The organism is Pedococcus sp. P5_B7, from assembly GCF_054049895.1.
Window position 1 is genome coordinate 228,575 of record NZ_JBFULM010000002.1, and the last position, 111,227, is coordinate 339,801.

A 111,227-nucleotide genomic window follows, 5' to 3' on the forward strand; every position below is an offset into this window, starting at 1 on the left:
ACCCGAACTTCCGGCACACCTGGGACCGGTCGGCCTACGCCGACCTCGCCGGTGGCCGCAAACCTGCGACCACCGGCAGCTGAGGCGGACGCGGGTCAGGCTCCCTTCGCGGCGATGAAGCCCTGCTCGAGGTCGGCGATGATGTCGTCGATGTGCTCGATCCCCACGGCCAGCCGGACCAGCCCCGGGGTGACGCCGGCCTTGAGGCGGTCGCCGTCCGGACCCTGCGAGTGGGTCGTCGACGCCGGGTGGATCGCGAGCGACCGGACGTCACCGATGTTGGCGACGTGGCTGTGCAGCACCAGCGACTCGACGAACCGTCGACCCGCCTCGACCCCACCGGCGATCTCGAAGGCGAGCACGGCACCGGCCCCTCGTGGGGTGTACTTCTTCGCCTTGGCGTAGGACTCGTGGTCGGGCAGCGAGGCCCACACGACCTGCTCCACCTGCTCGTGCCCCTGGAGGTACGCCGCCACCTTGTGGGTGTTCTCGAGGTGCCGCTCGAGGCGCAGGCTCAAGGTCTCGATGCCCTGCGCGATGAGGAACGCGTTGAACGGCGAGATGGCCGGGCCGAGGTCGCGCAGCAGCTGCACCCGGGCCTTGAGGATGAAGGCCAGGTTCGCGCCCAAGGGGCTGCCGACGCCGAGGTCACGGGCGAAGACGAGCCCGTGGTAGCTCTCCTCGGGCGTGTTGTAGTTGGGGAACTTCTCCGGGTCTGCACCGAAGTCGAAGGTGCCGCCGTCGACGATCACGCCGGCGATCGAGGTGCCGTGGCCGCCGAGGTACTTGGTGGCGGAGTGCAGGACGATGTCGGCTCCCCACTCCAGGGGCCGGATGAGGAACGGGGTGGCGATCGTGTTGTCGACGACGAGCGGCACGCCGGCCTCGTGGGCCGCGGCCGCCACGGCCTCGATGTCGAGCACCTCCGACTTGGGGTTCGAGATGGTCTCGCCGAAGAACAGCTTGGTGTTGGGCTGGACCGCCGCCTTCCACGACGCGATGTCGTTGGGGTCCTCGACGAAGGTCACCGTGATCCCGAACTTGGGCAGCGTGTGCTTCAGCAGGTTGAACGTCCCGCCGTAGAGGCTGGGGCTGGCCACGATGTGGTCGCCCGCCTCCGCGATGTTGAGGATCGCGAGGGTCTCGGCGGCTTGGCCCGAGGCGACGAGGAGCGCGCCGACGCCACCCTCGAGCGAGGCGACGCGCTGTTCGACCGCATCCTGCGTCGGGTTCATGATGCGGGTGTAGATGTTGCCGAACTCCTTGAGCGCGAACAGGTTCGCCGCGTGCTCGGTGTCCTTGAAGACGTACGACGTGGTCTGGTAGATCGGCAGGGCGCGGGCGCCCGTGGCGGCGTCCGGCTCCTGTCCGACGTGGACCTGGCGGGTCTCGAACGACCAGTTGGTGGAGCTCATCTCAGGTTCCTTCACTCTCGTGTGCCGCGGTGCGGCGTCGGGGCCCGTATGCCGGTGGGTCCCGATCGAGAGTGGCTGATCGAGCTGCTGGTGCCACCTCCACGGAGGGTGCACCGGCGACACCGCCGGAGACGGTGCGGGACACGTGGTGGTCTCCCGCGCTTGCGGCCGGCAACCGGTGCCGTCCGCCAGGTCTTCACCCGGGGCACCCCACCGCGGAGGAGGGTTGCCGGCCAGCGAGCCGGGGCTTGTCGCTGACACTCATGACCTACTCGGAGGGTACGCCGCGGCGGTGAGCGCCCGGCATACCCATCTCTCATCGCGGACGAGGTGGGACTCACCGGCCAGGGGTGCCGGAGCGCGCGTCACGCAGCCGCTTGGCCTCGCTCTCCTCTCGGTCGATGAGGTGGTCGCGCAGCACCCCTGCCGCCCGACCACCGGAGGACGCCGCCTCGGCACTCAAACCGGTCACCAGCATGGTGCGGGAGCGCGCCGGGTCGCGGGTGGCGAGCGCGAGGTCGTCGAACCACTTGACCCGGGCTGCGTGCTTGGCGCGCCCGACCACCTGCTCGGTGAGCCAGTGGGCGGTGGCCGCGGGAGAGCCCGCCCGGGAGAGGGCACGGGTCGGCCGGAACGGGCGCAGCGGGCGCTTGACCTCGGTGCGGCCCAGCTGTCGGAGCTCCGCGGCGGTCGCGAGCCGCAACCGCTCGCCGACGTCGTAGCGCAGCAGCCGGCGCTCGGTGCGGGTGGCGGCGGCCCGGGCTGCGGGGTTGGTCGCGAGCGCACCCCGCTTGAGGACGGTGGACGCCCGCCCGGTGGCCATCGCGCCCGCGGAGAGGCCGATCGACGTCCAGTCGCCGTCACCGTAGGCGACCTTCACCGACGCGTCGGCGAGCAGCTTGGTCGCGCCGGCGACCCCGGCGACCACGCCGAACGCCTTGGTGGGAGGGGTGGGCAGGAGCGCGATCGACCCGGCCACGTCTTCGACCCCACCGGCTGCCCGGCTGAGGCCGGTCAGGGTGTCGTAGGCGCGCGAGTCGGCAAGACCGTCCTCGACGAGCCGGTGGAGCACCGCGGCGCACTGGCGGTCGGCCTCGAGGAACTGGCGCCAGGCCGCGGCGTGCCGGCGTTCGGCGTCCTGCGCCCGCTCCAGCTCGGCGACCTCCCGGCAGTGCAGCGCCACGGCGGTGGCGCGCGGTGCGGGGTCGGCGGACTGCTCGGCCTCGACCCGGGCGGTGCCGAGCGCCACCGCCCGCGGGTAGGCGATCGTGTGCTCGGTCACGGCTGCGCCGACCACCTGCTGGGCGTGTTCGAGCGCGGCAGCCAACGGACGGAGGGCGGCAGCGGAGACGCCGTGGCGGCGTCCCACCGAGACCAGCAGGGAGGCGGCGGCCTGTGCGCGCGCGGCGAAGGCCTCTCCGGCCGGGCTCTCCCAGGCGACGTCGGGACCGGCCAGCCCGCGCAGGACCTCGGCGCGGGTCAGGAGCAGCTCGCTCTGCACCTGCAGCCGGTCGGCCAGCGCCCGCACGGTCGCAGGATCGCCGTTCAGCGGCCGCAGGACGGTCATCGGGGAGCGGCCGGCTCGAGCCACCCGCCGACCTCGAGGTCCACCACGGCGTAGAGCCGTCCGGCGTTGGTCACGCGGCCGGCCAGGTCGTCCAGCTCGCGACCGAGCAGCTGCCGCTGGTGCTCGAAGTCCCCGAGCACCGACGCGAGCGCCCCCGCGGTGTCGCCGGGACCGAGCGCCCAGGCCTGCTCGGCGGCGCTGGTCGCCTGCCACTGCAGGTCTGCGGCGACCTCGGTGAGGGAGCGGCCGAACGCGACGAGGATCTCGGGGTCCACCTCGATGCTGGTCATCCACCGAGGGTAGGCGGGCGTCGAGAGCCGCCCGCCAAGTTGTCCACAGGCCACTCGGCCACCCTGAGGGGCGGTCGCGCGGGCGTCAGGGAGGCATGTTGGGATGGGCCCATGACCATCACCGGCGACTACGCAGCCAGCCCCACCAAGTGGGTCCGCACCCAGGTCGAGAAGATCGAGGCGGCGGGCACCACCCGGGCCGTCGACATCCAGGGGCGCCCGGTGGTGCTGCTCACGATGGTGGGCGTCTCCGGCAAGGTCCGCAAGGTGCCGCTCATGCGGGTCGAGCACGACGGCGTGTATGCCGCGGTGGCCAGCCAGGGCGGCGCTCCCGAGCACCCGAAGTGGTACGCCAACGTCCGCAAGAACCCGGTGCTCGACCTCCAGGACGACGACCGCACCTGGACCGTGCGCGCGCGTGAGCTCGAGGGCGCCGAGCGGGACGAGTGGTGGCCGCGGTGCGTCGAGGCGTTCCCGCCCTACGCCGACTACCAGGTCAAGACCGACCGGCTCATCCCGGTGTTCGTGCTGGAGCCGGTCGAGGCCTAGTGGGCTGCTACACCGTGCTGCTACACCGTGCTGCGGGATCGCGCGGTGTGCCGCAGCCAGAGCAGCCCGAGCACCGGTAGGACGAGCGGCACGAACCCGTAGCCCGAGCCGAAGTGCGACCACACCGTCTTGTCGGGGAAGGCGTCCCTGTCGAGGTAGGACGCCAGCCCCACCACCAGCACGCCGACCAGCTCGACGCTGATGGCGACCAGCGCCACCCGGCGTGAGGTGCGGTCTCCCCGGGCGAGCGCCACCGTCGCCACGACGTAGATGACCGCGGCCAGCGCCGACAAGAGGTAGGCCAGTGGTGCGCGGGAGAAGTACTCGGTGATCTGCAGCACCGACCGGCCGGTGGCCGCGAGGGCGAGGAGGCCGTAGACGGCCACCAGCACCACCCCTGGCCCAGAGCGGGTGGGGCGAGGGGTCTGTGCCTCGGTCTGCTGGTCAGCCACCGAGGTTCCAGATCTGCTGGAGCCGCGCGGTCATCACGGCGACCGCGAAGGCCCCGACGGCAACGACCCCCATGGCCCAGCGGGTCTTCTCCTTGAGCGCGAGGAAGACCGCCGCTGGAGGCACGAAGGGCAGCGTGATCGCGTAGGCCGCGAAGGTCGCCTGTTCCGCACTGTCGCCGGGGACGCTCCCGAGGTGCGCCAGGGCGACCACGAGCTGGACGACGAGTCCGAGCTCGACCACCGCGGCCACGAGCAGGAGGCGGTCGTCGACGAGACGCCGGCGCGCGGCATACCCGGCGGCGACGGCGAGGAGCACGACGGATGCCACGAGCAGCACGACGGTCAACGGGTAGAGCACGGCGGGAAGCCTACGCGAGGACGGTGCTGCACCAACGCAAGGCACCCACCGGCTGAGTGGCGCGATCAGGCCGAGGCGGTCGAGGTGCTCGCCGGCGCCAGCAGCAGGTAGGCCTGGGCAGCAAGGAGCACCACGATCGCCACCCGCTGGCCCGGATCCAGCTCGACGCCGTAGCGGACCCGGTCGAGGACGACGAGCCCGACCTGCAACATGACGATCCACCCCATGGTGACCAGGGCCAGCTCGGCGTACTGCAGCGATTCTGACTACGTGGTCTCCACCGGTGGCACGAGCGCTAGCCGTCGCTCGGAGCGCCCTGGCCGTTCCCGTTGCCGGCACCGGTGCCCGGGGCCGTGCTGGTGCCCGACTTCTTGCCCTGGGTGGTCGAGGTCTCCTGGCTCGGCGTCGCCTGGGAGGTGGGCTCCCCCTTGGTCGCAGGCGCAGGCTTCGTGGGGCTGACTGGTGTCCCTTGTGCCGTGTGGGTGCTGCCGGTCGAGGCCTTCGTGGTGGTCTTGCTGGCGGGCTCGCGGGTGCCCCGGTCGGTGGGCTTGCCCGTGCCCTTGTCGGTGGGCTTCCCCGTGCCGGGTTGGGCCGGCTTGGTGCCGTCGGAGGTCGTCGGGGCGCCGTGCGAGGGCTTCTCGGCGAGTGCCGTCGCGCAGTAGGCCTGGACGTTCTCCGGCCCACCGGCCGCCGAGGACAGGTTCCGGAACGCCACCGAGTGCTCGCGGGCGGTGCCCTTGGCCTTGTCAGTGGACCAGGCCCGACAGAGCCCAGCGGCCGCGCTGCTCGTGGCAGAGGGGCCGACCCCGGCGGTGGGCGACGTCACCGGCTGGCGGCCGGTGGAGGAGCCCCCGCCGCGCGCGCCGGGGGCGGGCGCGCCGACGGCGTCGTGCATGGCCTGCTGCACCGGGGTCGGGAGGACACCGACGTAGGCCGCGGCAGTGAACCCACCGATGGACGCAAGGGACAACGACAACGCGGTCACGGTCAGGGCGGCCGTGCGCGACCGGCCTGCGACGCCCGCGCCGCGGGCTCCCGTGCGGGCCCGGGTGTCGACGGTGCTGGGCGCCCACCGACCGCCGGAGGCGGTCCCCTGGGTGCTGCGGGGTGCGCTGCGCGCTCCGGTCCGGGAGTCGATTAGGACGAGGCCTGCGGTCCCAGGGCGGGCGGACCGTTGGCGCGCAGCGGCTCGGCGACTGCTGGTCCCCACGGCGAGGACCTTGACCTTGTCCGCGTTCGTGCGGGAGAGGACCTTGCGGAACGCGCCGACGGCGACGCTCTCGTCGGCGAGCTCGGCGCGCGACGGCGGAGCAGCCAGCGACCAGGACACCAGCTCGGCCCCGGCGCCCAGGCGCTCGAGCGCCCTCGCCTCGGCCCGCTCGACGTCGTCCTCGTCGACACCGACGACGCTCGCCACGGCGCTCGGAGGAAGCCCGGCGCCGAGCCGCAGCACCACGACCTCGCCCTGTCCGAGCGGCAGGTCGCGCAGCGCAGTGAGGGTGTCGGAGATCCCGCGGTGGGTGGGGTCCACGGCGTCCTCTGGTTCGAGGACCTCTTCCAGGTCGATGTCGCCGTCCCCCTCCACCAGGAAGCCTTCGTAGCCGGTCGCCGAGCCCCAGGTGCGCCGCAGAGTGCCCTCCTCGGCACGCTGGCGGGCACAGGCCAGCACCCAGACGCGCCAGTCGGTCTCGTCCCCGGTGAAGCCGGGGAGCGCTCGCACGACCGTGACCCAGCCTTCGCAGGCCTCGTCGTACGGGTCGTCGTGCCCGACCACCCTCAGGTAACGGACCATGGCCGGGTTGGCATCACGCCACAGCCGGACGAAGGCGTCTTCTTCGCCGGCTTGGGCGGCGCGCATGGTTCGCGCGAAGTCGGTACCCAGCACCCTCCCAGTATCGAGGCGAACGGCTCCCGTCCCCCTCATACTTTCGGACCGAGTCGAAACTCCATCATTCACTGGATTTCGTGCTCAACGACCAGCCGCGCGGCCGACCTGGTGGTCGGTCGCGCGGCTGGGGTTCCCCGACGGTTGCCGGGCTGGTGAGCGGCTCGTCAGGGTGCGGGTGCGAGCTCGGGGGTCGGCAGCACGCGGACGGGTGCCGCGACCGGCTCCTCCCGGTGCCCGTGGCGGTCCCACCAGCGGGCCAGCGGCCCGGGGGCGTACCAGTTGGCCCGACCCAGCAGCCGCATCGTCGCGGGGACGAGCAGCGCCCGCACCACGGTGGCATCGAGCAGGACGGCGATCAGCATGCCGACCCCGATCATCTTGATGAAGATGATCCCGCTCGTCGCGAACCCGCCGATGACGACGGCCAGCAGCAGGGCGGCGCTCGTGATGATCCGGCCCGAGCGCTGCACCCCTGCCGCGACGGCCCGGGTGTTGTCGCCGGTGCGGTCCCACTCCTCCCGGACCCGGCTCAGCAGGAACACCTCGTAGTCCATCGACAGCCCGAACAAGATCGCCAGCATGAGGATCGGCTGTGTCACGTCGAGGTAGCCGGGCGACGTGAAGCCGAGCAGGCCGGAGAGGTGCCCCTCCTGGAAGATCCAGGTGACGACCCCGAACGACGCAGCGATCGACACCGCGTTCATCACGATCGCCTTGAGCGGCAACACGATCGACCCGAAGGCGACGAAGAGCAGGACGAGCATGACCAGCGCCACGGTCAGGGCCATCCACGGGAGGCGGTTGCCGATCGAGTCGATCAGGTCGACGGCGTCGGCCGTGGGCCCGCCCACCAGCGCGGTGCTGCCCGGTGGGGTCTCGACGGCCCGGATGCCGTGGACGACGTCCTGGCTGGCGGAGGTCTGGGAGTTCCCCTTCCAGGTCGCCTGCACGAGGGTGAGCGGCGCGCCGTCGACGGCCTTGCTGGCCACCGCCTGCGCCCGGGTGACGCCGTCGACGCCCTGCAGCTGGGTGACGTAGGCCGCCGTGGCCGCCTGGTCCGCCCCGCGCAGCATGATCGACGCGGTCGAGGTCTCGCCACCGAACAGCTCCGCCTGGAGGTCGGCGGCCTGGCGGCTGGGCGAGCTCACCGGCAGCACGCGTTCGTCCACGCTCCCCCACGTCGCCCCGAGGAACGGGCTGCCGAGGGCGAGGAGACCGATGACGATGACAACGAGGTAGGCGACGGGGCGCCGCATGACGCTGTGCGCGACCCGCGCCCAGGCACCGTGCACGACCTCGTGGTCGGCCCCGTGCAGCTCATCCGGGGTGCGGGAATCGGCGAGCCGGGCCCGCGAGCCGCGGCGCCACGGCATACGACCGAACTCGATGCGCGGACCGAGCACGCCCAGCAGCGCCGGGAGCACGGTCAGGGCCGCGACCATCGCCACGAGCACCGCAGCCATGCCGCCGTAGCCCATCGAGCGCAGGAAGTTCTGGGGGAAGAGCAGCAGGGAGGCCAGCGATGCGGCCACGATCAGCCCCGAGAACAGCACGGTGCGGCCGGCCGTGGTCATGGTGCGGACCACTGCGGAGCGCACACTCTCCCGCGAGGTGTCCGGCGCGAGCGCGAGCTCCTCCCGGAACCTGCTGACGACGAAGAGCGCGTAGTCGATCGCCAGTCCCATGCCGAGCAGGGTGATGACGTTGATCGAGAAGATCGACACGTCGGTGACCCCGGTGATCAACCGCACGACGGCGAAGGCACCCATCACGGCGATGCCGCCGACGAGGGTGGGCATCAGGGCCGAGACCAGGCTGCCGAAGATGAGCAGGCTGAGGAGGAACACGATCGGCAGCGAGATCGACTCGGCACGGGCGATGTCCTCGGACACCTGCGTGTTGACGTCGCCGAACACGGCCCACCGACCGCCGACGCTCGTGCTGAGGCCGGGGGCCGACAGGTCGTCCTTGACGGCGTCCCAGTCGTCGCTCTTCTCGTCCTGGGTGGCGCCGGCCAACGTGATGACCACGCGGGTGGCGTGACCGTCGGTGCTGACCAGCCCGGGCGACTGGGTGGCGTACCAGGTGACCGTGCCCGCGACGTCGCTCGCGGGCAGCGCGGCGAGCGTGTCGGTCACGGCCTTCTCGAAGGCGGCGTCCTGCACCTTCATCGTCGGGCTGGAGTAGACGACCACGAGGTCGGTCTCGCGGCCCGGGAAGGTCGCCTGCTCGAGGGCGAGCTCCTTGGCCGAGTCGGTGGCCGGGTCGTCGAACCCGCCGTTGGAGAGGCTGCCGAACACCCCGATCCCGTATGCCGCGGCGACCAGCACCACGGCCAGGCCACCGAGGAGGACGGCCCAGGACCGTCGGGCGACGAACTGACCCCACGTCTTCATGCGAACCACACCTTCATCTGAACCACGTCCTTGCTACCCCACATCACGAATGTTTACGCCAGTAACAGTGATGGGTGTAAACTAACTTGTCAAGGGTTCAGCCAAGGGTTCGTGGTTAACTCTTCGTGACATCGATCCGAGCCCTTCGAGTCCGAGCCCACGAGCCCGAGCCCACGAGCCCTTCGAGGCCTACAAGGCCTACAAGGCCCACGAGCCCGAGCCCACGAGTCCTTCGAGGCCTACAAGGCCCACAAGCAGGAGCAGAGTGCACATGACGGCGGTTCCGACGCGGCGCGAGCGACAGCGGCAGGCGACCTTCGACGAGATCGTCGACGTGTCGCGCCGGCTGCTGCGCACCGGCGAGGACGTCTCGATCCGGGCGGTGGCCCAGGAGATGGGACTCACTCCCCCGGCGCTCTACCGGTATGTCGACAGCCACGCGGAGCTGCTCACCCTCGTGGCGCGGTCGATCTTCGAGGACGTGGTCGCCGCGATGACGGTGGCTCGTGACGACCAGGCGGCGGACGACCCGTCGGCGCAGGTCGTCGCGGCCTCGGCGGCGTTCCGGGCGTGGGCCCTGCGCAACCGCACCGAGTTCCAGATGGTCTTCGCGTCGGGCGAGCTGATGCAGTCGGACGAGGCAGCTCGCGCCAAGAAGACCGCGCTGATGACCTCACTCGCCGACTGCCTGCCCGACGACTCGGGCGTGCACCTGTTCGCGGCGTTCTTCAGCGAGATCTTCGGGCGGCTGTGGGTGAAGTACCAGTTCGCCGTCCCGACCGACGACGAGCTCGACCCTGCACTGCTGGAGATCCTGCGCAGCGAGATCAAGCCGGACGAGGTCACCGACGGCCTTGGATCGCCCACCCCGGGGATGGTCTGGATGTTCGAACGCGCGTGGGCCCGGCTCTACGGCACCGTGACGCTCGAGGTGTTCGGGCACGTGCACCCCGCGATGATCACCACCGGCGCGCTCTTCACCGCGACCATCCTCGACATCGGCGCGGACCTCAACATCAGCGACGAGTGGCCGCGGCTGCAGGCCGTGGCGAGGGCCGAGGCGGAGCGCATCCCCGCCTCTTCCTGACGGTCCGAAAACGTTCAGGCGGGAACACTCGCTCAGGCGGGTCGCTGCCGCTCGAAGGTCACGAGCACGCCCTCGGTGCCTCCCGGACCGATCCGGCCCTTCACCTCGACGGCCGTCACGGACTTCGCCTGCCAGCCCTTCTCAGCCCATTCGTTGAGGACCTTCTCCAGCTTGTCCGCCGACATCTTGCCGCCGATCAGGCCTTCGCGGACCTGGACCACCTTGTACTCGTACATGGCCGCAGCCTAGAGCCCGCCGTCGCCATCCGGGCCTGGTCTGCAACGCCGGGTGGACGCCCTTCAGTCAGCTGGCCCGGGTGAGTGGCTCGGGGAGCGCCTCGACGCCGTCGGGTGACGCGAGGTAGAAGCCGAGGAGCCGCACCCCGTGTCGCCGACACGCCTCCACGGTCTCCTGGTGCCAGGCGCGGTCGTTGTCGGTGGGCATCAGCCCACGCCGGCGGCCGCGCCCGACCAGCACCGCACCATGGTCCGCACCGATCATCGGCAGCAGGAGGTCAAGGACGGAGCGCAGGTCGGTGGCCGGCGCGTCGGACGGCAGGTCGGACAGCACGATCGGCTGCACCCCGCGGTCGGCCTCGTCGCACAGCATCAGCGCCAAGGCGCCCCCGCGGCGTTGGTCGAGATCGAGGATCAGGTCGATGACGTTGCTCTGGATGACGTTGTCAGTCAACGGAATCGAGCGCGCGTCGGGCGGAAGGTCGTGGTAGCTCATAGTCCGATGCTGCCGCACCCGACGCCCACGTCCGGAAGTTATCCCCAGCCGGACTGGAGGATGCGGCGCAGGCGAAAGACGCCGTGCGTCTTGACGTAGCCCACCTGTGATCCAGTCGTGGGGGCGGGCAAGCGGAGCCGCGTCTAGTGAAGGTGCACCCTTACGTCCTGCCGCGACTCGTGCCGCCGTCGGTCGTCCGCGCTAGCGTGCCAAGCGTGACCCTCGACGAGATCGACGAGTACGCCACGTCGCTGGCGGGATGCAAGCGCAAGGGCCATCCCGGACGGGTCGCGTGGTACGTCGACGACCGTCTGGTGGTCCGGCAGGACGAGCCGGGGACCGTGCTCGTGAGGGTGGGCTTCGAGGACCGCGAGAAGCTGTTGGATGACCACCCCGACACGTTCGGCTTGCCGCCGCGGTGGGAGAAGCACATGAAGGTGCAGGCCGACCTCGACGGCGATGCCGACGCGATCCGCACCGCGATCCGTCTCGCGTGGGCTATGCAAAAGCGCTGATCAGCCTGCTTTCGTCGTGGGCAGGTGGCCTGTTCAGCCGACCACGATCCCACCGGTTCACCCTGTTCGGTCAGCTTCACCTCAGACGAACGGAGGGGGTGCTCGCCATTGCGAGGCTGATCGCCGGGACCCGCTCATAGCGTGCTCTTCGTGGACAGCCCCCTCATCACCCCCGACCGCACCCACGGTGCGCAGCTCGCCAGATGCGTCTGCGGAACCTCCCTCGACGAGGGCGTGCACCGCACCTGCACCGGTGACGCGGCGGTCCAGCACAGCGCCCGCGTGGAGGACAACGCCAACCTGCTCCTCAACCGGTTGCGCGCCATCGTGCTCATGGGCACCCTCGACGGCGAGCTCCGCCCGCTGTCCGTCTGACCCGGACCGGACACTCACCCGGTTCGCTCGAGGCCTCCTGCGTTGGTTGCTCTGTGGGTCTGCACTGGGGCTCAGTGCGCCACCAGGCGGGCGTGCGCGGTTTTGACGGTGAGGGTTTCGGCGGCGCCCCGGATGGTCACGTCTCCCGGGATGTCGATCCACGGGCCGCCGTTGACGCGGAACTGGCCGGAGTAGGTGACGTCCGCCCGGATCGTGAAGTCGCCGGCGCGGGGGTAGCTCTTGGTGATGTCACCCTCCGGGTAGGGACCACCGAGCGAAGTCGTCCCACCGCTCGAGGAACCGTCGCCGTAGTCGTAGGTGATGCTCTTGACCCTCGGCCGGATCTCGACCCGGAACCCGGCCATTCGCGCGGGGTCGACCCGGTCGATCTCCCCCGGCTGGTACCCGCTCTGCGGCCAGCTGGTCTGGAAGTACGTGGGCAACCTGACCAGGGTGAGGTTGCCGCGAGGTTCCACGTCGAGGGTGGGCTTGGCGAAGTCCGTGTCGTGGAAGGCGGCCAGCACCATGGCCATCGTCACCCGCGGTCGAGCCGGACCCGGCGCATCCTCCGGGAAACACGTGATCCCGTACTGAACCCACGGACCAGTCAGCGATCCGGCGGCGTTCACCGTTCGCCGGAACAACCGCACACTCGGCCCAAGCCCCTGCTCGGGGGTGTTCCCGGCGCACGCCAACGCCGCATCTCGGCAGAGGTCATCAGGGTTGGCCGATTCCGGACTGTTGTTGCCGCAGTTCGCCGCCGATGCGTACTCGAATCGCGGACCCGCCTTCGTCGCGGCCGCATCATCCCGAATCTGCTTCAACTCCTTGCGCTCCCTGAAAGTGAGACGCGTCCCTCCCGGCAGTGTCGATCCCCCCATTTCGGCCATCGCTGACGATGTGCCAAGCAGGCAGATGACGACACAGGTGGCCAGGCTGCCCACTACCCGATGTCGTACATGCGCCAAGACGTCTCCTCCCAGATCACTCCAGCGGTGCGGGCCAAAGACTTTTTCGGATCGGTCAGAACCACCCTGCCGGTGGAGTCAACGACCTCGACCTTGTGCTGAATCATGAATAGACGCACGTACTGCTGCCCCGTGGGTGCGCCCCCGAATGCGGCGACTCGTGTCACGGTGACTGGATCACTCACGTAGTGCTGGCCATCGCGGACCAGTTCGGCAGCGGTCTTCTGGATCTCTTTGCAGGAGAGGCAGCCCGAGTCGCTCAGCGCAGGAAGCAGCGTGGCATTCGGCTCGACCCAGGTCCTGTTCGCTTGTTCCATGTAGAACCGCACGAAGGCTTCGGCTCCGGCTTTGGTGTGGGCTCTTGCTGCGGCGGGGATCTGTACCGCTGCAGAGGTCGTGATGGTGGATGTCGTCGTGGTGATGGGCGGGGACGAGCTGGGCAACGCGGTTGGCGTCCCGCCCGTCACCGCCGTGCCGGTGCCGGTCGCCGGGGGGTCGTCGGCCCCGCCGGTGCAACCAGTCAGCGCACCCACCCCGCACGCGACAAGCAGGCTGAGCGCGGCGGCATACCCGTGCTTGGAACTCACTCGTGGACTCCCCCTTCGGCCACTCAGTCAACTCGAACGAACGTCAGTGTAGGCAAACCCGCACATCCGAAACGCTCGCTGTCCACACCCCCGCACGCCCGAGCCCCGAACAGGCTCAGTGCGTCACCAGGCGGGCGTGGGCCGTTTTGACGGTGAGGGTCTCGGCGGGGCCCCGGATGGTCACGTCTCCCGGGATGTCGATCCACGGGCCGCCGTTGACGCGGAACTGGCCGGAGTAGGTGACGTCCGCCCGGATCGTGAAGTCGCCGGCGCGGGGGTAGCTCTTGGTGATGTCGCCCTCCGGGTAGGGACCGCCGAGCGAGGTGGTCGCGCCGCTCGAGGAGCCGTCGCCGTAGTCGTAGGTGATGCTCTTGACCTCCGGCCGGATCTCGACCCGGAACCCGGCCATTCGCGCGGGGTCGACCTGGTCGATCTCCCCCGGCTGGTACCCGCTCCGCGGCCAGCTGGTCTGGAAGTACGTGGGCAACCTGACCAGGGTGAGGTTGCCGCGAGGTTCCACGTCGAGGGTGGGCTTGGCGAAGTCCGTGTCGTGGAACGCGGCCAGCACCATGGCTATCGTCACCCTCGGCCGAGCAGGGCCCGGCGCATCCTCCGGGAAACACGTGATCCCGTACTGAAGCCAGGGACCGGTCGGTGATCCGGCGGCGTTCACCGTTCGCCGGAACAACCGCACACTCGGCCCAAGCCCCTGCTGCGGCGAATTGCCGATGCAGTACTGGACTGCCGTGGTGCATAGGTCGTCGGGATTCACGGAGTCAGGTCGGTTGGATCCGCAGTTGGCGACTGATGCATAGGCGAAATGCTGAGCCTTTCCAGCTGCGACCCCAGCCTCGGCTTTGATTGCCTGCATTCCCGATCTGTCGAACAGGTTCATCTGAGCGCCGTCTTGCGTCGTGTTTCCCCACAGGGCTGAATCAGCCAGGGCCCCTCCCGCGCTGAGCTGTGTTGCGAGCCCGGCGATCAGGGCAGCCTCTACTGTGCGATGCCAAAGACGAGCCACTTGTCCCCCATCCATTTCAGCGATGTGGTCCGCGCGAGCTTGGCCTCGGGATCCGTTGAAACCTTCGTGCCGGAGGCATCAACAACGTCGGCAAGGTTTTGGACCAGTTGCAGGCGGACAAACTGTTGCCCGGCGGGGGCACCATCGATGGCTTTCACGCGCGACACGCTCACCGGTTCTGTCGCATAGTGGCGGCCTTTCGCCTTCAGCTCCGCCACCGCGCCCTGCAGCGCACCGCAGGACTTACAGGATGGATCGCTGAGAGCCGGCAGAATTGAGATGTCCGCCGTCATGCTCGCAACGTTCGATTGTTCAACGAAGAACCGCACGAAGGCTTCGGCACCGGCTTTGGTGTGGGCTCTGGCCGCCTCGGGGATCTGCACGGCGGCAGAGGTCGTGATGGTGGATGTCGTCGTGGTGGTGGGCGGGGACGAGTTGGGCGACGCGGTTGTCGTCGCGCCGGTCACCGCCGTGCCGTTGCCGGTCGCGGGTGGGTCGTCCGCCCCGCTGGTGCAACCAGTCAGCGCACCCACCCCGCACGCGACCAGCAGGCTGAGCGCGGCGGCATACCCCTGCTTGGAACTCACCCGCGGACTCCCCTTCGACCACTCAGTCCACAAAGCTCCGCGGGCGCCGTCCCTGCGACACCCATCATCGTTCCGATGACCAGCGTGGCAGTCCCGAAGGTTCTACTCAGCCCATGTCCCACAGAAGCCATCTGTCCCCCTGCCACATAGTCATGGCCGTCACGGCGATGGGTTTCCGTAGGTCAGTACTGACCACTTTGCCCGAGCGGTCAACAATGTCGACGCGCTGCTGAACGCCGATGATTCGAACCCGCCGACGCCCCTCCTTCGTCACCCCGCCGAATGCCGTGACCTTGGTGAAGAGCGCTGGAGCCTTGGCGTACCGATGGTGCTCCGCGACCAGCTCAGTTGCCTCCATCTCGAAGCCCTTGCACGACAGGCATCCCGAGTCGCCCAGGGGCGGCAGCAGCCCTGACTGCGGTCGTGTCCAAGCGACATTGACCTGCTCCAGGAAGAACCGCACGAAGGCTTCGGCGCCGGCTTCGGTGTGGGCCCTGGCCGCCTCGGGAATCTGTACCGCTGCGGTGGTCGCCGGCGTGGCTGACCTCGTGGTGGTGGGCGGGGACGAGCTCGACGACGCGGTTGTGGTCACGCCCGTCACCGCCGTGCCGTTGCCGGTCGCGGGTGGGTCGTCCGCCCCGCTGGTGCAACCAGTCAGCGCGCCCACCCCGCACGCGACCAGCAGGCTGAGCGCAACGGCATACCCCTGCTTGGAACTCACCCGCGGACTCCCCTTCGACCACTCAGTCAACTCGAACGCAGGTCAGTGTAGGCAAACCCGCGCATCCGAAGTCTCGCTGTCCACACCCCTGGACGCCCGAGCCCCGACACAATGACGGCATGGCGTATGACGAGCGGGTGGCACAGCGGATCCGGGACCTGGTGGTCGGCGACCTCGACGTGACCGAGAAGAAGATGTTCGGCGGGCTGGCCTTCCTGGTCAACGGCAACATGTCGGTGGCCGCGAGCAGCAAGGGCGGGCTGATGGTGCGGCTCGACGAGGACGAGGCGGAGCAGTTGCTCCAGCGCGAGTCGGTGCGCCCGTTCGAGATGCGCGGGAAGGCGATGAAGGGGTGGCTGCGGGTCGACGACCCCGGCTTCGAGGGCGACGACGACCTGCGCGAGTGGGTCGAGCGCAGCGTGGAGTACGCCCGCACCCTGCCGCACAAGTAGGCGAGGAGCTGGCGGGGTGCGCGACAGCGACGGGATCATGGTGGTCTCGGTGCCGGACGGCTCGGTGTGCCGTTGTGGCGAGCAGATGGGCGCCGGGGAGCGCGCTGGGTTCGATCCCGCGCGGGACGAGGTCATCTGCCTGCACTGCCTGGCCGACCGGCGTGCCGGCCGACCGCAGGTGCTCCAGCGACACCAGCCGAGTCCGGCAGCGGTCCCGGCCCACTACCCCGGCGTGTGGGTCCCTGGTCCGCCCTCTGCCCGCCCGTCCGGCACACCGGGCACCCTCACGACCGTGCTCATCGCCGCCATCCTGGTCGCACTGGTGGGCGGCGCTGTCGCGTTCCGTGCCGTGGGGCTGGTCCCCAGCACCGCGGCGAGGACGTACGACGACCCGACCGCCTACGTGTTCATGAACACGACCTCACGCGGGGCGCCTGTGACGTGGGACCCGTGCCTGACCATCGAGCTCGTCGTGAACAGCGCCGCGGCGCCCGAGGGGTCCGACACGCTCCTGGCCGAAGCCGTCGAGCGCGTCAACGCCGCGAGCGGCCTGCACCTGCACATCGCCGGTCCCACGACGCAGGTCCCCCGACCGGCGAAGAGCGCCCGCGACCTGACCAATGGCCTCCCGGGCAGCGCTCGCGCACCCGTGCTCATCGCCTGGACCACGCCGGACGTGGTGCCTGGTCTGAAGGGCTCCACCGTCGGCCTGGGCGGACCCGTGCACCGGCTCGCGAACAGCCTCGATCGGGACCGGTACGTCGGGGGTTCGGTCGACCTCGACGGGCCGCAGCTCGCCGAGATCCTGCGCCGTCCCAACGGCCACGCCCAGGCGCGGGCTGTCGTCATGCACGAGCTGGCGCACCTCGTCGGCCTGACCCACGTGGACAACCCCACCCAGGTGATGGTCGCCGCGAACGGCACAGCCACGGAGTTCGCTAGGGGCGACCTCGCGGGCCTGGCCGCGCTGGGCTCGGGTGGGTGCCCCTACGACCTCACACCCGACTCGCCCTCAACCAGCAGCTGAGCTGGCCTGCCAAAACGCAGGCTGAGCCGGCACGCTGACGCCCGTCGCTCAGTGCGGCTGGTGTCGACGCTGGTGCGTCCCGCCCTGGTTGGCGAGGAGTCGCCGGCCGAACCGCACGACGGTCCAGCACCACCAGCGGTCGATGTCCCTGGCCGCCAGGTCGGCGCGCCACTCCCAGTAGCCGCACAGCTGCACGAGCTCGGCGTCGTTGAGCGACAGGCAGATCTCGACGAAGGAGCCATACCGGCCGATCGTCGGGTCGACGAACGGCGGCCCCTCGTAGATCACCCAGGTGTCCCCCGAATCGATCCTGCCCACCTCAGCCATGGCCTGATCCTGCTCCTGCCGGACGAGGGGCGCCTCCGTCGATCGATGGAGAACGCTCTCGCGCGGATGCTCGGGCTCAGGCTGGGTCGGGCTCAGGCTGGGTCGGGCTCAGGCTGGGTCGGGCTCAGGCTGGGTCGGGCTCAGGCTGGGTCGGGCTCAGGCTGGGTCGGGCTCAGGCTGGGTTCGGGCGCGCGAAGGCTCGGGGTCAGGCCGGGGTCGGGCTCAGGCGCGGGGTCGGGCTCAGGCTCAGGCGCGGGGTCAGGCGCGGGGTCAGGCGCGGGGTCAGGCTCGAGTCAGGTTCGGATCAGGCGCCTGGCACCCCTCCGACGAACCGGCCGAGCGCCTCGTCCCAGTGCGCCTTGTCACCGCGCGGGTCGCCGGCGATGCCACGCCCCTCGTGGTAGACCTCGACGCGCGTCGAGTCGCCGTCGGGATGGAGCTGGACGTCGAGCATGCTCAGCGGTCCGTCGTCGTGCGGGTGCCACGTGACCCGCACCTGCTCGACGGGGTGGATGCTGCGCACCACGCCGTACGAACCGTCGGACGCGCGCCACGGCTCGCCCTTGTTGCCGATCCTGGCGCCGTCGCCGAGGAGCGCCTCGGTGCCGGCGGGACTGACCAGGTGCTGCCAGACCTGGGTGGGCGTCGCCGTGACCTCGTGGCTGGCGTGGACGCCAGCCTCCAGGTCGTCGACGTCGTCAGGAAGCGTGTCGACCTCACTGCTCATGTGCAGACCTCCGTCCGAGCTGGCCGCGCCCCGGGTGGGCGTGACCCACACTCCGACAGTCGACCGCGTGTGGGCGCTGTCGGCAACCCCTTGGGGGCCCTTGATTTGGTCGGCCGGGTCCCGTGCCACGACACGGCCAGGGCGTATGCCGGGTGGTGCGCACCCGGCATACCCCTGGTCGGCCGTCGGCCGGCCCTCACATGGCGAGGTCAGTGTTGGGCGATGACGGTCTTCCAGCCGTAGTCGTAGGCGAAGCCGGTCGGGAAGTTGTCGTCGGTGGCGCTGGAGTCGAACACGCAGAACTGCACCCACGCGGAGCCGTTGGCGAGCGTGCCCGAGACGAAGTTCGTGCCGAACGGGTGGTCGACGAGCTTCACCGTGAAGCGCTCGACGTGCCACTGGCCATCGCACTGGATCGTCTGCCCGGCAGGGTCGTTCGCGTACTGGTAGTTGGTGTCGTACCAGGCATCGGACAGCATGCCCGAACCCTCAGCGGTCGGGTCCGCGCCGCCCTGCTTGATCGAGGCCCAGAGGTGCGTGCCGGTCTCGCCACCCCAACAGCGGAACTTGGCCTGGATGTACGCGTCGCTGCCGTTGGCGACGACGTGCTTGCCGACCCAGGCGATCTCGGGCGCGGGCAGCTCCGCCGCGGAGGCGGAGCTCGCGGGGAGGGTGATGGCAGCGGCCAGGGCCAGTACGGCGGCGGCTGCGACGCGGGCAGGTCTCATGGGTGTCTCCTCGGGGCCTCGTGTCGTCTCAAGGGGCTGGGTGTCAGCCCCCGGCCGACGCTAGGGGCGGTCGTCAGCGCGCGGCTCCCACTCAAGGGTGACCGCGCCTGCGACGGATGCCTGAGACGACGGAGGTATGCCGCGTGGTCGCCCACGCGGCCGACCGCGCCTCGGCGCGCCCCCTCGCCCTGGCGACTGCGCTGGCCACGCGGCCCACCTCGCCTCGGCGGCTCAGCCGGCCGTCACCGTGGTGAGGGGCGCACCGCTGGCGAGGATGGCGGACGTGAGGGCCTTGGCCGGCTCGGCGGGCGCGCTGCGGTTCGTCAGCAGGACGAGGTCGAGGTGCGGCAGCTTGGGCAGTCCGACGGTGGGCGGCACCTCCACCAGGTCGGCCGGCATGAGGGTCCGGGCCATCACGGCGACCCCGAGTCCTGCGCGGACTGCGGCGAGCACGCCGTTGACCCCTCTGACGGTGCAGGTGATCCGGCTGCGCCGGCCGACCTTCTCGAGGGCCTGCACGCTGACCGCGCGGCTGAGGCTCGGCGCCTGGTAGACGACCAGCGGGACAGGCTGCTCGGGGTCGATCCGGGTCGAGCTGATCCCACACCAGACCAGCTGGTCGCGCCGCACGAGCTGCCCGCGGGTGGTCCGTGGTGCGTCGGCGCCGCGCTTCACGAACGCGACGTCGAGGTGACCCGACTCGATCCGGCGCACCAGCGAGTCGTTCTGGAGGACGGCGAGCTCGAGGTCGATCCGCGGGTAGAGCTGCCGGAAGTCGCGCAGGATGCGCGGCAGGGGTGTGAGCGCGAGGTCGTCGGTGACCCCGAACCGCAGTCGCCCCTGCAGGTGGGAGCCGGTGAAGTAGCCGACCGCCCGCTCCTGCGCCGCGAGGATGTCGCGGGCGAACGCTGCCATCGCCTCACCGTCGGACGTCAGGGCGACGCTGCGGGTGTCACGGACGAAGAGGGGCCGCCCCACCGCGTCCTCGAGCCGACGCACGTGCTGGCTGACCGTGGGTTGACGCAAGCCGAGCGTCTCGCCGGCCCGGGTGAAGCTCAGCGACTGGGCGACGGCGACGAACGTCCGCAGCAGCTCGGGGTCGTACACAGCTCGCAACCTCTCGCAGATGTGTCATTGCGATGCTGCATGACACTTATAGGACTGATTCTGGATGAGAATACTGCGTAGCGCCGTTGACCGGGCGAGACTGGACCTCGTCCGCGCTTCTCGAATAGATCCGCTCCCCGACTCCACCCGCTCCCCGACTCCACCCGACCACGACGCTACTTTCCCGGGACGACCCTTGAGCTCCACCGACGCTGCCTCTGTCCGTATCTCCAGACCACTACTCCCCCACCACTTCTCGCGCACCTTCCCCTCCCTCGGCAACCGTAACTTCCGGTTGTTGCTGTCCGGCCTCCTCCTCTCGGGCACCGGCGGGTGGGTCCAGCGCATCGCCCAGGACTGGCTCGTCCTGACCATGACCGACAGCCCGACGGCCGTCGGGGTGGTCACGGCCTTCCAGTTCGCGCCCACCCTGCTGTTCGGGCTGCACGCCGGCCTGTTGGCCGACCGCCTGCCGAAGCGCCAGCTGCTCCTCGGCACCCAGGTCTCGATGATGCTGACGGCGACGGCCCTCGCCGTGCTGACCCTCAGTGGTCGGGTCGAGGTGTGGCACGTGTTCCTGCTGGCCGCCGTCCTCGGGACGGTCGCCGCGCTCGACAACCCGGTGCGCCAGTCGTTCGTGTCCGAGGTGGTCGACGGGCCCCAGCTGGCCAACGCCATCAGCCTCGTCTCCTGCACCTTCCAGATCGGCGCGATGGCCGGGCCGGTCCTCGGCGGACTGTTGATGAGCACGGTCGGCGCGGGCTGGGCGTTCGTCGTCAACGCGCTGTCCTTCGTGGGACCGGTCGTCGCGATGCTGTGCATGCGCGGCACCCCCACCCGAGCGGAGGTGCGGGCCGCCCGCCTGGCGGCCGCCGCGCGCAACGGCGCCAGTAGTCGCGCCCCAGGTGTCCGGGCGGGCCTCTCGTATGCCGTGCACACCCCGAGCGTCCTGTGGCCCGTCGTGATGGTCGGCGCCTTCGGGTTCTTCACGATCAGCCTGCCGGTGACGCTCGCGGCCTACGCCAAGGACGTCTTCCACTCCGGGGCCTCGGGCCTCGGACTGCTCAACGGCGTGGTCGCGCTCGGTGCCCTGGCGGGCGCGCTGACGACCGCCCGTCGTCGGCACCAGCCGCGGCTGCGCACGGTCGGAGTCGCCGGGTCGACGCTGGCGGTCGCCTTGCTCGTCACGGCGGCCGCTCCGGGACAGGAGGTCTTCACGCTGCTCCTGGTCACGGTCGGTGCCGCCAACCTCGGCTTCCTCACCTCGGCGCAGTCGCTCGTCCAACTCGCAGCTGTCGACCACCTGCGTGGCCGCGTCGTCGGGCTCTACCTGCTCGTCTTCATCGGCAGCGGGGCCGTGGGCGGACCGGTGGTGGGGTGGTTGGCCGAGACCTACGGCGCCCGCACCGCCCTGCTCGCGTCGGGGGCGGTCCCGGCGGTCGTCACCCTGCTGGTGTGCCGGCACCTCGCGAGGGCTGCCTCGCTGCGGCTCGGCCTCACCTCCGTGGCGATCCACCTCCCCCGCCCGTCCCTGCTGCCCCGGCCCTAGTCGCAGCGTCACTACCCCGGCCCTAGTCGCAGCGTGAATACCCCGGCCCTAGTGGCAGCGTCACGATCACCGTCACCGGTGGCGCCGGCCAGTCCCCGCCGACCCGAATGCCCACGAAGGCGCCCACTGAGCAACGCCCCCCGGCGCATGGCACCCCGGAGCGTCTGGGTCGACGGGGACCGCTGTGGCCGCGAGGTCAGGCCGAGATCGCGTGCTGCCGCCGGTCGCCCGAGCTGATCTCGATCTTGCGCGGCTTGGCCTGCTCGGCCACCGGGATGGTCAGCCGGAGCACGCCGTCGACGTAGCCAGCCTCCACGCGGTCGACGTCGAGGGTGTCGCCGAGGAACAACTGCCGGCTGAAGACCCCGCGCTGCCGTTCAGTGGCGATGGTGTCGACGTTGTCGTCGAGCCGCTCGCGCTCGGCCTTGACGGTGAGCACGTTGCGCTCGACGTCGAGGTCGATCGAACCAGGGTCCACGCCCGGGAGGTCGAACTCGACAACGAAGGTGTCGCCCTGTCGCCAGGCGTCCATGGGCATCACCGTGGGACGAGCCATCGTCCCGAAGACCTGCTGGGCCAGCTGGTCCAGCTCGCGGAACTGGTCAGTCCGCATCAGCATCACAACCACCTCCAAGGATGAGGGCCTATTTCCTTCCCTGACTGCGTCTCGTTAGAATCTCAGTCATGGGCTATAGATTTTGTAAATCCATAGATATCAGTTTGTCAAGTGCCCGGGTGCGGCAGTCGTGACCGAGGAGACCCGGCCGTCGGGGCGTCCGCTGTACGCGATCTCGGTCGCGGCCGAGCTCGTCGGCCTGCCCGTCCCCACCCTGCGCCTCTACGAGGAGAAGGGCTTGGTGACGCCCCAGCGGACCGAGGGCGGGACCCGCCGCTACAGCGACGCAGACCTGGCCCGCATCGCCCGGGTGGGTGAGCTGGTCGAGTCCGGGGTGACCCTCGCCGCCGTCGCCATGGTCCTCGACCTGCAGGACGACAACGCGGACCTCAGCCACCGCAACCGTGGGCTCAGTCGGCGCAACACCGAGCTGCGGGAGGACAACGCACGCCTGCGTCGGGAGAACGCCAAGCCGTGACTGTCACACCGGGACGAGCTGTCTTGTCTGAGTTGCTGTAGCTGACCAACGATGATCGAGACGAGATCGGAAGCGAGGCAGAACCATGAAGGTGTTCGTCGCAGGAGCCACCGGAGCCATCGGCCAGCAGCTCGTGCCGCAGCTGGTGCAGGCGGGCCACGAAGTCACCGGGATGACACGGAGTGCGTCGAAGCAGCAGCTGCTGCGCGACCTGGGTGCCGAGCCGGTCGTGGCCGACGCGCTCGACGCCGACCAGGTCGCCGAGGCTGTCGGGCGGGCGCAGCCGGACGTCATCGTCCACCAGCTGACCTCGATCGGGCCGATGGACCTGCGCCACTTCGACCAGGCCTTCGCGATGACCAACCGGCTGCGACGGGAGGGCACCGACCACCTGCTGTCGGCGGGTCAGGCGGTCGGCGTGAAGCGGTTCGTCGCGCAGAGCTTCTTCGCGGCATACGAACGCGTCGGCGGACCGGTGAAGAGCGAGGAGGACACGTTCGGGGTCGGGGCCGCCAAGGAGATGCGCCAGACGGTCGCTGCCATCAAGCACGTCGAGGACGCAGTCCTCGCGGCCACCTGGACCGAAGGGATCGTGCTGCGGTACGGCGGTTTCTACGGGCCGGGCACGTCGCTGGGCCCCGATGGCGAGCAGACCGCCGCCGTGCGGCAGCGCAAGTTCCCGGTCGTGGGCAACGGCGGCGCAACGTGGTCGTTCATCCACATCGCCGACGCTGCCGAGGCGACCGTCGCGGCCATCGACCACGGTCGACGCGGGGTGTACAACGTGGTCGACGACGAACCGGCGAAGGTCGCTGAGTGGCTGCCTGTGCTGGCGCGTACGTTGGGGGCGAAGGAGCCGATGCACGTGCCTCGGTTCGTGGGGCGGTTGCTGACCGGGGAGATCGGAGTGGCGATGATGACCGAGCTGCGGGGCGCGTCGAACGCCAAGGCCAGGCGCGAGCTCGGCTGGGAGCCGGCGCACCCGAGCTGGCGGCAGGGTTTCGCCGAGCTGACGTCTGCCGAACGGGTGCGGACGTGACCGACAGCCCCCTGACGGAGCGGGAGGAGCTGCTCGACGAGCTGCGCCCGACGTCGTTCGCGATCGCGTACCGGATGCTCGGCAGCGTCTCGGAGGCCGAGGACGTCGTGCAGGAGGCGCTGCTGCGGGTGCACCAGTCGCTCGACGCCGGCGAGGAGATCGCGTCGCCGCGCGCCTTCGTCGCCACCATCACCACCCGGCTGGCGATCAACGAGCTGAAGTCGGCCCGCGCACGCCGCGAACGGTATGTCGGCGAATGGCTGCCCGAGCCGATCATCACCGACGGCTCGGGGGCGCCCGACGACCCGGCTCGATATGCCGAGACCGCCGACTCGCTGTCGCTGGCGATGCTGGTGCTGCTCGAGAGCCTCTCCCCCGAACAACGAGCGGTGCTGTTGCTGCACGACGTGTTCGGTTACGGGTATCCCGAGATCACTGACATCGTCGGCAAGACCGAGGACAACGTCCGCCAGCTCGCCAGCCGCGCTCGTCAGCACGTCAAGACGCGACGGCCGAGGTTCACCACCACCCGCGAGCAACAGCGCGAGCTGGCGTCCCGCTTCTTCGCCGCCGCCCACGACGGAGACCTCGCCGCGCTCGAGTCGCTGCTGGCCCATGACGTGGAGCTGACCGGCGATGGAGGCGGCAAGGTGCCCGCCCTCGCCCGGTCGCTGCGCGGTCGCAGTCGGGTCGCCCGCACCCTCGGCAACTGGCTGCGCGCGCTGGCGCGGTTCCCACAGGTGTCGATGCGGCCGGTCGAGATCAACGGCGGTCCTGGCGCGATCTACGTCGACGACCAGGACCGGGTGCTCGGCGTGTGGTCGCTCGACATCACCGAAGGCGAGATCACCGGGATCCGCTCGATCGTCAACCCCGACAAGCTCGCCCACCTCGGCGAGGTCGGAGACGTGGTGGCGATCATCCAGTCCGCGCGCTGACCAGTCGTGGGTATGCCGGGTGATCACCACCCGGCATACCCACCGGTTGCGGACGCCTGTCCGTCGCACTTCGTCAGAGGTGGAACGCGTCAGCGACCGGATCAGGACTCGCAGCCCACCCCGTCGCCGTCACGGTCGAGCTTGCGGGAGTATCCAGGATCGCCGGTCCGGACCGGCGCTGCGCCTGCAGCACGGGCCGCGTCGCAGTTCTCGTAGTAGACGAACGCCGGCTCAACAGCCGCCGCCGCCGCCTCCTCTTCGGCCGCCGCTGCTGCCTTGGCCTTCGCGGCCGCGGCCGCCTTTGCCTTAGCCACGGCCTTCGCCTTCGCTGCAGCCGCAGCCTTTGCCGCCGCAGCCGCCTTTGCCTTCGCCGCTGCTGCTGCCTTTGCCTTCGCCGCCGCTGCCTTCGCAGCGGCAGCAGCTGCGGCTTTGGCTGCGTCTAGGGACGTCGAGGGAGAAACGGAAGCCTGCGCGTCCACCAACGCCACCGAGCGATTGTCGTTGGCTGCGGGCGAACCCCCACACGCACCCAACATGGAGATGCCGAGCGCAACAACGAGCGCGGTCACGATGCGTCGAGTCATGGTCCCTGTCCTTCGTCTGCTGGTCCGCGCGACGCTACCTGCGTACTCATCGCGTCCGGACGACTCCGACATTTGGTGACCGAACGGACTATGAGCCGGAGCCAGGAGTGCTCTTGGGGCATCCAAACGATCGCCTGAGGAGGCGCCGGCCCCACGGCACCAGGGTGAGGAAGCGAAACCCGCAGCACCCGTCCAACGTGGACCCCCTACCCGCGCGGGCCTCAGGAGCTGGCGGCGGCGGCAATGGCCACCGCCATGGCGCGGGCCTTGTCGTCGGAGACCCCGAGCTTGGTCGTCGCGACGACCACGACCGTGTCAGCCCTCGCGCGGACCGGTTTGGCGCCTCGGATGATCCACTGACCTGACGCCACCGATGCCTTGGTGGCGGGTCGGTAGGTTGAGTCATACGCCCCGCCGAAGACCACCCGCTTCTGTTTGACCGAGGTGGCGAGTTCCACGTCGTAGGCGGCGCGGTCGTCTGTCATGACGATGCTCACCAGCTCCGTCGTCGCGTCGTCGAGGCGCGTTCCCCAGGCGCAGCCCTGCCTCGTGGCGATCGGCCTGACGGTGCGATGGATGATCGACTTGATCTCGGCCGCCGTGGCGTCGGAGCAGTCCGGCGGTCCCAGCGGTGTGGCTGACACCGGCGCGGCAGGGCGCTTGGTGGCGGTGCCCTTCTTCGCCACGCTTGTGAGCTCTCCCGTGGGCGCGCCGGTCGCGAAAGGCGCCGCCGAGGTGGCGGCCCCACCTCGGGGTTGGGCGTCGAACACCCGGGTCAGGATGTCCGGCAGGCGTGGCAGGAGCATGAGGAACAACGCCACACCCACGCAGAGCATCGCCAACCGCCCGAACACCGAAACGGTTCGCCTGCCGCGGCGCGGACGTGACCGAGGAGTGCGACGAGCTCGAGATCGGACGGCTCGGCCTCGGCCCTTGGCGCCACCCATCGCGGAAAGGAGCGCGACGTCGGTGGTCGTGGAAGGAAACTCCGTGATCACTCTCGTCGCCAGTGCTGCAAGCCGGTCCGAAGGGATCACCACGTCACGAGCGCGCAGCCATCTGGACAAGGCCGCGACTGGGACGACCCAGATGCCACGGACCAGCCGTGGATCACCGAAGTCGTCGGCCCGACTTCCCGCGAGACACAGCACGGGGACCACGGCAGCGTCACTCTCGGCGGCCATGTACGCGGCCATGCCGTGCACCTTCTTCAGCTCGTCCGCGAGGCTGACCGTCTCTCTGATCCCGTCACGCGTCCGGTGCTGGAACAGTCCGCCCTCGTGCTCGGTCACCATGCCCGCACGGTTCTTCGCATCGATCAGGAAGACACCAGCCGGCCCGATGGCGATGTGGTCGAGGTTCGCCTCCGACCGCCCTGGACGGAGAAGTCGGTCATGGACCACGATCCACGTATCCGGAAGGTCTTCGAGCGCTGCTGCCACACGGCGTTCCCCTTCGGCGCCCGCGGCCCAGGCGCCCGCCTCTTCGATCAGTCGCTTGGCGTGCTCGTCAGCGCTGCCCCCGGCATTTCCCACGCGGCGATGGTGCCGTGCCCGGCACGCAAGCGTGGGCGGTTTGGTGCAGATTCACCCATTCAGACCATCGGCCACACCCTCACCCAGACCCACGCTTCAATCTCCCTTGACATGCTTCGCGCCCCGCCGGTCCAGGCGGGGTGTGGAGCGGGGTCATCGTGGCGGACGCTCGTCGCGATCGTCACCACCAGCGCCATAGTCGCCATGGTCGCCACCGTCGATCCCGTCGCGAGCGGGCTGCGTGCTCCGCCACTGGGCAAGCTGGACGTCGTAGGACCCCGGTGTCAGGTCCCACTTCACGAACGGGCCGCTGAGCCCCCTGACGACTTCGCCCGCGTAGCGGTTGGAGTGCACGACGGTGTGGTGTCGCTGGCACAGGAGCGCGCCATGAGCGGTGTCGGTGGGACCGCCATCGGCCCAGTGCAGCAGGTGATGGGCGTCGCACCAGCTCGCGGGTCTGGTGCACCCGGGGAAGGTGCAGTGCTGGTCGCGTAGCCAGAGGTGGCGGATCTGCGCGCGGTTGAACAGCCGCTCGGCCCGACCTTGCTCGAGGATCTCGCCGCGGGTGCCGAGCACGGCTGGGATGACCTGGGCGTCACACGCCAGGCGCCGCACCGTCTCGATGGGCACCGGCTCGCCGCCGACGGTGAGTCCGGCACCCCGACACAGCTGCTGCAGCTCGTCGAGCTTGATGGTGACCAGCAGGCTGGTCTTGGCCTGACGCGGCACGCCGTCCGGGGCGCTCACCGCTCGCCGCACGAGGTCGATCAGGGCGTCCGCCCGTCGCGCACCCGGAGTCCGGGGGTCGTAGTCGCCAGTGTCTGGATCCTTCTGGGGCTTAGCCAGCGCATCGACGGCGGCGTCGACGATCGCGGCGCCCTCGTCGTCGAGCATCAGCGTGTAGCGCCACATCCCCAGCGGGCCCTTGGCCTTGTCCAACGCGCGGTGCGCGCGACGGACTTCCGCCTCGTGCTCGACCAGCCGGTCAGGTCGCAACAGGTCTGCAGTGCGGCGGATTGCGATCGCCAGGGACTTCTCGGGCATCCCATCGTGGCCCCGTGCTCCCCAGAGCAAGGCGGCGGTGGCGTCCTCCAGGTGGTGCGGCTCGGCCAGCGATCGCACCCCGCGGTGGAACCGCGTGATCATCGCCGCCTTGGCGACCGGCAATGCCTCTGTTGCACCGGGCCGAGCACCAGCCTCGACCGCCTCCCTCACCTCTGCTAGGCGAGGCTCAGACGCGATCTCTGCGACGGTGTCGAGGTCGGATACGAGACGCGCGCCGAGTCGGGGGGCCTGTTTGCGAGCCCAGTCCTGCGGCCCCCAGCCCTCCCCCACCCCGAGGCCCCGAGACTTGGCCTCCGTCATGACCGCCGCCAGCCGCGTCTCGGATCCGGCGTGCACGTCGCCCAGGACCGTCATGGTCTCCTCGAGCTCCGCATCGGACAACGCCCACAGCCGCTCCGAACGCGCGCCGGCCAAAGCATCTCGGGCGCCCTTGGCAGCACTCAACACCGGCCGGTCGGAGCCGTGTCCGCCGGGCGCCGCGGTGTCGGGTGCGAGTGCCATGGAACAACCGTAGACGGAACCACTGACAGCCCAACGCAATGCATAGGGAGCGAATCCCCTTGCACCACAAGCGGATTCACATCGCGCGCGACCGCGTGTGACGTCAGTGAACTAGTGGTGCGATATCGCGCCGATACGGTGCCGGATCCGCATCTTTGTCCACAGGAAAGCCCAGCAACCTGAAGCGAGGCAGTCCAGGCAACGGCCGGCCGCAACCTTCCATCTCCCCGCCGCTGGACAGACGCGTTAGTGGCGACTAACGTATTCAGAGTTGTGACTGACCCACTCTCCGCCGCCGCCGAACCGAGCCGCCGCCGGATCCTGCAGCTCCTGGCCCGAGGGCCCCGGGGCGTCACGGACCTGGCCGGCGAGTTCACGGTGACCAGGTCCGCGATCAGCCAGCACCTCCTGGTGCTCGCCGATGCCGGTCTCGTGGCGGCCGAGAAGGTCGGGCGCACGCGGATCTACCGGGTCGTGCCGAGCGGGCTGCAGCAGCTGCAGGCCGAGATCGACCGGTTCTGGACCTCCGAACTCGACCAGCTCGTCGCCGACGCGCACCGCCTGAAGGGAACACCATGAGCTTCACCAAGTCCGTTGTCCTGCCCGTCTCCCCCGACGAGGCCTTCGCCCTCGTCACCGAGCCGGAGCGGCTGCGTCGCTGGCAGACCGTGACGGCGACCGTCGACCTGCGAGCCGGTGGGTCGTACCGCTGGACCGTCACCCCGGGCCACATCGCCGAAGGCACCTACCGCGAGGTCGAGCCGGGCCGTCGCGTCGTGTTCGGCTGGGGCTGGGACGAGAATCCCGCGCTGCCGAAGGACGCCTCCACCGTGACGATCACGATCGAGCCGGTGGCCGAGGGCTCCCAGGTCACCCTCGTGCACGAGGGGCTCAACGACGAGCAGGCCGCCATGCACGCCGAGGGCTGGGACCACTTCTTCGAGCGGCTCGAGCGGCTCGCCACCACCGGCGACGCCGGGCAGGACGAGTGGGCCTGGGCCCCCGAGGGCCTCACTCCGCTGGTCGCTGCGGAGGCAGCCCTCGCCGCCATCCAGCCGGTGCTGCGCGCCCTCACCCCCGAGGACCAGCCCAAGCCCACGCCCTGTGCCGACTTCACCGCCCACGAGCTCGCCGTCCACCTGCTCGGTTCGCTGGTCCAGCTCGGTGGCATGGCGGGCGCCTCGCTCGCCATCCCCCCGAGCGGGTCGCTGGAGGACAAGGTCTCGACCCTTGCCGCTCAGGCCGTCGCAGCGTGGCGCGAGGTCGACCTCGACGGCACCATCACGACCCCTGGCGGCGACGCCCCGGCTGCCTTCCTCGCCAGCATCCTGCCGCTGGAGCTGCTGCTCCACGGCTGGGACCTCGCCCAGGCCAGCGGCCAGCAGCTGCGGGTCTCCGACGAGGTCGTGACCTACATCCACGAGCTGTCCAGCGGCGTCATCGCCCAGGGCCGCGGCAGCTCCTTCGCCGACGAGGTCACCGCAGGTGCCGACGCAGATGCGGTCGAGCGCTTCGCGGCCTACGCGGGTCGCGCCCCCATCCCGGCCTGAACCCGGCGCTCCCGTCCCAACCCGGCGGGCCAGCCCAACCAGCGCCCGTCACAGTCAGACGCCATCCCAGTCCCAACAACGGACGAAAAACCCAGCCCACCAAGGAGATCCAGTCATGAGCAAGTTCCTCTTCATCTACCACGCCCCGACCACGCCTGCCGAGAACACCCCCACCGACCCCGCCGAGATGGAAGCCGTCATGGGCCAGTGGATGGAGTGGGCCGGCCGCGTCGGTGACGGCATGGTTGACTTCGGCACCCCGCTGGCCGAGGGCGTCCGCGTCACCCCCGAGGGCACCTCGCCCGCGACGAGTGACGTCGTCGGCTACAGCATCATCGAGGCCGCGGACCAGCAGGCCGCGCTCGCGCTGGCCGAGGGCCACCCGCACCTCAACATGCCCGGCGGGTGCACCATCGAGGTCCACGCGGCACAGCCCGTTCCCGGCATGTGACCGAGCGGGCGCGACCCTGAAGCCGCGCCCGGCACACACCGAGGGGTATGCCGCGTGGTGACCACGCGGCATACCCCTCCCGCCCCCCTCGGTTCAGGCAGTCGACGTGCTCAGGACGACGCCAGCCTCCTGGGTGTGGCGCGATCCGCGCACCACCAGCCGAGCGCCGAAGACCAGCGCCCAGACCAGGTAGACCGGGATCGTGAAGTAGAACGGCAGCAGGATCCCGCAGAGGCCGGCGACGACCGAGAAGACGGCCAGCCATCGTGGGAGCGCGGCGCGAGCGGCGAGCACGATCGCCACGACTCCGACGAAGAACGCCGGCCCGCACAGCGCCAGCAGGTTGCCGATCTCGCTGATCGTGTAGACGACCGGGTGCGGCACGCCCTGCCTGACGGCGTCACCTCCCTCGGCCAGCGCCGTGACGAGGCCGCCACCGACGAAGGCGCCGACCACGCTGATGGCCGCGCCAGCCACCGACAGACCCCACGCCGTCTCCCCCACCGCGCCTCCCAGCCTGCGCAACCCGTGCCCGAAGGCGAGCAGCCCCAGAGCGGCGAGCGCGCCGAGGTACCAGAAGCCGATCGAGGTGGCGTAGTGGCTCGGGTCGACGTACCCAGCGACCATGCCCGGCTCGTAGTCGCCCCCGGGACCACCCGCCCCGGCGAAGCCGACCGTGGTGCCGACCGCATAGACCAGGAGCCCGATGCCGGCACTGCGTGGAATGGTGTTCATGTTTCCTCCCCGTGGTGGTGTCGCACCGCGGTGGTGTCGACCTCAACGACGGTAGGAACCCGCTCTCCGCACGTCGTCCTGCCCGGGCACGAAATCGGGCTGTCCGACAGCAGGACTCCCGCATCCTCCGCAAGGAGGACGTGCGACCGTCCGCGCGGGCGTACCTTCGGTGCGTGACGCGCAGGAACTGGGCGTTCGACCTCACCGTCGCGGTCGTGGTCGGCGTCCTCGGGCAGCTCGAGGCGTGGTGGGGGTTCACCTCCACGCACCGCCAGGGGCCGTTGTGGGCCCAAGCCCTCCTGTATGCCGTGACGGCGGTCCTGCTCGCGGGTCGCCGGGTGAACCCGCTCGCGTGCCAAGGGGCGATCCTCGTGGCCAGCACGGCGGAGTTCGCACTCTTCGGCGCGCCCGAGGGCAACGGTGTGATGCTGCCCATGCTGATCGCGACGTACACCGTGGGCCGACGACTGCCGTCGCGACGCGCGTGGTGGGGGCTCGTGCTCGCGGCGGCGTTCTGGCTGTCCTGGTCGAGCCTGGACCCGACGGGCGAGCGCGCCACCATGCACGAACGACTGCTCACCCTCGTCTGGCTGTCCCCCTCGGTCATCGCCTGGCTGGTCGGCGCGGTCGTCCGCCTCACGGTCCTGAACACCGAGCAGCGGCGCGTGAACCGTCGAGCCCTCGCCTCCCAGGCGGTGGCGGAAGAGCGCAACCGCATCGCCCGGGAGCTGCACGACGTCATCGGGCACAGCGTCAGCGTCATGACGGTCCAGGCCTCGGCGGTGCGGCGACGGCTCGCGCCCGACCAGGCGACGGAGCGCCAGGCGCTGGAAACCGTTGAGGCGGTGGGCCGCGAGGCGCTGGCCGAGATGCGTCGCATGGTGGGGGTGTTGCGCCAGCCGGGTGACGAGACCCAGCTCGAGCCGCCGCCTGGGCTCGACCAGCTGGACCGGCTCGCCGACAAGTTCCGCACCGCCGGGCTGCCGGTGGAGCTCGAGGTGAACGGCCCCGTGCAGGCACTCGCGCCGGGGCTGGACCTCACCGCCTACCGGCTGGTGCAGGAGGGCCTGACGAACACGCTCCGCCACGCCCGGAACCCGCGGAGCGCGGCGGTGGTCATCGACTACGGCGCCGAGCGGATCCAGCTCGCGGTGCGCGACGACGGGCAGCCCCCGGTGGGCGCCGGCACGCACTCCCCTGAGGCTGGCAGCGGACTGCGCGGGATGCGGGAACGCGTTGCGGTGTATGGCGGTTCGCTGGTCGCGCGGGTCAGGCCCGAGGGTGGCTTCGAGCTGGTGGCCACGCTGCCGCTGGAGTCGGCATGAGCGCGAGCCCGCGGGAGGCGCCAGAGGGACCAGAGGTGCCGGACGCGCAAGACGCGCCGTCGCCGGCAACCGGCACCATCGGCGTGCTCATCGTGGACGACCAGGCGCTGGTGCGGGCCGGGTTCCGGATGATCCTCGAGATCGAGCCCGACCTGCGCGTGGTCGGCGAGGCTGCGGACGGCGAGGAGGCGGTAGCCCAGGTGGCGGCCCTGCGGCCCGACGTGGTGCTCATGGATGTGCGGATGCCCGGCCTCGACGGGATTGCCGCGACCAAGCGACTGCTGGCCGAGGGTCCGGCGGCGACACGCGTGGTGATGCTCACGACGTTCGACATGGACGCCTACGTCTACGAGGCGCTGCGCGTGGGCGCCAGCGGTTTCCTGCTCAAGGACGTGCAGCCGGAGCTGCTGGTGGCCGGGATCAGGGCAGTGCACGCGGGCGAGTCGCTGCTGGCACCCACGGTGACCCGGCGGATGATCGAGTCCTACCTGGCGCGACCGCGCGTGGTCGATGGAGAGGCCCCGGCGCGGCTCGACTCCCTGACCCCCCGCGAGCTCGAGACCCTGACGCTGCTCGCCCGCGGGCTCACCAACGCCGAGCTGGCCGAGCAGCTGTTCGTCTCGGAGACGACGGTGAAGACCCACGTCGGCCGGGTGCTGATGAAGCTCGGCCTCCGCGACCGGGTGCAGGCCGTCATCTACGCCTACGAGACGGGGTTGGTGACCAGCGCCGGTCCGCAGGACCCGCAGTAGACCTGCCCGGCCAGCAACGCCCGAGGGGTATGCCGCCTGGTGACCACGCGGCATACCCCTCGGCTGGCGGCGCAAGGGCTCCGGTCAGGCGACGCGCTTCTGGGGCGACGTCTCCTTGGTCTTGCCGGGGTCGCGCTCGACGATGTCGCCGAGGACGTCGTCGATCTTGGCCATCAGCGCGGGCTCGAGCTTCACGCCGGCGGCCTTGACGTTCTCGTGCACCTGCTCGGGACGCGAGGCGCCGACGAGCGCGGCGGCGACGTTGTCGTTCTGGAGGACCCAGGCGACGGCGAGCTGCGCCATCGTCAGGCCGACCTCGTCGGCGACCGGCTTGAGGCCCTGCACGCGGGTGAGCACGTCGTCGTTCATGAAGCGGCTGATCATGTCGGCGCCGCCCTTCTCGTCGGCGGCGCGCGAGCCCTCGGGCGGCTTCTGGCCGGGCTGGTACTTGCCGGTCAGCACGCCCTGCGCGATGGGGCTCCACACGATCTGGCTCACCCCGAGCTCGCGAGACGTCGGCACGACCTCGTCCTCGATGACGCGCCACAGCATGGAGTACTGCGGCTGGCTCGAGATGAGCTGGATGTTGAGCTCCTTGGCCAGCGCCACGCCGTCGCGGATCTGCTCGGCGGTCCACTCGCTGACGCCGATGTACAGCGCCTTGCCCTGACGGACGACGTCGGCGAAGGCCGTCATCGTCTCCTCGAGCGGCGTCTCGGTGTCGTAGCGGTGCGCCTGGTAGAGGTCGACGTAGTCGGTCTGGAGGCGCTGCAGCGAGCCGTTGATCGACTCCATGATGTGCTTGCGCGACAGGCCGGTGTCGTTCTTCCCGCCCGGCCCGGTCGGCCAGTAGACCTTGGTGAAGATCTCCAGGCCCTCGCGCCGCTCGCCCTTGAGTGCCTCGCCGAGCACGGTCTCCGCCTTGGTGTTGGCGTAGACGTCGGCGGTGTCGAAGGTGCTGATGCCCGCGTCGAGCGCGGCGGCCACGCACTGCGCGGCGACGTCGTTCTCCACCTGCGAGCCGTGCGTCAGCCAGTTGCCGTAGGTGATCTCCGAGATCTTGAGTCCGCTGTTGCCCAGGTATCGATAGTCCATGGTTCAACCGTATGTCGCCCGCCTGACACCCGCCGCACGGGGGCGTGGGTGAGACCAGCACGCACAGAGGCGAGGTATGCCGCGTGGCTGGCCACGTGGCTCAGCCACGCGGCATACCTCGGCTCGCGCCACGGCGGACCACCGCAGGAGAGACCCAGGGTCCTTTCGCGGTAGCCACCAGTCGGACCTTCGGCTGATTGCGACCAAATCGCCACATTGCCCTCTACACGCGTTGCATCATGAGGCGTGGAGTCTTCGCCCCTTGAGCCCTTCTACGAGGCACGACCGGAGCCGCCCTCGCAGGGGCCGAACCGCCGTTGGTTTCCAATCTGGCCGAGCGTCGCGGTCCTTGCCGTTCTCGGCTGTGCAGGCCTGAGCGGCGGTGTGGTGTACGCGAACAACTCAGCCGATCAGTGGCAGGCACGAGCGTCTCAGAACGAGGAGGCGAGAGCCAGGACCCAGGGCGAGTTAGACCTCAGCCGAGCCGAAGCCGACAGGCTCCAGACAAATCTAACGAAGACCCAGGGCTCGCTGTCCGCGGTAACCAAGGACTACAACGACGCCACCGCCCGGATCCGGGCTCTCGCAAATGAGAAGGCTCAAGTCGGCGACACTCTGGCCCAGGTTCAACAGATCACCGCCTTGTCTCAACAAGTCTCCTCGAAGCTGGATACCTGTATCAACAACCTTCGAACCCTTCAAGGCTACGTCGTAAACCTCGACTCCTACGACATCGACGACGTCATTGCCTATGCGACTGAAGTCAACCGCTCGTGCGACGAGGCGCAAAACTTGAATGCCACCTTGTCCGACGTCATTGATCAACTGTGATGCGACGCCGCCTCATCGCCATAGCTGCAGCCTCGTTGGCTCTCGCAGGATGCGGACTGACCGCCCCACCCACAAAACCCGTGACCGTCACGGTTGCGCCCGACGGTGCGGCCCCTTCGACTCAGCCGACAACAAACGGGGCGTCCGCCGTTGAGTCATCCGGCTTTAGCGACTGGGAGCGCGCTGCCCTGCGTGTCAGGAACATCGAGTGCCTAGGTGTCTCCAGTGGGAGCGGCTTCGCCATAGCGCCCCGCTTCTTCGTGACGAACCGCCACGTCGTTCAGGACTCGTTGGCTATCCAAGTCAGTGGCTATGACGGGCGGGACCTCGAAGTCAAGGCGGTCGGGGCGACGCTCATCGCCGATCTCGCTGTCGTCGAGACAGCGCAAGACCTGCCCCACACTTTGACTCTTAGCAGCCAGGATCCCCCCGTGGGTGAACACATCACGGTCGTCGGGTACCCGGAAGGCGGTGAACTCAAGAGCACTGAAGGTCATGTCCTCTCGTACGTTGCCGATCCCTTGCTGACATCCAACGAGCTCATGATGGAGAACGACGCACCAATTCGGCCCGGAAGCTCAGGTTCAGCAGTGATCAACGACCAGGGCGAAGTCGTGGGTATTGCTTATGCAGGTTCTGCAACGAGACGGTATGCCGTTCCGGTCTCACTCCTGAACGGGATCCTTGATAATCCAAACCGCGCAAGCTACAACCCCGCCTGCGGCGAGACCCTGCCCGATGACGACGAGTACACCCAGTGCAGCGCCACCGTGAGTGCCGGGTCGAATACGAGTTGCCCCTTCGCGCTGGCGGTCGAGAGTGCGTGGATAGCCAACGGCCGGCAGGACGGCGTCGTGGTTGCGCGCAGTCCCGTCACAAAGAAGACGTACGAGATGCGCTGTCAGGCGGGTACTCACCTTGCTTCGTGCTACGGCGGAGACCGTGCCTCGGTCGTCATCGCGCTGCGCTGAGGGACGTTAGGGAATCGGCCCCTTAGTGGGCGGGTTCGAGCTCCACGCCCGGCGCCTCTTCGGAGACCGGCTCCGCGGTGTCGAGCTCGGCGTCGTGCTTGGCGAGCGCGCTCGGCCACCACATCCGTCCGCGCACGTCGAGGTTGAGCGCGGTCACGAGCACCGAGCGGACGACCAGGGTGTCGAGGAGGACACCGAGGGCCACTGCGATCCCGATCTCGGCGAACGTGACCACTGGCAGCGTCCCCAGCACCGAGAAGGTGCCCGCCAGGACCAGCCCGGCCGAGGTGATCACGCCACCGGTGGCGGCCAGACCCACGAGCGCACCGCGCCGGGTGCCGATCTCCTTGGCCTCCTCGTGGACTCGCGTCATGAGGAAGATGTTGTAGTCGATCCCCAACGCCACCAGGAACACGAAGACGAAGAGTGGCAACGACGAGTCGGCTCCGGCGAAGCCCAGCACGTGCCTGAAGATCAGTGCCGACAGACCCATGGCCGCGCCGTAGGAGAGCACGACGGTGGCGACGAGGATGAGCGGTGCGGTGAGTGCGCGCAGCAACAGGATCAGGATGAGCAGCACGACGCCGAGGATGAGCGGGATGATCCGCACGTTGTCGTCGGCGGACGCCCGCAACGTGTCGGCCCGCGTGGCGGTGTCGCCACCGGCGATCGCGTTGGCGCCGGGGACGGCAGCGATGTCGGCACGGATCCGGTCGACCGTCGCGGTCGCCGCGTCGGAGTCGGGGGCGTCGGTGAGGGTGGCCATGATCAGCGACCGCCCACCCTTGGTCACCGGGTCGGCGACCGTGGACACACCCTTGACCGTCTCGAGCTTGGTCTTCACCGAGGCAGCCTGGTCGGCGTTGGCGAGCACCATGACCGGCGAGCCGGTGCCGGCCGGGAAGTGCCGGGCCACGACCTGCTCCCCCACGATCGAGTCGGGGGTGCCGTAGTAGACGTCCTTGTTCTCGAGGCCGGTGGCGTTGAGCTGGAGGATGCCCAGCGAGGCGATGGCCAGCAGCAGCGACGTGACGACCCAGGTGCGGCGCGGAGCCTTGGCGATCCGACGTCCGATCCCGGCCCAGAAGCCGTCGCGGGTGTGGTCGACCGAGCCGTAGCTCGGACGGACCGGCCAGAAAATCCACCGCCCGCAGACGACCAGGAGCGCGGGCAGCAGGGTCAGCATCACGAGCAGCCCGACGGCGACGCCGATGGCGGCGACCGGGCCGAGACCCTTGGTCGAGTTCATCGTCGCGAAGAGCAGGCACAGCATGCCGGCGATGACCGTGGCACCCGAGGCGAGGATCGCCGGGCCGGCGCGGTGGAGCGCGAACGCCATCGCCTCGTGCCGGTCCTCGTGGCGCCGCAGCTCCTCGCGATATCTGGCGACGAGCAGCAGGGCATAGTCGGTCCCCGCGCCGAAGACGATGACGGTGAGGATGCCCGAGCTCTGGGCGTTGACCGTGAGGGTGTCGTCCTTGGCCAGGAAGTAGATGACGGCCTGGGCGACGAAGAGCGCGGTACCGGCCGAGATCACCGGGATCAGCCACAGCACCGGGCTGCGGTAGGTCAGCAGCAGGATGATGATGACGACGGCCATCGCGGAGTAGAGGAGCTTGCCGTCGATGCCCGAGAAGGCCTCGGACGAGTCGGCGGCGTAGCCCACCGGACCGGTGACGTGCATCGAGAGGCCGTCCGGACGCTGGTCGGCCACGGCGCGGAGGTCCTTGACCGTGGCGCCCAGGGTGTCCCAGCCGCCCTCCCCCGCGTCGACGGGCACGATGACCTGCAACGCCTTGCCGTCCTGCGACGGGATCGGGCCGACCGTCTCGCTCTTGACCGGGTCGAGGGCGTTGAACTTGGCGACCTGCGCGGTGACGGCCTGCTGGTCCTGTGGCGTGACGCCGGCCGGGCGCTCGTAGACGATGACCGCCGGGAACTCGTTCTTGCTCTGGAACGCCTCGATCTGCTTGACCACCTGGGTGGACTGCGCATCGGCGGGGAGCCAGGCGACGGCCTCGTTGTTGAGGACGCCCTGCAGCTTGCCGGCGGGGCTGAACGCCGCGGCGAGGATCGCCAGCCAGAACAGGAGGACGAACCACTTGGTGACCTTGCTCGACGGGAACCAGGCGAAGCGCCCCACGTCTGCCATCCGGGTCTGTGCCATCGTCTGTCCCTCACCTCGAGTTGGTCGCACCTCCTGCTCGGCGCCGCTGTCCTCCACCGTAGGCTGCGGTTGCGTTGACGGACAACGATTTTCGCGCGAGTTGGGCGTGGGTTCAGGGGCCGTTCAGGGGTGACCCTGAGGAGGGTTCGGGCAAATCAGGGCGTATGCCGCGGAGTCGCGGCAGTGGGTATGCCGCGGGGCGGGGAGAGCGCGGAGGCGGCCGACCCGGCGAACGCCACGACGAACCCCACCCCCATCACCCAGGTCAGCGGACGGTCCGTGAAGAACTCGTGTCGCGCGCGCACGACGGCCACCAGGATGAGGGCGAACATCACGAGCTGCACCCGGCGCATCACCCGGACGGTCTCCCACCGTGGGTCCCTCAGCACCCCGAGGCCGGCCGTGCCGAGGCAGAACGTCGCACCCACGACTCGACTGGTCAGCGGGGTGAGCGGCCACGGCCAGAGCGGGATCGCGCGGGCTGGTGCGACGAAGAGGAGCACGCCGGTGACGAGGGCGAGCGCGCCCGTCCCAGCCACGACTGTCCGGGCCACGCGGCCGAGGCGAGGTGCGTCCGGAGCCGGTGGCGCGGCATACCGCTGGTTGGCGAGCCAGGCCGCGACGACGAGGAAGGGCGCGGTGAAGTAGAGGCCGGCCCACAGCCAGAAGGCGACCTTGTCGTGGGAGAACTTGTCCCAGTGGATGATCGTCGCGATGCCCAAGAGGCTGGCGAACAGCGCCACCGACACGAAGCCGGCGCGCACCTCGGCCCACCGCCGCTCCACCAGGAGGACGCGGAGGAAGAAGTAGCAACCGCCGAGGTAGGCGGAGGCCAGCAGCATCGAGGTCATGTGGGACTGGATCTGCCAGGACCACAGGCGCGCGGTCTCGCCCGGGAAGCCGTAGAGGATGACGAAGGCCACGAGCAGGAAGGGGGCGATGAAGGCGGAGAGCGCCCGGGTCGTGGTCAGCACCCGGTCGTCGCACTGGCCTGCGCGATCGTGACTCGCGGGCGGTCGCGCGCCTGGCTGGCTCATGTCGGCACCCGGGTGACCGAGTCGAGCAACGCCGCGTAGGAGGCGACGAGGGCGCGGCGCTCGGCGGCGAGGCGTGGGTCGGCGAGGTCGCAGCCGCCCTCGACCCAGGCATCAGAGAGGTCCATCGCCTCGGCGCGCCAGCGGGCGGCCTCGTGCATCGACTCGGGCGGCGCGGAGTAGACGTAGGAGTAGAGGTCGACGAGGGCTCGCTCGAGCTCCTCCCTGGTGGCTGCGTCGTCGCGTTGGCGGGCCCGGTGGGCGCGCCACCACTCGACCTCGAGCTCCGAGGCGCGCACCGGGTCGAAGTCGAGGTCGGACTGCGTGAGGACGAGCTCGTAGAACCGACGCATCGAGGCGCGCGCGGCGTCAGGATCGTTGGTGGGCACCGGTGCCCACGCCTTGTTGGCCTTCAGCACGTGCCACGCGCCGATGAGGGTGCGCCGTGGCCCGAGCCCGAAGCCCTGGTCGATCATCCCGACGAACGACCGCAGCGCAGGCCACCACTCGCGCCGGTAGTAGCTGGCCCACGCGAGGGTCTCGTGGTGCCCGAGCGCGACGGGGTCGAAGTCGCGCGGACTGTGCCGGCTCAGGCTGGTCACGGCGCACCTGACTCTCCGCAATCGGGCCGCTGACAACGTCGGCCGTCAGTCGGATACTAGTCGCGCAGGCCCAGCCCGTCAGGGGGTGCAGATGCCCACGCGCGACATCGCCATGGTCGTTGCTGCCATGGAAGCCCGGCTCGACCGGATGCCTCCCGAGCGCACCGCGCAGCGAGTCTTCCTCGACACCTATCGGCGCACGACCATCGCCGTGGGCAAGGCGATCGCGGACGCGCAGTTCGAGGATCCGGAGTGGGTGGAGCAGTGGGACGTGGCGTTCGCCGAGCTCTACCTGGAAGCCCTCGAGCTCGACCTCGTCGGCAGTCACGAGGTGCCGCGTCCCTGGCGGCTCGCCTTCGACGCGCCGGAGTCGCTGCCGGCGTTGCGCCATGTCTTGCTCGGCATCAACGCGCACATCAACTACGACCTCCCCCAGGCGCTGCTCGCGGTGATCAGCGACGCGGAGTTCGGGGATCCGGTGGTCATGGGGCGCAGGCAGCGCGACCACGAACGCATCGACGGCGTGCTGTCGGGCCGAGTCGCCGCCGAGGACGACGAGCTGGGCGGCGCACGCTCGCTGCTCGATCGGGTGCTCCAACCGCTGAACCGCTTGAGCAGCAAGCGATTCCTGCGCGAAGCCCGCCAGAAGGTGTGGCACAACACCGTCGAGCTCCAGCACGCGCGCGTCGCCGGACCCGAGGCGTATGCCGCGCGGCTGGCTGAGCTCGAAGTGCTCAGCGCCGCCCGCATCGCCGACCTGCTGGCGCCGGGTCAGGTGCTGCTGCGACTTGCCGTGGCCGGCTTCGGCGTCACCCTCCCGCCCCCGGCCTGAGGGCGCTCCTCCCACTTGTGGCCACCTGTACCTCACCGATCCCCCGATCCGGGCCACTCGTGAGGCACCAGTGGCAGCAAGTCGGGAGCGGCCCGGGAGGGGTTCCTGGTTCAGATGACGCGAGCGGGCCCGTCCCTCCATTCCGGGAGGTACGGACCCGCTTGTGCACACCTGCGAGCTACGACCTGGTCATCGGGCGAGCTCGTCCAGCAGCGTTACGTCAGAGGACCGCGTCAGCAGCCTGGGTCGCCTGCGCCTTGGTGAACTGGTCACCAGCCGACGAGGACAGCTGCCGGATCAGCGCCGAGCGAGACATCGGCATGATCTCCATGTAGTTCTTCGCAGACTCGACCGCCTCGGCGTTCCAGTCGACCTTGACGTGGTTGGCGGCGTAGGTCGCGTCAGCTTTTGAGTATCCGTCGCCCGCGGGGGACGACAGCTGGCGGATCAGACCGGCCTTCGACATGGCCATCAGGGACACGTAGTTCTCGGCCGAGCGCAGCGCGTTCTTCTGACCGGACGTCAGCTTCGGCGCCGCGGGCTTGGGGGCCGCGGGCTTGGGGGCCGCGGACTTCGCTGCGGGGGCAGCAGCCTCGGAGCTGGCCGAGGTGGTGGGGCTGGACGCGGACACCGGCTCCGTCGCATCGCCGCCGCCGCCGAGGGCGCTGGCGAAGATGGCCACGGCGACGATCCCGGCCGGGATCAGCACGCGCTTCTTGACGTACCAAGCGCGCTTGGGCTTCGGCGCGACAGCCGTGGGGACCGGAGCATCGGTGGATCCCGGAGCGAAGTGCTCCGTCCACTGCTGACCGTCCCAGTAGCGCTGCTGACCGTCGTTCTGCGGGTACCAGCCCGCGGGCGTGCTCATCTCGTCTTTCCTCCATGACTTAGGGCGGCCGACTGTTGCGGAAGCGGCCATACGTATGCCCGAAATGCGGGCCTTGGACAGGATTACGGAACTCAGTCCGAAAGGCGTCTTCCGTGGCTTAGTAAGCGCTTTCAGCCGATTCGCGGGTCGTCCGAACGGACGATGACTCGTCTGTTTGCGCCTCACTGCCTCCACTCGCGGCGAGTCGTCGCGACACGCCGAAGGCGGATCGTCCGAACGGACCTGTTTCCGTGATCAATGCGGCACCAGATCGTTGCAGATGCCACTCTTCACTGTCGTCACACCAGCCCCCCGCCTCCCACGATCCCCCCGGACGTAACTCGTGCGCCTTCTCCCCGCCTCCCTCGCTGCCCTGGTCATCACCCCCGTCTTCGTGGCCCTCCCCACGGTGTCATTCGCCTCCACGGACACGGCCCATCCCGTTGCCCCGCGCGTTCAGTCGACCGCGATCCACGGCGTGGACGCCGTCGCCAAGGGCCAGCTCTGGAACCACCGCGTCCTCCACCCCGGCCGCGCCATCAGCACGCTCACCCCCGTCCAGGAGCGGTCGCGGTTCACCGTCGCGGGAGTCTCGTGGTCCCGCACGACCGGGCTCACCAACGACGACGTCATCGTGCAGCTCCGCGTGCGTGAGGACACCGGCTGGAGCGCCTGGGAGACGCCCGGCGTGACCGACGAGGGCCCCCAGAGCGGGACCGGTGAGTCCGTCACTGCCCGCCTCGGCACGAACCCCCTCGTCACCGACGGGGCCACGGCGATCCAGGTGCGCGTCGACACCCCGAAGGGCCAGCCACTGCCCGACGTGCAGGTCACGACGATCAACCCGGGCACGTCGTCCGCCGACGACGACCTGACTGTGAAGACGCCCGCCGCCTCCGCCTCAGCCGCCGCGGCGATGCCCACGATCATCACGCGCAAGCAGTGGGGCGCCGACGAGTCGCTGCGTGGGTCGACGACCTATAACACGACCGTCAAGGCGATCACGATCCACCACACCGCCAGCTCGAACGACTACACCGAAGCCACGGCCGCCGCCCAGATCCGCGGCATCTACGCCTACGACACCAAGGGCCTGGGCTGGTCCGACATCGCCTACAACTTCCTCGTCGACAAGTTCGGCCGGATCTACGAGGGCCGGGCCGGCTCGATCACTTCAGCTGTGCGCGGCGCCCACGCGATGGGCTTCAACACCAACACGATGGGCGTCGCCGCGCTCGGCAACTACCAGACCGCCAAGCCCCCGGCCGTCATGGTCGACTCACTCGCCAAGGTCGCCGGCTGGAAGCTCTCGCAGTACGGCGTCGACCCGTCCGCCACAACAAAGCTGACCTCCGCGGGCGGCACCGGCACCAAGTACGCAGCCGGCGTCGTCGCCACCCTCCAGACCCTCAACGCGCACCAGAACACGTCCTACACGCTGTGCCCCGGCCAGTACCTCTACCCGCTCATGGCGACCATCCGCAGCAAGGCCACTGCGTACGCGAAGACCTCTGTGCCGCCGCCCCCGACTCCGGTCGCCACCGCGAAGCTGTTCGCCACCTACGGCACGCTCACCCTGGCCACCGGCTCCAAGGGCTGGGCCGTGCGTGACCTCCAGCTCGAGCTCAACAGGCGTGGGTATGCCGCGGGCACTGCAGACGGCGCGTACGGCACCGGCACGGTTAGCGCCGTGCAGCGCTTCCAGAAGGCCGCCGTGCTGTCGGTGACCGGCAAGGTCGCAGCCAACGACTGGCGCGCGCTGTCCGGACTCACCTACACGAAAACCGCCGCTCCCCCACCGCCGCCGACGCCCGTGCCCACCGTGCCCACGCCCACGCCCACGACGAACGTGCCGAGCGTGCCGGCGAAGCCGATCGTCGGGTTCAACGCCGACGGGCGCGGCGACGTCATCGGTCGCACGTCGGCCGGCGACCTCTACTTCTACCCCGCCAAGGTCGGCGGCATCGGCACTCCCACCCGGATCGGCACCGGCTGGAACATCTACAGCCAGGTCGTCTCCCCCGGCGACCTGTCCGGCGACCGGCTCGCCGACATCGTTGCGGTCACGCCGGAGGGCTGGGCCTACCTCTACAAGGGCAATGGCAAGGGCGGCGTGATGGGCGCCCGCATCCTGTTGTCCCAGACGTGGAAGGCCTACACCGACCTGCTCACGCCGGGAGACTGGACCGGCGACCACAAGCCAGACCTGTTGGCGCGCAAGGCCAATGGCGAGCTGTGGATGATTGTCGGTGACGGCAAGAGCGGCTTCACCGGCACCTGGACCCGCATCGGCACCAACTGGCAGTCGCTGGCTCAGGTGATCACGCCGGGCGACGTCACTGGCGACGGCCAGGCCGACCTTCTCGGACGCACCCCCACCGGCAAGCTGTACCTCTACCGCGGCACCGGCATCGGCACGGCCACCGCGACCGGTTACCTGCCCGGCGTCTTCGTCTCGACCGGCTGGCAGGCCTACAACACGGTGCTCTCAACCGCTGACCTCACCGGAGACGGCAAGGCCGACCTCATCGGCCGCACGCCCGGCAACGTCGACTACGTGTATGCCGGCACCGGCAGGGGCACCTTCGCGGCGCCCAAGAAGTTCACCGCCCCCTGGGGCGCCACCACAAGGATCACCGGAGTCCGCTAGTCAGCCGGCGACCATGCCGAACGCGGACCTGCCTCAAGGAAGTCGTCGGGCCTAGGCCCTAGGCTGTGGCGTAGCGGAAGGGAGAACCGGCGTGCCAGTTTCAGTCGTAGTAGGTGCCCAATACGGTAGCGAGGGCAAGGGCAAGGTTGTTGGCCACCTGGCCAAGCGATATTCAAGTGCCATCGTCGTGCGAGTGGGCGGCCCAAATAGCGGGCACACGGTGCTAGACGACGCCGGCAATCGGCATATTTTACGACAACTACCGGTCACTGCCGCACTGGATCCGTCAAGCAGCTTGGTTATTCCACCGGGCGCATACCTCAATCTGGACGTTCTACGGAGCGAGATCGACGCATACGGGGTTGGGCCGAACCGACTCACAATCGATCCACGTGCATTCATCGTGACTGCGCGTCACGTCACTCGAGAGGTCGGGTCGAGGATGGGGGATTCCATCGGCTCCACTCAGTCCGGCACCGGTGCAGCGGTGGCTGAACGGGTTCTTCGAACCGGAGACTCGACGCTAGCCAAAAGCGTTTCCTATCTGAGGCCGTTCCTCGCCGATACGAACGAATTTCTTGCATCGGCCATCGACATGGATCGGCGGATCATTGTCGAAGGAACACAAGGATTCGGGCTCTCCCTCCTTCACGGCGCTTCATACCCATTTGCCACAAGCCGGGACACTAGCGCCGCCGGCGCCCTGTCCGAGGCAGGAATCAGCCCGCTCGCCGTGGATGACATCGTATTGGTGTGCAGAGCCAATGCCATCCGGGTAAGTGGACACTCTGGCCCTCTCGCTGGAGAGACAACGTGGCCAACGATAGCTTCACAGAGCGGTCGCCCTGATCTGTGCGAATACACAACCGTCACTGGAAGAGTCCGCAGGATAGGCAATTTCAACCTAGACGAAGTCCGTCGCGCGCTGGCGGTCAACAGGCCCACGACCCTAGTTCTAAACCACGCCGACTATATTGCGGACGCATCAACCCACGACGGAAGGCGCGCAATAAGTGACTCGATTGCTGCTCTGGAGAATCAGTTGGGCCGAAAATTTGACCTGGTAGGGATGGACCCGCGCGGCCTACATGAGCGTAGACGACTCGACGAGCACTTCGATGCAGCCTAGGCGACGAAGCGCCATTCGGACTTCACCTACATCAGGAAGGCAAGTTGTTCGCTGATCGCGTCCTCCAGGCCATTTCCGGGATTGGACATGTGCGGGCGGGACAACTGAGGGCCGCGGGCCGCTGGCGGTGGACAGACGTTGCGAGGGACTCAGAGCCGACTCTTTTTGGTACATCAGAGCCAGGCTCTCCTGAAGATCTCATTGAGCTATTGAAGGCTCGCGATGCGTTGGGTTTGAGCAAGCACCTTCCCCTTCCGCAATGGTACTTGCTCGCTCTCGAGTTTCCGGAGCAAGTCGTCTTCCTGGACATCGAAACGACCGGTTTGAGCCGCCGCTACCACAATCTGACCATTATCGGTTGGGGGGTCGACGGCGAATGGAAGTACGAAGCACTAGGCCGAGACATCCGCCCCAGTGAAACGTTTCTTGACGTACTTTCGACTCACCCAATAGTCGTCACATTTAACGGTTCGTTGTTTGATCTTCCATTCCTGCGCTCCACTGTGAGTCTTCCGGACCTTGTCTCGGTTGATTTGAGGTTTCTCGCTCGACGCACGGGCTTCGGGGGCTCGCTAAAGGACGTTGAGACGCGTCTTGGCATAAGGCGTCCCAAGGCACTTCGCGAGATTCGGGGTGAATCCGCCCCTGGCCTGTGGCAATCTGCTTGTAGAGGAGACACCGCGGCAATGCGGCGGCTACTCACATACAACTACTATGATGTGCGGGGACTGGCCCTGCTACTGGGTAAGACCTCTCGAATTGCTCTGGCACAGGATGAACTTCTTTCTTCCACACCCTCCGAATTGATCCTGGGGGCCGCACAGGCGGTGGCTGCGATCGTTCCACAGCTCGATCGATCCTTAATTTCTCAGAAGAATCTTCGGTCGGTCGTGAGCAATTTTAAATCAGATGCGATGCCAGTTATAGTCCGCGCCGATAGAGCTTACGATCCTGGGCCGGTAATGGGCATCGACCTCACAGGAAGCGAACGCCGTGCATCGGGCATCGCCATCATCCGTGACGGTCAGGTAGATACYTGCCTTGCCTCGACCGACGAGGAGATCTTGGGAATCGTGCACGGCTCCGGAACCAAGCTTGTATCCATTGATGCACCGCTGTCACTGCCCTTCGGCCGTATCGTCGTGACTGACGACGATCCCGGTCGGGACGAATTCGGCATCATGAGGTGGGCAGAACGAGAACTCAAGCGTCGAGGTGTCAACGTGTACCCCGCTCTCCTTCCGAGCATGCAGCAACTCACTCGACGAGGGATCAATTTGGCTTCTCAGATCCGCCAACTGGGTATTCCCTGCATTGAAAGTTTCCCAGGTGCGGCTCAAGACATTCTCGCGATGCCGCGCAAACAGGTGGGTCTCAAGTATCTGCACGAGTCGCTCGAGAGTATCGGGTGGCACCTTACCACCAAGGATCCGAACCACGACGAACTAGATGCAGTCACCAGCGCACTGGTTGGACTATTCTTCCTGGACGGTAGATACGAGGCGCTCGGAACCGTGCGCGAAGAACCGATGATCATCCCAGACTTAAACCGCGCAACAGACACTTACCATTCTGGCGTGATCATCTCGGGCAAGATTGCTGCCGGAAAGACGTCGCTCGGCCGCGCCATTGCGGAAGCTGGATTTACGTACGGCGTCTACAGTGAAGTCGTCGCGGATGAATGTCGGAATCGAGGGCTGGGCACGGGCAGGAACGTTATGCAACAAATTGGCTTAGAGATGCACCGCGAGCTGGGACAAAGAGAGTTGGGCCGCCGCCTACTGGAGAAGTCGCCCGTAGCGGCGCCCGTGGCTATTGACGGGGCCAGATGGCTCGAGGATATCGCCTACATGCGCGAGCAAACAGCGGGCAATCTCATCCACGTTCACATGAACACGGATCGCGAAGAGCGCAGGAAGAGATTTGCCGTGCGCGGAGGAACAGACGAGGAATTCGAGAGAGCGGATAGCCATCAAGTTGAAGGCGAGATTGAGCAGTTGGAAGCCCTAGCCGACTATCGCCTGAACAACTCAGGTGATTATGACAGGCTCTCAAAGGAGGTTGAGCATATCTTGCGTCTCTTCGAGTCCATGATGGATCGGCGGTCGATCTTCATTACCATCTCTCCAGACAAATTGCGAGGCTAAACGTGACACGTCCGAGACTGAAGAGTGCTCCGTCAGATCCGTACACATCTGCCCCTCTGCCGCCTACCGAGGCCGAGCTCATTGCCGACATGAATAGCGCCCGCATTTCGGCTGCCCTTACGAATGCACGTCTGGTTAATGACGCGTTCGACACGCCAGAAGCGGCGCGGAAAGCATTTAACCGCTTTCGCACGATCGACCCCTTTCCGGAAGTCGAGGCGGCACTTCTCAACGTGGCCGACGTCGCCGACTACCTCGCGACCACGGGAATGGTCTACCCCGCAAGGGCAAGCGATCTAAAATCAGCCTCCCTGCGAATCCGCATCGCCGGCGATTTTCGGTATGTAGATGCCGCCGGGCGCAGCGTGGAAGGGACTCTCCTGCCGAGAACCCATCCGGAATTTGCTCTGAGGAATGCCACGGAGAGGTTCGTCCTTGAGGGAAACACAATCGCTTTCCTGACCCTCGAGCCCATCTTCCAAATTCCTGACTACATGGCTATGAGATTCAACCTCGTAATCGACCATGTGTACAAGGGACTACTACTCGGCACTGGACCCCTGGTGGACCCAGGGTATGTAGGGAAACTCCACATACCGCTGCACAATCTTACCCAAAAGTCATACGAATTTCGGGCTGGTGCTCCCCTCATCTGGGCAGAGTTCACCAAGTTGTCACGCAATCGGGTCTTTCAGGTGCCCTCGTCTCCGAGCAACCCCAATAGGCAAGGAGAGTTCACCCCCTTCGTACACTATGGCTCGGCGGACAGTTCAATATCGAGCTTCTTGCGAGACGCGGTTGGTTCGGATAAACCCCCACAGAGCAGCATTCCTGCTGCCATCGCCACCGCCGTTCAGGCTCAGGAAGAGTCTGCCAAAACAGCAAGAAGCTTCCGAACCATTTCAATCGGCGCGGTCCTCGGGGCGCTCCTCGCATTCGGCGGAATCCTCTTGCCTGTCATACAAATGGTACAAACGGCGAACAATGACCTTCGGCAATCCGAAGTTCGCAACGTAAGACTTGAGCAACGGATCTCGCGCCTCGAATCACGAATCAGCACGACTGGGCCGACTAGCCCTCCTTCTTCCCCGTAGGATTGGGCCGCGTTGGGCTCGTCTTGTCGGCGTCCCTCGTAACATTGGGCTCGATCGATCGCGGCTGACCACGTTGGACAGCCGCCGGTGCCACGGAGCTGGGCCGTCCTTGAGTCGGGTCGGGCACGCGACGAGCAACGGGCCTGCAGGCGTCGACCTGATCGAACTGGGACGTTGGGAGCCAAATTGGAGCCAGCCCGGCTCAGCCCGGAGGAAGCGTGGTTGTCGGCGAAGATGTCCACCTTTCCACGAGGTGAAACGAAGCCGGAAATGGCTCTTCGCCGCGGACTGCACGCACTCGGGTGGAGATACCGCGTCCATCTTGCCGTGCCAGGGGCCGCGCGGCGCAAGATCGACATCGCCTTCACACGACACAAGATCGCCGTGTTCGTGGATGGCTGCTTCTGGCACAGCTGCCCCGTTCATGGGCGAATTCCGGAGCGCAATCGCGAGTGGTGGACCTGGAAGCTTCGGGGCAACGAAGCGCGGGACCGCAACACCGATCAGATTCTGGCCGAACACGGCTGGAGGGTTGTGCGTTGTTGGGAGCATGAGCCGCTGCAGGACATGGTCAGCAAGGTGACGACCGCTCTCGAGGCGCGCCGAATGGGCTGATTTGTTCCGATCGCCTGAAATCGGTCCGACGTGCCTCTAGCCTGACTCGCACCGAAAAGCCGAGCCAAGGATGGACCACAAGTGCTGAGTCAGTCGGACTTCCCGATCGAGTACGCCATGAGCGAGTTCGCCGCCTTCGGCGTTGAAGCTGGATATCTGGTGCCAACCGAGACCGGACTCTCCAAGGGAATTTTGGACGCGCACGCGCCCCTGCGAGACTTCCTCAGGATTCATGGGGTCCACGACTATGGCAAGCAGGCTCAAGAGCCCGGGCACAAGCTGATCATCCCGGCCGAGTATCTAACTGCCACTGGCGTCGTGCCCACGAAAGTGTCGCTCTATCGTCCACAATCGAAGCAGGGCGACCCGCGGATCTGGCTATATGGACTTGGCGACTTCGCACGGCCCGGCAATTTGCTGGCCTTGCTTGCCTGGTGCGGGAAGCTGAGCATCGCAAATCTGAGCGATCCCAGCATCATGAACAGCCTGCAGTCGCACGGGTCTCCGCTTCGGCAAGTGGTCACAGGAATCAACCGAGACGACCTGTCGACGGCGTCCGAACTGCTCGAAAAGGTCCGTCTCATAGCGGACCGCGGCTACATCCGTTCGATGCGCAACGGCCCCACCGGCATCGGCTTCACCTTGGAATCCCTCTTAGGGATTGGGGCAAACTCGCGTCAGGCGCCGGACTACAAGGGCATCGAGCTCAAAGCCCAGCGACGTGTACCCTCGAGAGACCGCTCGGGTACACGTGTGACTCTCTTCTCAAAGACCCCAGACTGGGCTTCAAGCCGGTGCGGCAATGGTCGAGCGATTCTCGAGCGTCACGGCTACCCCGGCCGGATCGGACCGGAGCTGTACGTGACCGTCACGAACAGGCCGAATCCCCAGGGCCTGCATCTCAAGGTGACAGAGGCTGGAGCTGTTGAGTGTCGTGCCAGCTCAGGAATCAACCCGGGTCCGGTGGTCCAATGGCCTCTAGAGACACTCGAGGCGAAGCTTCGCGAAAAGCACCAGTCCACCTTCTGGGTGGTCGCCGACACAGTTGCACAAGGCGGCGTTGAGTACTTCCACTACCGGCAGGTGGTCCACTCGCAAGGTCCGTTGACAGCGAACTTCGGTCCTCTCATCGATGACGGGACTGTAACCATGGACTTCACCTTGTCCCTCCGAGCAAGYGGCGCGACCCGAGATCATGGCTACCTCTTCAAGATCTGGCCAGAGTCGCGCCACTTGCTCATCCCACAGTCCCAGACCCACGTCTTGGAACCGCGCAGAACCTTCTAGTCGCCCAGCAGGCTGTTCAGGTGCTGCCCGACTCGCTCAGCTAGGGCTACCGGAACCGCATTGCCTATCTGCGTGTATTTGGGCACCTCGCGCGTCCAGTCGCCTGTCGATGGGTCGCCAGCGCGGCGCCGTCCACCCGTCGTACGCTTGCCGGCAAACTGATACCAGTCGGGGAACATCTGGATCCGTGCCCATTCGCGCACGGTGGGCACGCGAGGCCTGGAGAAGTGGACGTAGTCATCAGCAAGCGATGTCGCCGTTATGTTCGCGCCACCCGGCCCCCAACGCTCGGGAATGACCCTTTGTGCGAACTTCTTCGTCTGCATCTCCACAGGGATCTGCCCGTCGTTGTCAAGCATGTACTGGAACTTGGCGACGATGCGGTCGGCGTGGTTTCCGTACTCCTGCTCCGTCAGCGGGTCGCCCTTCGAAAGCAACTTGCCATCAGTGGTGGTGCGAAGGAGCTCCTGCACCTCGTTCTTGGGATCGACGAGGTAGCGGGACGTGCTCCCTCCCCGAATCCAGTGTGGGTCGTCCAAGTCACCCAAGAGATCGATCGGGTCCGGAGCCCCCTGGTCGTCGGGCTGGGGCAAGTAGCCGTCCGCGACCAGTCCGGTCCGCTTGGCGGGCGCAATGTCCGAACGGAACCCAATCATCAGAACCCGCGGTCGGTTCTGCGGGACCCCGTAGTCCTTGGCTGACACGAGCGCCCAACCAATTTCGTAATGGAGGATCTTACGTCCGCGCTTGATGGTGATGTCCTTGAAGGTCTGGCGAACCTCTTCCCAGATCTCACCCTTCTCGCCCGTCGGGATCCATCGGGCGTTCAGGAGCCCGCGAACGTTCTCGAAGAGAAACGCCTTCGGCTGCACAGCCTGGACGAACTTGGCCATGTCCCGGTACAGGTGGTTGGACGGAATCTCTTCCTTCGCTAGGACGAAGCTTCGGCGGTGGCCGATCCCGCTGTATCCCTGACAGGGGGGACCACCCGCCACCAAGTCGATGTCTCCATGCTCCCGACGGAGCCGCTGTGCCAGCGCCTCGAGTTCGCCCGGGGTTTTGGTGACTTCGAGGATGTCGTTCGCGTGGTTCTGCTTCGCCTTGAGGTCACCGAGCGGACGGTTGAGCAGGTACGTGTCCATCGCGTCCTGATGCAGCTCGTTCACAAACACCGTCTCGAAGCCTGCTCGCTCGAGACCCAGTCCAAGACCGCCGCACCCTGCGAAGAGGTCCACCAAAGTTCTGGCCATTCGGCACCTTCCAAGTTTCAGCTGGCTCAGCCAGCTACCCGATTGCGTTGGTGCGGCTCACGAATCGCGAGCCGCACCAACCTGTTTGGGTCGTTTCTACCAATCGGGTCTGACAGTGCGAGGTCAGCTGCAGCCGCTGGTGCTTCCGCAGCCTTCGCAGACGTAGCAGGAGCCGGCGGGGCGCATCTTGGTGCCGCAGGTCAGGCACATCGGGGCGTCGGCGGAGATGCCCTGGAACTTCTCCAGGAGCTCGGCGCTCGAGTGGACCTCGACCGAGACCTCACGGGCGGAGGCTGCACCGGCACCGGACTTCACCGAGTCGGCGTCGAGTGCCTTGCCCTCGACCGTGGCGGTCGAGGTCGCGGCGGCGGCCGGCTTGGTGACGGGAGCGGACTGGCTGAAGTTCTCCAGCTCGTCCTCGAGCTCTTCGTCCGACTCGTCGGCCTCGGTGTCCTGGTACGAACCGGTCTCCAGCTGGCGAGCGCGCTCGGCAGCGGTGTGGATGCCCATGAACGACCTGGTGTCGAAGTCCATGTGGTCCAGCGCCAGGCGACGGAACACGTAGTCCATGATCGACTGCGCCATCCGCACGTCGGGGTCATCCGTCAGACCAGCAGGCTCGAACCGCAGGTTGGTGAACTTCTCGACGAAGGTCTCCAGCGGCACGCCGTACTGCAGGCCGATCGAGACGGCGATCGAGAAGGCGTCCATCACGCCGGCCAGGGTCGAGCCCTGCTTGCCGAACTTGAGGAAGATCTCGCCCAGGTCGCCCGACTCGTAGGTGCCGGCCGTGAGGTAACCCTCGGCGCCACCGACCGCAAACGACGTGGTCTGCGAGGTCCGGCGCTTCGGCAGGCGCTTGCGCACCGGGCGGTACTCGATGACCTTCTCGACCTTGGCCTCGGCGGCCGCGGTGAGCTTGTCTGCCGCAGCGTCCTTGGCGGTCGAGCCACCATCGGACAGCGGCTGGCCGACCTTGCAGTTGTCGCGGTAGACCGCGATCGCCTTGAGGCCCARCTTCCAGCCCTGCATGTGGACGTCCTCGATCTCCTCGACCGTGGCGTTCTCAGGCAGGTTGACCGTCTTCGAGATCGCACCGGACAGGAACGGCTGAACAGCCGCCATCATCCGCACGTGGCCCATGGCCTCGATCGACCGGGCGCCCATGGCGGTGTCGAAGATCTCGTAGTGCTCGGTCTTGAGGCCGGGAGCGTCGATGACGTGACCCTTGTCGGCGATGAACTCGACGATCGCCTCGATGGTCTCGCCGGTGTAGCCCAGCTTCTTGAGCGCACGCGGGATGGTGAGGTTGACGATCTGCATCGACCCGCCACCGACCAGCTTCTTGAACTTCACCAGCGAGAAGTCGGGCTCGATGCCGGTGGTGTCGCAGTCCATCATGAAGCCGATGGTGCCGGTCGGCGCGAGGACGGAGGCCTGCGCGTTGCGGTAGCCGTTCTTCTCGCCGACCTTGACCACGTCGTCCCAGGCCTTGGTGGCCGCACGGTGGATCGCGGTGTCCATCGTGTCGAGCGGACGGATCGCGTCGTTGGCGCTCTGGTGCTTGCGCATCACCCGCTTGTGGGCGTCCGCGTTCCGGGCGTAGCCGGCATACGGGCCGACGACGCCGGCGATCTCGGCGGAGCGCTTGTAGGCAGCACCGGTGAGCAGCGAGGTGATGGCGGCAGCCAGCGAGCGGCCACCCTCGGAGTCGTAGCCGTGACCGGTCGCCATGAGCAGCGCGCCGAGGTTGGCGTAGCCGATGCCCAGCTGGCGGTAGTCACGGGTGGTCTCGCCGATCGCCTCGGTCGGGAAGTCGGCGAAGCAGATCGAGATGTCCATCGCGGTGATGACGAGCTCGGCGACCTTCTGGAAGGTCTTGGCGTCGAAGGTGTCGTCGTCCTTGAGGAACTTCAGCAGGTTGAGCGACGCCAGGTTGCACGAGGAGTTGTCGAGCGACATGTACTCGGAGCACGGGTTGGACGCGGTGATCCGGCCGGTCTCCGGGTTGGTGTGCCAGTCGTTGATGACGTCGTCGTACTGGATGCCCGGGTCGGCGCACTCCCACGCGGCCTGCGCCATCTTGGTGAAGAGCTCGCGGGCGTCGATGGTCTCGATGACCTCGCCGGTGTCGCGAGCACGGAGCCCGAACTCGGTGCCGTCCTCGACCGCCTTCATGAACTCGTCGCTGACGCGGACCGAGTTGTTGGCGTTCTGGTACTGGACGCTGACGATGTCCTTGCCGCCGAGGTCCATGTCGAAGCCGGCATCACGCAGCGCGCGGATCTTGTCCTCCTCGCGCGCCTTGGTCTCGACGAACTCCACGATGTCGGGGTGGTCGACGTCGAGGACGACCATCTTGGCCGCCCGACGGGTCGCGCCACCGGACTTGATCGTCCCTGCGGACGCGTCGGCGCCACGCATGAACGACACCGGGCCGGAGGCCGTGCCACCGGAGGACAGCAGCTCCTTGGAGGAGCGGATGCGGGAGAGGTTGAGGCCGGCGCCGGAGCCGCCCTTGAAGATGAAGCCCTCTTCCTTGTACCAGTTGAGGATCGAGTCCATCGAGTCGTCGACGGCCAGGATGAAGCAGGCGCTGACCTGCTGGGGGCTCTGCGTGCCGACGTTGAACCACACGGGCGAGTTGAAGCTGAACACCTGGTGCAGCAGGGCGTAGGTCAGCTCGTGCTCGAAGATCTCGGCGTCCTCCGCGTTGGCGAAGTAGCCGTGGTCCTTGCCCGCCTTGACGTAGGTCAGCACGACGCGGTCGATGAGCTGCTTGAGCCCGGTCTCACGCTTGTCGGTGCCGAGCGCGCCGCGGAAGTACTTGGTGGTCACGATCGTGGAGGCGTTGACGCTCCAGAAGTCGGGGAACTCGACCCCGCGCTGCTCGAAGATCGTCTCGCCGGTCTTCCAGTTCTGCTGGACGACGTCGCGCTTCTCCCACGTCACCTCGTCGTACGGGTGCACACCAGGGGTGGTGTAGATCCGCTCAACCTTGACACCCTTGCCGGATGTCTTGCGGGCACCTGCACGTGCCCCTGCGGTTTCAGTCATTTCTGGTGGCCTCCCTAGCCCCTGGTGTTTCTACTTGGTAATTGTCTCGTGCGGCACTGACAGTGCCGCGGTCGTTCGGGTGGCCCGGCGGAGCGGGCGGTGGGTATGCCGCGGGGCTCAGCCCGGCGGCATACCGGCATGTCGATCAGGCCGAGGCTCAGGCTCGGTGCCGGTGGCTTCGCGCTCGGCGCGGAGCAAGGTGATCGCACCCTCGAAGTCCTCGAGGCTGTCGAACGCCTGGTAGACGCTCGCGAAGCGCAGGTAGGCCACCTCGTCGAGCTCGCGGAGGGGCCCGAGGATGGCGAGCCCGACCTCGTGGGCGTCGACCTCGGCCTGTCCCTGCTGGCGGATGCACTCCTCGACCCGCTGGGCCAGGAGGGCGAGGTCGTCCTCGGTGACCGGGCGGCCCTGGCAGGCCTTGCGGACCCCGACGAGGACCTTGCTGCGGCTGAACGGCTCGCTCGCGCCGGAGCGCTTCGTGACCGTCAGGCTCGCCGTCTCGATGGTGGTGAAGCGGCGCCCGCACTCGGGGCACTGGCGACGCCGGCGGATCGAGCTGCCGTCGTCGGTGGTGCGCGAGTCCATCACGCGGGAGTCGGTGTGCCGGCAGAACGGACAGTGCATGACGGCTCTCCTCCCTCGGGGGCTTTGGTGGTGCTGTCCCGACCCTTCTGGGGACGAGACTGTGGACTGCTCTGTGGACTGGCTGGGGACAACGTGTGGGTAACCCGCCTCGCCCTGTGCACTACATGTGGACGAACTACAGCGGTGTAACCACTAGATGTAGGGATAGTCTGCCTCGCTGTGGCCTAGGACGCAAGCGGTTCACCGAAACTGTTGCCGCAGTCTGCATCGCCGCAGGTCAGAGGCCTGTGAGGGCGTGGCGCGACACGCCGCAGTGACCTGCAAACTGATGCTCCTGTGACTGGTGTGACGTCAGAGGCGCCCAGATGTAGGGTTTGTCCACCGTTGGCTCCCCCACATGTGGTGTGCGGTCGACGGCTCGGTGCGCTCAGGCCATCGAGAGCAGGAAGGCGGCGCTGAAGCCGACCACGGTGAGCAGCCCGACGAGGCGTCCGGCGTGCTCGACCGCCTCGGGGACCATCGTGTCCGCGAGCATCGTGAGGATCGCCCCGGCCGCGAACGCCTGGATCGTCGCGACCACGGTCGGGTCGGCCCCGTCGAGCAGCACCCGGCCGAGCGCGGCAGCAACGGTCGCGGCTGCGGCGACCGCCAGCCACATGCCCATGATGAAGCGAGCGCTGTGCCCGGCCGACCTCATCCCGGCCGACGACGACAGGCCCTCGGGGATGTTGGACAGGAACACCGCGGCCACGACCGCGACTCCCACCCCTCCCCCGCCGATCGTGCTGACCCCGATCGCCGCCGACTCCGGTATGCCGTCGAGCAGGGCGCCGAGCGCGAGTGCAGACCCAGCCGCACCGGCGGCCGGACCGTTGGGGCTCTTGCGACGATGGCCGCCGCGGCTGTCGATGAACCAGTCGCCGAGGAAGAACACGACGGACCCGGCGAGCAGCCCGAGGACGGTCGAGACTCCCCCGGCCTTGTCGTAGGCCTCGCCGGCGAGCTCGAAGGTCAGGGCGCTGACCAGCACCCCGGACCCGATCGCCATCACCCACCCGATCACCCGCTTCGACGTCGGCAGCCAGAGGCCTGCCGCCGCCCCGATGAGCAGCGCAGCGCCACCGACGAAACCCCAGAACCCTGCTTCGAGCACCCTTGTCTCCTCTTCTGGAACATCGTCCGGAACTTCGTCCGGAACATCGTCCGGAACATCGTCCGGGACATCGTCCGGGACCCGCTGACCTGCGCCGATGCGACACCGGGCCCTTGGACCCTACTCGCGCCGCGGACGAGGGCAGACGGTGGAGGGACCCCTCACGGAAACCTCACGAAAGGATCGCCATGAACACCTATGGACTCGGTGGGAAGGTCGCCGTCATCACTGGCGGCGCCTCCGGCATCGGCCGGTCGTGCGCCCACACCCTCGCCCGCTCGGGAGCAGACATCTCGATCTGGGACCTCGACCAGGGCGCACTCGACGTCGTCGTCAAGGAGCTCGACGCCTTCGAGTGCCGCGTGCACAGCGCCGTCGTCGACGTCAGCGACTCCGCGGCGGTCGACGCGGCCATGGACGACGTCGTCACCGCCCTCGGGCACGTCGACATCGCGGTCTGCAACGCCGGCATCGGTGGCGAGGCGAACACGAGCGGGGACTACACCGACCAGGGCTGGCACAAGGTCATCGGCATCAACCTCAACGGCGTGTTCTTCACCCAGCGGGCGGCGATCCGGGCCATGAAGGCCGGCGGTCGGGGCGGGTCGGTCGTCAACATGGCCTCGATCCTCGGGGCGGTCGGCTTCGCCACGGCGAGCGCCTACACGGCGGCCAAGCACGGCGTCGTGGGGATGACCCAGGCCGCGGCGTGGGAGCACGCCGCTGACGGCATCCGCATCAACGCCGTCGGGCCCGGGTTCATCCGCACCCCTCTGCTCGACGAGCACCTCGACCAGCCGGCCCTCGACTTCCTCGCCACGCAGCACGCACTCCAGCGGCTCGGCGAGCCGGAGGAGGTAGCCGAGCTGGTGGCCTGGCTGGCCAGCGACGGCGCGTCGTTCGCGACCGGCACCTACTACCCGATCGACGGCGGCTACCTGGCCCGCTGACCGAGTACCGGGGTGAGCGCGAACCGACTCATCCGGGGCGGCGGAGGGTGCTTTGGCGCTCAGTCGGCGCAGTGTCACCGCACGGTGGTTGGCTGGGCTCATGCCCGAGACGTGGGAGACGCACCCGGTGACGCCCGACCGGTTCGAGGACTTCGCCGACGTCATCAACCCGAACCGCCGCCCCACCCACTGCTGGTGCCTGTCCCACCGCATCCAGGCCAAGGAGATCACCGAGCTCGGGGGCACCGGCACGGACGCCCGCGAGAAGGCGATGCGGGCCCTCTGCGCGCGCGAGCACCCGCCGGGCGTCGTCACCTACCTCGACGGCGAGCCGGTCGGTTGGTGCAACATCGGCCCGCGCTCGGAGATCCCGCGGCTCGCACAGTCGAAGCTGATGCTGCCGGTCGACGACGTGCCGGTCTGGAGCATCGTCTGCGTCGTGGTGCGCTCCGGCTTCCGCAAGCGCGGCGTCACCGCCCACCTCATCGAGGGTGCGGTGGAGTATGCCGCGGCCAACGGCGCGCCCGCGGTCGAGGCCCACCCGGTCGATCCGGGCGACAAGCGGATGGACCTCACCATGGCGTTCGTGGGCACACGAGCGATGTTCGAGAAGAACGGGTTCTCGGTCGTGGGGACCACCGACGCGGTGGCGAGCAAGCTGCCGCGACTGGTGATGCGCCGCGAGCTCGGGTCCTGAGGGGCAGGCGTGGGTGCCGGTCGGCGACCCCACCGCACGTACCAGCCGAGCATCAGGCCGGTGCTCAACAGGTAGAAGGAGTGCAGCACCCAGAGCGGGCCGGGCGGGAGGCTGAATACGTAGACCGAGTGGACGGCGTTGCCGACGTTCGCGAGCGCGAGGTTGCCGAGGCTGTACGACGACAGGTCGCGGCTGCGAGCGGCCTTGACCAGCATGGGCAGCACGCTGCCGGCGAAGATGGTCGTCGAGACCATCCCCGCGAGCAGTGGCAGCGTGGTGTGCATGGCTCTGACGGTAGGAGCGCGGGGCGTCGGCCCTCATCGGTGCGACGGCCCATCCCGTTGGACGAGGCCGTGGGTCGTTCTACCCAGCGGGCCGTGCTAGCCAGCGGCCCGTGCCCCTCGTCTCCTCAGGCGAGCTCGTGCTCGAACGCGTAGGCCGCGGCGGCGGTCCGGGTGGTCACGTCGAGCTTGGTGTAGATGTTGCTCAGGTGTCGGGCCACGGTCTTGTGGCTGAGGACCAGCTCGGCGGCGATCTCGGCGTTGCTGCGACCCGAGGCGAGCAGCCGCAGCACCTGCACCTCGCGCTCGGTGAGCCCGCCGGGCAGCTGGGTCGGGGCCAGCAACCGACGCACTGCCTCCGCGTCAGGCACGGCCCCCAGACCGGTCAGCGTCGACAGCGCGGCCCTCAGCTCACGGCTCGCCGACTCGGCGTCGCCGAGCTCGCCGAGGCACCGACCGAGCTGACCCTGTGACCGCGCGGCCCGGTAGGGACAGCCCAGCTGCGACCACGCGCTGCGGGCGGCCCGCAGGTGGGGCAGCGCGCCCGCGGGGTCGCCTACAGCGAGGCGCAGCAGGCCGACTGCGTCCCGCGACTCCGCCGTGACAGCAGCGCAGCCGAAGCCCTCGGCGATCGCGGCCAGCTCGGTGGCGCACTCGAGGGCACGCTCGACCTCGCCCACCGCGAGCAGCACCTGCACCGCCGCCGGCAGCACCCGCGCCCTCCCCACCGGCCCCTCCGTCTCGGCGAGCAAGCGCACCACCGCGGCGTGCGCCACCTCCTGGCGACCCTGGGCGAGCCACAGCAGCGCCAGTCCGGGCTGCGGCTCGAAGCCGTAGGTGGCGGCCTCGGTGTAGGCGGCGTCAGCGGCGGCATACTCCCCCTGCAGCCGCAGCACGCCGCCGCGCTCGGCGAGCGCCAACCCGCTGGCCTCGGTCGCCTGGGCGCGCACGTAGCGCTGCAGGGCCAGGCCGAGCTCCTCCAAGGCCTCGGCCCACGCCCCACGCAGGGCCATGATCTGGCCGCGGTGCACGGCGCACTGGCCGGCCCAGGGCACCAGCCCGGGCTGGCGGTCGCACCACACGGTGAGCGCATCGGTCCACTCCGCCGCCCGCCCGAAGTCCGACACCTCCTGGCAGCCCTCGATCATCAGGCAGTAGATGTCACCCGCCCACACCGGCGCCACCTCACCCGAGGCCACCGCAGTCATCGCCTCGTCGAACAGCACCAGTCCCTGCTGCACCGAGCCCGACATGAGCGTGAGCCGGCCCTGCGCCGAGAGGCCCAGCGCGACGAGGTCGGCATCCCCGAACCGGCGACCGACGGCGGTCGTCTCCTGCGCACAGGTCAGCGCCTGCGGCCACTCGTGCTGGTCGATGTGGCGGTACATCTGCAGGTGGGTCAGGTAGCCGCGCTCCACCACGTCACCCGCCTCGGCGAGCAGGCCCTCCGCCCGCACGGCCCACCCGCCGGCGACCGACAGCTCGCCCACCCGCGCGTGCACCATGGCCAGCCAGACGGCGGAGTGGGCCGCTGCCGCGGAGTCCCCCGAGTCGACGTGGGTCCTGAACGCCCGCTGCAGCGCGGCCACGCAGTCCTCGCGACGCCCGAGCAGGTATGCCGTGTAGGCCAGCCGGGTCTGGTCGGCAGCATCGAGCGCGTCGGGTTCGACGTCGGACCAGGTCTGGAACGCGGCGACCCAGTCGCCGCGTTCGTAGGTCTCCCGCGCCCGGATCAGCTCGTCCACGACGCCCATCGCGGTACCTCCACCTCGGAGGATACGCGCGACGGGGCGACTATGGATCGGCCTGACGGACGACGCCGATCGGAGGCCCTGGTGAGGCTGTCAGACCGGGCTCGGGCTCGCGCTCCGGCTCGGCCTCCGGCTCCGGCTCGGTCTCCGGCTCCGGCTCGGTCTCCGGCTCGGTCTCCGGCTCCGGCTCAGGCTCCGGCTCAGGCTCAGGCCGCGAGCCGGCCTGCCCGGGGGGCGCGGGCGGCATCGGTCGGGGTGGCACCGCGGGTGGCCCGGCGGGCGATCTCCTTGGCGACGTAGGCCGCGTCGGCTCCCACCCCGCCGATCAGCATCGAGCGGAACGAGCTCTGCATCGACAGCCCGCAGAAGTACAGGCCCGGCGCGTCCTGCACCACACCGCGCAGCTCGCGCGGCCAGCCGTCCTCGCCGACCACGCCCGCGACATCGATCCAGCCGAAGTCCTGGGTGAAGCCGGTCGCCCACACCACGGACGCCACGTCGACGACCCGGCCGCCCGCGAGCACCGGTCGACCACCCTCGACACCGGTCACGCGCTCCTCCACGCGTTCGACGCCGCGCCCCTCGAGGTCCGCCACCTTGACCCGAAGGGCCGGACCGCCGTGGAACCGGATCTCCTGCATCTCCTTGCGGCCCACCGGAGTTCGCCGGTTGATGACGTGTCCCCAGACGAACCACAGCACCGGCATCGCCATCCTGAACCGCCGCGAGCCGTGCGGCACGGGGATCTCCCCACGCGAGGCCCCGGCCAGGATCGTCGAGTGGTCGGGCGCCACCTCGTAGGCCACGTCGAAACCGGAGTGGGAGGCGCCGACGACGAGCACCGGTCCGTCCGGCAGCTGCGACGGACGGCGGTACTCGCTCGAGTGCAGCTGCACGATCGCCGGGTCGAGCTCGGCCGCGAAGTCGGGCACGTGCGGCCGGCGCCCGAAGGTGCCGGTGGCGACGACGACGTGGTCGGCCAGGTAGTCGCCGCTGTCGGTCTCGACGAGGTACCCGCCCGTCGTCGCCGCAGCCAGCCGGCTCACCCGGGTGTTGAGCCGCACCGGCAGGGCGAACTCGCGCGCATAGGTCTCGAGGTAGTCGGCCACCTCGTCCTTGCCCGGGAAGTGCCACGGGTCCGCGGGGAAGGCCAGGCCGGGCAGCGAGTCGTGCTTCGCGGGGCTGTAGAGCCGCAGCGAGTCCCACTGGTTCCGCCACCCGTCGCCCACGCGGGCGCCGGCGTCGACGACCAGACAGTCTCGTCCCGACTGCTTCAGCTGGTATGCCGTGGCGAGCCCAGCCTGCCCGGCGCCGATCACGATGGTTTCTAGGTGAGTGCTCATGCCCTCGACGGTAGGAAGGGGGGCCGGCCGCCCGCGTCGGTCGAACCGCCCATCCGCACGACGGGTGGCATGGGCAGATCGACCCACTCCCCACTTCTGGCCACCCGTGCCGGGTGTGCGCCCCGTTCCGGGCGCTCCCTGCCGCACCGGTGGCCAGAAGTCGGGGAAGGACGGTCAGGGCTTGGTGACCTCGTAGTCGATGAAGGTCGCCAGCGGCGACTGCCGGACGCCCTTGGGGGTGAGCTCGATGTCGTGGTCGAAGCCCTCGAACAGGAGCTTGCCGCGGCCGAGGATCACCGGGGCCACGATGATGCTGAGCTCGTCGACCAGCCCCGCGGCGAGGGCCTGGCGGATGATGTCCGCTCCCCCGCTGAGACTGACGTCCTTGTCCCCGGCGGCAGCCTTGGCCCGGTCGATGGCCTCCACCACCCCGTCGACGAAGACGAAGGCGTCGCCCTCGGGCTGCTCCTCGGGACGGTGGGTGACGATGAAGGTCGGGACGCCCCACGGGTTCTGGTCGCCCCAGTGCCCGGCCGCCTCGTACATGGTCCGGCCGGCGACGGAGGCTCCGAGCCGCGCGAAGGCGGCGTCCATGTACTCCTTCTCGACCCCGCCCAGGTCGGCGCCCGGCGCCCCTTCGGGCTCGGCGTCGTAGGACCACGGTCCGCCGAACACCCAGTAGTGCAGCCGCTCGCCGCCTTCCCCGAGTCCCTTGCCCGGGCCGTCGTCGGGACCGGTGATGTAGCCGTCCACCGAGGTCGTGATGCTCGCGCACACCTTGGTCATGTCTGCCTCCTGCTGTCGTCGGAAGTGGTGGTGCTGGCAGTCGTCCTGTCAGCCATACCGACCCACCGAGCCGACCGAACTCATCGGCGCCCTTCGCAGCGAGCCTTCAGCCCGGCCGCCTCGGTCGCGAGGTAGCGGTCGGTCAGCCCCCGGTAGAACCGCCCCATGAACGACCCGAGCCAGCCCGCCTGCTCGACGGACAGCCGCACCCGCGAGCCACCGCCGGAGAGCGGCTCGATGCTGTGCCGAGCGGTGGTCAGCACGCCGGGACCGGTGGCCACCCACGTGAACGAGCGCCCCGGCTCGAGCTCGGTGACGACGTACTCGGTCTCCGGCACCTTCGGCTGGTTGATCTTCGCCCGCGACCCCGGGCGCAGCGGACCCTCGTCGAGCCGGCGCACCCAGGTGACGGTGTCGGTCCAGTCCGACCAGCGCTCCACGTCGACCATCACCTCCCAGACGCGCTCGGGCGGTGCGGCGATCTCCACGGTCGTGCTCTGTTCCATCACCCCATGGTCGCGCACCTGTCGGCGGTCTTCGAGAGGATGGCGCCATGGACTCCTCCCGCGTCCTCGCCCAACGCCTGGCGACGCAACGGCTGTCGTCGGCGCCAGCCCCCAAGGCGGCCGACGTGGTGCGGCTGCTCACCTGCGTGCAGAGCCAGGAGCGCGACCACGCCTTCTTCTCGCTCGGCCTGCGCTCGCGCAATGGCACGTATGCCGCGGTGCAGCGCGAGTTCGACTCCGGCGCCTTCCTGCGCACCCACATCCTGCGGCCGACGTGGCACTTCGTCGCGCCCGAGGACCTGCGCTGGATCCTCGACCTCACCTCGCCCCGCGTGTTGTCCAGCATGGCCGCTCGGCACCGACAGCTCGGGCTCGACGACCAGCGCCGCATGTCCGACGGCCTCGACGTGCTGTCAGAGCTGTTGCAGGACAAGACCTTCCGCACCCGCCCTGAGCTCAACGACGAGTTCACCAACCGCGGGTCCCCCATCAAGCCCGGCGAGCAGCTCGGCCACCTGCTGCTCGTCGCCGAGCTGAGGGGCCTGGTCTGCTCGGGGCCCATGAAGGGCGTGCACCACTCCTATGCGCTGGTCGACGAGGTCGTGCCGCCGACCCCCACGCGCACCCGCGAGGAAGCCGTGGTCGAGCTCGTCCGGCGCTACGTCGCGGGCCACGGACCGACCACCATCAAGGACTTCACCCGCTGGGCGACCCTCACCGTCACCGATACCAAGCAGGCGCTGGCCGAGATCGGCGACGACCTCGAGGAGGTCGAGGTCGACGGCATCCCGCACTGGTTCGACCCCGCCCAGGTGCGCCGGCGCAGCCCGGCCGCCCCCGCGGCATACCTCTTCCCCACCTATGACGAGGTGGTGCTCAGCTATCCGCAGGTGAACTTCCCGTCCCTGCCAGACCATCCCTACGCCGAGCACAACGACCCGTTCTGGGCCTGGGTGGTCCTGGAGTCGGTGAACGTCGGACTGTGGAAGCGGACCGTGCGCCCCGACGTGGTCGAGGTGGAGGTGCGGCTCGCTCCCGGCGTCACGACGGCGGGACGCACCCAGGTGCGCAGGGCGGCCCAGCGACTCGCGCACTTCCTCGGCCGCGACCTCTCCTACGTCGAGAACGAGGGCACCCCACACCTCTGGGGCGGCGTGCAAGGGCACCCGGCACGCCGACCGCGCCGGGCCGGCCGCTGAGCAGGGCCGCCCCGGCGTCTCGGCCGTTCGGCCGATGCCCCATGGCCGTCCTGAGCACGAGCCGTCGAATTACACGGACGGTGTTCTCCGGGCAAATGGGACAAGAGGATCCGCCGTAGGGCACCCTGTCGAAGGCCCCCCGACCGGGCCCCGTTTCCGCCGAGCACCATCCGGCACCCCGCCCGGTCCCCCCAACCCCCGGGAAGTCATGCGACGTCACCTCCGCCGCGCTGCCGCACGCCTCGCCGCGCTCGCGCTCACCGCCAGCGCAGCAGTGGCCTTCACCGCCACCGTGGCAACGCCGGCGCACGCCGAGACGATGGTCCGGGAGTGCAAGGCGTCGAACGTCTCGTGCATCGCCTTCTCCGGGTATGCCGGGAAGCCGATCTGGGGCTACCCGGTCAGCTCCTCGGGCAACAACTGCGTCAACTACGTCGCCTACCGACTGGCGCGCAACGGCGTCGCCCAGCAGAGCGCGATGGGCAACGGCGGCAGCTGGGCGGTCAACGCCACCAAGCGCGGTTTCAAGGTCGACAAGACGGCCACCGTCGGCTCGGTGGCGCAGTGGGGCTACGGCAGCGCCTACGCCCCCAGCTACGGCCACGTCGGCTACGTGGAGGAGGTGACGGCGGCCTACATCGTCATCTCCGACTCGTCCTACGGCGGCGGCTACTCGTCTCGCTGGCGGGTGCCCCGTGGTGACCGCAACTGGCCCACCACCTTCATCCACTTCAAGGACAAGGCCTACCAGCCCCCGCCGTCGGGCAGCTTCATCAAGGTCCGTGAGACCTCTCAGGCCTTCCGCCTCGTGGGCAAGTCCCCGGTCTACGTCTCCACCTGGGCCGCCTTCGGCGGGATCCAGCCGACCCACCTGGTCTCCAGCACCTCGCTGGCCACGCTGCCGATGCGACCGGCCGAGGGCACCTTCATCAAGGGCGCCCAGCGCAGGGAGGCCTACCGCATCGTGGGCGGCGCTCCGGTCATCGTCACCTCGTGGACCGTCTTCGGTGGCACCAAGCCGACGGTCGTGGTCGACCAGAACGCGATCGACCGGGCCGGCTCGGGCGGGGTCTGGAACCACCTCAACGCCGTGCCCGCCGACGGGACGTTCATCAAGACCGCACAGCGGCTGGAGGCCTACCGGATCAGCGGTGGCGCACCGATCGCGATCAGCTCCTGGGCCAACGTCGGCGGGTACAAGACCCCCCTCTACGTCGACCAGCTCGCGGTGGACCAGGCCGGCTCGGGCCTGAAGTTCAACCACCTGCGGTTCCACCCCAAGGACGGCACCGTCATCACGGCGCTCCCGGGGACCGCGTCCTACACGGTCACGGCGGGGGTGCCGATCCGCACCACCACGACCACCTCGGCCGTGGGCGTCGACCAGGTCGCCATCGCGAAGGCAGGCGACACGTCAGCCATCCGCTGGACCCACTTGGCCAAGGCCAGCTGACCTGGTCGGACCTACCGACCGGTCAGTGGGCCGCGGGCCGTGGGACCTCGACCGACGCGCGCTCAGCCGACCCGCGGGATGAGCAGCGTCTGACCTGCGTGGATGTCGCTGCCGGTCAGGTCGTTCGCGATCTGGAGCTGGGCCACGGCCTCGGCCATCGGCAGGTGCGGAAGCTGCTGCGTGGCGATCTCGGAGAGGGTCTGGCCGGTGCCCACGGTGGTCGAGTGGTCGATGACGGTGGCGGAGGCTCCGCCGGAGAAGAGCGCGACCGCCAGGGCGACCGCCGCCACGACGACGGTGAGGGTCAGCGCCAGCCGACCCGCGCGGGTGATCCGCAGCGGCGTGGCCGGCACCTGGGGGACCGCTGCCCCGGTGGGCACCGAGACCAGCTGGGGGCGAGCCGGGCGAACGGGGACCCGCACCGGTGCGGGGGCGACGTCCCAAGCGACTGCTGCACTCATCTGGTCCTCCATGGGGGCGGTGAGCTGGGGGCTCATGGTTGCGTTCATCGAACGGGTGTGCGAAGAACTGCCTGGGTGATTTCTAGCACGCATGTTCGAACGGATCAAGACACGCGTCGAACACATGTTTGGCACAGACGTTCGAAGGCCATACGCTGTGTTCATGCCCCAAGCACATCAGAGGCCACTGACAGCCCACCTGTCACAGCCGCTGAGTAGCCCGGCACACGGCATCTGACCTGCACCTTTATCGGCTCAAGTGAGGAAGCGGCATGAGCGACGACAACGTCAAGGAACTGCCCGACCGCGATCGCGGCGACGGTCTGACCGTCCGGCAGCGACGGGTGCTCGAGGTGATCCGCAACTCGGTCGACCGGCGTGGCTACCCGCCGAGCCTGCGCGAGATCGGCGAGGCCGTGGGGCTCACCTCCCCCAGCTCGGTGGCCCACCAGTTGTCGACCCTCGAGCGCAAGGGCTTCCTGCGTCGCGACCCCAACCGACCGCGCGCCATCGAGGTCGTCTCACCCGACTCGCCCGCCGACATGCGGGGCTACCGCGGCGGCGCCAGCGTCGAGGACGAGACCGCCACCTACGACGAGACCGGGATCAACGACCGCCGCCCTGAGGCGTCCTACGTGCCGGTGCTCGGTCGCATCGCGGCCGGTGTGCCGATCCTGGCCGAGGAGACCGTCGAGGACGTCTTCCCGCTCCCCCGCCAGATCGTGGGCGAGGGCCAGCTCTTCCTCCTGCAGGTCGTCGGTGACTCGATGATCGAGGCCGCGATCTGCGACGGCGACTGGGTCGTCGTCCGGCAGCAGCCCAGCGCCGACAACGGCGACATCGTGGCCGCGATGCTCGACAACGAGGCGACGGTCAAGACCTTCAAGCGCAAGGACGGCAAGGTGTGGCTGATGCCGCACAACGCCGCCTTCGACCCCATCGACGGAGACCACGCCACCATCCTCGGCAAGGTCACGGCGGTGCTGCGCCGCATCTGACCTCGACCCTCAGGTGCCGGCTGCACCGTGTGCCGCGGTACGCCCCGTGCGTGCCGCGGCACACGCGTGTCGGGGCCCCGCCGGCAGGGATAAGGCTCAGTCACCCAGGGCGTCGAGCAGGTGGGTGACCTTGGTGGCGAACCGTTCGCCACCGTCGCCGTCGGCCCACAGCTCCCAGAGCTCGTTGTCGTCGGACTTCAGGGCGCGGTGCAGGGCCTTCGTCGCGAGCTCCTCGAGCCGCTCGTCGACCTCGATGGGGTCCTCGTCGATCCAGCGCGGCACGTTCCGCTCCCCGATCACCGCCTCGAAGTCGTCACAGGCGGCCACCACCGCGGCGGCCGCCACGGCCTCGGACATGGTGGGGGCCTCGATGTAGCCGGACGCACGGACCACCCGGGCGAGGGCGGTCTCCACCTTCCGGCGGCGCACGTCCTGCTCCGACTCCTCGAGCTCGTCGAGGAAGTCCAGTGCGTCGTCGTTCTCGAACGGCCCAGCTCCGATGGCGCCCATCTCCGAACCTCCACAGCCTGCGACAGGGGTGCAATTCCGAGAGTGCCGCGCAAGGGCGCGACACGCCAGCCCTAATCCGTGGGGCTCATCCGTTGGTACCACGCAGTGTCGACGTAACGACCGAACTTGTGCCCCACCTCCCGCAGGACCCCCACCCGTTCGAAACCGGCCGCCAGGTGCAGCGCCACGCTCGCGTCGTTCGGGAGGGCCACCACGGCCACCTGGGTGTGCACGCCGGGCGCGGCGTCGAGCCGCGCCAGCAGCGCGGCATACAGGGTGCGGCCGAGGCCGCGACCCCGCGCGGTCTCGGCGAGGTAGACCGAGACCTCCTTGGTGCCCGCGTAGGCGGGCCGGGGGCGGAACGGTCCGGAGAAGGCGTACCCGAGGAGCTCGTCGGCGGCCGTGCAGGCGACCAGGACGACGTTGCCCTCGTCGACGGCGGCGAGCTTCTCCCCGAGGTATGCCGCGCCGCGCGGCTCGGTGTCGAAGGTCGCCAGCGAGGTGCGCACCTGCTCGTCGTAGACGGCGGCCATGGCCGGCAGGTCGGCCGGGGTCGCGTCGCGGACGACGATCGCCGGGTCCTCGGCAGGGACGAAGCTGCTCATATCGGCGATGCTAGGGGGATGAGCGACGGGCACCAGCACTCCGACAGGCACGGCTCGACCGACGGACCGGCCCTGCCCGACCCCGACCGGGGCACCCCCACGACCCGTCAGGCGCTGTGGGACGAGCGGTATGCCGCGCACGAGCACGTCTGGAGCGCGACCCCCAACGCCGAGGTGGAGCGGATCGTCGGCGGGTGGCCCCCGGGTCGGGCGCTCGACCTCGGGGCCGGCGAAGGTCGTCACTCCGTGTGGCTCGCGTCGCTGGGCTGGCGGGTGACGGCCGTCGACTTCTCGTCGGTCGGGCTGGCCAAGGGGGAGAAGGAGTCGACGCGTCTCGGCCACCGCATCGACTGGGTCGTCGCGGACGCCCGGTCGTGGCACCCCGCGCCCCAGGTGCTCTACGACCTCGTGCTGGTCTCCTACCTGCACCTCCCGTCGGACGTCGTGTCCCGCACCCGCAGCTGGCTGGCTCCCGGTGGTGCGCTGGTGGTGGTCGGGCACGGCCTGCGCAACCTCACCGAGGGCGTCGGTGGGCCGTCCGACCCCGCCCTGCTGCACTCCCCCGAGCAGCTGCGCGAGGCCGCGGGCGACCTGGTGGTCGAGCGCTGCGAGGAGTACGTGCGGCCGACCGAGCAGGGCGACGCGATCGACGTGGTGCTGGTCGCCCGACGGCCGGCCTGACCGCCGACTGCCGGTCACCTGCCGGGGGTCACGCCGGGCGGGTCTACGCCAGGTGCGGGAGGGCTGCCGCGGGACACGGTCATACCGTGGACCGCAGAGTGGCTCGTCGCTGAGGAGGGATCCGTGCGCCCGCGATCGTCGTCCTCAACAGCTGCAGTGCTGGCAGTCCTCGCGCTCTGCTCCTGCAGCGGTGGGGCTACTCCGACAGGGTCAAGCGTCGACCGCTCGCGGGTGGCAGCAACCACCTCGGCGACCGGCGCGCCGTCCGGCGTGGACGCGGACCACCCCGAGGGGGTGATCGCCCTGGGCCACTCGGGAATGACCGGCTTCCAGTCCGATCCCGCAAACCCCGGTGAGAACGTCGTCGACAACTCGTGGGCCACGGGCACCAACCCCGAGGTCAACAGCGTCTACGAGAGGTTGGTTGCGGTCCGTCCCAAGACGCAGGGCTTGGTGGCCAACGTGTCGCGCAACGGGGAGAAGGCCGATGGGCTGGAGTTCCAGGTGCCCGCCGCGTTGGCCATCGTCCCGACACCTTCGCTGGCGCTGGTCATGATCATGGACAACGACATCCGTTGCGACGGAACCGATCCCGCACACCTCCCGGAGTTCCGAGCGCAGGTGAGGTCTGCCGTGCAGTCCATCGTCAAGGCGTCCCCCAAGGTGACGGTCGTGCTGGCGACCGGAGCCGGTCGCCCGGCCGACTACGCCAGGGCGATCGCCACCCTCCCCACCACGCCGGTGGACCTCGTGGGGCAGGAACCGTGCGCGATGTTCTCGGCCAACAAGAAGGTCAACACGGCCGAGGTGAGACGGCTGACGTCACTCATGGAGGCGTACGAGGCGGAGCTCGACCGGGCGTGTGCAGGAATTCCCCAGTGCCACACCGACGGTGGCGCGCTGGCCCGCCACCCCGGCGATCGGCTGGAGGAGCTGGGCAACGACCTCGGTCACCCCTCCGTGCTCGGGCACCAACAGTGGGCGGCGGCGATCTGGCCGGCGGTGGCCAAGGCGATGGGCCCGGGCTGAGCCGGGCGCTAGGCAGCCAGGCGGTCGAGCAGAGCGGCCAGCGTCGGGCCCAGTGGGGCATCCACCTGCACCGAGGCCTGCTCGTCACCCCGGGTGGGACCGCGGGTGATGATGGCGACGGGGATGTCGAGCGCCGCGGCTCGGCGCACGAAGCGGTAGCCGCTCATCACCTTGAGACTGGACCCCAGGACGACGAGCGCACTCGCCTCCTCGGTGAGCCGGAAACACTTCTCCACCAACGGTTTCGGCACCGACTCCCCGAAGAAGACGACATCGGGCTTGAGGGTGTCGTGAGCGCAGACGAGGCACAGCGGGGTGCGGAAGGCCTCGACGTCGAGCTCGTTGAGGACGATGTCACCGTCCGGCCTGATCTCGTCGCTCGTCACCGTGTAGGTCGGGTTGGCTTCGCGCATCCGCTCGTCGAGGTCCCACCGGGAGGACCGGTCGCCGCAGGTGAGGCAGACGACCCGGGCGAGTGACCCGTGCAGCTCCTCGACGTCAGTGGCGCCGGCCTGCTGGTGGAGGCCGTCGACGTTCTGCGTGATGACGGGTCCGACCAGCCCGCCGCGCTGGAGGCGGGCCACGGCCTCGTGGCCGGAGTTCGGCTGGGCCAGGTTGAACCGCTGCCAGCCGACGTAGCTGCGGGCCCAGTAGCGCTGTCGCGCCTGCGACGACCCGAGGAACTCGGCGTACTGCATGGGCGTGACCCGGCGGGTGCCGTCCGGGCCCCGGTAGTCGGGGATCCCGGAGTCGGTCGAGATGCCCGCACCAGTGAGGACGAGCACGTTGCGGCGCTCGAGCAGCGCCGCGACGGCGTCCAGCTGGGTGGTCGCGGCAGCAGTCGTGGTCACGGAGGCCGGGCTCGTCACGTGGTTAGCGTACGTCGGCGGGTCCAGCGCGTCAGGACCGACCGAGCAGCCGGCGCTTGGCGGAGTCGACGAGGGCCGCGGCGGCGACCGCGGCGTCGGCGACGTCGTCGTGCGGTGGGACCGCCGGGGCGTCCCGGGTGACCAGCTCGGGGCAGTGCGCGCTGACCTGGGCGTCGGCGATGAGGTAGCCGTGGCGCTCCAGCACGTGTTGCTCCCCGGTGCTGAACACGTCGAGGTCGGTGCGGACCGCGTTGACCAGCTCGGTGGTCTCGCGGGGGTAGGAGCCCTCGACGACGGTGTCGAGCGCCCACGACGTGCCGTGCAGCGCACCGCGGGCATAGCCGGCGTGGAGCCAGCGGCTGCGGACCGACTGACCGCCGTTGGTGGCGATCCCGAGGATGCGCAGCGTGCGGCCGACGACCGTGCGTTCGGTGCGGGCTCGGAACACCCCACCCCCGTCGCTGACCAGGACGGTGGCGTGGCGCTTCCAGACCGGCTCGAGGCCGAGGTTGTCGTAGACGCCGCCGTCGGTGAGCCGGACGCGGCGCATGATCGAGGCGCGCTCGTCGTCGGACTCCAGCCCCTTCTTCCCGCCGGTGAGGTGCATCGCGACCCCGTCGAGGACCATCGGGGCGAAGAACGGCGGAAAGGCACACGAGGCCGCCACGACGTCGGCGAGCCGCAGGTCGGCCGGGGGCGCGGCATACCCGACGCGGTAGTCGCCGACTCGCCCGTGGGGTCGGTGGGCCGTCGGGCCCTCGAAGACCCAGTCCACGCCGTAGCCGATCTCGGTCGCGCAGGTGACGACCGCTGGACCCGAGTGGGCGTTGTCGCGCAGCGGCGTCGACCACCACGTCACGGCATCGGCGAGCTCGTCGGCGAGCGCCCGGATGGCGGCGTCGCGGGCCGGCCACTTCCACGGCCTGAGCGTGGACAGCAGGGCGGGCGTGCGGATGTTGCGCGAGGTCAGTCGGGTCAGCGGGTCCGCGACGAAGTCCTCGAACCCACCGACCACCCCGCCGTCCCGGGGGAACTCGAGCCTGGGGTCGGCGAGCAGGTTCGCGACGATCGACCCTCCGGAGACACCGCTCACCGTCGTGAGCTGCGACAGCACGCCCAGCTCGTTGAGCCGTCGCACGGCCCCGAGGTGGAACAGCGCGGCGCGGTAGCCACCACCGGACAGGCAGAGCGCGGTCCCGTCCCGCCCCGCCGCCGGCGCGTGGTCCTGACCGGGGTGGTCACCCGGCGCGAAGTCAGGACTGAGGGTGTCGCCCTCGGTCGCGTGGGTGGTGGAGGTCTGCTCGGGCTGCATCGTGCTCCCGATGAAAGCAGAGCCCGGTGACACCTGCCCGTCGGCGGGAACGACGCCACGACCACCCGCGCCGGGGCCGGATCCATCACGACCCACTCAACAACTAACCATCTGGATAACGAACGGTTATGCTTCCTCCATGATCGACGCCGCAGGTCTCCGTGTCATGAAGGCCATCTCCGACGAAGGCAGCTTCACCGGTGCTGCCCTGGCGCTGGGCTACTCCCAGCCCGCGATCTCCCAGATGGTCCGTCGGCTCGAGCAGCGCACCGGCACCGTGCTCGTGGAGCGGATCGGGCGCAACGTCCGCCTCACCGAGGCCGGGCAGGTGCTGGCCCGGCACGCCGTCGCGGTGCTGGCTGCGCTGGATGCCGCCGAGGAGGAGGTCGCGGCGATCGCCGGCCTACGTGCCGGACGGGTGCGGCTCATGGCGTTCCCGTCGAGCTCGGCCACCCTCGTCCCCCGGGCCCTGGCGCTGGTCAAGCAGCGGTTCCCCGACGTGCAGGTCACCTTCACCGAGGCCGAGCCCCCTGAGTCGCTCGCCGCGCTCAAGGCGGGCGAGTGCGACCTCGCCGTCGCGTTCGCCTACGAGGGCACCGACGTCGGTCGCGGCGAGGAGGACATGGACCTCTTCGTCACCCACAAGCTGCTCGACGACGAGGTGCGCCTCGCCCTCCCCCGCGCCCACCCGCTCGCGACCGAGGACATGGTCGAGCTGTCCGCGTTGGCGCAGGAGAACTGGATCGCCGGGTGTCCCCGGTGTCGTGGCCACCTCCTCCAGATGTGCGCGAACGCCGGCTTCTCGCCCCACGTCGGCTTCGAGACCGAGGACTACGTCGCGGTGCTGGGCCTGGTCGCCGAAGGCCTCGGTGTCGCCCTCATCCCCGACCTCATCCTCCGGACCGCCCACCACCACGACGTCGTCACCCTGCCGATCAACCCCGCCTCGCGACGGTCGGTCAGCGTCGTCACCACCGCCGACCTCCAGCGCGTGCCGGCCGTGCAGGCCACCATCGACGCACTCGTCGAGGCCGCCAAGGCCAAGCCCCGGGTGCTCGCCAGCACCTGACCTGCCGGGTCCACCAGCCGCCGGCGCCTAGCGTCGACGCCAGGTGACGCCCACGTCGTCATCGACGGCGACGACGGCCACGTCGCCGCGCTGGTCGGTGCGCAGGACGGCATACCCGTTGCGGCGCAACACCTCCAGCGCCTTCGGTGACGGGTGGCCGTAGTCGTTGTCCTTCCCCACGCTGATGACCGCGACCGGGGCGCGCACCTCAGCCACCAGGGCCTCGTCGAGGTTGCCCGAGCCGTGGTGCGCCACCTTGACCACGTCGAAGCCGGCCGCCCGGGCCGCCATCGCCGGGTCGCGACGCAGCTGGAGCAGGAGGGCATGGGCCGCCTCGCGTTCGACGTCTCCCAGGAGCAGCAGGTCGACCGGGCCCGAGCGCACCGCGAGCACCACACTGGCGTTGTTGGGCACCGAGCCCGCGGCGATCCTGCGGGCCGGCCACCACACGTCAGCCGTCACCCCGGGCCAGCCCAGGTGGTCACCGGCGACGACGTCGCGGATGGGTATGCCGCGGGCCCGGGCCAGTGACTCCACCTGCGACCACTGGTAGGCGGGTTCGCGCACGGGGGTGGCGAGGATCTCGCGCACCTCGCGGCCGGCCAGGGCGCCGGGCAGCCCGTCGACGTGGTCGGCGTGGAAGTGGCTCAGCACCACGGAGTCGAGCACGCGCACCCCGAGTCGCCGGAGGCACGCGTTGACGGTCGTAGGATCCGGGCCGACGTCTACCAGCACGGCATGGCCGGGCGTCGTGGCCAGCACCAACGCATCGCCCTGCCCCACGTCGCACGCCACGAAACGCCATCCCGCGGGTGGCCAGGTGACGGCGGAGGTCGGCGCAGCGGCGGCGAGCACGAGGACGAGCACGGCGGCGGCGAGCACCGGGTGGAGCCGCGCACGGTGCGCCCACCACCGGCCGCTGAGCAGCACGAGGACCGTGACCAGGGTGAGCAGGAGCGCACCCACCGCCCCGTCCGGCCACGGCAGGGTGCCGCCGGGGATGGTCGCACAGGTGCGGGCCACCTTGGCGATGCCGAGGGTGGGCACGGCCCCGACCCAGCAGAGCAGCCGGGCACCGAACGGCCAGAGGGGAGCCAGGCCAGCGGCAGCCACGCCGGTGACCGTGGCGGGCGCCACCAGGGGCGCGGCCAGCAGGTTGGCCAGGATGCCGACGACCGAGACCGAACCCTGCAGGAGGACGACGACGGGCGCGCACATCGCCTGTGCCGCAATGGGAATCGCGATCGGCGGACCCCAAGAGCTGATCCGCCGCGGCAGTCGCCGTCCGATGGCGTCGCCCCACGTGCGCGTGAAGAGCAGCAGGCCGAGCGTGGCGAGGGTCGAGAGCGCGGAGCCGTAGGACCGGCTGAGCCACGGGTCGACCACGAGGAGCACCACGACGGCCGCGGAGAGGACGGGCAGGCCAGCAGCCCGCCGCGAGCGGCTCAGCCCGATCAGCCCGATGGTGCCCATCGCAGCGGCCCGCACGACGCTCGGCTCCGGTCGGGCGAGGACGACGAATCCGGCGAGGACCGTGACGGCGACCCACGGCCTCAGGCGGCGCCGGACACCGACGAGGGACGCACCACCCAGCGCGAACGCCAGCACGATGGCCACGTTGCTGCCCGAGACGGCCGAGAGGTGCGTCATCCCGGTGGCGAGCATGGCGTCGGTCAGGTCGGGCGGGGTGCGGCTGGTGTCGCCGATCACGAGGGCCGGGAGCAAGCCCCGGGCATCGGGCGGCAGGGGCGCGGCCGCGTCGCGCAGCCCAGCCCGCAGGTGCTCGGCCGCCCTCGCGACAGCACCGGGCGCGGACAGGGACCGGGGCTCGCCCCGGGGTCGCAGCACTGCGACGACGTCGTCGCCGGGCTCGGACTCGAGCAGGGTGCCCTTGACCGTGACACGTTCGTGCCAGTGCACCCGTTGCCACGCGGTGTCGCCCATCACGAGCACGGGAGTCGACACGCGCGATCGCCTCCCCCGACCGCTGACTTCCTCGACCCGCATGACCAGGCGCACCGTGGCGCCCTCCAACCGCCGGCCACCGACGACCACGGGGTCCTTGGTCACCACGCCGGAGAGCTCGACCATGGCACGCTCACGGGCCAGCGCCCGCACCGGACCGGCCTCCCGCGCCGCGCTGTGGCCGGCGGTCGAGGCCAGCACCAGGGCTACTGCTGCCGACCCCAGGGCCAGCAGTGCGCCCACGCGGCCGAGCCGTCCCTGCGTTGTCGCCCAGAGCACGAGGACCGCCGCCAGCAGGCTGCCTCCGGCCGCGAGCGCCACAACGCGCGGGCTGAGCCCGAGGGTGCAGGCACTGGCCGTCCACGCGGCGAGCGCGGGGACGAGCAGCCTCAGGTCGAGGTCGCGCTGGTCGTCGTCAGGCGCAGCGCCTGTCCGCCGCCGGGTCACACCGTCACCTTGGGCTGGAGCGCAGCGAAGATCTTCTCCCCGATGCCGCTGACCTCGCCCAGCTCGTCGACCGAGGCGAACCGGCCGTGCTCGGTGCGCCAGTCGATGATCCGTTGCGCCAGGACTGGTCCGACTCCCGGCAGCTCCTCGAGCTCGGCAGCCGAGGCCGCGTTCAGGTTCACCTGGCCGGCGGTCCCCGAGCCAGCTCCTGAGGCTCCGGCTCCCTATCCCCCACCGCTGGACCCCGCAGACCCCGCAGTCCCCGCGGATCCTGCCGCGGAGGCAGCTCCCCCAGCACCACTTCCCCCTCCACCGCTGGCCAGCACCTCACCCGGCTTCGGCACGTGGATCTGCTCTCCGTCGACCAGCGGTCGGGCGAGGTTGATGGCGGCCAGGTCGGCCCCCTTGCCCGCGCCCGCCTTGGCCACTGCGTCAGCGACTCGCGACCCCGCGGGCATCGTGAACACCCCCGGTCGCTTGACCTGTCCGACGACGTGCACGGTCACCGTCCCGACGGCAGGAGGCCCGCCGCCTCCCGAGGCCGTGCTCGACGAGGCGAACACGCTCCCGCCCGGGTGCTGGTCACCGAGCGCGGACCCTGCGGCCGAGGGCGCGACGACCTGCGGCGTGCTGGCCGCCCTGGCCCAGGCGACCCGCACCCCGAACGCCACCGCAGCCACCAGGACGACCAGGAGCAGTCCGGCTGCGGCTGCGCGAGGTCCGCCGAGGCGGGCCCCCCGCAGTGACGTGGGGACCGTCAGGAACCGCGGCCCGGGCGGCACGGGCCGCCGGTGCCGGCCCGCCCGCGCCGGACGGTCCGGCTGGTCGGGGCGGTCCGACCGGTCAGGGCGCCCCGTGCGGTCCACTCGGTCCACTCGGTCCACGCGGCCCGGGACTCTCGCCGGCTCGGCCGCGGAGGCCTCGACCCAGCTCCGCTCGGGAAGCCACGGCACCACGTCGCCCACCGGACGACCCGGCTCACCGAGCGCCAGGGCGCGTCGGCCGTCGGTGGACTCCAGCAGGGCACGCACCCGGGCCGAGGGCTCGGACGGTCGGCGACGGGACGGCATACGGACACGGTAGGAAGCCCACCACCACCGCGACAGGACGCGGTCAGCGAGCTGTGGACGAACGCTCGCCGGACCTCAGCCTGTGGACGAGGCGTCGCGTCGCGCGGAGATCCACAGCTCGATGTTGCGACGGTGCCGGTAGATCACGACCAGCGCGAGGACCACGCACCAGGCACCGGTCTCGCGCGTCCCGAACGGCACCCAGCGCAACCAGGTCAGCACCCCGAGCAGGAGCAGCAGCAGGCAGGCGGACACCGAGGCCCCGGCCACCCACCGCATCCGCCAGACGAGCAGCCCGAACACCACCGCCATCCCCAGCCCGAACCACGGCTGGACGGCCAGGATCGCCCCGAGCGAGGTGGCCACCCCCTTGCCGCCCTGTCCCCTCAGGAACGGTGACCAGATGTGGCCGAGCACCACGGCGAGCCCGACGAAGAGCGCGGTGACGGTGCCGAGGAGCTGCTGCGCCGCGAGCACGGGGAGGAGGCCCTTGAGGACGTCCAGCACCCCCACGACGACGCCCCAGCGGGCGCCGAGGACCCGCCCGGCGTTGGTGGCCCCGGGGTTGCCCGACCCGGAGTGTCGTAGGTCCTTGCCGAGGAGCTTCGCGAGGATCGTCGCGGGGTTGACCGCCCCGACGACGAAGGCCGCCAACGACGCGAGCACCGCCTCGACCAGCTCCCCCGTCGACACGTCCGCGACTGCGGTCATGACGCAGGCCGTGGCGACACCGCGACGGCGATGGTCCCCGGCCCCACATGGGCCCCGACCACGGCGCCCAGCTCGACGACTCGCACGTCCCCGTCGTCCGGGAGCTCGGCGAGGCGGGCGGTCAGCCGCGCGGCCAGGTCGTCGGCCCGGGACTGCGAGTCGAGGTGGTGGACCGCGATGTCGACGGCCGTCTCGGCCTTCTGGACCGCCGAGACAGCGAGCTCCTCGAGCCGAGCGAGGGCGCGCGACGACGTGCGCACCTTCTCCAGCGGGCGGATGTGCCCGTCGACGAGTCCGAGGATGGGCTTGATGGCGAGGGCGGACCCCAGGAACGCCGACGCGGAGCCGATCCGACCACCCCTGCGCAGGTGCTCGAGCGTGTCGACGTAGAACACGACGGTCGATGCCTCCGCGCGCGAACGTGCTTGTGCTGCAACGTCTTCCAGCGACCCGCCGTGTTCGGCCAGCTGCGCTGCGGACACCACGGCATACCCCATGGCCATGCCCAGCGAACGCGAGTCGACGACCGTGACCGGCACCGGAGACTGCTGTGCGGCGAGGTGGGCGGACTCGACGGTCGAGGACATGTCGGCGGAGATGTGCACCGACACGATGCCCTCCGCTCCCCCGGCTGCCGCCTTCTCGTAGGCGTCGAGGAAGGCCTGCGGGGACGGTCGTGAGGTCGACACCGGCTTGAAGGAGCGCAGTGCCGCCGCAACCTCCGCCGTGGTGATGTCCACACCCTCGCTGAACTCCGTGCCACCGACGATGACGTGGAGCGGCACGACCTGGATCGAGTGCGCGTCGACGACCGAGTCCGGCAGGTATGCCGTGGAGTCAGTGACGATCGCGACGCTCACCTGCGCAGGCTATCGGTGCGGGGTCAGAGCGGGACGATGTTGACGAGCTTGGGCGCTCGCACGATGACCGTGCGGATGCCGGCCTCCGTTGCGGCGACGACCTTGGGGAGCGCCAGCACCTGCTCGCGCAGGGCGTCCTCGGTGATGTCGGCGGGCACCTCCAGCCGGTCGCGCACCTTGCCCTTGATCTGCACGACGCAGGTGACGGTGTCGTCGACCAGCAGTGCCGGATCGGCCACGGGGAAGCTCTCGAACGTGATCGACTCCTCGTGGCCCAGCCGCTGCCACAGCTCCTCCCCGATGTGCGGGGCCAACGGAGCGACCATGACCACCAGCTTCTCGGCAGCCTCGCGTGGCACCGCGTCGAGCTTGGTCAGCGCGTTGTTCAGCTCGATCAACCGCGCGATGGCGGTGTTGAAGCCCAGCGTCGGGAAGTCCTTCGAGACCGCATCGATGGTGCGGTGCAGGGCCCTGGCCGTCGCATCGTCCAGCGGCGCGTCGACGACCCGCACTTCGCCGGTCTCCTCGTCGATGACGTTGCGCCACAACCGCTGAAGGAACCGCTGGGCACCCACGACGGCGCGGGTCTCCCACGGCTTGCTCAGCTCCAGCGGGCCCATCGACATCTCGTAGACCCGCAGGGTGTCCGCGCCGTACTGCTCGAACATCTCGTCGGGGCTGACGACGTTCTTCAGCGACTTGCCGATCTTGCCGTACTCGCGGGTGACCGACTGGCCGTTCCACGCGTACGTCACGTCGCCGCTGTCCGGGTCGGTCGCCTCGACGACCTCGGACGCCTCGACCGGCTGGCCGCGGTCGTCGCGGTAGGCCGCCGCCTGGATGTAGCCCTGCGAGAAGTACTTCCGGAACGGCTCGTCGCTGCTCAGGTGGCCCAGGTCGTGCAGCACCTTGTGCCAGAACCGGGCGTAGAGCAGGTGCAGCACCGCGTGCTCGACGCCACCGATGTAGAGGTCGACGCCACCGGGGTCGGTGACGCCGGCGGGGGCCGTCGCGACCGGGGTCGACTGCGGGCCCATCCAGTAGGCCTCGTTCTCCGGGTCGACGAACGCCGCGTCGTTGGCGGGGTCGAGGTAACGCAGGTAGTACCAGCACGACCCGGCCCAGTTGGGCATCGTGTTGGTCTCACGGCGGTACTTCCGCACGCCTCGGCCGTCGCCCAGGTCGAGCTCGACGTTGACCCACTCGTCGACGCGCCCCAGCGGCGGCTCGGGCTGGCTGCTCGCGTCCTCCGGCTCGAATGTCTTGGGAGAGTAGTCAGGCACGTCCGGCAGCTCGACCGGCAGCATCGACTCGGGGACGGCGTGGCTCACCCCGTCCTCGTCGAACACGATCGGGAACGGCTCACCCCAGTAGCGCTGGCGGCTGAACAACCAGTCGCGCAGCTTGTAGCTCACCGTCGGCTGCCCGAGCCCCTGGCGCGCCAACCACTCGATGATCGTGGCCTTCGCCTCTGCCACACCCATTCCGTCGAGCGACACCTCGTCGTTGGCCGAGTTGATCGCCGGGCCCTCCCCGGTGAACGGCTCGTCGTCCGGGTGGCCCTCAGACGGCTGCACGGTGCGAATGATCGGCAGCCCGAACTGCTCGGCGAACTCCCAGTCGCGGTGGTCCTGGCCGGGCACCGCCATGATGGCTCCCGTGCCGTAGCCCATCAGGACGTAGTCAGCCATGAAGACCGGGATCCGTTGGCCGTTCACGGGATTCGTCGCGAAGGCCCCCGTGAAGACACCGGTCTTGTCCTTGCCCTCGGTCTGGCGCTCCACCTCGCTCTTGCGCGAGGCAGCCAGCCGGTATGCCGCGACCGCGGCTTCCGGGGTGGCCGCACCACCCGTCCAGCTCGGGTTGGTGTCGGGGGCCCAGTCGTCCGGCGGGACGATCTCGTCGACCACGGGATGCTCCGGCGCCACCACCATGAAGGTCGCCCCGAACAGCGTGTCGGGCCGCGTGGTGAAGACCTCGATCGAAGCGTCGCGGTCCACCACCGGGAAGGAGACGCGCGCACCCTGGCTGCGCCCGATCCAGTTGCGCTGCATGGCCTTGACCTTCTCGGGCCAGTCGACGCGGTCGAGGTCGTCAGCCAGCCGGTCGGCATACGAGGTGATCCGCATCATCCACTGGCGCAAGTTGGTCTTGTAGACCGGGAAGTTGCCGCGCTCGGAGCGTCCGTCGTTGGTGACCTCCTCGTTGGACAGCACGGTGCCCAGCCCGGGAGCCCAGTTGACCGGCGCCTGCGAGGTGTAGGCCAGCCGGAAGTCGTCGAGGATCTCCGACCGCTCAGCCGGTGACAGCTCGGACCAGCCCTGACCACTCGGGGTGGGACGGTCGCCGGACACGAACTGCTCGACCAGCTCACTGATCGGGCGAGCGCGTCCCGCGCCACCGTCGGGCCGCCTGGCCTCCGGGTCGTACCAGGCGTCGTAGATCTGGGTGAAGATCCACTGCGTCCACTTGTAGTAGCGGGGGTCGATCGTGGCGATGGTGCGCCGGTCGTCGTGACCGAGCCCCAGCCGGCGCAGCTGGCGCTTCATCACGACCATGTTGTCCTCGGTCGTCTTGCGCGGGTGCTGACCCGTCTGCACGGCATACTGCTCGGCCGGCAGCCCGAACGCGTCGTAGCCCAGGCAGTGCAGGACGTTCTTGCCGGTCATCCGGTGGTAGCGCGCGAAGACGTCGGTGGCGATGTAGCCCAGCGGGTGGCCGACGTGCAGCCCCGCGCCGCTGGGGTAGGGGAACATGTCGAGGACGAGCAGCTTCTCGCGGCCGGCGACCTTCTCCGGCTCGGCCCACGGGCCCGCGGGGTTGGGCGCGTGGAAGGTGCCCTCCTCCTGCCAGCGGTCCTGCCAGGCCAGCTCGATCTGCTGGGCCAGCTCGGCGGTGTAGCGGTGCGGCGTCTCGCTCATCTCATCCTCGTGTCTGATGGTGGTGCCATCCCCGGTCGTGGCTCCCGACCACCGTGCTCACAGGCTGGGTCGTCCGACAACTGAGCCGTGACACAGAAGAACCCCTCACACAGGAGGGGTTGGCCGCGGTGACGTGGACGGGTGATCCAGATCGTCAACGCGGCTCGGGAAGAAGCAGCGACCGTGCCATGAGAGGAAGGCTACCGCAGCGGTCGGCGCATCAGCCATGTCACCCCTCTGGGCGTCCGCACGCCCGTCGACCTCATCCCCGACTACGCAGATCGGACGATCCCGCGGATGATGCGAGGTCGTACGTTCGGTCCATGGGAAGCAGCGGCCCTCTGGACGTCGTCCTGCGACGCGCTGCACCGGTGTTCGGCGCAGTGGGAGGGCTGTGCTTCTTCGGTTACTGGTTCGTGCGGGCCCGTGAGGTCAGCGTCTCACCGGTCGCCGCCGCCCTCCTCGATGTGGCCACCTTCCTGTTCCTCGGCACTGCGGTCCTGGCGCACCTGGTTGCCCAAGGCCTCGGTCCGGGCGCCTGGGTGGGTTGGGCGGGCGTCACCGCGCTGCTCCAGGGGCTGCTGTTCTCACCGCCCGCCGTGTGCTGTGGGCTTTTCCTCCTCGGGGTCTCGATCGCCCGGTCGGGGGCCCATTCCCGCATCCCGGGGGTGATCATGGCGACGAGCGGCTTCGCGCTCCTCTGGACGTTCTACTACTCGTCCGGATTCGGCCGCGGCCATGCCGAGATGGGCCTGGTGGGCAAGGCCGTGATGGGTGCGGCGCTCGTCGGTGTCGCGGCCTCGCTGGCTGACCTGCTCGTCCTGGAGCACGGCCCTGAGGGTCGCGTCGGAGAGCCCCATCACGTCGGACGTGCCTGACCGGTTTGCCGGGCGACCGCCGGGGGTAGGACGCAGGAACACCGGCGCGCACCTCGCGCTGGTCCTCACACTGCCAGGAGCCCTCGTGTCCACCGACGCCATCGTCATCCTCCGCGACGACCACAAAGAGGTCCGCGGCCTCTTCCGCGAGTTCGAGAAGTCCACGACAACGAAGGCCCGCAAGGGCACCATCGTGAAGAAGGTCATCGAGCTGCTGACCGTGCACACCTACATCGAGAACGAGGTGATGTACCCGGAGGTCCGCCGGCTGCTGCCCGAGCTCGAGGACGACGTGCTGGAGTCCTACGAGGAGCACCACGTCGCCGACGTGCTGGTGATGGAGCTCGCTGCTCTCAAGCCCGGGGACGAGCGCTTCGAGGCCAAGACGACGGTCCTCATCGAGAACGTCCGGCACCACATGGACGAGGAGGAGCAGGACTGGTTCCCGAAGGTGCGGGAAGGACTGGGGCGCAACCAGCTCCAGGACCTGGGCGCTGCGCTGCTGGCCGCCAAGAAGAAGGCGCCGCGCTCGCCCGCGCAGCCCAGCGCCCTCAAGAAGGCCGTCGACGCGGTGGTGTCCTGAGACGTGGCGCAACCGGCCGACGAGGTCCAGGAGCTGCCTGAGCTCCTCGAGGACCTCGCCCTCTCCCACGACGCCGACACGCCTCCGGACGAGATCGCCGAAGGCCTCGAGTCGATGGTGCTGCACCCCGACTACCCCTGCCTCGGCGCCCGCTCGGTCTTCAACCGGGACCGGGCCACCGTCGTCGTCCTCGAGCGGCTGGCCACCGAGGAGAGCACCCAGGCGTTGCTCCGTGCCCTGACGGACTTCGGTCGCGAGACCGACCGCACCGCGGGCTTCGCCTCCCTCGTGGCGGTGTTCCGGGCAGTCGAGATCTCGAGCGAGCCCGAGTTCGAGACCCTGCTGTGGCGACAGCTGGAGCTGCTCCACGAGGCCGACAGCCAGCCGTGGGACCCCGGGGTGTCTGACGACCCCGACAACCCCCACTTCGCCTTCAGCGTGGGTGGGACGGCGTTCTTCGTCGTGGGTCTGCACCCCCAGTCGTCCCGCATGGCCCGACGGACACCGCTGCCCACCCTCGTCTTCAACCTCCACGACCAGTTCGAGGAGCTCCGTGCGTCAGACCGGTTCGAGCGGATGCGTGACACGATCAGGCGCCGTGACACCGAGCTGCAGGGCTCGCTGAACCCGATGGTCGCCGACCACGGGCAACGCTCTGAGGCACGGCAGTACTCGGGGCGGTCAGTGCCCCAGGACTGGGAAGCGCCGGCCAGCTTCGACGAGGAGAAGCCCGCATGAGTGCAACGACCCTGGCACCCCAGACCGGCACCGGCTTCCTGCTCCGGGCGGGCGAGGTGCTCACGGTGGTCGACCCGCAGGGCGGACAGGTCAGCGACCTCTTCTGCTTCGCGGCCGACGACCACGACGAGAAGCTCTCCAGCGGCAGGACGATCGACTACGCCAACACGATCTTTGTCACGACTGGGCACACCCTCTACAGCAACCGCAGCCGCCAGATGCTGACGGTGGTCGGCGACACCTGCGGCCGGCACGACTTCCTCCTGACGCCGTGCAGCCAGGACACCTTCGACCTGCTCTACCCGGAGTTCGACGGCGCCTACCACCCGAGCTGCCTCGAGAACCTCTCGACCGGGTTGGCGCCGTTCGGGGTGCGACCGGACGAGATCGGCACCACCCTCAACATCTTCATGAACGTGTGGCCCGAGCCGGGTGGGGAGCTGCACATCGACCCGCCCACCTCGCTGGCGGGCGACCGCTTCGTGGTGCAGGCCGAGATGGACCTGCACGTCGGGCTGACGGCCTGCTCTGCCGAGAAGTCCAACGGCGGCGTGTGCAAGCCCATCGAGTTCTCCGTGACGCAACCTCACGACGGGATTTCCACGACGGCCGGGGCCGCGAGGTCAGGGGCATGACCGGACCCCTGCCCACGGCGGAGGTGCGCCTCGTGGAAGACGCCTTACCCGGTGGCAACGGTCCGGGTGATACTGAGCGCATGCAGACACCGATTCCCGGGGAGGCCACCCAGGCGTTCGCCGCCCTGGCCAAGCTCGTGTACGCGGGGACCGGCACGGACGAGGTGCTCACGGAGATCTGCCTGAGGGCCGTGGAGCTGATCCCCGGCGCCGACCACGCGTGCATCTCGACCCTCGACGCCCACGAGCAGCTGAGGACGCAGGCCTCCTCGGACGACGTTGCCAGCCTCATGGACCGGCTCGAGTCGGAGGCCCACGAGGGACCGTGCCTGGACAGCATCGAGCAGGACTCCGTCCAGCACGACTCCGACATCACCACGGAGACGAAGTGGCCGAAGCTCGCCGAGCTGACCCTCAGCCGCACGCCGGTGCGCGGCATGCTCGGCTACCAGCTCCTGGACGGCCTCGGCAGCCGAGCGGCCTTCAACGTCTTCTCGGACACGCCAGGCGCCCTCACGAAGGAGTCGGTCGACGTGGGCGCCGTCCTCGCCTCGTTCACCTCAGTGGTCCTCGCGGCCGCTGAGCGGCACGCCACGGCGGAGAACCTTCGGCGCGGGCTGGAGAGCAACCGTGAGATCGGCAAGGCGATCGGGCTCCTCATGGCCGCCCACAAGGTGAGCGACGAGGAGGCCTTCCAGATCCTCAAGAGCGCCTCGAGCCGCACCAACACCAAGCTGGCCGCCTTGGCCAGCAAGATCAACGAGAGCCACCGCGAGACCCTCGCCTGACCCTCGCCTGACCCAGAACGACGGCGCCAGGGGGTCGCCAGCGTCGGTGCCAGGGGTTACCTTGGCCAGAGAAGTCCAGAGCCGGTCAAACCAGGTGCCAGCTGCCCCAGTCGGGCGCCGCCTGTGCGCTCGACGCTCCTTCCCGAAGGTCAGCCGTGAGCCTCGTCATCGCCTCTGTTCCCTCCAGCCACGTCTACGTGCGGCACCTGTCGCCGCCGCCCCCGCACGCCACGGCCGTGGTCCGGCTCCCCGACCCGCCGTCCGGCACCTCGCCCGACTCCCCCTGGTGGCCACCGCGGATGCTCACGAGGGCGTGGGTCGAGGAGCACGCGAGCGACTTCGACGTGATGCACGTCCACTTCGGCTTCGACGCGATCTCGCCGGAGGACCTGGGCGACGTGGTCGACGCCCTGCACCGCCACCGCAAGCCGCTGGTGCTCACCGTGCACGACCTGCGCAACCCGCACCACGACGCCGCCGAGCTCCACGACGCGCAGCTCGCCGTGCTCATCGAGGCCGCTGACGCCCTCATCACGCTGACGCCCGGAGCGGCGGCGACCATCCGGGCCCGCTGGGGCCGTGACGCGACCGTGCTGCCCCACCCCCAGGTCGTCCCCGACGAGTGGCTGGGTCGGGCTCGCGCGCCGCGAGCCGAGTTCGTGGTGGGTCTGCACGCCAAGAGCCTGCGCGCCAACATGGATCCCCTGCCGCTGGTCGACGCCCTCGTCGCCGCCCTGCCCGGTATGCCGGGTGCCCGGCTTCGCGTGGACGCGCACACCGACGTGATGACCGAGGGGTACCCGCGGTACGAGCCGGCGTTCGCCGACCACCTCCGCGCCCTCGCGGACGAGGATGCGCTGGACCTGCGGGTGCACGACTACTTCACCGACGACGAGCTGTGGGGATACCTCCAGGGCCTCGACGTGTCCGTGCTGCCCTACCAGTTCGGCACCCACTCCGGCTGGCTGGAGGCGTGCCACGACCTCGGGACGTGGGCCGCCGCGCCGAACTGCGGCTTCTACGACGAGCAGCGTCCATGCCTGTCGTATGCCGCCAACGGCCCCTCGCGCACGTCGTCGCTCGTCACCGCCGTGCGCACGGCATACGGCAACTGGCTCACCGGTGGGACCGCGCCGCGCGCGTCGCTGGGCACACGGCATACCGAACGTCGACTGCTCGGCCGGGCGCACGAGCGGGCCTATGCAGCGGCGTTGGCCCGGAGGCTCACATGCACGTTGTGATCCTCGCCGCCGCCAGGCACCCCCTCCGCCAGCCGTTCGCGGGAGGCCTCGAGTCGCTCACGTGGGCGCTGGTGCGAGGCCTGCGCCAGCGTGGGGTCGAGGTGACCCTCTTCGCCGGCCCCGGCAGCGACCCGGCCCTGGGTGCGCGCGAGCTCGAGGTGCGTCCCCTCGAGCTCAGCGACCTCGCCCGGTCCGACGTCGCGATGCCGCCCGAGCCGTGGCTGCGCGAGCACCACGCGTACCTCCAGGTGATGCTCGAGCTCCGGGACCGCGCGGACGTCGACGTGATCCACAACAACAGCCTGCACTTCCTGCCGCTCGCCCTCGCCCAGTCCTGCGCGGCCCCGATGCTGACCACCCTGCACACCCCGCCGACCCCCTGGCTGGAACCGGCGATCTCCCTCATGGACCAGACCCGCAGCCGGTTCGTGGCGGTCAGCCGGCACACCGCGGAGCAGTGGTCGCACGTGACCACCGCGGACGTGGTGCACAACGGCGTCGACACGACGGTGTGGACGCACGGACCCGGTGGCGACGACCTCGTGTGGGTCGGGCGCGTGGTGCCGGAGAAGGCCCCGCACGAGGCGGTCCACATCGCGCTCGCGAGCGGGCGACGGATCCGGCTCGCCGGACCCGTGGGCGACTCCGACTACTTCCACTCCACCCTCGAGCCGCTGCTCGGGCCGACCGTGGAGTACCTCGGACACCTGGGCGTCCCGGCGCTGCGCGACCTGGTGGGGTCCAGCGCGGCCCTCGTCGTCACCCCCGAGTGGGACGAGCCCTACGGCTTGGTCGCGGCCGAGTCACTGGCCTGCGGGACGCCGGTGGTGGGCTACCGCCGGGGTGGCCTGGCCGAGTTCGTCGCGCCGCACTGCGGTGTGCTCGTCGAGCCGGGCGACGTCACTGCGGCAGCGGCCGAGGTGGCGGGTGTCTGCGCCCTGGACCGGCGCCGCTGCCGGGAGCACGCCGAGTCCACCTGCTCGCTCGGCACGATGGTGGACGCCTACCTGACCCACTACGAGCGGCTTGCCGCGGGCCTCGGACGGGCCGCGTGATCGGCTACTACGCGCACCACCAGGGCGCCGGCCACCTCACCCGGCTCCTGAGCATCGCCGGCGCGATGGACGAGCCCGTGTGGGGACTCAGCTCGGCTCCCGCCCCGGCGGGCTGGAGCTCGGGGTGGACCCAGCTGGCTCGCGACGACGACCCCGATCCCGCGGCCCTGGCCCGGGAGGACGACCCCACCGCGCACGGCGTGCTGCACTGGGCGCCCCGCGGACACCCAGGACTCGCCCGGCGGTCCGCCCAGGTCACCGAGTGGGTCGTCGAACACCGGCCCCGCGCCGTGGTCGTGGACGTCTCGGTCGAGGTGGCGCTGCTCGTGCGCCTGTGCGGCGTGCCCACCGTCGTCGTCGCCATGCCGGGCGACCGGTTCGACCGGACCCACCGTCTGGCCTACGACTCGGCCGACGCGCTGCTGGCGCCGTGGCCGCGCGGGACGCACAACGTCGACTGGCCGCCGCACTGGACCGCGAAGGCGTGGTTCGTGGGCGGCATCTCGAGGTTCGACCACCTGACGCCTCGTGCTGCGGGAACACCCCGGGCCGACGGGGGGACGGTGCTCGTGCTGTGGGGCGCCGGAGGTCGCACGACCACCGCGGCCGAGCTCGACGCTGCGAGGGCGGCCACCCCGGAGTGGACCTGGGTCGAGCGGTCACCGGCGACCCCCTCTGCCACACCACTCTGGGAGGAGCTCCAGGCAGCGGACGTCGTCGTGACCCATGCGGGGCAGAACGCCGTGGCCGAGGTCGCCGCCGCCCGACGACCGGCCGTCGTCATCGCGCAGCCACGACCCTTCGACGAGCAGGTGGCGACGGCGCGACAGGTGGAGGCGCGGGGGGTCGCGGTCGGCCGGGAGGCGTGGCCACCGGCGGACCAGTGGCCCGAGCTGCTGCGGCGTGCCCACGGTCGCGGCGGGGCCGGGTGGGGACGGTGGTCGACCGGGAGGGGCGCCGAGGACGCCGCGGCCCACCTCTCGACCGCTGGCCTCCGGACGCCGGTGGGCGCATGACCACGCCGACCACCGCCGTCGTGACCATCGCCCACGGCCGCCACGAGCACCTGCGCGGCCAGGGCTGGGGGCTGGCTCGCCAGACCCGACCGGCGGACCTCTACGTCGTCGTCGCGATGGGCGACCCCGACGCCGGTGCGGTGGCTCGCGAGCAGCATCCCGGCGCGATCGTCGTCGAGCTGCCTGCGGACGCCACCGACCTGCCCCTCGCCCAGGCCCGCAACGCCGGTGCCGAGGCGGCCATCGCGGCCGGTGCGGACCTGTTCGTCTTGCTGGACGTGGACTGCATCCCCGAGCCGACCTTGGTGGAGCGGTATGCCGAGGTGCTCGCTTCGCGTGCCGGTCCGGCGCCGGTGGTGGCCTGCGGCGAGGTGCGCTACCTGCCGCCGGTCGGCCACCCCGCCGAGTACCGCGGCCCGGGCCTCGCGGAGCGCGCCGAGCCACATCCCGCCCGGCCGGCTCCTCGCCGGGACGCCGTCCTCGAGAACGGCGACGTGCGGTTGTTCTGGTCGCTGTCCTTCGCCCTGACCGCCGGGAGCTGGGAGGTCCTGGGCGGGTTCGACGAGGCCTACTGCGGCTACGGGGCGGAGGACACCGACTTCGGCCAGCGCCTCGCCGCCGCCCACGGTGAGCTGCTCTGGGTGGGTGGCGCGGCGGCATACCACCAGCACCACCCGACCGAGGTGCCGCCGATCCATCACCTGCACTCGATCGTGCGCAACGCCAACCTGTTTCGTGACCGCTGGGGCTGGTTCCCGATGGAGGGCTGGCTCGCCGAGCTCGAGGCCCGCCACCTCGCCGAGCTGGACGCAACGACCGGCCGCTGGCGCGTCAGGGACTGGCCGCGTCCCGGACTGAGGTGACCACGTACTCAAGGGGCGTCGACGTGAGCTGCGCCATCAACCCGCGACTGTCCGTTTCCGCGCGCGGCCTGGGGGTAGGGGCTGCCTGAGGCGCGTCGCCTGTCTCCAACAGCGCGGGACGGGTGGCGCGTCCGACCTGTTTCGGACGTTTGGACCCCGGTGGTTCGGGGAACGTTCAGCTGAGCACCACTGGGCAGGCCGGGTGCGGCACCACACGAGGAGACGCATGACCACCCCCACCGCTTCCACCAGCGAGCACGACCCCGGCTGGGCCGACGAGCTGGCCACGTATGTGGGTCCCGGCTGCTTTCCCGCCACCCATGACCACCTGGCCGCCACACTGATCCAGCGGCACGCCCCGAGCCATCTCCTGTGGCACCTGTCGGTCCTGTCCCGGACCCGCGAGTTCCAGTCGCTGGACGAGCTCGTCGAGGTCCTGACGCACACGGCACCACCGGCCGGCCCGGGGGCCGTCGGGGACCACTACTGACCCGATGACGCGGTCCGAGGCTGAGGGCGCTGCGCGGCGACCTCCGCGACCCCGCGGAGACGTCCGGATCGGGACCTCCGGGTGGCGCTACCCGTCGTGGCGAGGTGACTTCTACCCGACCGGCCTGCGCCAGCGTGACGAGCTCGCCTACCTGGCGCAGGAGCTCAGCGGGGTCGAGCTCAACGGCTCGTTCTACTCACTCCAGCGCCCGAGCAGCTACGCGTCCTGGGCGGAGCAGGTGCCCGACGACTTCAGCTTCGCCGTCAAAGGTGGTCGGTTCATCACCCACATGCGCCGGCTCGTCGACGCGGAGACCGCGCTGGCCAACTTCTTCGCCTCCGGCGTGCTGGCCTTGGGCGCCAAGCTGGGCCCGGTGCTCTGGCAGCTGCCCGCCAGCCTGGAGCTCGACGAACAGCGCCTCAACGACTTCTTCGACCTCCTTCCCCGGACCACTGACGCGGCAGGCGAGCTGGCCGGTCGGCACGACGACAAGGTCCAGGAGGGGCGGTCCCTCACCACGCCGCTCGTCAGCATGCCGATTCGGCACGCGCTCGAACCTCGCCACGAGAGCTTTCGTTCGCCGAGGGCACGCGATCTGTTGCAGCACAACGGAATTGCCATGGTCATCTCCGACAGCGCCGGCACCTGGCCGCAGTTCGACGTGGTCACGGCCGACCTCGTCTACGTCCGTCTCCACGGCGACACCGAGCTCTACCGCAGCGGCTACTCCCCGACAGTGCTGGAGTCGTGGGCTGAGCGCGTGCGAGGTTGGGCGGACCAGGGCCTGGACGTGCACGTCTACTTCGACAACGACGCCAGGGGGCACGCCCCGCACGACGCCCGGGCCCTGCTGGACCGCCTGGGCCGCGACGCCGATGAGCGCGAATAAGTCGGGCATTTCCACGTTTGCGCAGGTCAGGAGCGGGCAACCCTCTTCCACCGGCGGTTGAACAGACAGCCCGTCCACCACTCGTTGACAGGACAGGAATGGACATGAGCGACATCTACCGAAACACCAACACACCCGAGGAAACCACCCGCGACCTCGGCACGGTGGAGGCATCCCCCGTGCCTGGCACGGACACCTATGGCACCGACACCCACGGCACGGACAGCCCCTTCGCCACCCCGTCCGGCAGCGCGATCAGCACCGGGTCCGCGACGTCCAGCGGTTCAGCGACGTCCACCACCGGCCCGGGAACCTCAGACTCCGACAGCACCAAGGACGTCGCCAAGGAGGAAGCCCGCGCCACGGGCCAGCAGGCCAAGGAGGGCGTGAAGCGCGTCGCCGAGGTCGGCAAGGACGAGGCCAAGAACGTCGTGGAGGAGACCGGCCAGCAGGCCAAGGAGCTGTGGCAGCAGACGCGCAGCCAGCTCCTCGACCAGAGCGCGCAGCAGCAGACCCGGGTCGCCGACGGTCTCCGGTCCCTCAGCCAGGAGCTCTCCGGGATGGCCCGCAACAGCGAGCAGCAGGGGGTTGCGAGCGACCTCGCCCAGCAGGCCTCCCAGCGCATGGGCGACGTGGCGGGTTGGCTCGACCAGCGCGACCCCGGCTCCCTCGTGTCGGAGGTCAAGCAGTTCGCCCGCCAGCGTCCCGGGGCGTTCCTCGCCACCGCGGCCGTCATCGGCCTCGTCGGCGGGCGCCTCAGCCGTGGTCTCGTGGCCGACCACCAGGACCAGGCGACCGAGGACGACCGGCACGTCGCGAACGCCGCGGCCTACAGCGGTGAGCACACCGGGGCTGCCAGCGGCAGCTACAGCGGCGCCCACCCTGACCGCGGCCAGTCGGCCATCGCCGACCCGGACGCCCTCCCGGCATGAGCCAGGACCCACGGCTCGACGGGTCACCGCCGCGGTCGCTCAGCAACGTCGGTGAGATCTTCGCCGACATCAGCCGCGACCTGTCGACCCTGATCCGTCAGGAGACCGAGCTGGCCAAGGCCGAGCTGCGTCAGTCCGCCACCCGCGCGGGCAAGGGCGCGGGCATGCTCGGCGGAGCCGGCGTCGCCGGCCACTTCGTGCTGCTCTTCCTCTCGATCACCCTCTGGTGGGGGCTCGGCAACGAGATCGGACGCGCCTGGTCGGCGCTCGTGGTGGCCGTCGTGTGGGCCGTCATCGCGGCCGTACTGGCCAGCATCGGTCGACGAGAGATCAAGCAGGTCAAGGGAATTCCACAGACGACAGAGACGGCCCGGGAGATCCCGGACGCCCTCAAAGGCAACGAGGAGAAGCGATGACGAACAACCCCGACGAGATCCGCCGCGACATCGAGGACACCCGCGGTCGACTGAGCAGCGACGTCAATGCGCTCACCGAGACGGTCAGCCCGTCCAACGTCGCCAAGCGCCAGGCCGACAAGGTGGCCGGCGTCGCGACGTCGGTCAAGGACCGCGTGATGGGCACCGCGGACGACCTGCGCAGCACGGGGTCGGACGCAGCCGCCAGCGTCGGGCACGCGCCTGGTGCGGCTGCGGACAAGGCCCGCAGCAAGACCCAGGGCAACCCCCTCGCCGCCGGTCTCATCGCGCTGGGCGTGGGCTGGCTCGTCGGCTCCATGCTCCCCGCGAGCGAGAAGGAGAAGCAGGCAGCGAGCACCCTGAAGGACAAGGCGCAGCCGCTGGTCGACGAGGCCAAGAGCGTGGCGCAGGACACGGCCCAGGAGCTCAAGGAGCCCGCCAAGCAGGCGGCCCAGAGCATCAAGGAGACCGCGACCGACGCCAAGGACACCGTCGTCCAGGAGGGCCAGAGCACCGCCGAGGACGTCAAGACCCAGGCACAGGACTCCGCGGACGCCGTGCGCGCTTCGCAGTAGCAGCACGACCTGCAGGGTGACGGCGAGTGGCGAGGGCACGGTGCCTTCGCCACTCGCCGCCTGCGCGCCCGGACGGCTGACCCGCCGCGCCCGGTGAGGTTTGGGAAACCTCCGTCAGGGGCAGAGCCATGGAGAGCACGGCTCGCGAGCGCAGCAGCAGCAGTACAACCACACGCGGAAGAGGAGCGGACATGGACGAGCCGGACACCAGCGTCGTCACGATCACGCGCAGGGTCGACGCGCCGACCCAGGCGGTCTGGGACGTCCTGGCCGACGGCTGGTTCTACGCCACCTGGGTCGTCGGGGCCTCGCGCGTGCGCGGCGTCGACGAGGGGTGGCCCGCGGCGGGCACCCGGATCCACCACTCGTTCGGGGTGTGGCCCGCGGTGGTCAGCGACACGACCCACGTCATCAGCAGCACTGCCCCCACCGAGCTCGTGCTGCGCGCGAAGGGCTGGCCGGCCGGCGAGGCGAAGGTCATCATCACGGTCACCCCCGCGGGCGGCGAGTCGTGCACGGTCGCGATGACCGAGGACGCGGTGACGGGTCCCGGCACCCTCGTGCCACGACCACTGCGCCAGCTCGCCATCGGGCCGCGGAACGTCGAGGCGCTGCGTCGCCTCGCCTACCTCGCCGAGGGGCGCCACCGCGAGCGCGCGTCCGCCGGCTGACGCGCCGAGGCCCAGCGCTCAGTCCCGGAGGAGCCGGTCCCACGCGGTGCGGGCCAGCGCTCGGCGGACCCCGCCGGCGAGGCGGCCGTTCGCGCCCAGGGCCGCGCGGGCGGCGTTCCACCCGCACGCTCCGTGCACCCCGCCCCCCGGGTGCGCCGAGGCACCGGCGAGGTAGAGACCCGGCACCGGTGTCTCGGGTCGTCCCAGACCCGGCGTGGGCCGGAACACCAGCTGCTGGTGCAGACCAGCAGTGCCGGCGTTGATGGCGCCGCCGACCAGGTTGGGGTCCTCCGACTCGAGGTCACCCGGCGCCTGCACGTGACGGGCGACCTGGCTGCCCCGGAACCCGGGAGCCACCCGTTCGACCGCGGCCTCGATCCGCTCGACGTGGTCGGCGAGCCGCTCCCCCGACCAGTCGGGACCCTGCGGCACGTGCGTGTAGGCCCAGGCCGACTCGGTGCCCTCCGGCGACCGCGTCGGGTCGGAGGTCGTCATCTGCCCGAACAGGAGGAAGGGCCGCTCCGGCGGGCGCCCCACGGACAGGTCGGCGGCGAAGTCGACGAAGCCGTCCTGGTCGACCCCCAGGTGCACCGTCCCGGCACCGCGGGCCGCGTCTGCCGTCCACGGCACGGGTCGGTCGAGGGCCCAGTTCACCTTCACCGTCGCGTGGTCCCACTGGAAGCGGTCGAGGTCCCGCGCCAGCCGAGCCGGGAGCGGGTGGTCGGCGAGCAGGTCGCGGTAGAGCGTCGTGGCCGGCACGTCCGCGAGGACCCCCCGGGTGGCCCGCAGCAGGGTGCCGTCGGCCAGCCGAACGCCCGTGGCGCGTCCGCCGCCCGTGGTCACCGCCGTCACGGGTGACCCGGTCAGCACCCGCACTCCGCGGCTCTCGGCCCGTCGGCGCAGCGCCTGCGCCAGCTCGCCGGCACCCCCCTCCGGCACCGGGAAGCCGACGTCCTGGCCGAGCATGCACAGCAGCCACCCGAACATCCCGCTGCCGGCCGCGTCGGGCGGGAGGTCGCTGTGCAGCGCGTTACCGGTGAGCAGGAGCCCCGCGCCCTGTCCCTTGAACCGCTCGGCACCCAGCCTGCGCACCGGCGTCACGGCCAGCCGGGCGAAGTCGAGGGTGTCGGCCGCGCCGAGCCGCCGCACCATGCGGGTCGCGGACGCGACCGGCGGGAAGGGGGTGAACAACGCGTCGAGCAGGGGGTCGCGGATGCGGTCCCAGCCACGGACCAGCTCCAGCCACGCGTCGCCGTCGCCTGCCGCCTCGGCCTCGAGCCGCGCCGCCGTGTCCTCCGCCCGCGAGCAGAGCAGGGCGGCGCTGCCGTCGTCGAGGGCATGGGCGAGGACGTGCGGCGCCCGCCGCCAGACCAGGCCGTGGTCCTCGAGGTGGAGGTCGCGGATGATCGGGCTCGCTGCGGCCAACGGGTAGAACGCGCTGAACAGGTCGGAGACGTAGCCGGGCGCCGTCACCTCGGCGCTGCGCACCGCACCGCCGACCTCGGCGTTGCCCTCGACCAGCACGACCTCCCAGCCGGCGTCGGCGAGGGCATTGGCCGCCACCAGCCCGTTGGGGCCTGCGCCGATGACGACGGCGTCCACTGTGCTCACGAGCGTTCAGTCCTCCGGTGCAGGTCAGGGGGTGTGTGACCACTGTGTCACCGACCGACCGCGCCCGCCGTCCGACCCCCTCGCACCCTCAGGTCAGGTGCTCGCCGCCGTCAGGACACCGACCACGAGCAGCGCCTGGGCGAGGTGGTAGGTCACCATCACCGCGAGCGCGCCGAATCGTCGTCCCTGCACGAACCGGTCCATCGCGAGGATCGCGTCGCTCACCATGAAGACCGACGCACCAAGGGCGACGAGCAGGTGCCCGGTCGCCCAGGCCGCCACCACCATCACCCCGATGACCCCCATGTATGCCGTGACGGCACCTCCCAGCGCCGGCCCACCCTCGCGCCAGGCCGCGGGCACGACGCGGCGCCCCACGACGGCCGCCAGCCCCGCGACGAGGGCGAGCCCGACGAGCGCGAGGGAGACACGCGGCATACCGAGGTGGGCGAAGGCGATGACGAACGCGAGGTGGGCCAGCAGGAAGCTGGCCAGGCCGATCACGAACCTGGTCTGGCTGTCCGCGAGGAGCGCGACGTCACCGGCCAGGCTGAGGCCGAGCGCCACGAGCAGCCAGCCACCGGCTGCGGAGTCGGGCGCTCCGCCCACCCAGGCGGTGACCACCAGCAGGGCCAGCACGAGCGGCTTCGAGACCCACTCGCGGCGCCGACCGCCGACGGCGACGGACCACCAGTTCAGTGGAGCGACCAGGGCGACCGCGGCCAGGCTGGTCAGGGCGGCGTCGGACACGCGCCCAGCGTGGCAGAAGGTCAGTGGTGGTAGTCGTGCATCACGGCGTGACCTCGGCCACGGGAGATCAGCCAGCGGTTCACCGGCACCGTCACGACGAACGCGATCGCCAGCGACGCCGCCAGGGTGCCCCAGAACAGCCCGCTCGCGAGCCCGGCCTCCATCGCACCCGGGATGGCCACCACGAACGCGTTGTCGACCACCTCCATCACCGAGATCGACACGGTGTCGGACGCGAACGCCACGCCGAGGGCGGCGGCCAGGGGCAGCCCGGCCCGCAGGACGGGCCGCATCGTCAGGGAGTAGCCGAAGACGAAGGCGAGCGCCACCGACAGGAGGACCGTGGCGACGTTGCCCCAGCCCAGCGCCGAGCCGACGACCATGCCGAGCACCTCGCCGATGGCGCACCCCGTGAGGCAGTGGAGGGTGGCGCTGACCGCCTGGCGCCACAGGGAGTCCGTCGTCGCGTGGCTGTGCTGGTGCTCGCTCATGCCAGGACCAACCTTACCCCCTAGGGGTATATTCCCTGCGATGTCTGCCGGGCCGCCTAGTCTCGACGCCATGAGCGCACCTGTCTCGACCCCCGACGACCTGCGCACCGTGGTCGACGCCATCATGATCGGCTTCGCGCAGGTGCCCGACGACGGCTGGGCACGCCCGGCCCACGGCCTCGAGTGGGACTGCCGCGACACCGCCGCCCACCTCGTCGACGACTTCGCCGCCTATGCGCTCAACCTGTCGAGCCGCGAGGTCCACCTCGACGGCTACATCCCGTTCGTCGACCCGCCGCAATGGCAGCCCACCACCCCGCCGAACCTGGTCTGGCCCGATCCGGCCAGGGGCACGGCCGCGATCGTCCGCTGCGTCGACGCGGCCGGCGGGCTGCTCGTCGCCGTCACCACCACGGCTCCCCCGGGGCACCTCGGCTATCACCCCGCAGGCAACTCCGACGCGTCAGGTTTCGCGGCCATGGGCATCGTCGAGGGCGCCGCCCACGCCTGGGACGTGCTGACCGCCCACGGTCTCGACTTCAGCATCGACGACGACATCTGTGGCCGGGTGCTCAACCGGCTCTTCCCCGGCGCCAGCCGCACCGGCGACGGCTGGCACGACTTCCTCACCGCCACCCACCGCACCGAGGCCAACCGCGCCCCGCACTGGCGCTGGGACTCCACGGTCCGCGACACCTACGGCGACTGAGCTTCCCGGCCGGAGCGCAGCTGCCCCACGACGGCGAGCAGGCGTTCGGTCTCGTCGCCGGTCAGGCCGACCCGGAGCTCGTCCAGGAGTGACTCCAGCTCACCCTCGGCCAGCTCACGGTGCTCGGTGGGTTCGCCGGGTCGCCGCACGGTCACGGTCTCGTGGGTGACCGCCACGTGCCGGTCGGGCAGGTGGCGCGTCACCATCAGGCCGTGACGGAAGTGCGACGTCGGGTAGGTGCTGGTGAAGTGGTGGCCGGACCGCACGTCCACCTGCTGCACGGGCAGCTCGTCGGTGGTGTGCATCAGCTCCCACGCGCCGTCCCGCTGGCGCTGCAGCTCCCAGGTGGCGCCGCTGGCACCCCGGTCACCACGGTCGCCCCGGACCATGCGGTAGGCCCACCCGCCGTGGTCCTCCACCGCACCGTCCTCGAGCCGGATCGGGTGCATCAGGCTGAGCCCGAACCCCGGGTCGGACAGCCACCGGGTGCCGTCGAGCCGCACCGCCACCACGCAGTGCGTGCGGGCTGACGCCGTCACGTCACCGACCCGGGCGAGCATGCGCACCACGTCGTAGCCCAGCGCGTCGAGCACCGCGGCGAAGAGGGTGGCGTGCTCGAAGCAGTAGCCGCCGCGACCACGGCCCACGAACTTGGCCTGCACGTCGGCCAGCTCGACGCCCGGGTGCTGTTCGAGCAGGACGTCGATGTTGTCGAACGTGAAGGTGCGGACGTGCGCCTCGTGGAGGCGCTGCAGCCCGGCCAGGTCGGGCGACTCCACCTGCGCGCCCACCCTGGCGAGGTAGGCCTCGACGTCGACCCCGGGGCCCGCCGAGGCTCCCGCAGTCACGACGTGACCTCGAGCCCGAGGGCGAGGTCGAAGACGTGCGCCATCGCGGCATACCCGGCGTCGTTGGGGTGGAACCTGTCGGCGGCCAGCTTGCCCCGCCAGCTGCGCGGGCCGTGGGCCCGCATGTCCGCGACGACGAGGCGACCGTCCTGCTCGCGCTGTCGCAGGAGGCCCTCGACCCGGCGCGCCTCGCGGTGCGGGTTGGGCAGGTTCGCGACCACGGCTCCCGCCGGGAGGCCGTCGAGCAGCTCGGTGAACCGCCCGGTGAGCCCGGCCCGCAGCCTCGGCGAGACGACGTCGTTCGACCCGATGACGACCGTGACCAGATCGGGCACCTGACCCATCGCGACCAGGTCGCGCAGCGCCGGCAGCTGGTGGTCGACGGCATCCTGCACCCGCGCACCGGTGACTGACAGGTTGACGACCCGGTGCGCGCGCCCCGCCGCCGCGAGGTGCCCGCCGAGCTGGCCGACCCAGCCGTGCTCGGGCGCGGAGGCGCCGATCCCCTGCGTCATCGAGTCGCCGATCGCCACCCACAACGGGCCGTCAGCCCCGAGCGCCGCGTCGTTGGCGCGGCGCCAGGCGGCGGCATACGCCTCGGTCTGCGCACGGACCGCGCCGACGCCGGGCAGCAGCCTCGACAGCGCAGTCATGAATGCCCCCGGTGGCCTGGCGCTGGTGTTGTCGTAGTCGAACCCCACGCTCATCGGAGCATCGTCGCACGACGACCCCGCGCCGAGGCGGACGGCCACCAGCACCCCGGGACCGTCCGTGCCCTCGATGCGAGGATGGCGCGCATGGACTGGTCGTGGTGGTCGATGGCGGTGGGCCTCGGGGGCGGGGTCCTCCTGCTGTGGGCCGTGCTGCTGGTCGCCCTGTGGGCCGGCCGCCCGGACGAGCTCGGCCTCCGAGACGCGTTGCGGCTCCTGCCCGACGTGATCCACCTCCTCCGCCGACTGGCCACCGACGCCACTCTGCCTCGCGGGGTCAGGGTGCGGCTGTGGCTCCTGTTGGGCTACCTGGCGATGCCGTTCGACCTGGTGCCCGACTTCATCCCGGTGATCGGCTACGCCGACGACGTCGTCATCGTCGCGGTCGCGCTGCGTGCGGTGGTGCGGCACTCGGGGATGGGCGCCCTCGAACGGCACTGGCGAGGGACGCCGGACGGGTTGGCCGCGGTCTGTCGCGTGGCCGGTCTGCGCCGCCCCAGCACTGGTCCCTGACGCCAGTGCAACGGCCGGCCGAGCCGGTCCATGACCTACACCATTTCGAGGTGTCAGGTGGTCCCCAATGAGCATTTCAGGCGTAGCCTCGGGTCAGGACGTCTGGCACGCCGGTTTGACCGCATTGTCGCGGTGGACCTTCTCCGAAGGGGGGCGCCCACGTCGCACCAGGGAGCCGATGGTGGCACCGCCCCAGCAGGGACGGGGAGCACTGCCACGAGGTCCCGGGACGGTCGGCACCGCACCCATGACGGTTACCGCCACGAGGCGTTCTTCTGGGACGGCGACGACCAGTTCCTCGCCGGGACGGTTCCCTTCATCCGGGAAGGCCTGGGGGCCGGCCAACCGGTGATGGTGGCGGTCACCCCGGGCCGCCTCGACCTGCTGCGCGACGCGTTGGACGGCGATGCGGCCCAGGTCAGGTTCGTCGACATGGCTCGACTGGGGGCGAACCCGGCGCGGATCATCCCGGCCTGGCGGCTCTTCACCGACCAGCATCCGGGACAACCGGTGCGCGGCATCGGCGAGCCGATCTGGAAGGGCCGTCGGCTCGCCGAGCTCGCCGAGTGCCAGATGCACGAGGCGCTGCTCAACCTGGCCGTCGACACGGACACTCCCCTGTGGCTGATGTGCCCGTACGACACCGCCACGTTGCCCGACGACGTGCTCGCGGAGGCGCACCGGTCCCATCCCGTGGTGCTCGACGTCGAGACCCACCGCGGCAGCACCACGTACGGCGGAGTGCACCATCTTCGGAAGATGTTCAAGGCCGAGCTGCCGCGGACCCAGGTCCAGGTGGTGGTCTCGCACCGGTCGTTCGGCGCCGACGACTACGCGGAGGTCCGCGCCGACGTCCGGGCCTACGCGTCGTCTGCCGGGGTGGACGTCGAGCGGACCGACGACCTCGTCCTGGGGGTCCACGAGGTGGCCGTGAACAGCGTGCGGCACGGTCGCGGGGCCAGCGAGCTCCGCATCTGGGAGGAGCACCACGCACTGGTCTGCGAGGTGCGCGGAGTCGGCCGCATCGTCGACCCGATGGAGGGACGCCTCCCACCGGCGTCGGCGGACGAGTTCGGCCACGGGCTGTGGATGGCCCACCAGCTCTGCGACCTGGTCCAGGTCCGCTCCGGCAAGACCGGCACGACCGTGCGCATCCATACCTGGCTCTAGCCTGCCCGCCCGTCCTGGCCGGCCCGCTCGTCCTGGGCGGCCCGCTCGTCCTGGCCGGCCCGCTCGCCGACGACAGATGACACGGATGGGCTATGGCGTGTGACGACCGGGCACCACACCATCGAGGGTGAGGGCGGAAAGCCACCCACCGAAGCCGACCCGGCCCACCTGTGGCCCCGCAGGTGCCGGTGACACCGAACCACAGACGTGGAGCGGGGACGCGTCGCCCGGGACCTCGGTCCCGGTTGCCCAGCCCTTGGAGAGGACCACGCTCATGGTCCCCACCGATCCCGGCGAGCCGCTGGTCGACACGGCCCTCGCCGACGAGATCGCGTTGCTCGGCGAGGTGATGGCGGCCGCAGCCGTGGCCGGACACACGCTGAGCCAGGCCGAGATCGACGCTGCGCTCGGGCTGTCGTCCCCCGACCGCGAAGGCCGCGGCTCGCCACGGCAGGACTGACCGACCGTATGCCGCGGACGCGCCCGAGCTCGAACGGCTTCTTCAGCCGGCGGGCTCAGGGCAGAGCGACGTAGGGCGCCAGGAAGGCTCTCGCGCCGGGCGTGTCGACCCGGTAGGCGACGTTCGTGGCGTAGCAGGGGACGTCACCGGTGATGGTGGTGGCCGCCAGCACCAGCCGGCCGCCGAGCTGGACGAAGTTCGGGCCGCCGGAGTCGCCGTAGCACGCCCCGCCGAGGCCGCGGGACTGGTTCATCGCCAAGCGGACCCACGTCTTGTTGAGGGCGTTGAAGTCCTCCATGCCCTTCATCCGCACCCCACCACCGGGGTGGGTGTGTCCGCCCGGTCCGCGCGCAGCCTCCTCGGTGCCGTACCCGACGGCCCACCAGTCGGCGGCGTCCAGGGCCCGGCTGCCCAGCTGGGTGAGCTGGCCGGCAGTGGGCAACGTCGCCGGGGTGAAGTCCCAGACGTCCTGGGGAGTCACGGCTCGTTCGGCGAAGTCGATGACACCGATGTCGTGGGCGTCGGCGGAGTTGCCGGGGAAGGCGGGGTCCTGGTGGGTGTCACCCTCGACGACCCACCCGTTGGCCAGGAACAGGGCGGCCTGTGCGGAGGCTGGCAGGGTGTGGTGCGTGTCGATCAGGGTCTGGAAGTCCTGCTCGAGCGAGACGAAGAACCGGGTGCCCGCCGGCCAGTCGTCGGTGCAGTGTGCGGCCGTGAGGTAGGTGTCGTCGTCGACCATGGCGCCGCTGCAGACCCAGTCGAACCGGTCCGGCACCCCGTCACCGGTGTTGTCCCACAGTGCGACGAAGGCGCCCACCTCGGTGCGCTCCGGCGCGGGGGCCGCGTTGTAGCTGTTGATGGCGCCGGCCGGAAGGGCCAGGGCGACCGAGGTGGCCCCTGCTGCGACCAGTGCGGTGATGACGGTGGCGATCGGACGACGCATGTTCATTTCCCCTCTGAGGCTGTCCCGGACCGGCTGGCGACCCGGTCAACGTACGCCCTGACCTGCGACGACGGAACCCCTGCGCGACTCACCCCGGGGTGGCGGGCGCTTTCGGGGCGTGGTGCCGGACGAATGAGGGCAGACTGGGGCCCATGAGGCCGAAAGCACCCAGCGACCAGCGCACCCGATGAGCGACGCCGAGCCTGCCGATGCGGTGCTGAGCGCGGCCGGCCCCCGCCGGATCCTCCTCGTCGACGACGACGAGGACATCCGCGAGGTGGCCCAGATGAGCCTTGAGGCGGTGGGCGGCTGGGAGGTGCGCACCGCCAGCAGCGGCCTGGAGGCGCTGGAGCTGGCGGTCAGCGAGCGACCGGACGCCATCGTCATGGACGTGATGATGCCCGGCATGGACGGCACCACCGCTGCGGTCGCGCTGAGCCAGAACCCGGCCACGGCCCACATCCCCGTCATCCTGCTCACCGCGAAGTCGCAGGGAAAGGGGCACCCAGACCTGTCCGCGCTGCCCGTCGTCGGCGTGCTGGGCAAACCGTTCAACCCGATGCTCCTGCCCGCCACCCTGGCCGAGATGCTGGGCTGGTCGTGAAGGGCCCCCGGTTCAGTGCGGGTGACCCGCTGGCCGGGCTGCCGTTGCGCAGGGCGCTGCTGATCGCCGCGGTCGCCGCAGTGGTGCTCCCGTTGCTGGTGATGACGACCGCCCTGACGGGGTTCGCGGCTGTGGAGCGCTCGCATGCGATGTCCTATCGTCTGCTCACGGCCCAGCAGTACCAGCAGGATGCCGACCTGATGTACGCGACCATCCACAGCGATGTGCTGGAGTCGCTCGAAGGCTTCGAGGGCAACAACGAGACCGGAGAGCAGCTCGCGGTCCGCACCCGCTCGCACGTCGCCCGGCTCGAGGACGACCTGCGCCGCCTCACCGCGATGAAGCTCACGCCAGCCGTCGCCGAGCGCGTGCGCGCCCTCGACGCCCCCCTGAGGGCCTACGCCGCCGAGGCGGTCCGGCTGACCGACCTCGCCACCGTCTCGCCCGTTCGCGCCCGCGAGGAGCACCCTGCCTTCGATGCCGCCTTCGACGACCTGACGCAGCGACAGGCGACGTTGACCGCCGCCTTCGCCACCGAGGCCGGCGCCGCGCACCGGGCCGCCGACGCGCGGCAGGAGACCGCCATCCGCTGGACGTCCATCATCGCCGCCGCCACGCTGGGCGCCCTGCTCGTGCTCGCGTTGGCCCTCTACCGGGTGGGCGTCGGCAACGAGGTCCTGCTGCGCCGCGTCGAGGAGAACGCCGAACGGCTCGCCTTCAGCAACGACGAGCTGCAGGATGCCCAGCAGCTGGCCCACATCGGCAGCTGGCAGTGGGAGCTGGCGACCGGGAAGACCCAGTGGAGCGCCGAGTTCTACCGCATCCTCGGCGTCGACCCGGACACCAAGGGCAACCACGCGGAGCTGTTCACCGCCCGCGTCCACCCCGACGATGCGGCCGATGTCGTCCGCGCCCAGGACCAGGCCGCCGCCACGCCCGGCGACGTCCACTCCGAGTACCGCATCGTGCGCCCCGACGGTGCGGTCCGCGATGTCCGTGCGATGGGACGGGCGGTGCGCGACGACTCCGGGACCGTGGTCCGGCTGGTCGGGACGGTGCAGGACATCACCGACCAGCGCGAGGTCGAGCGGATGAAGGACGAGTTCGTCGCGGTCATCAGCCACGAGCTGCGTACGCCACTGACGTCGATCCGTGGCGCGCTGGGCCTGATGGCCGGCGGAGCCGTGGGCACCCTCCCGCCCAAGGCGCAGCGGATGGCTGACGTCGCCCTGAACAGCTCGCAGCGCCTGGTCCGCCTCATCAACGACATCCTCGACGTGGAGAAGATGTCCGCGGGAAAGCTCGAGCTGGACGTGGTCCACCTGCCTGCCGCAGAGGTGGTCGGCGCCGCCATCGAGGAGATGCGCGCGATGGCCGACGGCGCCGGCGTCACCCTGGTGGCGACGCCGATGGACAGCGTCGTTCTCGCCGACCGCGACAGGGTCGCGCAGACCCTGACGAACCTGCTCAGCAACGCGGTGAAGTTCTCCCCGGAGGGTGGGACCGTCACCGTGTCGGCCGGACCAGCCCGGTCCGAGCCGGATGGCGTGGACGCCGTGCTGTTCACCGTCACCGACCAGGGCGCGGGCATCGCGTCCGACAAGCTGGAGTCCGTCTTCGACCGGTTCGCCCAGGCGGACGCCTCCGACACCCGCGCCAAGGGCGGCACCGGTCTCGGCCTGCCCATCTGCCGCGCGATCGTCGAGCAGCACGGCGGACGGATCTGGGCCACCAGCAGCCCGGGACAGGGGACGACGTTCTCGTTCACGCTGCCCCCCGTCCCCGCCCCCAGTGCGGACATCACCACCGGGACACTGCCCACCGGGGCCATCCTCATCTGCGACGACGACCCGGACACGGTCGAGGTCCTGGCCGCCATGGTGGAGGCCCACGGGTACCGCACGCTGCGCGCCCACAGTGGCCCCGAAGCGCTGTCCCTGGCGGCTCGCCACACCCCCAGCGTCGTCCTGATGGACCTGCGGATGCCCGGGATGTCGGGGTGGGAGACCATCGCCGCCCTCGGCGCCGACCCTGCGACCACCGACATCCCCATCGTCATCCTCAGTGCCTTGGCCCCGGACGACATCGCCGTCCCGGCTGCCTCGTCCTGGTTGACCAAACCCATCGACCAGGGTGCCCTGATGGGCTCGCTCCGCCACGCCCTCGGGAAAGGGTCCACCACGAGCGTCGTCGTGGTCGAGGACGACGAGGCCCTCGGTGAGGTCCTGCTGGCCTTCTTCAGTGAGCAGGGCGTCCACGCCCGCGTCGCGCACACCGGAGCGCAGGCGCTGGCCATGATCCGCGCGGTCCCCCCCGACCTGTTGGTGCTCGACCTGGGACTGCCCGACATCGACGGCTACCAGGTCGTCGAAGAGCTGCGCCGTGACGAACGGCTGCGGTCACTGCCGCTGCTGGTCTACACGGGTAGCCAGCTCGACGCCGCGGACCGGTCGCGGCTGCGGCTGGGCGAGACGCGGTTCGCCACGAAGGCCGAGGGCGGGCCCACCGACTTCGAAGACCAGGTGGTCAGCCTCCTGCGCACCATCACCGCCCCCACGCCCCTCTGACCGGCCAGTCCCATACACATCCAGAAACGAAAGAAGACCAGACGGAAAAGCGTGTCTGGTCTTCTTTCGTTTGTGGAGCTGAGGGGATTCGAACCCCTGACCCCTTCCATGCCATGGAAGTGCGCTACCAACTGCGCCACAGCCCCGGATCTCCCGAGGGGGATGTCCCCCGGAGGGGACTGCGGAAGTTTACCCAGTGACCCACCTGTTTCACCAAATCGGCGGGTGGGCCGACGACCACGGGCTCAGGCGTGGGCGTTCCACGCGCCCAGCTGCCACCCGATGCGGCTCTGCCTGAGCTCGGCCCAGTGGCAGTTGCCCATCGTCGCCAGGGCGTGGGTGGCCAGGTGCTGGTCGAGCCCGAGCAGGTCGGCGATGGCCGCCCGGCTCGAGACGCCGTGCGCCACCACGACGACGCACTCGTCGTCGCCGAGGCCGTCCAGCACCTCGCGCAGCGACTCCCCGGCGCGAGCGCCGACCTCGGCCAACGTCTCGCCGTCGACGCCGCGACGGATGTCGGCACGGTCCATCTCGGCCAGCAGGTCGGCATACCGGGCGCGCACCTCGCTGGTGTGCAGCCCCTGCCACTGCCCGACGTGGATCTCGCGCCAGCGCGGGTCGAGGACCAGCGGCACCCCGGCCGCCTCGGCCACGTGCTGGGCCGTGACGGCCGCCCGCGCCAGGTCGGAGGCGATCACCCGGGTGGGCCGGTATGCCGCGATGGCCCGGCCCGCGGCGCGGGCCTGCGCCACCCCGAGGTCGGACAAGGGGGTGTCGAGCTGTCCCTGCCAGACGCCGCCGGCGTTGTGGTCGGTCTCGCCGTGGCGGACCAGCAGGACGCGCCGCGCAGCGGTCATGCGTCCCGGCGCTTGGGCACGCCGAGGTCGATCTCGGGACAGTCCTTCCAGAGCCGCTCGAGCTCGTAGAACTCGCGCTCCTCGTCGTGCTGGACGTGGACGACGATGTCGCCGAAGTCGAGCAGCACCCAACGGCCGTCCCGCTCGCCCTCGCGGCGGATCGGCTTGGCGCCCTTCTCGCGGAGCTGGTCCTCGACCTCGTCGACGATGGCGCCGACCTGTCGGTCGGTGCTCGCCGAGACGATGACGAAGACATCGGTCAGGGCGAGCTGCTCGCTGACGTCGATGCCGGCCACCGTGGTGGCGAGCTTGTCGTCTGCTGCTTTGGCGGCCGTCATGGCCAGGTCAAGGGATCGTTCGGTGGCGGGCACTGCTCTCCTACGTTCGTGCCGGTGCGCCGGCGGGTGAGCCGGCGGCATACAGGCGGTATTTGTTGACGTACTGGACGACGCCGTCCGGCACGAGGTACCAGACGGGTTCGGCGCGCTCGACACGCGCCCGGCAGTCGGTGGAGCTGATCGCCATCGCGGGCACCTCCTGCAAGGTGACCCGGTCGGCCGGGAGGCCTGACTCCGACAGGACGTAGCCCGGTCGGGTGACCCCGATGAAGTGGGCCAGGTCGAACAGCTCGTCGGCGTCCTTCCACGACAGGATCTGGGCCAGCGCGTCGGCGCCGGTGATGAAGAACAGCTCGGCATCGGGCCGTTCGGTGCGCAGGTCGCGCAGGGTGTCGATCGTGTAGGTGGGTCCGGGGCGGTCGATGTCGACCCGGCTCACGGTGAAGCGGGGGTTGGAGGCGGTGGCGACGACGGTCATCAGGTAGCGGTGCTCGGCCGGGCTGACCTCGCGCTCGTCCTTCTGCCACGGCTGACCGGTGGGCACGAAGACGACCTCATCGAGCCCGAACCGGGTCTGGACTTCGGAGGCGGCCACGAGGTGACCGTGGTGGATCGGGTCGAACGTCCCGCCCATCACTCCGAGGCGCATGGTCAGTGGTGACTGCCCTGCTGGCCGGCGTGGGCGTCGTGGGCGTCGTGGCGGCCGGCCGCGGCGTGCGTGCCGTGGGCTCCCTGGCCGGTCGCGATCTTGGTCGCCACGCCTCGGAAGAACCACAGCACGCCCAGGAGGGCCAGGAACGAGAGCATGGCGATGGCCCCGATGGCATAGGGGGACATCGGCAGCTCGCGGGTGTGCTCCTCGGCGGCAGCGACCAGGGTGAAGGCAGACGACGACATGCCCCACAGCGTACCTGCCGCCGACCCCCTCCCCGCGACCATCGCCGTCGGGCCGCGCAAGCCCCCACTGTCCACGGATGTTGTGCACAGGGGTGTGCACAACCTGTGCGTTGCGCACGCTCGGGTGTGGACAAGGGTGTGGGAAACCCGTGGACAGAAAAAGGTGCGCGAAACCTATTGCGGCACAACGGATCGGGCCGTTAGAAATCTCCTACGCGCTCCGGTCGGAGGGTCGAAACGAGGAGACTCGGGACGGCCGCGAGACAGGGGCACAGGTCAACCGGATAACGGACGACCGCCTCGACCGGGTTCGCTCGGACGAGGTCCTCGAAGCCTTCGGGCGGACAGGTTCGCGGGCGACGCCGCGGAGGAACGCCGGGCCCGTTGACCAGATCGCATCGTCGTGGGGTGCACCGGTTCGCCGGAGCACACCAGGGCGCCACCGTCGCAGTGGCCACAACACCCGGTTCGCCGGGGGGCGTGGGCGATCGACCGGGGCAGCATCGTGGGGCGGTTCGCCGGCCCAAGGAGCTGCACCACACAGTGGGGGTCGCCGTCACCTCGGTGAGGACGAAGCCCGCTGGTGGGTCGTCAGGTCGCTTCGGTGACCGGACAGCCCGCACCCCGTGGCCGACAACAGACCCACCTCGGTGGGGAAACCGACACCACTCGTGGGAGCCGTGAACCACTTCGGTGGTGATCGACCCCCGCACCGTGGGAAGTGCCGTCACCTCGGTGACGTCAGGACCCGCACGTGGGAGACCAGGCCGCTTCGGCGGCACGGTTTCCCGCAGCGGACAGGGCACCACCTCGGTGGCGCCGGACTCCGCACCCGGCGATCCACCCAGCAGCTGGTTCTGCCAGCGGCCGGGAGGATCTCCACCGAGGGCCCCTCGAACTCATACTTCGAGGGGCCCTCACCTTTGTGCACGGGCTGACGCGCGCCCTGGATCCCGGCTGGGACCGCAGATCCCCGTAACCTTGGGGCATGCCCCCCGAGCTCAGCATCGTCATCCCCGTGTACAACGAGGAAGACGTCCTGCCCCTGCTCGCCGCACGGCTGCGACCCGTGGCGGACGGGCTCGGTGCCGCCTACGAGGTGATCACCGTGGACGACGGCAGCGACGACCTGTCGCCCGCGGTCCTGCAGCGCCTCATGCGTGACTGGCCGCAGCTGCGGATCGTCCGGTTGCGCGCGAACGCCGGTCACCAGGCCGCGATCTCGGCCGGACTCGCGAGCGCCCGCGGCGACTACGTGGTCACCCTCGACGCCGACCTGCAGGACCCGCCCGAGGTGATCCCCGAAATGCTCACCCAGGCCCGCGCCCAGCGGGTCGACGTCGTCTACGGCGTGCGCTCCGACCGCTCCAGCGACTCGGCCTTCAAGCGGCTCAGCGCCAAGGCCTTCTACCGGCTGATCCGCGTGTTGTCGGGCACCCACGCCCAGGTCGACGCCGGCGACTACCGGCTGATGTCGCGGGCGACCGTCAACGCCATCAACTCGCTGCCGGAGCACCACCGCGTGCTGCGCTTCGTGGTCCCGGCCCTGGGGTTCCCCTCGAGCTCGGTCACCTACCGGCGCGACGAGCGCGCGGCCGGCAGCTCGAAGTACCCGCTGTCGAAGATGATCCGGCTGTCCCTCGACAGCGTGACCGGCTTCTCCACCGCTCCCCTGCGCGCCGCCACCTGGCTGGGCCTGCTCGGCGGCCTCGCGGCGCTGATCCTGCTCGCCTACGCACTGGTCGCCGCCTCACTGGGCCACACCCTGCCGGGGTGGACGTCCACGGTCGTGGCGGTCGCCGGCGTGGGTGCGGTCCAGCTGCTGTGTGTGGGGATCCTCGGCGAGTACGTCGGCCGGATGTACGCGCAGCTGCAGGCCCGCCCGACCTACTTCGTCGCCTACGACTCTCTCACCGGGCCGGTCACCGCCGCGGACGAGCCCTCACCATCAGCGTCACCCCGGGCATAGCCCGCACCGGCAGGTAGCGCTCGACCGTCACGATCGCGCGCAGCCCCAGGTTCACGATGGGGTGCACGGTCTCCAGGTCGGAGCCACTCGCCTTGCGTCGCCGCAGCGCGACGACGGGACGCAGCAGCACGTTCCACGAGGTCATCGACGTGATCTCGAACCCGTTGCGCTCCAGCACCGCACGCAGCGTGGCGCGGGTGTAGCGGCGCACGTGGTCGACCGCCACGTCGTGGTCCGACCACAGCTTGGGGTCGGCCGGCACGGCGATGAGGAACATCCCGTCGGGACGCAGGGCCCGGCGCACCTCCGACACGGCGGTGTCGTGGTCGACGATGTGTTCGAGCACGTCGAACGCCACGACCAGGTCGAGGCTGGCGTCGGCGACGGGCAGCGCGGTGGCGTCCCCGCGCACCACGGAGAGGCCGCGCTCGGCGGCCACCTCGGCCCCGTCCGCTCCGTACTCGAGGGCGCTGACCGACCAGCCGGCCCGGCGCAGCACGCGCGTGTTGCCCCCACCGGCCGCGCCGATGTCGAGCGCCGTGCCGGGGCGGAGCCCGTCGATCATCCGGCCCAACAGGTGGCGCCGCTCGCGGTACCACCAGTGGGCATCCTCGAGCGCGGCCAGCTTGCGGACCTCGGTGCCTTCCAAGCTACGTGCCTTTCAAGCTACTCAGTGCCTTCCACGGGCGCTCATCCTGCCAGTTTCCCGCGGACCCGCGTGACCAGCCCCCGGTATGCCGCGCAGCCGGGTCAGGCGCGCACCTGTCCGTCGCCCTCGACGATCCACTTCGTGGTGGTCAGCTCGGGGAGGGCCATCGGGCCCCGGGCGTGCAGCTTCTGGGTGGAGATGCCGATCTCGGCGCCGAACCCGAACTCCCCACCGTCGGTGAACCGGGTGGACGCGTTGACCATCACGGCGGCGGAGTCGACCTCGTTGGTGAAGCGCCGGGCGGCCGCGCGGTCCTCGGTCACGATCGCCTCGGTGTGCCCGGAGCTGTAGGTGCGGATGTGCTCGAGCGCGGCGTCGAGGTCGGGGACGACCCGGACGCTCATCTCGAGCGCGAGGTACTCGGTGCCGTAGTCCTGCTCCGTCGCGGCCTCGTGCGGCACGACGGCGGCCTCTGCCGCGGCGCCGGAGGCGTCGTCGGTGTGGAGGGCCACCCCGGCGCCGGACAGCTCGGCGAGCACCTTGGGCAGGAAGTCCGCCGCGACGGCCTCGTGCACGAGCAAGGACTCGGCGGCGTTGCAGACGCTCGGGCGGTGGGTCTTGGCGTTGACCGTGATGGCGAGTGCCTTGTCGAGGTCGGCGGCCGCGTCGACGTAGACGTGGACGATGCCGATGCCGGTCTCGATCACCGGCACGGTCGACTCGGTGACGACGGTCTGGATCAGCCCGGCCCCACCTCTCGGGATGATCAGGTCGACCAGCCCGCGGGCGGTGAGGAGGGCGCGGACCGCGTCGCGGCCACCCTCGAGCAGCGTGATCGCGTCGGCGGGCAGGTCCTGGGCCTCCAGACCGGTGCGCATCACGTCGACCAGCGCCCGGTTGGTCGACTCCGCCGCCGAACCCCCTCGCAGGATGACGGCGTTCCCGGACTTCAGGCCGAGGCCGGCCGCGTCGACGGTGACGTTCGGGCGGGCCTCGTAGACCATGCCGACCACACCCATCGGCACCCTGACCTGACGGATCTGGAGGCCGTTGGCCAGCGTCGAGCCACGCACCACCTCCCCCACCGGGTCGGGCAGCGCGGCGACGGCGCGCAGCGCCTGGGCCACGTCGGCGACCCGCTGCGGGTCGAGCGCCAACCGGTCGAGCAGACCCTGCGGCATACCGGACTCGCGTCCGCGCTCGAGGTCGTCGCGGTTGGCGGCGACGATGCGGTCGGTGGCCGCGTCGAGGGCGTCGGCCAGCGCGAGCAGCGCGGCGTCCTTGTCGGCGCGGGACAGCAGCGCCAGGCGGCGCGAGGCCACCCGTGCGGCGCGCGCGGCGGTGGCCACCTGCTCGACGGCGGCGGGGTCGATCTCAGCCATGCTCCAAGGGTATGCCGCGCCGTGACCGGAAGCGGCGGGCTACCACCTCGCGGACGACCACCCGGGACACCGCACCCTCGAGCGGCTATGCCGTGCCCCTCAGGGTGGGGCGCTGTCCACCCCGGCGCCGCACCCTGCCCCTCAGGGCGGGGCACGGCATAGCGCCCCGATCAGCACGTCGGGCGACCCTCGGCGGGTCGCTCGGTGGAGCAGCACTGGTTGAATGCGTGGGTGAGCATCCTGTCGATCCAGTCCTCGGTCGCGTACGGCCATGTCGGCAACAGCGCCGCCGTCTTCCCGCTCCAGCGCCTCGGGGTCGAGGTGTGGCCGGTGCACACGGTGCACTTCTCGAACCACACCGGGTACGGCGAGTGGCGCGGCCCGCTGCTGCCCGCCGATGACGTGCGCGCCGTGATCCGGGGCGTCGAGGAGCGCGGGGCGTTCCCGGGGGTGGACGCGGTGCTGTCCGGCTACCAGGGCGGCGAGGACATCGGCGATGTCATCCTCGATGCCGTCGCGAGGGTGAAGGCTGCGAACCCCGCCGCCATCTACGCCTGCGACCCGGTGATGGGCAACGCCAGGAGCGGCTGCTTCGTGCACCCGGCCATCCCGGTCCTGCTGCGCGAGCGCGTCGTGCCGGCCGCCGACCTCATCACGCCCAACCAGTTCGAGCTCGGCTTCCTCACCGGCACCGAGCCGCACACCGTCGAGGAGACCTTGGCGTCCGTCGAGCTGGTCAGGGCGATGGGGCCTTCGGTCGTCCTCGTGACCAGCGTCGAACGACCTGACGCGCCGGCTGACACGATCGAGATGATGGCGGTCACCGACGACGGCGCGTGGATCGTGCAGACGCCGCGGCTGCCCCTGAAGGCCAACGGCTCCGGAGACGTGACGGCAGCGTTGTTCACCGCCCACCTGCTCGCCACCGGCGACCCCGCGCTGGCCCTGGCCCGCACGGCGAGCAGCGTCTTCGACCTGTTGGCCACCACGCTGGAGTCTGGCGAGCGCGAGCTCCAGCTGGTCCAGTCGCAGGCCACCATCGCCGAGCCGCAGATGCAGTTCGACGTCACCCGGCTGCCCTGAACCGCCTGGGCCTGGCCCGCAACCTTTCGCCAGTGGCGAACGTCTCACCGGGTATGAGTCGGCACTCCCCC

117 protein-coding genes, 1 tRNA gene and 1 riboswitch (2 of these 119 running past the window's edge) are annotated in these 111,227 nt (G+C 70.0%); of the genes, 57 read left to right on the forward strand and 61 right to left on the reverse strand.

From position 1 onward, the window contains the following. Positions 1-83, forward strand: partial view of a hypothetical protein gene (locus tag ACXJKD_RS03870; protein WP_457253072.1) — the final stretch only. 1,225 nt of this gene lie to the left of the window's left edge; the window shows 83 of its 1,308 coding nt (coding positions 1,226-1,308); the start codon falls outside the window, past its left edge; the stop codon is at positions 81-83. Between the two features lie 12 nt (positions 84-95). On the opposite strand, the gene ACXJKD_RS03875 is transcribed toward ACXJKD_RS03870, so the two are convergent. The 3 genes from ACXJKD_RS03875 to ACXJKD_RS03885 form a co-directional block, all read right to left on the reverse strand. Further along, a complete protein-coding gene (locus ACXJKD_RS03875; protein ID WP_457253073.1) occupies positions 96-1,415 on the reverse strand; it encodes a bifunctional o-acetylhomoserine/o-acetylserine sulfhydrylase in 1,320 nt (439 codons plus the stop codon). A gap of 153 nt (positions 1,416-1,568) precedes the next feature. Beyond that, positions 1,569-1,684: riboswitch (SAM riboswitch) on the reverse strand. 68 nt (positions 1,685-1,752) lie between these two features. Then, complete coding sequence (locus tag ACXJKD_RS03880; RefSeq protein WP_457253074.1) at positions 1,753-3,006, reverse strand: hypothetical protein; 1,254 nt, start codon at positions 3,004-3,006, stop codon at positions 1,753-1,755. Next, positions 2,979-3,272 carry a hypothetical protein gene (locus ACXJKD_RS03885; protein ID WP_457253075.1) on the reverse strand — a complete coding sequence of 98 codons (294 nt, stop codon included), beginning with the start codon at positions 3,270-3,272 and terminating at the stop codon, positions 2,979-2,981. The genes ACXJKD_RS03880 and ACXJKD_RS03885 overlap by 28 nt, the downstream gene beginning before the upstream one ends. Before the next feature lie 111 nt (positions 3,273-3,383). Here ACXJKD_RS03885 and ACXJKD_RS03890 point away from each other — a divergent pair, with 111 nt between their 5' ends. Continuing rightward, positions 3,384-3,821 carry a nitroreductase family deazaflavin-dependent oxidoreductase gene (locus ACXJKD_RS03890; RefSeq protein ID WP_457253076.1) on the forward strand — a complete coding sequence of 146 codons (438 nt, stop codon included), beginning with the start codon at positions 3,384-3,386 and terminating at the stop codon, positions 3,819-3,821. A 20-nt stretch (positions 3,822-3,841) separates the two neighbouring features. Here the strand turns inward: ACXJKD_RS03890 and ACXJKD_RS03895 are convergent, their stop codons facing one another. The 5 genes from ACXJKD_RS03895 to ACXJKD_RS03915 all read right to left on the reverse strand — a co-directional run bounded on the left by ACXJKD_RS03895 (position 3,842) and on the right by ACXJKD_RS03915 (position 8,915). Further along, the gene (locus tag ACXJKD_RS03895; protein WP_457253077.1) at positions 3,842-4,273 is read right to left on the reverse strand and encodes a hypothetical protein; all 432 of its coding nucleotides are present in this window, start codon (positions 4,271-4,273) and stop codon (positions 3,842-3,844) included. Next, positions 4,266-4,631, reverse strand: coding sequence for a hypothetical protein (locus ACXJKD_RS03900; RefSeq protein ID WP_457253078.1), 366 nt, complete (start codon positions 4,629-4,631; stop codon positions 4,266-4,268). Before ACXJKD_RS03900 ends, ACXJKD_RS03895 begins: the two co-directional genes overlap by 8 nt. Before the next feature lie 65 nt (positions 4,632-4,696). Further along, the gene (locus tag ACXJKD_RS03905; RefSeq protein ID WP_457253079.1) at positions 4,697-4,858 is read right to left on the reverse strand and encodes a hypothetical protein; all 162 of its coding nucleotides are present in this window, start codon (positions 4,856-4,858) and stop codon (positions 4,697-4,699) included. Positions 4,859-4,926: 68 nt separating this feature from the next. After that, positions 4,927-6,516 carry a hypothetical protein gene (locus ACXJKD_RS03910; RefSeq protein ID WP_457253080.1) on the reverse strand — a complete coding sequence of 530 codons (1,590 nt, stop codon included), beginning with the start codon at positions 6,514-6,516 and terminating at the stop codon, positions 4,927-4,929. Between the two features lie 167 nt (positions 6,517-6,683). Next, a complete protein-coding gene (locus ACXJKD_RS03915; RefSeq protein ID WP_457253082.1) occupies positions 6,684-8,915 on the reverse strand; it encodes an MMPL family transporter in 2,232 nt (743 codons plus the stop codon). Between the two features lie 271 nt (positions 8,916-9,186). Here ACXJKD_RS03915 and ACXJKD_RS03920 point away from each other — a divergent pair, with 271 nt between their 5' ends. Beyond that, positions 9,187-10,002: a TetR/AcrR family transcriptional regulator gene (locus ACXJKD_RS03920; RefSeq protein ID WP_457253084.1), complete on the forward strand. Its 816-nt coding sequence runs from the start codon at positions 9,187-9,189 to the stop codon at positions 10,000-10,002. Between the two features lie 32 nt (positions 10,003-10,034). Here ACXJKD_RS03920 and ACXJKD_RS03925 read toward each other — a convergent pair whose 3' ends face one another. Both ACXJKD_RS03925 and ACXJKD_RS03930 read right to left on the reverse strand, forming a co-directional pair. Continuing rightward, positions 10,035-10,238 (reverse strand): DUF4177 domain-containing protein, encoded by a 204-nt coding sequence (locus ACXJKD_RS03925; RefSeq protein ID WP_457253086.1) that lies wholly within the window; start codon positions 10,236-10,238, stop codon positions 10,035-10,037. Between the two features lie 67 nt (positions 10,239-10,305). Then, positions 10,306-10,734: a hypothetical protein gene (locus ACXJKD_RS03930; RefSeq protein WP_457253087.1), complete on the reverse strand. Its 429-nt coding sequence runs from the start codon at positions 10,732-10,734 to the stop codon at positions 10,306-10,308. A gap of 215 nt (positions 10,735-10,949) precedes the next feature. On the opposite strand from ACXJKD_RS03930, the gene ACXJKD_RS03935 reads away from it, so the two are divergent. After that, a complete protein-coding gene (locus tag ACXJKD_RS03935; RefSeq protein ID WP_457253089.1) occupies positions 10,950-11,249 on the forward strand; it encodes a hypothetical protein in 300 nt (99 codons plus the stop codon). Positions 11,250-11,399: 150 nt separating this feature from the next. Beyond that, complete coding sequence (locus ACXJKD_RS03940; protein WP_457253091.1) at positions 11,400-11,624, forward strand: hypothetical protein; 225 nt, start codon at positions 11,400-11,402, stop codon at positions 11,622-11,624. A 71-nt stretch (positions 11,625-11,695) separates the two neighbouring features. Here the strand turns inward: ACXJKD_RS03940 and ACXJKD_RS03945 are convergent, their stop codons facing one another. From ACXJKD_RS03945 to ACXJKD_RS03965, 5 genes are all read right to left on the reverse strand, one after another. Beyond that, positions 11,696-12,151 carry a hypothetical protein gene (locus ACXJKD_RS03945; RefSeq protein WP_457253093.1) on the reverse strand — a complete coding sequence of 152 codons (456 nt, stop codon included), beginning with the start codon at positions 12,149-12,151 and terminating at the stop codon, positions 11,696-11,698. A 416-nt stretch (positions 12,152-12,567) separates the two neighbouring features. Beyond that, positions 12,568-13,179 (reverse strand): DUF6318 family protein, encoded by a 612-nt coding sequence (locus ACXJKD_RS03950; RefSeq protein ID WP_457253095.1) that lies wholly within the window; start codon positions 13,177-13,179, stop codon positions 12,568-12,570. A 115-nt stretch (positions 13,180-13,294) separates the two neighbouring features. Further along, positions 13,295-13,750, reverse strand: coding sequence for a hypothetical protein (locus tag ACXJKD_RS03955; protein WP_457253097.1), 456 nt, complete (start codon positions 13,748-13,750; stop codon positions 13,295-13,297). Positions 13,751-14,172: 422 nt separating this feature from the next. Continuing rightward, positions 14,173-14,787, reverse strand: coding sequence for a DUF6318 family protein (locus tag ACXJKD_RS03960; RefSeq protein ID WP_457253099.1), 615 nt, complete (start codon positions 14,785-14,787; stop codon positions 14,173-14,175). Positions 14,788-14,893: 106 nt separating this feature from the next. Next, on the reverse strand, positions 14,894-15,454 hold the full coding sequence (locus ACXJKD_RS03965; protein ID WP_457253100.1) for a hypothetical protein: 561 nt from the start codon (positions 15,452-15,454) through the stop codon (positions 14,894-14,896). Positions 15,455-15,627: 173 nt separating this feature from the next. Between ACXJKD_RS03965 and ACXJKD_RS03970 the strand changes: the two genes are divergently transcribed. Together ACXJKD_RS03970 and ACXJKD_RS03975 are read left to right on the forward strand one after the other, a co-directional pair. Further along, entirely contained in the window at positions 15,628-15,960 is a 333-nt protein-coding gene (locus ACXJKD_RS03970) for a TfoX/Sxy family protein (protein ID WP_457253102.1), read from the forward strand. A gap of 16 nt (positions 15,961-15,976) precedes the next feature. Then, a complete protein-coding gene (locus tag ACXJKD_RS03975; protein ID WP_457253104.1) occupies positions 15,977-16,987 on the forward strand; it encodes a hypothetical protein in 1,011 nt (336 codons plus the stop codon). 48 nt (positions 16,988-17,035) lie between these two features. On the opposite strand, the gene ACXJKD_RS03980 is transcribed toward ACXJKD_RS03975, so the two are convergent. The 4 genes from ACXJKD_RS03980 to ACXJKD_RS03995 all read right to left on the reverse strand — a co-directional run bounded on the left by ACXJKD_RS03980 (position 17,036) and on the right by ACXJKD_RS03995 (position 19,876). Beyond that, a complete protein-coding gene (locus ACXJKD_RS03980) occupies positions 17,036-17,314 on the reverse strand; it encodes a hypothetical protein (protein WP_457253106.1) in 279 nt (92 codons plus the stop codon). A 304-nt stretch (positions 17,315-17,618) separates the two neighbouring features. Next, positions 17,619-18,041, reverse strand: a complete 423-nt coding sequence (locus ACXJKD_RS03985; protein WP_457253107.1) for an SRPBCC family protein — start codon at positions 18,039-18,041, stop codon at positions 17,619-17,621. Between the two features lie 209 nt (positions 18,042-18,250). Further along, positions 18,251-18,769 (reverse strand): hypothetical protein, encoded by a 519-nt coding sequence (locus ACXJKD_RS03990; RefSeq protein WP_457253108.1) that lies wholly within the window; start codon positions 18,767-18,769, stop codon positions 18,251-18,253. A 231-nt stretch (positions 18,770-19,000) separates the two neighbouring features. Further along, complete coding sequence (locus tag ACXJKD_RS03995; protein ID WP_457253109.1) at positions 19,001-19,876, reverse strand: LysR substrate-binding domain-containing protein; 876 nt, start codon at positions 19,874-19,876, stop codon at positions 19,001-19,003. A 196-nt stretch (positions 19,877-20,072) separates the two neighbouring features. Here ACXJKD_RS03995 and ACXJKD_RS04000 point away from each other — a divergent pair, with 196 nt between their 5' ends. Continuing rightward, positions 20,073-21,425, forward strand: coding sequence for an MFS transporter (locus ACXJKD_RS04000; RefSeq protein WP_457253110.1), 1,353 nt, complete (start codon positions 20,073-20,075; stop codon positions 21,423-21,425). Between the two features lie 196 nt (positions 21,426-21,621). Here ACXJKD_RS04000 and ACXJKD_RS04005 read toward each other — a convergent pair whose 3' ends face one another. Beyond that, on the reverse strand, positions 21,622-22,044 hold the full coding sequence (locus ACXJKD_RS04005; protein ID WP_457253111.1) for an Hsp20/alpha crystallin family protein: 423 nt from the start codon (positions 22,042-22,044) through the stop codon (positions 21,622-21,624). A gap of 127 nt (positions 22,045-22,171) precedes the next feature. Between ACXJKD_RS04005 and ACXJKD_RS04010 the strand changes: the two genes are divergently transcribed. From ACXJKD_RS04010 to sigJ, 3 genes are all read left to right on the forward strand, one after another. Continuing rightward, the gene (locus ACXJKD_RS04010; RefSeq protein ID WP_457253112.1) at positions 22,172-22,519 is read left to right on the forward strand and encodes a MerR family transcriptional regulator; all 348 of its coding nucleotides are present in this window, start codon (positions 22,172-22,174) and stop codon (positions 22,517-22,519) included. An 85-nt stretch (positions 22,520-22,604) separates the two neighbouring features. Continuing rightward, positions 22,605-23,558 (forward strand): NAD-dependent epimerase/dehydratase family protein, encoded by a 954-nt coding sequence (locus tag ACXJKD_RS04015; protein WP_457253113.1) that lies wholly within the window; start codon positions 22,605-22,607, stop codon positions 23,556-23,558. Then, positions 23,555-24,496, forward strand: a complete 942-nt coding sequence (sigJ, locus tag ACXJKD_RS04020) for an RNA polymerase sigma factor SigJ (protein ID WP_457253114.1) — start codon at positions 23,555-23,557, stop codon at positions 24,494-24,496. The genes ACXJKD_RS04015 and sigJ overlap by 4 nt, the downstream gene beginning before the upstream one ends. Positions 24,497-24,597: 101 nt before the next feature. On the opposite strand, the gene ACXJKD_RS04025 is transcribed toward sigJ, so the two are convergent. The 3 genes from ACXJKD_RS04025 to ACXJKD_RS04035 form a co-directional block, all read right to left on the reverse strand. Next, positions 24,598-25,080: an excalibur calcium-binding domain-containing protein gene (locus ACXJKD_RS04025; protein WP_457253115.1), complete on the reverse strand. Its 483-nt coding sequence runs from the start codon at positions 25,078-25,080 to the stop codon at positions 24,598-24,600. 221 nt (positions 25,081-25,301) lie between these two features. Continuing rightward, positions 25,302-26,615 (reverse strand): nuclease-related domain-containing protein, encoded by a 1,314-nt coding sequence (locus tag ACXJKD_RS04030; RefSeq protein WP_457253116.1) that lies wholly within the window; start codon positions 26,613-26,615, stop codon positions 25,302-25,304. Positions 26,616-26,768: 153 nt separating this feature from the next. Further along, the gene (locus ACXJKD_RS04035; protein WP_457253117.1) at positions 26,769-28,181 is read right to left on the reverse strand and encodes a DUF222 domain-containing protein; all 1,413 of its coding nucleotides are present in this window, start codon (positions 28,179-28,181) and stop codon (positions 26,769-26,771) included. Between the two features lie 273 nt (positions 28,182-28,454). Between ACXJKD_RS04035 and ACXJKD_RS04040 the strand changes: the two genes are divergently transcribed. From ACXJKD_RS04040 to ACXJKD_RS04050, 3 genes are all read left to right on the forward strand, one after another. Continuing rightward, positions 28,455-28,760, forward strand: a complete 306-nt coding sequence (locus tag ACXJKD_RS04040) for an ArsR/SmtB family transcription factor (protein ID WP_457253118.1) — start codon at positions 28,455-28,457, stop codon at positions 28,758-28,760. Further along, positions 28,757-29,731 carry a TIGR03086 family metal-binding protein gene (locus ACXJKD_RS04045; RefSeq protein ID WP_457253120.1) on the forward strand — a complete coding sequence of 325 codons (975 nt, stop codon included), beginning with the start codon at positions 28,757-28,759 and terminating at the stop codon, positions 29,729-29,731. Before ACXJKD_RS04040 ends, ACXJKD_RS04045 begins: the two co-directional genes overlap by 4 nt. A 115-nt stretch (positions 29,732-29,846) precedes the next feature. After that, positions 29,847-30,182, forward strand: a complete 336-nt coding sequence (locus ACXJKD_RS04050; protein WP_457253121.1) for a hypothetical protein — start codon at positions 29,847-29,849, stop codon at positions 30,180-30,182. Positions 30,183-30,275: 93 nt separating this feature from the next. On the opposite strand, the gene ACXJKD_RS04055 is transcribed toward ACXJKD_RS04050, so the two are convergent. Then, complete coding sequence (locus ACXJKD_RS04055) at positions 30,276-30,917, reverse strand: hypothetical protein (protein WP_457253122.1); 642 nt, start codon at positions 30,915-30,917, stop codon at positions 30,276-30,278. Between the two features lie 173 nt (positions 30,918-31,090). Here ACXJKD_RS04055 and ACXJKD_RS04060 point away from each other — a divergent pair, with 173 nt between their 5' ends. Together ACXJKD_RS04060 and ACXJKD_RS04065 are read left to right on the forward strand one after the other, a co-directional pair. After that, positions 31,091-32,242, forward strand: a complete 1,152-nt coding sequence (locus tag ACXJKD_RS04060; RefSeq protein ID WP_457253123.1) for a sensor histidine kinase — start codon at positions 31,091-31,093, stop codon at positions 32,240-32,242. Further along, entirely contained in the window at positions 32,239-32,994 is a 756-nt protein-coding gene (locus tag ACXJKD_RS04065; protein WP_457253124.1) for a response regulator, read from the forward strand. Before ACXJKD_RS04060 ends, ACXJKD_RS04065 begins: the two co-directional genes overlap by 4 nt. A gap of 84 nt (positions 32,995-33,078) precedes the next feature. Here ACXJKD_RS04065 and ACXJKD_RS04070 read toward each other — a convergent pair whose 3' ends face one another. Next, entirely contained in the window at positions 33,079-34,089 is a 1,011-nt protein-coding gene (locus tag ACXJKD_RS04070) for an aldo/keto reductase family protein (protein ID WP_457253125.1), read from the reverse strand. A gap of 246 nt (positions 34,090-34,335) precedes the next feature. Here ACXJKD_RS04070 and ACXJKD_RS04075 point away from each other — a divergent pair, with 246 nt between their 5' ends. Continuing rightward, the gene (locus ACXJKD_RS04075; protein ID WP_457253126.1) at positions 34,336-34,920 is read left to right on the forward strand and encodes a hypothetical protein; all 585 of its coding nucleotides are present in this window, start codon (positions 34,336-34,338) and stop codon (positions 34,918-34,920) included. Positions 34,921-35,000: 80 nt separating this feature from the next. Then, positions 35,001-35,891 (forward strand): S1C family serine protease, encoded by an 891-nt coding sequence (locus tag ACXJKD_RS04080; protein ID WP_457253127.1) that lies wholly within the window; start codon positions 35,001-35,003, stop codon positions 35,889-35,891. A gap of 22 nt (positions 35,892-35,913) precedes the next feature. Here ACXJKD_RS04080 and ACXJKD_RS04085 read toward each other — a convergent pair whose 3' ends face one another. The 3 genes from ACXJKD_RS04085 to ACXJKD_RS04095 all read right to left on the reverse strand — a co-directional run bounded on the left by ACXJKD_RS04085 (position 35,914) and on the right by ACXJKD_RS04095 (position 39,694). Next, positions 35,914-38,058 carry an MMPL family transporter gene (locus ACXJKD_RS04085; protein WP_457253128.1) on the reverse strand — a complete coding sequence of 715 codons (2,145 nt, stop codon included), beginning with the start codon at positions 38,056-38,058 and terminating at the stop codon, positions 35,914-35,916. A 155-nt stretch (positions 38,059-38,213) separates the two neighbouring features. Continuing rightward, positions 38,214-39,095, reverse strand: a complete 882-nt coding sequence (locus tag ACXJKD_RS04090; protein WP_457253130.1) for a hypothetical protein — start codon at positions 39,093-39,095, stop codon at positions 38,214-38,216. Then, the gene (locus ACXJKD_RS04095) at positions 39,092-39,694 is read right to left on the reverse strand and encodes a hypothetical protein (RefSeq protein ID WP_457253131.1); all 603 of its coding nucleotides are present in this window, start codon (positions 39,692-39,694) and stop codon (positions 39,092-39,094) included. The genes ACXJKD_RS04090 and ACXJKD_RS04095 overlap by 4 nt, the downstream gene beginning before the upstream one ends. A gap of 91 nt (positions 39,695-39,785) precedes the next feature. Here ACXJKD_RS04095 and ACXJKD_RS04100 point away from each other — a divergent pair, with 91 nt between their 5' ends. Beyond that, positions 39,786-40,526 carry a DUF5995 family protein gene (locus ACXJKD_RS04100; RefSeq protein ID WP_457253132.1) on the forward strand — a complete coding sequence of 247 codons (741 nt, stop codon included), beginning with the start codon at positions 39,786-39,788 and terminating at the stop codon, positions 40,524-40,526. Positions 40,527-40,746: 220 nt separating this feature from the next. On the opposite strand, the gene ACXJKD_RS04105 is transcribed toward ACXJKD_RS04100, so the two are convergent. Next, positions 40,747-41,394 (reverse strand): Ltp family lipoprotein, encoded by a 648-nt coding sequence (locus ACXJKD_RS04105; protein ID WP_457253133.1) that lies wholly within the window; start codon positions 41,392-41,394, stop codon positions 40,747-40,749. Between the two features lie 343 nt (positions 41,395-41,737). On the opposite strand from ACXJKD_RS04105, the gene ACXJKD_RS04110 reads away from it, so the two are divergent. The 6 genes from ACXJKD_RS04110 (at position 41,738) to ACXJKD_RS04135 (ending at position 50,316) form a co-directional block, all read left to right on the forward strand. Further along, complete coding sequence (locus tag ACXJKD_RS04110; RefSeq protein ID WP_457253134.1) at positions 41,738-44,044, forward strand: FG-GAP-like repeat-containing protein; 2,307 nt, start codon at positions 41,738-41,740, stop codon at positions 44,042-44,044. A 91-nt stretch (positions 44,045-44,135) separates the two neighbouring features. Continuing rightward, on the forward strand, positions 44,136-45,173 hold the full coding sequence (locus tag ACXJKD_RS04115; RefSeq protein ID WP_457253135.1) for an adenylosuccinate synthetase: 1,038 nt from the start codon (positions 44,136-44,138) through the stop codon (positions 45,171-45,173). A 233-nt stretch (positions 45,174-45,406) separates the two neighbouring features. Beyond that, positions 45,407-47,320 carry a ribonuclease H-like domain-containing protein gene (locus ACXJKD_RS04120; RefSeq protein WP_457253136.1) on the forward strand — a complete coding sequence of 638 codons (1,914 nt, stop codon included), beginning with the start codon at positions 45,407-45,409 and terminating at the stop codon, positions 47,318-47,320. An 89-nt stretch (positions 47,321-47,409) separates the two neighbouring features. Then, the gene (locus ACXJKD_RS04125) at positions 47,410-48,414 is read left to right on the forward strand and encodes a hypothetical protein (RefSeq protein WP_457253137.1); all 1,005 of its coding nucleotides are present in this window, start codon (positions 47,410-47,412) and stop codon (positions 48,412-48,414) included. A gap of 222 nt (positions 48,415-48,636) precedes the next feature. Then, the gene (locus ACXJKD_RS04130) at positions 48,637-49,029 is read left to right on the forward strand and encodes a very short patch repair endonuclease (RefSeq protein ID WP_457253138.1); all 393 of its coding nucleotides are present in this window, start codon (positions 48,637-48,639) and stop codon (positions 49,027-49,029) included. 117 nt (positions 49,030-49,146) lie between these two features. After that, on the forward strand, positions 49,147-50,316 hold the full coding sequence (locus tag ACXJKD_RS04135) for an MvaI/BcnI family restriction endonuclease (RefSeq protein ID WP_457253139.1): 1,170 nt from the start codon (positions 49,147-49,149) through the stop codon (positions 50,314-50,316). Here the strand turns inward: ACXJKD_RS04135 and ACXJKD_RS04140 are convergent. From ACXJKD_RS04140 to ACXJKD_RS04155, 4 genes are all read right to left on the reverse strand, one after another. Then, complete coding sequence (locus ACXJKD_RS04140; RefSeq protein WP_457253140.1) at positions 50,313-51,551, reverse strand: DNA cytosine methyltransferase; 1,239 nt, start codon at positions 51,549-51,551, stop codon at positions 50,313-50,315. The genes ACXJKD_RS04135 and ACXJKD_RS04140 overlap by 4 nt on opposite strands. 138 nt (positions 51,552-51,689) lie before the next feature. Then, positions 51,690-54,623 carry a vitamin B12-dependent ribonucleotide reductase gene (locus ACXJKD_RS04145; RefSeq protein WP_457253141.1) on the reverse strand — a complete coding sequence of 978 codons (2,934 nt, stop codon included), beginning with the start codon at positions 54,621-54,623 and terminating at the stop codon, positions 51,690-51,692. 117 nt (positions 54,624-54,740) lie between these two features. Then, positions 54,741-55,247, reverse strand: a complete 507-nt coding sequence (gene nrdR, locus ACXJKD_RS04150) for a transcriptional regulator NrdR (protein WP_457253142.1) — start codon at positions 55,245-55,247, stop codon at positions 54,741-54,743. Between the two features lie 388 nt (positions 55,248-55,635). Further along, complete coding sequence (locus ACXJKD_RS04155) at positions 55,636-56,361, reverse strand: ZIP family metal transporter (protein ID WP_457253143.1); 726 nt, start codon at positions 56,359-56,361, stop codon at positions 55,636-55,638. Positions 56,362-56,549: 188 nt separating this feature from the next. Here ACXJKD_RS04155 and ACXJKD_RS04160 point away from each other — a divergent pair, with 188 nt between their 5' ends. Together ACXJKD_RS04160 and ACXJKD_RS04165 are read left to right on the forward strand one after the other, a co-directional pair. After that, the gene (locus ACXJKD_RS04160) at positions 56,550-57,311 is read left to right on the forward strand and encodes an SDR family NAD(P)-dependent oxidoreductase (RefSeq protein ID WP_457253144.1); all 762 of its coding nucleotides are present in this window, start codon (positions 56,550-56,552) and stop codon (positions 57,309-57,311) included. 100 nt (positions 57,312-57,411) lie between these two features. Then, entirely contained in the window at positions 57,412-58,008 is a 597-nt protein-coding gene (locus tag ACXJKD_RS04165; RefSeq protein ID WP_457253145.1) for an N-acetyltransferase family protein, read from the forward strand. A gap of 409 nt (positions 58,009-58,417) precedes the next feature. On the opposite strand, the gene ACXJKD_RS04170 is transcribed toward ACXJKD_RS04165, so the two are convergent. From ACXJKD_RS04170 to ACXJKD_RS04185, 4 genes are all read right to left on the reverse strand, one after another. Further along, positions 58,418-60,043 (reverse strand): helix-turn-helix transcriptional regulator, encoded by a 1,626-nt coding sequence (locus ACXJKD_RS04170; RefSeq protein ID WP_457253146.1) that lies wholly within the window; start codon positions 60,041-60,043, stop codon positions 58,418-58,420. A gap of 203 nt (positions 60,044-60,246) precedes the next feature. Beyond that, positions 60,247-61,383 (reverse strand): flavin-containing monooxygenase, encoded by a 1,137-nt coding sequence (locus tag ACXJKD_RS04175; protein WP_457253147.1) that lies wholly within the window; start codon positions 61,381-61,383, stop codon positions 60,247-60,249. Positions 61,384-61,557: 174 nt separating this feature from the next. Beyond that, positions 61,558-62,169: a dihydrofolate reductase family protein gene (locus ACXJKD_RS04180; protein ID WP_457253148.1), complete on the reverse strand. Its 612-nt coding sequence runs from the start codon at positions 62,167-62,169 to the stop codon at positions 61,558-61,560. An 80-nt stretch (positions 62,170-62,249) separates the two neighbouring features. Beyond that, positions 62,250-62,675: an SRPBCC family protein gene (locus ACXJKD_RS04185; protein ID WP_457253149.1), complete on the reverse strand. Its 426-nt coding sequence runs from the start codon at positions 62,673-62,675 to the stop codon at positions 62,250-62,252. A 47-nt stretch (positions 62,676-62,722) separates the two neighbouring features. On the opposite strand from ACXJKD_RS04185, the gene ACXJKD_RS04190 reads away from it, so the two are divergent. After that, positions 62,723-63,874 carry a winged helix DNA-binding domain-containing protein gene (locus tag ACXJKD_RS04190; protein ID WP_457253150.1) on the forward strand — a complete coding sequence of 384 codons (1,152 nt, stop codon included), beginning with the start codon at positions 62,723-62,725 and terminating at the stop codon, positions 63,872-63,874. Positions 63,875-64,082: 208 nt separating this feature from the next. After that, entirely contained in the window at positions 64,083-65,327 is a 1,245-nt protein-coding gene (locus ACXJKD_RS04195; RefSeq protein WP_457253151.1) for a CHAP domain-containing protein, read from the forward strand. 62 nt (positions 65,328-65,389) lie between these two features. On the opposite strand, the gene ACXJKD_RS04200 is transcribed toward ACXJKD_RS04195, so the two are convergent. Then, positions 65,390-65,824 carry a LysM peptidoglycan-binding domain-containing protein gene (locus ACXJKD_RS04200; RefSeq protein ID WP_457253152.1) on the reverse strand — a complete coding sequence of 145 codons (435 nt, stop codon included), beginning with the start codon at positions 65,822-65,824 and terminating at the stop codon, positions 65,390-65,392. 236 nt (positions 65,825-66,060) lie between these two features. Between ACXJKD_RS04200 and lexA the strand changes: the two genes are divergently transcribed. Beyond that, entirely contained in the window at positions 66,061-66,786 is a 726-nt protein-coding gene (gene lexA, locus ACXJKD_RS04205) for a transcriptional repressor LexA (protein WP_457253154.1), read from the forward strand. 96 nt (positions 66,787-66,882) lie between these two features. Here lexA and ACXJKD_RS04210 read toward each other — a convergent pair whose 3' ends face one another. Together ACXJKD_RS04210 and ACXJKD_RS04215 are read right to left on the reverse strand one after the other, a co-directional pair. Beyond that, complete coding sequence (locus tag ACXJKD_RS04210; protein WP_457253155.1) at positions 66,883-67,296, reverse strand: DUF4259 domain-containing protein; 414 nt, start codon at positions 67,294-67,296, stop codon at positions 66,883-66,885. Between the two features lie 71 nt (positions 67,297-67,367). Next, complete coding sequence (locus ACXJKD_RS04215) at positions 67,368-67,901, reverse strand: N-acetyltransferase family protein (RefSeq protein WP_457253156.1); 534 nt, start codon at positions 67,899-67,901, stop codon at positions 67,368-67,370. Positions 67,902-67,919: 18 nt separating this feature from the next. Here ACXJKD_RS04215 and ACXJKD_RS04220 point away from each other — a divergent pair, with 18 nt between their 5' ends. Both ACXJKD_RS04220 and ACXJKD_RS04225 read left to right on the forward strand, forming a co-directional pair. After that, the gene (locus ACXJKD_RS04220) at positions 67,920-68,582 is read left to right on the forward strand and encodes a class I SAM-dependent methyltransferase (RefSeq protein ID WP_457253158.1); all 663 of its coding nucleotides are present in this window, start codon (positions 67,920-67,922) and stop codon (positions 68,580-68,582) included. A gap of 231 nt (positions 68,583-68,813) precedes the next feature. Further along, the gene (locus tag ACXJKD_RS04225; RefSeq protein ID WP_457253159.1) at positions 68,814-69,611 is read left to right on the forward strand and encodes an SGNH/GDSL hydrolase family protein; all 798 of its coding nucleotides are present in this window, start codon (positions 68,814-68,816) and stop codon (positions 69,609-69,611) included. 8 nt (positions 69,612-69,619) lie between these two features. Here ACXJKD_RS04225 and ACXJKD_RS04230 read toward each other — a convergent pair whose 3' ends face one another. Next, positions 69,620-70,480, reverse strand: a complete 861-nt coding sequence (locus ACXJKD_RS04230) for an NAD-dependent protein deacetylase (RefSeq protein WP_457253161.1) — start codon at positions 70,478-70,480, stop codon at positions 69,620-69,622. Positions 70,481-70,511: 31 nt separating this feature from the next. Beyond that, entirely contained in the window at positions 70,512-71,792 is a 1,281-nt protein-coding gene (locus ACXJKD_RS04235; RefSeq protein ID WP_457253163.1) for a patatin-like phospholipase family protein, read from the reverse strand. Between the two features lie 139 nt (positions 71,793-71,931). Between ACXJKD_RS04235 and ACXJKD_RS04240 the strand changes: the two genes are divergently transcribed. Beyond that, positions 71,932-72,861, forward strand: coding sequence for a LysR family transcriptional regulator (locus ACXJKD_RS04240; protein ID WP_457253164.1), 930 nt, complete (start codon positions 71,932-71,934; stop codon positions 72,859-72,861). A 27-nt stretch (positions 72,862-72,888) separates the two neighbouring features. Here the strand turns inward: ACXJKD_RS04240 and ACXJKD_RS04245 are convergent, their stop codons facing one another. The 6 genes from ACXJKD_RS04245 to leuS form a co-directional block, all read right to left on the reverse strand. Further along, positions 72,889-75,273: a ComEC/Rec2 family competence protein gene (locus ACXJKD_RS04245; RefSeq protein ID WP_457253165.1), complete on the reverse strand. Its 2,385-nt coding sequence runs from the start codon at positions 75,271-75,273 to the stop codon at positions 72,889-72,891. Then, positions 75,270-75,455, reverse strand: coding sequence for a ComEA family DNA-binding protein (locus ACXJKD_RS04250; RefSeq protein WP_457253166.1), 186 nt, complete (start codon positions 75,453-75,455; stop codon positions 75,270-75,272). The genes ACXJKD_RS04245 and ACXJKD_RS04250 overlap by 4 nt, the downstream gene beginning before the upstream one ends. Positions 75,456-75,497: 42 nt before the next feature. Next, positions 75,498-76,343 (reverse strand): SLBB domain-containing protein, encoded by an 846-nt coding sequence (locus tag ACXJKD_RS04255; RefSeq protein WP_457253167.1) that lies wholly within the window; start codon positions 76,341-76,343, stop codon positions 75,498-75,500. 75 nt (positions 76,344-76,418) lie between these two features. After that, positions 76,419-77,054 (reverse strand): glycerol-3-phosphate 1-O-acyltransferase PlsY, encoded by a 636-nt coding sequence (gene plsY, locus ACXJKD_RS04260; RefSeq protein ID WP_457253168.1) that lies wholly within the window; start codon positions 77,052-77,054, stop codon positions 76,419-76,421. Next, entirely contained in the window at positions 77,051-77,914 is an 864-nt protein-coding gene (locus ACXJKD_RS04265) for a DegV family protein (protein WP_457253170.1), read from the reverse strand. The genes plsY and ACXJKD_RS04265 overlap by 4 nt, the downstream gene beginning before the upstream one ends. A 23-nt stretch (positions 77,915-77,937) precedes the next feature. Then, positions 77,938-80,835 carry a leucine--tRNA ligase gene (gene leuS, locus ACXJKD_RS04270; RefSeq protein ID WP_457253171.1) on the reverse strand — a complete coding sequence of 966 codons (2,898 nt, stop codon included), beginning with the start codon at positions 80,833-80,835 and terminating at the stop codon, positions 77,938-77,940. Positions 80,836-81,158: 323 nt separating this feature from the next. On the opposite strand from leuS, the gene ACXJKD_RS04275 reads away from it, so the two are divergent. From ACXJKD_RS04275 to ACXJKD_RS04345, 15 genes are all read left to right on the forward strand, one after another. Further along, entirely contained in the window at positions 81,159-81,713 is a 555-nt protein-coding gene (locus tag ACXJKD_RS04275) for a hypothetical protein (protein ID WP_457253172.1), read from the forward strand. An 85-nt stretch (positions 81,714-81,798) separates the two neighbouring features. Beyond that, positions 81,799-82,296, forward strand: coding sequence for a hemerythrin domain-containing protein (locus ACXJKD_RS04280; RefSeq protein WP_457253173.1), 498 nt, complete (start codon positions 81,799-81,801; stop codon positions 82,294-82,296). A 3-nt stretch (positions 82,297-82,299) separates the two neighbouring features. Continuing rightward, positions 82,300-83,034: a guanitoxin biosynthesis heme-dependent pre-guanitoxin N-hydroxylase GntA gene (gene gntA, locus ACXJKD_RS04285; protein ID WP_457253174.1), complete on the forward strand. Its 735-nt coding sequence runs from the start codon at positions 82,300-82,302 to the stop codon at positions 83,032-83,034. Continuing rightward, positions 83,031-83,669 carry a DUF1989 domain-containing protein gene (locus ACXJKD_RS04290; protein WP_457253175.1) on the forward strand — a complete coding sequence of 213 codons (639 nt, stop codon included), beginning with the start codon at positions 83,031-83,033 and terminating at the stop codon, positions 83,667-83,669. Before gntA ends, ACXJKD_RS04290 begins: the two co-directional genes overlap by 4 nt. An 80-nt stretch (positions 83,670-83,749) precedes the next feature. Next, on the forward strand, positions 83,750-84,457 hold the full coding sequence (locus ACXJKD_RS04295) for an ANTAR domain-containing protein (RefSeq protein WP_457253176.1): 708 nt from the start codon (positions 83,750-83,752) through the stop codon (positions 84,455-84,457). A 155-nt stretch (positions 84,458-84,612) separates the two neighbouring features. Then, a complete protein-coding gene (locus ACXJKD_RS04300; protein WP_457253177.1) occupies positions 84,613-85,698 on the forward strand; it encodes a glycosyltransferase in 1,086 nt (361 codons plus the stop codon). Continuing rightward, positions 85,686-86,753, forward strand: coding sequence for a glycosyltransferase (locus tag ACXJKD_RS04305; protein WP_457253178.1), 1,068 nt, complete (start codon positions 85,686-85,688; stop codon positions 86,751-86,753). The genes ACXJKD_RS04300 and ACXJKD_RS04305 overlap by 13 nt, the downstream gene beginning before the upstream one ends. After that, entirely contained in the window at positions 86,750-87,769 is a 1,020-nt protein-coding gene (locus tag ACXJKD_RS04310) for a glycosyltransferase (protein WP_457253179.1), read from the forward strand. Before ACXJKD_RS04305 ends, ACXJKD_RS04310 begins: the two co-directional genes overlap by 4 nt. Then, positions 87,766-88,632: a glycosyltransferase family 2 protein gene (locus ACXJKD_RS04315; RefSeq protein ID WP_457253181.1), complete on the forward strand. Its 867-nt coding sequence runs from the start codon at positions 87,766-87,768 to the stop codon at positions 88,630-88,632. The genes ACXJKD_RS04310 and ACXJKD_RS04315 overlap by 4 nt, the downstream gene beginning before the upstream one ends. Positions 88,633-88,858: 226 nt before the next feature. Continuing rightward, entirely contained in the window at positions 88,859-89,122 is a 264-nt protein-coding gene (locus ACXJKD_RS04320) for a DUF2795 domain-containing protein (RefSeq protein ID WP_457253183.1), read from the forward strand. Positions 89,123-89,126: 4 nt separating this feature from the next. Further along, positions 89,127-90,011: a DUF72 domain-containing protein gene (locus ACXJKD_RS04325; RefSeq protein WP_457253185.1), complete on the forward strand. Its 885-nt coding sequence runs from the start codon at positions 89,127-89,129 to the stop codon at positions 90,009-90,011. Between the two features lie 104 nt (positions 90,012-90,115). Further along, the gene (locus ACXJKD_RS04330) at positions 90,116-90,943 is read left to right on the forward strand and encodes a hypothetical protein (RefSeq protein ID WP_457253187.1); all 828 of its coding nucleotides are present in this window, start codon (positions 90,116-90,118) and stop codon (positions 90,941-90,943) included. Next, entirely contained in the window at positions 90,940-91,359 is a 420-nt protein-coding gene (locus ACXJKD_RS04335; protein ID WP_457253189.1) for a phage holin family protein, read from the forward strand. The genes ACXJKD_RS04330 and ACXJKD_RS04335 overlap by 4 nt, the downstream gene beginning before the upstream one ends. Next, a complete protein-coding gene (locus tag ACXJKD_RS04340) occupies positions 91,356-91,934 on the forward strand; it encodes a DUF3618 domain-containing protein (protein WP_457253191.1) in 579 nt (192 codons plus the stop codon). The genes ACXJKD_RS04335 and ACXJKD_RS04340 overlap by 4 nt, the downstream gene beginning before the upstream one ends. Positions 91,935-92,125: 191 nt before the next feature. After that, positions 92,126-92,605 (forward strand): SRPBCC family protein, encoded by a 480-nt coding sequence (locus ACXJKD_RS04345; protein WP_457253192.1) that lies wholly within the window; start codon positions 92,126-92,128, stop codon positions 92,603-92,605. A gap of 18 nt (positions 92,606-92,623) precedes the next feature. Here ACXJKD_RS04345 and ACXJKD_RS04350 read toward each other — a convergent pair whose 3' ends face one another. The 3 genes from ACXJKD_RS04350 to ACXJKD_RS04360 all read right to left on the reverse strand — a co-directional run bounded on the left by ACXJKD_RS04350 (position 92,624) and on the right by ACXJKD_RS04360 (position 95,457). Next, positions 92,624-94,216: a phytoene desaturase family protein gene (locus ACXJKD_RS04350; RefSeq protein WP_457253194.1), complete on the reverse strand. Its 1,593-nt coding sequence runs from the start codon at positions 94,214-94,216 to the stop codon at positions 92,624-92,626. A 93-nt stretch (positions 94,217-94,309) separates the two neighbouring features. After that, entirely contained in the window at positions 94,310-94,966 is a 657-nt protein-coding gene (locus ACXJKD_RS04355; RefSeq protein ID WP_457253195.1) for a lysoplasmalogenase, read from the reverse strand. 20 nt (positions 94,967-94,986) lie between these two features. Continuing rightward, positions 94,987-95,457, reverse strand: coding sequence for a DUF4396 domain-containing protein (locus ACXJKD_RS04360; RefSeq protein WP_457253196.1), 471 nt, complete (start codon positions 95,455-95,457; stop codon positions 94,987-94,989). Positions 95,458-95,527: 70 nt separating this feature from the next. Between ACXJKD_RS04360 and ACXJKD_RS04365 the strand changes: the two genes are divergently transcribed. Beyond that, positions 95,528-96,166, forward strand: coding sequence for a hypothetical protein (locus ACXJKD_RS04365; RefSeq protein WP_457253197.1), 639 nt, complete (start codon positions 95,528-95,530; stop codon positions 96,164-96,166). Here the strand turns inward: ACXJKD_RS04365 and ACXJKD_RS04370 are convergent. Both ACXJKD_RS04370 and ACXJKD_RS04375 read right to left on the reverse strand, forming a co-directional pair. Further along, entirely contained in the window at positions 96,154-97,014 is an 861-nt protein-coding gene (locus ACXJKD_RS04370) for an arylamine N-acetyltransferase family protein (protein ID WP_457253198.1), read from the reverse strand. The two genes, ACXJKD_RS04365 and ACXJKD_RS04370, sit on opposite strands and share 13 nt — an antisense overlap. Next, positions 97,011-97,721 carry an SGNH/GDSL hydrolase family protein gene (locus ACXJKD_RS04375; protein ID WP_457253199.1) on the reverse strand — a complete coding sequence of 237 codons (711 nt, stop codon included), beginning with the start codon at positions 97,719-97,721 and terminating at the stop codon, positions 97,011-97,013. Before ACXJKD_RS04375 ends, ACXJKD_RS04370 begins: the two co-directional genes overlap by 4 nt. A gap of 90 nt (positions 97,722-97,811) precedes the next feature. Here ACXJKD_RS04375 and ACXJKD_RS04380 point away from each other — a divergent pair, with 90 nt between their 5' ends. The 3 genes from ACXJKD_RS04380 to ACXJKD_RS04390 all read left to right on the forward strand — a co-directional run bounded on the left by ACXJKD_RS04380 (position 97,812) and on the right by ACXJKD_RS04390 (position 99,867). Further along, positions 97,812-98,237, forward strand: coding sequence for a YkvA family protein (locus ACXJKD_RS04380; RefSeq protein WP_457253200.1), 426 nt, complete (start codon positions 97,812-97,814; stop codon positions 98,235-98,237). Positions 98,238-98,369: 132 nt separating this feature from the next. Continuing rightward, on the forward strand, positions 98,370-99,407 hold the full coding sequence (locus ACXJKD_RS04385) for an anti-sigma factor RsbA family regulatory protein (RefSeq protein WP_457253201.1): 1,038 nt from the start codon (positions 98,370-98,372) through the stop codon (positions 99,405-99,407). 274 nt (positions 99,408-99,681) lie between these two features. Further along, the gene (locus ACXJKD_RS04390; RefSeq protein ID WP_457253202.1) at positions 99,682-99,867 is read left to right on the forward strand and encodes a hypothetical protein; all 186 of its coding nucleotides are present in this window, start codon (positions 99,682-99,684) and stop codon (positions 99,865-99,867) included. 55 nt (positions 99,868-99,922) lie between these two features. Here the strand turns inward: ACXJKD_RS04390 and ACXJKD_RS04395 are convergent, their stop codons facing one another. After that, positions 99,923-100,810 (reverse strand): trypsin-like serine protease, encoded by an 888-nt coding sequence (locus ACXJKD_RS04395; RefSeq protein ID WP_457253203.1) that lies wholly within the window; start codon positions 100,808-100,810, stop codon positions 99,923-99,925. Positions 100,811-100,997: 187 nt separating this feature from the next. Here ACXJKD_RS04395 and ACXJKD_RS04400 point away from each other — a divergent pair, with 187 nt between their 5' ends. Next, the gene (locus ACXJKD_RS04400) at positions 100,998-101,414 is read left to right on the forward strand and encodes a response regulator (protein ID WP_457253204.1); all 417 of its coding nucleotides are present in this window, start codon (positions 100,998-101,000) and stop codon (positions 101,412-101,414) included. Further along, on the forward strand, positions 101,411-103,981 hold the full coding sequence (locus ACXJKD_RS04405; protein WP_457253205.1) for a hybrid sensor histidine kinase/response regulator: 2,571 nt from the start codon (positions 101,411-101,413) through the stop codon (positions 103,979-103,981). The genes ACXJKD_RS04400 and ACXJKD_RS04405 overlap by 4 nt, the downstream gene beginning before the upstream one ends. A 73-nt stretch (positions 103,982-104,054) precedes the next feature. On the opposite strand, the gene ACXJKD_RS04410 is transcribed toward ACXJKD_RS04405, so the two are convergent. The 5 genes from ACXJKD_RS04410 to ACXJKD_RS04430 form a co-directional block, all read right to left on the reverse strand. Continuing rightward, a tRNA-Ala gene (locus ACXJKD_RS04410) sits at positions 104,055-104,127 on the reverse strand. 99 nt (positions 104,128-104,226) lie between these two features. Next, a complete protein-coding gene (locus ACXJKD_RS04415) occupies positions 104,227-104,838 on the reverse strand; it encodes a histidine phosphatase family protein (protein ID WP_457253207.1) in 612 nt (203 codons plus the stop codon). Then, on the reverse strand, positions 104,835-105,209 hold the full coding sequence (rsfS, locus tag ACXJKD_RS04420; protein WP_082592622.1) for a ribosome silencing factor: 375 nt from the start codon (positions 105,207-105,209) through the stop codon (positions 104,835-104,837). The genes ACXJKD_RS04415 and rsfS overlap by 4 nt, the downstream gene beginning before the upstream one ends. Before the next feature lie 7 nt (positions 105,210-105,216). Then, positions 105,217-105,825 (reverse strand): nicotinate-nucleotide adenylyltransferase, encoded by a 609-nt coding sequence (gene nadD, locus ACXJKD_RS04425; protein WP_457253209.1) that lies wholly within the window; start codon positions 105,823-105,825, stop codon positions 105,217-105,219. A gap of 2 nt (positions 105,826-105,827) precedes the next feature. Beyond that, complete coding sequence (locus tag ACXJKD_RS04430; protein ID WP_457253210.1) at positions 105,828-106,073, reverse strand: hypothetical protein; 246 nt, start codon at positions 106,071-106,073, stop codon at positions 105,828-105,830. A gap of 988 nt (positions 106,074-107,061) precedes the next feature. On the opposite strand from ACXJKD_RS04430, the gene ACXJKD_RS04435 reads away from it, so the two are divergent. Continuing rightward, positions 107,062-108,042, forward strand: coding sequence for a glycosyltransferase family 2 protein (locus tag ACXJKD_RS04435; RefSeq protein WP_457253212.1), 981 nt, complete (start codon positions 107,062-107,064; stop codon positions 108,040-108,042). Here ACXJKD_RS04435 and ACXJKD_RS04440 read toward each other — a convergent pair. Together ACXJKD_RS04440 and ACXJKD_RS04445 are read right to left on the reverse strand one after the other, a co-directional pair. Then, positions 107,996-108,691: a class I SAM-dependent methyltransferase gene (locus ACXJKD_RS04440; protein WP_457253213.1), complete on the reverse strand. Its 696-nt coding sequence runs from the start codon at positions 108,689-108,691 to the stop codon at positions 107,996-107,998. The two genes, ACXJKD_RS04435 and ACXJKD_RS04440, sit on opposite strands and share 47 nt — an antisense overlap. A gap of 101 nt (positions 108,692-108,792) precedes the next feature. Then, positions 108,793-110,073, reverse strand: coding sequence for a glutamate-5-semialdehyde dehydrogenase (locus tag ACXJKD_RS04445; protein WP_457253214.1), 1,281 nt, complete (start codon positions 110,071-110,073; stop codon positions 108,793-108,795). Positions 110,074-110,304: 231 nt separating this feature from the next. Between ACXJKD_RS04445 and pdxY the strand changes: the two genes are divergently transcribed. Continuing rightward, complete coding sequence (gene pdxY / locus ACXJKD_RS04450) at positions 110,305-111,156, forward strand: pyridoxal kinase PdxY (protein WP_457253215.1); 852 nt, start codon at positions 110,305-110,307, stop codon at positions 111,154-111,156. A gap of 53 nt (positions 111,157-111,209) precedes the next feature. After that, positions 111,210-111,227, forward strand: partial view of a hypothetical protein gene (locus ACXJKD_RS04455; RefSeq protein ID WP_457253216.1) — the beginning only. Its footprint extends 915 nt past the window's final position; 18 of the gene's 933 nt are visible here — the first part of the coding sequence; the start codon lies at positions 111,210-111,212; its stop codon lies off the right edge, out of view.

Bases quoted from the DNA above. Each gene is read 5' to 3' on its own strand.
- ACXJKD_RS04330 (WP_457253187.1), top strand. From the start codon at position 90,116: ATGAGCGACATCTACCGAAACACCAACACACCCGAGGAAACCACCCGC.
- ACXJKD_RS04190 (WP_457253150.1), top strand. From the start codon at position 62,723: ATGGACTCCTCCCGCGTCCTCGCCCAACGCCTGGCGACGCAACGGCTG.
- ACXJKD_RS03980 (WP_457253106.1), bottom strand. From the start codon at position 17,314: ATGGCTGAGGTGGGCAGGATCGATTCGGGGGACACCTGGGTGATCTAC.
- ACXJKD_RS04055 (WP_457253122.1), bottom strand. From the start codon at position 30,917: ATGAACACCATTCCACGCAGTGCCGGCATCGGGCTCCTGGTCTATGCG.
- ACXJKD_RS04290 (WP_457253175.1), top strand. From the start codon at position 83,031: ATGAGTGCAACGACCCTGGCACCCCAGACCGGCACCGGCTTCCTGCTC.
- ACXJKD_RS04170 (WP_457253146.1), bottom strand. From the start codon at position 60,043: ATGGGCGTCGTGGACGAGCTGATCCGGGCGCGGGAGACCTACGAACGC.
- ACXJKD_RS04445 (WP_457253214.1), bottom strand. From the start codon at position 110,073: ATGGCTGAGATCGACCCCGCCGCCGTCGAGCAGGTGGCCACCGCCGCG.
- ACXJKD_RS04375 (WP_457253199.1), bottom strand. From the start codon at position 97,721: ATGAGCGTGGGGTTCGACTACGACAACACCAGCGCCAGGCCACCGGGG.
- ACXJKD_RS04435 (WP_457253212.1), top strand. From the start codon at position 107,062: ATGCCCCCCGAGCTCAGCATCGTCATCCCCGTGTACAACGAGGAAGAC.
- ACXJKD_RS04215 (WP_457253156.1), bottom strand. From the start codon at position 67,901: ATGAGCAGCTTCGTCCCTGCCGAGGACCCGGCGATCGTCGTCCGCGAC.
- ACXJKD_RS04345 (WP_457253192.1), top strand. From the start codon at position 92,126: ATGGACGAGCCGGACACCAGCGTCGTCACGATCACGCGCAGGGTCGAC.
- ACXJKD_RS04005 (WP_457253111.1), bottom strand. From the start codon at position 22,044: ATGCTGATGCGGACTGACCAGTTCCGCGAGCTGGACCAGCTGGCCCAG.
- ACXJKD_RS04090 (WP_457253130.1), bottom strand. From the start codon at position 39,095: ATGAGCCAGCCAGGCGCGCGACCGCCCGCGAGTCACGATCGCGCAGGC.
- ACXJKD_RS03915 (WP_457253082.1), bottom strand. From the start codon at position 8,915: ATGAAGACGTGGGGTCAGTTCGTCGCCCGACGGTCCTGGGCCGTCCTC.
- nrdR (WP_457253142.1), bottom strand. From the start codon at position 55,247: ATGCACTGTCCGTTCTGCCGGCACACCGACTCCCGCGTGATGGACTCG.
- ACXJKD_RS04325 (WP_457253185.1), top strand. From the start codon at position 89,127: ATGACGCGGTCCGAGGCTGAGGGCGCTGCGCGGCGACCTCCGCGACCC.
- ACXJKD_RS04255 (WP_457253167.1), bottom strand. From the start codon at position 76,343: ATGCCGTCCCGTCGCCGACCGTCCGAGCCCTCGGCCCGGGTGCGTGCC.
- ACXJKD_RS04390 (WP_457253202.1), top strand. From the start codon at position 99,682: ATGGTCCCCACCGATCCCGGCGAGCCGCTGGTCGACACGGCCCTCGCC.
- ACXJKD_RS04100 (WP_457253132.1), top strand. From the start codon at position 39,786: ATGCCCACGCGCGACATCGCCATGGTCGTTGCTGCCATGGAAGCCCGG.
- ACXJKD_RS04175 (WP_457253147.1), bottom strand. From the start codon at position 61,383: ATGAGCACTCACCTAGAAACCATCGTGATCGGCGCCGGGCAGGCTGGG.
- ACXJKD_RS04295 (WP_457253176.1), top strand. From the start codon at position 83,750: ATGCAGACACCGATTCCCGGGGAGGCCACCCAGGCGTTCGCCGCCCTG.
- ACXJKD_RS04415 (WP_457253207.1), bottom strand. From the start codon at position 104,838: ATGACCGCTGCGCGGCGCGTCCTGCTGGTCCGCCACGGCGAGACCGAC.
- ACXJKD_RS03970 (WP_457253102.1), top strand. From the start codon at position 15,628: ATGGCGTATGACGAGCGGGTGGCACAGCGGATCCGGGACCTGGTGGTC.
- ACXJKD_RS03905 (WP_457253079.1), bottom strand. From the start codon at position 4,858: ATGGGGTGGATCGTCATGTTGCAGGTCGGGCTCGTCGTCCTCGACCGG.
- ACXJKD_RS04125 (WP_457253137.1), top strand. From the start codon at position 47,410: ATGAATAGCGCCCGCATTTCGGCTGCCCTTACGAATGCACGTCTGGTT.
- ACXJKD_RS04195 (WP_457253151.1), top strand. From the start codon at position 64,083: ATGCGACGTCACCTCCGCCGCGCTGCCGCACGCCTCGCCGCGCTCGCG.
- ACXJKD_RS04315 (WP_457253181.1), top strand. From the start codon at position 87,766: ATGACCACGCCGACCACCGCCGTCGTGACCATCGCCCACGGCCGCCAC.
- ACXJKD_RS03985 (WP_457253107.1), bottom strand. From the start codon at position 18,041: ATGAGCAGTGAGGTCGACACGCTTCCTGACGACGTCGACGACCTGGAG.
- ACXJKD_RS04305 (WP_457253178.1), top strand. From the start codon at position 85,686: ATGCACGTTGTGATCCTCGCCGCCGCCAGGCACCCCCTCCGCCAGCCG.
- ACXJKD_RS04210 (WP_457253155.1), bottom strand. From the start codon at position 67,296: ATGGGCGCCATCGGAGCTGGGCCGTTCGAGAACGACGACGCACTGGAC.
- ACXJKD_RS03955 (WP_457253097.1), bottom strand. From the start codon at position 13,750: ATGGTGCTGGCCGCGTTCCACGACACGGACTTCGCCAAGCCCACCCTC.
- ACXJKD_RS04065 (WP_457253124.1), top strand. From the start codon at position 32,239: ATGAGCGCGAGCCCGCGGGAGGCGCCAGAGGGACCAGAGGTGCCGGAC.
- ACXJKD_RS03890 (WP_457253076.1), top strand. From the start codon at position 3,384: ATGACCATCACCGGCGACTACGCAGCCAGCCCCACCAAGTGGGTCCGC.
- lexA (WP_457253154.1), top strand. From the start codon at position 66,061: ATGAGCGACGACAACGTCAAGGAACTGCCCGACCGCGATCGCGGCGAC.
- ACXJKD_RS04220 (WP_457253158.1), top strand. From the start codon at position 67,920: ATGAGCGACGGGCACCAGCACTCCGACAGGCACGGCTCGACCGACGGA.
- ACXJKD_RS04185 (WP_457253149.1), bottom strand. From the start codon at position 62,675: ATGGAACAGAGCACGACCGTGGAGATCGCCGCACCGCCCGAGCGCGTC.
- ACXJKD_RS04335 (WP_457253189.1), top strand. From the start codon at position 90,940: ATGAGCCAGGACCCACGGCTCGACGGGTCACCGCCGCGGTCGCTCAGC.
- ACXJKD_RS04235 (WP_457253163.1), bottom strand. From the start codon at position 71,792: ATGCAGCCCGAGCAGACCTCCACCACCCACGCGACCGAGGGCGACACC.
- ACXJKD_RS04035 (WP_457253117.1), bottom strand. From the start codon at position 28,181: ATGGCACTCGCACCCGACACCGCGGCGCCCGGCGGACACGGCTCCGAC.
- ACXJKD_RS03945 (WP_457253093.1), bottom strand. From the start codon at position 12,151: ATGGTGCTGGCCGCCTTCCACGACACGGACTTCGCCAAGCCCACCCTC.
- nadD (WP_457253209.1), bottom strand. From the start codon at position 105,825: ATGCGCCTCGGAGTGATGGGCGGGACGTTCGACCCGATCCACCACGGT.
- leuS (WP_457253171.1), bottom strand. From the start codon at position 80,835: ATGAGCGAGACGCCGCACCGCTACACCGCCGAGCTGGCCCAGCAGATC.
- ACXJKD_RS04025 (WP_457253115.1), bottom strand. From the start codon at position 25,080: ATGACTCGACGCATCGTGACCGCGCTCGTTGTTGCGCTCGGCATCTCC.
- ACXJKD_RS04340 (WP_457253191.1), top strand. From the start codon at position 91,356: ATGACGAACAACCCCGACGAGATCCGCCGCGACATCGAGGACACCCGC.
- ACXJKD_RS04360 (WP_457253196.1), bottom strand. From the start codon at position 95,457: ATGAGCGAGCACCAGCACAGCCACGCGACGACGGACTCCCTGTGGCGC.
- ACXJKD_RS03885 (WP_457253075.1), bottom strand. From the start codon at position 3,272: ATGACCAGCATCGAGGTGGACCCCGAGATCCTCGTCGCGTTCGGCCGC.
- ACXJKD_RS03920 (WP_457253084.1), top strand. From the start codon at position 9,187: ATGACGGCGGTTCCGACGCGGCGCGAGCGACAGCGGCAGGCGACCTTC.
- ACXJKD_RS04105 (WP_457253133.1), bottom strand. From the start codon at position 41,394: ATGAGCACGCCCGCGGGCTGGTACCCGCAGAACGACGGTCAGCAGCGC.
- ACXJKD_RS04050 (WP_457253121.1), top strand. From the start codon at position 29,847: ATGAGCAAGTTCCTCTTCATCTACCACGCCCCGACCACGCCTGCCGAG.
- ACXJKD_RS04430 (WP_457253210.1), bottom strand. From the start codon at position 106,073: ATGTCGTCGTCTGCCTTCACCCTGGTCGCTGCCGCCGAGGAGCACACC.
- plsY (WP_457253168.1), bottom strand. From the start codon at position 77,054: ATGACCGCAGTCGCGGACGTGTCGACGGGGGAGCTGGTCGAGGCGGTG.
- ACXJKD_RS04180 (WP_457253148.1), bottom strand. From the start codon at position 62,169: ATGACCAAGGTGTGCGCGAGCATCACGACCTCGGTGGACGGCTACATC.
- ACXJKD_RS04085 (WP_457253128.1), bottom strand. From the start codon at position 38,058: ATGGCACAGACCCGGATGGCAGACGTGGGGCGCTTCGCCTGGTTCCCG.
- ACXJKD_RS04015 (WP_457253113.1), top strand. From the start codon at position 22,605: ATGAAGGTGTTCGTCGCAGGAGCCACCGGAGCCATCGGCCAGCAGCTC.
- ACXJKD_RS03925 (WP_457253086.1), bottom strand. From the start codon at position 10,238: ATGTACGAGTACAAGGTGGTCCAGGTCCGCGAAGGCCTGATCGGCGGC.
- ACXJKD_RS04160 (WP_457253144.1), top strand. From the start codon at position 56,550: ATGAACACCTATGGACTCGGTGGGAAGGTCGCCGTCATCACTGGCGGC.
- ACXJKD_RS04070 (WP_457253125.1), bottom strand. From the start codon at position 34,089: ATGGACTATCGATACCTGGGCAACAGCGGACTCAAGATCTCGGAGATC.
- ACXJKD_RS04200 (WP_457253152.1), bottom strand. From the start codon at position 65,824: ATGAGCCCCCAGCTCACCGCCCCCATGGAGGACCAGATGAGTGCAGCA.
- ACXJKD_RS04380 (WP_457253200.1), top strand. From the start codon at position 97,812: ATGGACTGGTCGTGGTGGTCGATGGCGGTGGGCCTCGGGGGCGGGGTC.
- ACXJKD_RS03990 (WP_457253108.1), bottom strand. From the start codon at position 18,769: ATGAGACCTGCCCGCGTCGCAGCCGCCGCCGTACTGGCCCTGGCCGCT.
- ACXJKD_RS04240 (WP_457253164.1), top strand. From the start codon at position 71,932: ATGATCGACGCCGCAGGTCTCCGTGTCATGAAGGCCATCTCCGACGAA.
- ACXJKD_RS04275 (WP_457253172.1), top strand. From the start codon at position 81,159: ATGGGAAGCAGCGGCCCTCTGGACGTCGTCCTGCGACGCGCTGCACCG.
- ACXJKD_RS04400 (WP_457253204.1), top strand. From the start codon at position 100,998: ATGAGCGACGCCGAGCCTGCCGATGCGGTGCTGAGCGCGGCCGGCCCC.
- ACXJKD_RS04165 (WP_457253145.1), top strand. From the start codon at position 57,412: ATGCCCGAGACGTGGGAGACGCACCCGGTGACGCCCGACCGGTTCGAG.
- ACXJKD_RS03930 (WP_457253087.1), bottom strand. From the start codon at position 10,734: ATGAGCTACCACGACCTTCCGCCCGACGCGCGCTCGATTCCGTTGACT.
- ACXJKD_RS04395 (WP_457253203.1), bottom strand. From the start codon at position 100,810: ATGCGTCGTCCGATCGCCACCGTCATCACCGCACTGGTCGCAGCAGGG.
- ACXJKD_RS04045 (WP_457253120.1), top strand. From the start codon at position 28,757: ATGAGCTTCACCAAGTCCGTTGTCCTGCCCGTCTCCCCCGACGAGGCC.
- ACXJKD_RS03875 (WP_457253073.1), bottom strand. From the start codon at position 1,415: ATGAGCTCCACCAACTGGTCGTTCGAGACCCGCCAGGTCCACGTCGGA.
- ACXJKD_RS04365 (WP_457253197.1), top strand. From the start codon at position 95,528: ATGAGCGCACCTGTCTCGACCCCCGACGACCTGCGCACCGTGGTCGAC.
- ACXJKD_RS04320 (WP_457253183.1), top strand. From the start codon at position 88,859: ATGACCACCCCCACCGCTTCCACCAGCGAGCACGACCCCGGCTGGGCC.